Below are 115,343 nucleotides of genomic sequence, written 5' to 3'. Positions count from 1 at the left end.
AGAGGGCTTGCGGTACCAGGCTTACTTAAAAGCGCATCCGGTAACCTGGAGAGGAGTCGAAGATCGACAGACCTTCCCGGAAGAACATGTGCTTCTCATTACAGGCGGGACAAGAGGAATCGGACTATTAAGCGCCCGGCATTTTGCGGAACACTATGGAGTGAAAAAGCTGGTTTTGACAGGACGTGAGCAGCTTCCTCCGCGAGAAGAATGGGCTCATGCTGAGACATTAAATACCTCTGCGGCGCAGAAAATTCAAGCGGTACGGGAGCTGGAGGCACAAGGCATACAAGTTCAAATGCTGTCACTCTCTTTGTCTGATGAGACACAAGTACAGCAAGCCTTACATGAAATCAATCAAACAATGGGGCCAATTGGCGGAGTCATTCATTGTGCAGGAATAACGGACATGGATACCTTGGCGTTTATCCGCAAAACAGCTGATGATATGCGGCAGGTACTGGAGCCGAAGGTGTCTGGGCTTACAACCCTTTATCGCTATGTAAGTCGTGAGCCACTACAGTTTTTTGTATTATTTTCTTCTGTTTCTGCCATTATTCCGGCACTTTCGGCTGGACAAGCTGATTATGCCATGGCTAACAGCTATATGGATTATTTTGCAGAAGCACATAAGGAAAATGCGCCAATCTTCAGCATTCAGTGGCCGAATTGGAAAGAAACCGGTATGGGGGAAGTGACAAATCAAGCATATCGAGAAAGCGGCTTGCTGAGCATTACGAATTCAGAGGGCTTGCGTTTTCTGGATCAAATCTTATCTGGGACCTTGCAGCCGGTTGTCCTCCCTGCTATCACGAATCAGGAAAATTGGAAGCCAGACCGGCTGATGGAGCGGCGGATCCGGCAAGAATCTGGATTGAAAGAAGAAGCTTTGCTTGTATCACAACCTGAAAAAATCGGGAAAACCGCAGAGCCGGCTAAACATGAGCTGCTTTTAGATGAAACGCGGACATGGCTTGTTGCTTTGTTTTCTGAAGAGCTGAGAATCGAACGCGAACACCTGAAAATTGATGATTTATTTCAGGATTATGGTGTAGATTCTATTATCTTGGCACAGCTGCTCCAGCGTATTAATCGAAAGTTAGACACAGCGCTCGATCCATCTATTCTTTATGAATATCCAACAATTCAGCGCTTTGCTGATTGGCTTGTAGGATCTTATGCCGAATCCTTGACTGCTCTGTTTGGAGACAAGATAGGGGAAAATGCGGAAGCATCTTCGGCAAATAGAACTGAGACAGTCACACCTCACCCTGCGGAGGATCCTGCTTCTGTCAGCCGAAGACAGGTGCCGGTGTCCTCGTCACCGAGTTCTCATCCAGAGGATATCGCCGTTGTCGGGTTATCTTGCCGCTTTCCGGGGGCGGATACACTGGAAGCATATTGGTCGTTATTATCTGAGGGACGCTCGTCAATCGGACCGGTTCCGGCAGAGCGCTGGGGTTATCAGTCACCGTATTATGCCGGAGTCATTGATCACATCAGCCATTTCGATCATGATTTCTTCCTGCTCCATGAAGAGGATGTAAAGGCGATGGACCCGCAAGCGTTATTGGTATTGGAAGAGTGTTTGAAACTTTGGTATCACGCCGGATATACACCAGATGAAATAAAGGGTGAATCTATCGGTGTCTATCTTGGAGGCAGAAGCCAGCACAAGCCTGATGAAGAGAGTCTTCTTCATACGAAGAATCCTATCGTGACAGTCGGCCAGAATTATGTAGCGGCAAATATTTCACAATTTTTTGATGTCCGCGGCCCGAGTGTTGTGTTAGATACAGCATGTTCATCAGCTTTAGTCGGCATGAACATGGCTATTCAGGCCTTACACAGCGGGGATATGAAAGCTGCTGTAGTGGGCGGTGTCAGCTTGCTTGGTTCAGACGCCTCTCACCGGCTGTTTGAGCAGCGCGGCATTTTAAGTAAGCGTTCATCCTTCCATGTGTTTGATGAGCGTGCTGATGGCGTTGTTTTAGGTGAGGGTGTCGGAATGGTTCTGTTAAAAACGGTAAAACAGGCCATACAAGACGGAGATACCATTTATGCTGTGGTCAAAGCGGCCTCGGTCAATAATGACGGAAGAACCGCAGGGCCTGCAACACCTAATTTGGAAGCGCAAAAGGAAGTCATGAAGGCTGCGCTTGCCAAAAGCGGAAAACAGCCAGAGGACATCAGCTATCTTGAAGCAAACGGATCAGGTTCAATGGTAACCGATCTGCTTGAGCTTAAAGCGATTCAATCCGTGTACCGTTCAGGGAACGCAAATCCCCTTTCGCTCGGATCAATCAAGCCGAATATCGGACATCCGCTTTGTGCTGAAGGAATCGCAAGTTTTATCAAGGTTGTTCTGATGATGAAAGAGCGCAGTGTTGTTCCATTTTTATCAGGTGATAAAGAGATGTCACATTTCGATAAGCAGAAAGCGAATCTCACGTTCAGCCGATCGCTGGAAAAATGGACAGAACCGCTGCCTGCTGCGGCCATTAACTGCTTTGCCGATGGGGGGACAAACGCCCATGTCATTTTAGAGGCGTGGGATGAAGATAAAAAACGTGTGATTAAGCGTAGTCCAATATCGCCTCCTGAATTAAAGAAACGGGTGTTTTCGGCTGGCGCGTCAAAGCCGGAAGAGGAGACCTTAAAAATGGACACAGCAAACATATGGGATTCTTATGAAGTGGAGGTCTAACGTGAAAAATATAACGAAGCAACTCACTCTATCGTTAAAAAATCCGTTTATTTATCACCATGTGGTTTACGGACAACATGTTCTTCCGGGTTTGGCTTATATTGATATGATTTACCAGATATTCAGAGAACACGGCTATTCCTTCTCAGAGCTTCAACTGCGGAACTTATCCATTTACCAGCCGTTGACTGCTAGACAGGATTCGGTAATTATGCTCAATATCGATTGCACGGAGAAAAATGAAGGGCATTGGCAAATATCAGTTAAAGGCTTCGAAAAACGCCGTGATAAAGAAGCGTCAGATGAAAAGCTCTTTATGAAGGCTGATATGCACACCGACGTGCCGGCAGTGTTTGAAGAAACACTGGAGGTCAATCACCTCAAAGCAATTCCGGACACGATTGTACAGCTCGATGATGTGTATGAACAGTGCAGACGCCAGGAACTTGTGCATAGCGGATATATGAAAGCGAATGGACATATTTATGAAGAGGAAGACGGTGTGCTCCTTGATCTTTCTCTTGGCTCCGAAGCTATGCTTCATGCAGAAGGCTTTATGTTTCATCCGGCTCTCATCGATGGGAGCGGAGTGGGAGCCAACAATTTGCTTACATCTTTGCTTAAAGGGGAACAGAGGCTGTTTTTGCCTCTGTTCTATGAATCTTTTTCTGCTTCAGCCCTTTTGCAGACGCATTGCATGACAAGAATTAAGCGTTCATCTGTCCGTCAGGAAAAAGAGCTCATTTATGTAACGCTTGAATTTTTTAATGCTTCGGGAGAAAAGGTAGCTGAACTGAAAAACTTCACAAGCAAATTAGTGCGTGAAGCAGAGCTTATTCATGGAGGCCGCAAGGATTTGCCTCAAAGCCAGGAGGCGAGTAAAGATACAGCCGAACTTTCACAGGCTGCAGAAGGAATCAAAGAGGTGTCATCGTCAGCCGAGAGTACGGGGACATACGAGGCAGCTGAACAATTCGTCAGCCAATTAATCGCAGACAAAATTAATAAGGCGGTTGAACAGATTGAAAAGCAGGTTGGCTATTATCAAATGGGACTGAATTCATCCGGTTTGCTTGAAGTGGTAGAAACCATCAGTGACAAAATTGGTGAGAGCCTTTCACCGACTCTCCTGTTTGAGCATACCACGATTGCGGAGCTGTCAGCGTTTCTTGCCCAGGAGTACGGTGAGCATTTTACCTCCTCTCATTCTATTGATCAAAACGAACGAAAGCGTGCCGCTATTCGCACAATTGATCGCGGTACTGCTGAAAGCCGGAAGAGACGTATACATGAGGATTCTGCCCGAACTGCATCTCTGAAGGCAGCAGAAGGAGACATTGCGATTATCGGCATGGCGGGCCGGTACCCGAAGGCAAACAATATTCATGACTTTTGGAACAATCTGAAAGAGGGAATGGATTGCATTAGTGAGATTCCCGAGTCGCGCTGGGATTGGAGGCGCTTTGAAGGAATCACCTCCCCTTCAGGAAAAAGCATTTCTAAGTGGGGCGGATTTATTGATGATCCTGATTGCTTTGATCCTCAATTTTTCAGAATTACGCCGAGAGAAGCGGAGACAATGGATCCTCAGGAGCGGCTGTTTTTAGAAACATGCTGGGAAACGATTGAGGATGCTGGCTACACGCCGAAGACGTTGGCCAAACCTAGAGGACGGAACAAAAGACAGCATGTAGGCGTTTTTGCCGGCGTCATGCACAAGGATTATACATTAGTCGGTGCTGAAGCAGCATCGAAGGAAAATGTGTTCCCTCTCTCTCTCAACTATGCGCAAATTGCCAACAGAGTGTCCTATTTTTGCAATTTCCACGGTCCGAGTATGGCGGTTGATACGGTATGTTCCTCATCTTTAACTGCCGTACATCTGGCGTTGGAAAGCCTTCGTCACGGAGAGTGCGAGGTCGCATTAGCCGGCGGTGTTAACCTTTCTCTGCACCCGAATAAGTATATGACGTACGGTGTTTGGGATATGTTTTCCACTGACGGGCACTGCCGCACGTTTGGCAAGGATGGGGACGGCTATGTGCCGGCAGAAGGAATTGGTGCGGTCTTATTAAAGCCTTTACGTCAGGCCGAGAAAGATGGAGATCGTATTTATGCAGTAATTAAAGGAAGTGCAGTCAACCATGTAGGAACTGTAAGCGGGATTTCTGTGCCAAGTCCTGTTTCACAAGCTGATCTGATTGAGACATGCTTGGAGAAAACAGGGATTGACCCGCGGACTGTCAGTTATGTGGAAGCGCACGGAACCGGTACATCTTTAGGAGATCCGATCGAATTACAGGGTCTGGTAAAAGCGTTCCGCCAATATACAGAGGACTGTCAGTTCTGTTCAATCGGTTCTGTCAAGTCAAATATCGGGCATGCGGAATCCGCCGCAGGTATCAGCGGTTTAAGCAAAGTCGCCCTTCAGCTTCACCATCAAACCCTCGTGCCTTCTTTGCATTCAGAAGAGCTGAACCCGTACGTAGACTTTGAAAAGTCGCCATTTTATGTGCAGCATAAAACCGAAACTTGGAAGCAGCCTGTTATCAATGAGAATGGTGAGGGAATCATCTATCCGCGCCGGGCAAGCATCAGTTCGTTCGGTGCAACGGGGTCTAATGCCCATATGATTTTAGAAGAATACATTCCTGAAGCAGCGGAGCAGACCGTGTCTGTACGTGACACCACACCGGTGATTATTCCGCTTTCTGCCCGGAATCAAGAACGTCTTCATGTGTATGCGGAACGTCTTCTCGATTTTCTTCATGAGGGTATTGAAATCAGAGATGTAGCTTATACATTGCAGATTGGCCGTGAACCGATGGAAGAGCGGGTTGCTTTTTTAGCAGGCGGGATTCAAGAATTGAGAGGTCAATTAGAAGCATATCTAAAAGGACAGGAAACCATTGAGCATTGCTGGAAGGGCCGAATGACAAAAGAAACCGGTGATATATCACTTTCCGGAGAAACAGTACATAAATGGCTGGAACAAGAAAATCTAAACCTGATCGCTGAAAAATGGGCCGGCGGATCTGCGGTTGATTGGAAGCTCTTATACGGGGGAAACAAACCTAAGCGGATCAGCTTGCCGACATACCCTTTCGCAAAAGTGCGGTATTGGGTACCGGAGAAAGAGACAGAGATTGACTTGCCAAAACAGAATTTGACCCTAGGCCATGCCATTCATCCTCTCCTGCACGAAAATGTGTCTGACATGTCGGGCGTGCGTTTTCGTTCAGAGTTCACAGGGCGTGAATTTTTCTTAAAGGATCATGTCATTAAAGGTCAGCACATTTTACCCGGTGCAGCCTTGTTAGAAATGGTTCGGGCAGCTGCAGAAAAGGCGGCTGCGAACCAGATGCATGCAGATATTCGTCTTCAGGATATCGTTTGGATTCGCCCTGTTGCTGTCACAGATCTGCAATCAGTCATATACGTTCACCTTTATCCGGAAGACAATGGTGATATTTTGTTCGAAATCTGCAGGGAGAGTGACAGCGCGGGGGAGGAACCGGTGATATACGGCCAAGGAAGCGTTGTGCTTTGCCAGACTGAAGAAGCTCCTAAACTGAATATTGAAAAGGTGAAAGCAAGCTGCAGTAGACGCATTCTGCCGCCTGGTGTATGCTATGACGCTTATGCGGAAATGGGAATTGAGTACGGTGACGGCCACAGAGCGATTGATACTATATATGTCGGGGCAAACGAAGCTCTAGCTAAATTGACGATGCCGTCTGTCGTTTCACATACCCAAGATCATTATGTTTTGCATCCGAGCATGATAGATGCGGCATTTCAAGCTTCTATCGGTCTGAGGCTTGGAACAGAGGATGCCAGTTTGACAGAAAGCCAAGCAATGCTGCCTTTCGCATTGCAGGATATCCAAATTTTCAAAGATTGTGAGACTTCGATGTGGGCCCGCGTGAAATACAGCAAGGACAGTACCGCCGCGGATCGTATTCAGAAGCTTGACATCGATTTGTGTAATGAAGTGGGCCAGGTATGCGTGCGAATGAAAGGCTATTCTGCCAGAACTCTAGAAAACGAGACAGATTTAGCAACTGGCACACTTTTATTCGAGCATATATGGGAAGAAGCAACTGTTTCAGAGAAAAATGAGTTAATGGAATATCAGAGGCATAAAGTTATTGTTTGTGATATGGCAGAAAGGCAAATCGAAAGAATCCGGAACAAGTTTGACTGTACGGTATTAGAAATAAGCGGGCAGGCAGTTCATGAACGGTTTAAAGCGTATGCTTTACAGTTATTCGAAGACATTCAACAGCTGCTAAACTCAAAACCTGGCGGGAATGTGCTCGTTCAAGTCGCTGTTCCTGCATTGGACGAACCGCAGCTGCTAAACGGCTTAGCGGGACTTCTCAAAACGGCCCAGCTGGAAAACCCAGCATTCAATGGCCAGCTGATTGAATTTGATTCAGGGATATCTGCAAGCGATCTGGCCGAAACATTAGCAGAATGCAGGCAATATCCTCATGATAACCATATCCGATATTGGCAAGGAAAACGGTATGTAAGCAAATGGAAAGAGACAGCAGCTGATCAACCGGGCACCGACATGCCATGGAAGGATAAAGGGGTTTATCTGATTACAGGCGGTGCAGGGGGGCTTGGTTTCCTATTTGCAAATGAAATTGCAAACAAAACGCGTGAGGCTGTCATGATTCTCACAGGCAGGTCTCCTGTCAATGAAAGAAAGCAGTCAGAGCTTCAGAAGTTACAGAAAATGGGCGCGCGTGTTGTTTATAGACAAACAGATATGACTGAAAAAGAAGCTGTTATGGCTTTAACGAAAGAGATTCAAGAGGACTATGGCGGCTTAAATGGCATCATTCATAGCGCTGGCATTATAAAAGATAATTTCATTATTAGAAAAAAGAAAGATGAGATTCAAGATGTGCTCGCTCCAAAGGTCACCGGCCTGATTCATCTTGACGAAGCAACGAAAGATATCCCGCTCGACTTTTTTATCCTTTTTTCTTCAAATGCCGGGACAGTGGGAAGTGCAGGACAGGCAGATTACGCAATGGCAAATGCTTTTATGAATACATTCAGCGAGTACCGGAATGTCCAAGCAGCACAGCACAAGCGCTACGGGAAAACCCTTTCCATGAGCTGGCCGCTGTGGAAAGACGGAGGCATGCATGTTGATGCTGAAACCGAAAGGATGCTGACGAGAGATACAGGTATGGTCGCCATGGAAGCAGATGACGGAATTCAGGCATTATACCATGGATGGGCCTCAGGAAAATCGCAGCTGATGGTGGCTGCAGGCGTTGTGAGCAAAATCCATTCATTTTTGGATCAAACAGGAAATGGGCAATCTCCAAATGGAAAATACAAAAGTGAAATTCAGCATACTGAAAATGCGAGTTCCGTGATGGGAGCCGATGAAGAGATGCTGAGAGAAAAAGCAGAGGATTATTTCAAGAGTGTGCTTTCCTCAGTTACAAAGCTGCCTGTCAGCCAGATTGACGCCGAAGCTCCAATGGAGGATTACGGAATCGATTCAATTATGATCATGCATGTTACCGGACAATTAGAAAAAGTATTCGGTTCATTGTCTAAAACCTTGTTCTTTGAATACCTCAATATTCGGTCATTATCACAGTATTTTACTGAATCACATAGAGAAAAGCTGTTACACATCTTGGGGATTGAATCAGAAACATCTTCTTCAATAGAAGAAAATAGAAAGACAGATTCTGAGACCGAAGAGAAAAAAGAAAGTCCGGTTCGCCGCAGAAAGTCCGGATTCGTCCCCAAGCAAAGAAATGTGCAAAAGCAGTCTGCTGAAAAAGAAACGGAAGAGATTGCGATTATCGGAATCTCCGGACGCTATCCGCAAGCAGACAACATCCATGAACTGTGGAAAAACTTGAGGGACGGCCACGACTGTATTACCGAGATTCCTGAAGACCGCTGGGACCACAGTCTCTATTACGATAAAGATAAGGACAAACCAGGAAAAACGTACAGCAAGTGGGGAGGCTTTATTAAGGATGTAGATAAGTTTGATCCGCAATTTTTCCATATCTCTCCTCGTGAAGCGAAATTAATGGATCCGCAGGAGCGTTTATTTTTGCAATGTGTTTACGAAACGATGGAGGATGCCGGATATACAAGAGAGCACCTCGGCCGTAAACAGGATGCTGAGCTTGGCGGAAACGTAGGCGTTTACGTCGGTGTCATGTACGAAGAATATCAGCTGTACGGAGCGCAAGAACAAGCGCGGGGCCGGTCTCTGGCTTTACCGGGGAATCCATCCTCTGTAGCAAACCGGGTATCCTATTATTTCGATTTCCATGGACCGAGTATGGCTCTGGATACGATGTGCTCTTCTTCATTGACCGCTATACATTTGGCTTGCCAAAGCTTGCATCGCGGTGAATGTGAGGCAGCTTTCGCAGGGGGAGTCAATGTTTCAATCCACCCCAATAAATATTTGATGCTTGGACAGAACAAATTTATGTCAAGCAAAGGCAGGTGTGAAAGCTTTGGACAGGGAGGAGACGGCTATGTGCCGGGAGAAGGCGTTGGAGCTGTACTCCTTAAGCCATTGTCCAAAGCGATTGAAGATGGCGATCACATTTATGGAGTCATTAAGGGCACAGCCATTAACCACGGAGGAAAAACAAACGGATACTCAGTTCCTAACCCGAAAGCCCAGGCAGATGTCATTAAAAAGGCGGTTACAGAGGCGCAAATTGACCCGCGGGCTATCAGTTATATCGAAGCGCATGGCACAGGCACTTCACTCGGAGATCCTATTGAAATAACAGGGCTGGCTAAAGTGTTCTCAGAACATACGAAAGACAAACAATTTTGTGCCATAGGCTCAGCCAAATCAAATATCGGGCACTGTGAGAGTGCAGCGGGCATTGCGGGATTAACAAAGGTATTGCTTCAAATGAAATACAGACAGCTGGCGCCTTCCCTTCATTCAAAAGTGCTGAATCCGAATATTGACTTCTTTAATTCTCCATTCAAAGTCCAGCAAGAGCTTGAAGAATGGAAGAAGCCGATCATTGAAGTAAATGGAAAAGAAATTGAATATCCGCGAATCGCAGGCCTCTCATCATTTGGCGCCGGAGGGGGTAACGCCCATATTCTAATAGAAGAATATGCTTCGAAATCTGAGCCAGAGCATTCTTCAGCGGGACAGGCGGCTGTTATTGTGCTCTCAGCAAAAAATGAAGAGAGACTTCAAAAACGGGCGGAACGATTGCTGGATGCTCTCCGTGAGGGGCGTTATTCTGAAGCCGATCTGCCTCGTATCGCATATACGCTTCAGGTCGGACGAGAAGCAATGAATGAGCGTTTGGCGTTTGTGGCTGAAAATATGCAGGAGCTTAATGAAAAGCTGAATGATTTTATCTCTGGAAAAGAACACATTGAACACTTATATCGGGGACAAGTGAAGCGAAATAAAGAAACCATGGCAGTTTTTGCGGCTGATGAAGATATGGCGAAGACAATTGAAGCATGGGTTCGCAAAGGAAAATTTGCAAAGTTTTTAGACCTCTGGGTCAAAGGGTTAAATATCGATTGGAACATGCTTTATCAAAATGGTAAGCCGCGCCGTATCAGCTTGCCTGCCTATCCTTTTGCAAGAGACCGTTATTGGATAGAAGAAACTGTGGTGAAGACAGTTGAAAAAAGACCAGTGAAGCCGGCTGTTACATCACAGCCAGTCATCCAAGAGCCATTTATTCCGGAAAAAGTCAGCGGTAAGCCTGCCAATATTTCGTTGCAGCCTTTGATGGCAAGCAGTCAGGAAACACAGCAAAGTACATCTGTTCCGCTGCAGCCGGTTAGAAAGCAGCAAACCATAACTGCTGAAGTCTTATGTGATGAACTGACAGCAAGCTTAGCAGACGTGTTATATATGGATCAAAATGAAATCGACCCGGACGAGGCATTCATTGATATCGGCATGGACTCCATTACCGGTCTTGAATGGATAAAATCAATCAATAAGAAATTTGGTACATCGCTTCTTGTGACCAAGGTTTATGATTATCCGACAATCCGTGATTTTGCCGCTTTCTTAAAAGATGAATTAAGCACACAAGCTGATGGAGAAAATGCAGAAAACCATCCGCAAAAATCAGAGGAGACGTATACACCGATACAACGGGAATCCATCTTATCTAAACCGGATAATATTTCGTTGCCGCCTTTAGGCCATCATGAGCCGGAGCAGCAGAAACCAGTTGAAGACATTCAATATGCAGCGTCGGAAATTTCTGCTTCCAGTCAATATGCTGGAACAATTGAAACACTGAATGATGAATTAAAGGAAAGCATTGCTGAAGTGTTATGCATGGATTCCCAAGAGGTCGATATTGATGACACCTTTATCGATATCGGAATGGACTCCATTACAGGACTAGAATGGATAAAAGCAATCAATAAGCAATATGGCACATCATTTTCAGTTACCAAAGTTTATGATTATCCAACAATTCGTCAGTTTGCAAATATGTTAAAAGCCGAGCTTGTCAATCATAGTAATAGAAGTAAAGAAAGAGCGGATGAGCTTTTCCAAGAGAATAAACAGCCTGAAGCAACAGCTAAAGCTAAAGCGAAACCCGCGGAGCGTTCGATTCAGCCCGTTCGGCTGCCAGCGATGAAAGCGCCTGAACAGAAACCAGACCGATCTCATCAAGGTTACCGAGACGATGCGGTAGCCATAGTCGGGATGGCAGGCAGATACCCCGGTGCCAAGGATGTAAGAGAATATTGGGATCATCTGGTCAATGCAAGAAATGCGATTCGTGACATTCCGAAATCACGGTGGGATGTAGACAAATACTATGACCCGGCACTGAATCAAAAGGGGAAAGTCTATTGCAAATCACTGGGGATGCTGGATGATATTGAACATTTTGATCCGCTGTTTTTTAATATTCCGCCGTCAGAAGCTGAACTGATAGACCCGCAGCATCGAATCTTTTTGCAGGAAGGCTATAAAGCATTCGAGGATGCCGGATATAATGCGCAAACGTTAAGCAATAAAAAGTGCGGTGTTTATCTTGGCATTATGAGCAATGAATACGGAGTGATGCTGAATCGGAATCAGGCAAGAGCAAGCGCCACCGGAAACAGCTTTGCGATAGCGGCAGCGCGTATTCCGTATTATCTCAATTTAAAAGGGCCGGCGATTCCGATCGATACGGCATGCTCATCCTCACTAGTCGGTACACATTTAGCGCGTCAAGCATTAGTAAACAAAGAAATTGATATGGCGCTGGTGGGAGGAGTCACCTTATACCTGACACCGGAATCTTACATCAGTATGTGTGAAGCCGGCATGCTGTCTCCTGATGGACAATGCAAAGCATTTGATAATGGCGCAAATGGTTTTGTTCCCGGAGAAGGGGCAGGAGCGCTCGTTTTGAAACGGCTGAAAGATGCAGAAGCGGATCGTGATCACATCTATGGCGTTATTATCGGTTCGGGCATTAATCAGGACGGGAAAACAAACGGAATTACGGCACCGAGCGTGAAAAGCCAAATGGATCTGGAACGGGATATATATGAGACATATGGCATACATCCTGAAAGCATTAGCTATGTTGAAATGCACGGCACCGGAACAAAACAAGGAGATCCAATAGAATTAGAGGCGCTGTCCACCGTCTTTAAAGAGAAAACAGACAAAAAGCAATTTTGTGCGATCGGTTCTGTGAAAAGCAACATTGGCCATACATCAGCGGCAGCGGGTGTTGCCGGTGTTCAAAAAGTGCTGATGTGCATGAAACATAAAACGCTGGTGCCTACACTGAACTTCTCTGAACCTAATGAGCATTTTCAATTTGAAGAATCGCCTTTGTATGTAAACACTGAGCTTAAGCATTGGGAAACGGCTGATAGAAAACCGCGGCGGGCCTGTGTGAGTTCTTTTGGATATAGCGGAACGAACGCCCACCTCGTGATTGAAGAATATCAGTCTGATAGAAACAATGATCCATTGCCAGATCGCCATCATTCAAAGCTATTTGTGCTCTCAGCGAAAAAGAGGCAGCAATTGAAGGCTTATGCCCAATTGATGAGAGACTTCGCAGATTCTAATAAAGATATCAATCTGGATGATATGGCATATACCCTTCAGACTGGCCGGGAACCAATGGACTACCGAATGGCATTTTTGGCTGATTCGAGAGAAATGCTTATCAAAACGTTAGAAGACTATATTGCAGATATTCCGAATACGGAAATCTATGACGCGCATGTCAAAACGAAGAAAAGTGAAATGAAAGTGTTTGAAACAGATAATGACGCCAAAATCCTGCTGGAAACGTGGATTGAGAAAAAAAGGCTGGAGAAGCTAGCAGAATTATGGGTAAAAGGATTGCGAATAAACTGGAACAAGCTTTATGGCGATCACGTGCCTCGCCGAATCAGTCTGCCTGCTTATCCGTTTGCAGAAGAATACTATTGGCTCCCAATTGAAGATGCTGCAGAAAAAGACAGCCGTTCGGCATTGCCATCTGCTGTACGGCCTACGAAACAGAGCTTGTTACAAAAACAGTGGCAGGATTGCCCGATTACATCATCAGAACGTATGAGCCAAACGGTTGCCATATTGGCAAACGCAGAAACAAGGTCATTGGCTGAAGAGCTTTCCCTGTATTTCTCGAGCTATCGCATCATTGACAGACAAGAGCTTGAGCATCTGTCAGACGCCGACTGGGAAAATGTCGGCGGAGCAGTGGATTTGATCGGATGCGGAATGAGCCATGAGCAATCGATAAACTGGATCAGTTGGCTGCAAAAACTGATTGAGCTTGGCCGTAAACACAAGCAAGAATTGACTGTCTTGTGTGTGACGAAGGGGCTCGAGTCTTTTGAAAATAAAGATGTTAATCTGTCCGGTGCATCCCGGGCTGGTCTATACCGAATGCTCCAAAGTGAATACAGTCACCTTACATCAAGACATATGGACACAGACCATGTAACAGCCGAAAAGGAGCTGGCCAGACAGATTGCAGATGAATTTTATGCTGACAGTACAGACACCGAAGTCTGTTATCGAGACGGACGGCGTTATCGCGCATATTTGGACGAGCGAACAGCAGATGCTTTTAATCAAAAAGAATTATCGTTTCCGTCAGATCAGGTGCTATTGATTACAGGGGGGACAAGAGGGCTTGGAATGGTGTGTGCGCGTCATTTTGTGCAAACATACGGGGTGAAACGATTGGTTCTCACCGGCCGTGAAGTCATGCCCCCGCGTGAACAGTGGGAGTTTCTTAAAGCGAAAAACACGCCGCTTGCTCAGAAATTGAAAGCCATCCAAGAGTTGGAAGCAATGGGCGCTCAAGTACAAGTACAGTCTCTTCAGCTATCCGATCCGCTTGCTGTCAAACAAAGCATCGAGACGATTCAGCATACGATGGGAGCGATTGGCGGAGTGATTCATTGTGCCGGGGCTCTGAATAAACATAATCCGGCATTTATAAGAAAATCAGCAGAAGAAATTCAAGCCGTGCTGGAGCCGAAAGTCGGAGGGCTTCAAACCTTATTTGACCTGCTCAAAGATGAGCCGCTGCAATTCTTTGTTTTATTTTCATCTGTATCAGCGACCGTCCCTGTGCTTGCGGCCGGACAAGCTGATTATGCAATGGCGAATGCATTTATGGATTATTTTGCAGAATCACATAAAGATAAATATCCGATCGTCAGCATTCAGTGGCCAAATTGGAAGGAGACCGGCTTAGGCGAGGTTCGAAGCAAAGCTTTAGAACAGACCGGACTGTTAGGCTTGAATAACGAGGAGGGATTGCAGCTTCTGGATCAGATTCTTTCTGAAAAACAGCAAGCTGTTGTCCTGCCCGCGATTCACCATACAGATGTATGGCAGCCGGGTAAGCTCATGCAGCACTCACTGACGGATAAGGCTTTCCAACGTGCTGAGACAAGAGAACAAGACAGCGCTCAGAGCTTGTTCCATGGAACAGTAGAATGGCTTGTGACTATTTTTTCTGACGAGCTGAAGATAGGCGCCGAAGACCTTGAAACTGATGAGCCTTTTCAAGAATACGGAGTAGATTCGATTATTTTGGCGCAGCTATTACAGCAGATTAATCAAAAGTTAAAAGGAGATATCGATCCATCTATTTTATTTGAATACCCCACAATAGAATCTTTTGCAAAGTGGCTGATTTCTGAATATAAATCTGCCTTACCAGATGCTGTACATCCAGCTGACTCAAAAGAACATGTGCCTGATGCGGCATCATTGCCGTCCGATCAGGCTTCCGCGGCGAAACAGCAAATGCAAAAGGCAAGCGATATAAAACCGGCAGTTCATGCAGAAGACATCGCGATCGTTGGCCTGACATGCCGATTTCCCGGAGCGGAAACGCTGGAGGCATACTGGGATTTAATACGTGACGGTCGATCAGAGATCAAACCTGTGCCGCATGAACGCTTTGGCAATTCAAGCTCGTATTATGCCGGGGTAATCGAGGACCTGAACCGATTTGATCCTGATTTCTTCCTGATGTCCGATGATGATGTCAGAGCAATGGACCCGCAGGCTTTGGCAGTATTGGAAGAAAGTCTGAAGCTGATGTATCACGCCGGGTACACCGAAAAGGAAATGAAAGGCATGCGGGCTGGTGTCTATATAGGAGGTCGCAGTCAGCACAAGCCTGATCAATCCAGTCTTTCAAAAGCGAGAAATCCGATTGTAGCTGGAGGACAAAACTATTTAGCCGCTAATATTTCACAATTTTTTGATTTGCGAGGACCGAGTATTGTTCTGGATACAGCTTGTTCCTCTGCATTGGTCGGCATGAATATGGCCATTCAGGCTTTACGAAGCGGAGATATCGAGGCAGCGGTTGTCGGCGGTGTCAGCTTGCTTGATACAGATGCACATCGAATGTTTCAGGAGCGCGGACTTTTAAGTGACAAGCCGTCTTTCCATGTATTTGACAAGCGAGCAGAAGGCGTCGTTTTAGGAGAAGGCGTGGGAATGGTTTTAGTCAAAACGGTCAGCCAAGCACTTGAAGACGGAGATTCCATTTATGCTGTCATTAAAGCCGCAGCTGTAAACAATGACGGAAGAACCGCAGGTCCGTCCGCACCGAATCTTGAGGCGCAAAAGGACGTGATGCTGTCGGCGCTTGAGAAAAGCGGCAAAAAGCCTGAAGAAATCAGTTATCTCGAAGCAAATGGATCTGGTTCAATTGTGACAGACTTGCTTGAGCTTAAGGCGATTCAAGCGATTTACCGCTCTCGCTGCAATGCTCCATTAGGATTGGGGTCGGTTAAGCCTAACATCGGCCACCCTTTATGCGCAGAAGGGATAGCAAGCCTGATTAAGGTCGCTTTGATGCTGAAACATAGACAATTGGTTCCGTTCCTGTCAGGTGATGAGAAAATGACGCATTTTAATATTGAGGAAACGGATTTGTATTTTTGTAAAACACAAGCCGAGTGGAAAGAGAAAACGCCGGCTGCAGCGATTAATTGTTTTGCCGATGGAGGAACGAATGCCCACTTGATTTTAGAAGCCTGGGATGACTCGGCTGATCGTCCAATCAGAAGAAAGCCTTTGCCGCTGCCGGCACTGCATCGGCGGCCCGTTTTAACAGAGAATCGAGCCCTATCAGCTCAAACTGAGCGGGGACAAGGGTTTTCAGACAAGAGTGCTCCTAAAGAAATGTTTTGGAAAACTTTCAAATAAGAGAGGAGTGGGAACATGATAACTGAACAGCTGCGCATCTCATTAAATAATCCTATCATGTGCAATCACAAGGTATATGGACAAGCGTTATTACCCGGCCTTGCTTATATAGATCTGATTTATCAAGTATTCCAAGAACATGGTTACGCTTATCAAGAGCTAGAACTGAAAAATCTGACCATTTTTTATCCTTTAATCGCGGAAGCATCGTATGACATTGCCCTGACAATCCAAGTGTCTGAAAGCAAAAAAGGGACATGGTCCATCTTAATTGAAGGGCAAAAACAGCATGGAGAGTCGTTATCAGGTCATAGACGATATGCTTCGGCCGAGATGCATCATAAAGCACCAGCTGCTTTCACGGAAAAGATCGACCTTCATCAATGGAAAAAAGCGGCCGGCCGAATTCTGAATTTGGACGACATTTATGATCAATGCCGCCGTCAAGAATTAGTGCATACAGGCATGATGAAAGCAGAAGGACAGGTATATGAAACAAAAGAGGCCGCTTTGATTGATGTATCTGTCGGACAAGAAGCATTGCTTCATTCTGAGGCTTTTATGTTTCATCCGACGCTCATCGACGGCAGCGGTTTAGGGTCAAGCGGCTTGCTCTCAAGTGTAAATAAAAACGAACAGACTGTGTATCTGCCTTTGTTTTTCGAATCCTTTACAGCTTCGGAGCCATTACAAAAAGAATGTGCGGCGCGCATTCAGGCTTCCTCCGTGCGCCAGAAAAACGAGCTTACTTATATGACCATTGAATATTTTAATTCTTCTGGACAAAAAATAGCTGAACTTAAAAACTTCGCAAGCAAGTCTGTCCGGGATGCGAAGGCCTTTCAGCCTGAAAAAGAAATCGATCAGCTCCAGGAAGAGAGAGTGGTAAAAGAAACTTCTGTCTCTCATGACGCTGGCCGGAAATACAATGCGTTTGAAAGGTTACTGCGTCAGTTGCTGGCTGAACAGCTTGAAAAACCGGCAGAACAAATGGATATTCACGCCGGGTACTATGAGCTTGGGTTAGATTCGCCATCCTTGCTTGAAATTGTTCAGGCGATAGGATCTCATGTTGGAGAAGATCTCTCTCCCACTTTGCTGTTTGAATATACAACGATTGCAGAATTATCAGCGCATTTGGCTGAAAACTATTTGTTTGGAGAGGCGGACGATGCTGTCCGCCAGCCTCCTGCATCACTGCCGGAGTCTTTAGATGCTCCTTCTTCCCCGCCAAAAAAAGCGGAGGACATTGCGATCATTGGGATGGCAGGCCGTTATCCTAAGGCGAAAAACATACAAGAATTTTGGGAAAATCTTAAGGCTGGAACAGACTGCATCAGTGAAATTCCGAAATCACGGTGGGAATGGAAGGAATTCGATGAACTGACAACACCTTCTGGAAAGCCCTTTTCAAAATGGGGCGGGTTCATTGAGGATGCCGATTGCTTTGATCCGCAATTCTTCAGAATTTCTCCCAGAGAAGCAGAAACCATGGATCCTCAAGAACGCTTGTTTTTAGAGACATGCTGGGAAGCCATTGAAGATGCAGGTTATACGCCTGAGACAATTGCTGCACAGCGAGGCGCCAATAAAAGACGGCATGTCGGCGTCTTTGCCGGTGTCATGCATAAGGACTATTCCCTTATAGGTGCTGAAGCTTTATCCGAACAAAATCCCTTTCCTTTGTCACTGAACTATGCGCAAATCGCCAATAGAGTGTCTTACTACTGTAATTTCCATGGGCCAAGCATGGCAGTGGACACGGTCTGCTCATCCTCTTTGACTGCCATTCACTTGGCGATAGAAAGCATCCGGAATGGGGAATGTGAGGCTGCGATAGCAGGGGGTGTCAACTTATCTCTGCATCCGGCTAAATATATCAGCTATGGCAGTGTGGGGATGCACTCGAGCGACGGCTATTGTCATACATTCGGCGAAGGCGGTGACGGATACGTTTCTGGAGAAGGGGTTGGAACGGTATTATTAAAGCCTCTGCAAAAAGCTGAACAGGATGGTGACCGGATCTATGCCGTCATCAAAGGAAGTGCCATTAATCATGTAGGCAAAGTCAGCGGCATTACGGTTCCGAGCCCTATAGCGCAAGCCGATGTTATAGAAACCTGCTTAGAAAAAACAGGAATCGATCCGCGTACGGTCGGCTATGTGGAAGCGCATGGCACCGGCACCTCATTAGGAGACCCAATTGAAATTCAAGGATTGGTGAAGGCTTTCAGCCGAAATACGCAGGATCAGCAATTTTGTTCGATCGGTTCTGTGAAATCAAATATTGGCCATGCTGAATCTGCAGCCGGCATCAGCGGGTTAACGAAGACCGTTCTGCAGCTGTATTATAAAACGCTGGTCCCATCCCTACACTCAGAAGAGCTGAATCCTTATTTGGAGCTGGATCAATCACCGTTTTTTGTTCAGCGCGAAGCAAAGAAATGGGAGCAGCCGGCATTGACAGAAAACGGAATGGAGATTAAGTATCCCCGCCGTGCCGGTGTAAGTTCGTTTGGAGCGTCAGGGTCCAATGCGCATATCATTTTGGAAGAATACATCCCGGCAGAGAACGACTCAGCCTCTGTTTCTGTGAAATATGAAGAGGCAATTATCCCCTTGTCGGCGAGAAATATAGACAGGCTGCAAGCATACGCCGGCAAACTCATTGAGTTTCTTCACGAGGACATTAATCTTTTTGAGCTTGCTTATACACTGCAGGCAGGACGGGTAGAAATGGAGGAGCGGGCAGCCTTCATCGTAAAAGACATAAAGGATCTAATTCATCAACTTCAAGCATTTGTAAAAGGTGAAGAAGCCGATCGCTGCTGGACCGGACAGGCCAAAGAGGGCCAAGGGTTTACCGGGGCAAAAGCGGGAGATTTAAAGAACATCGCGGAATCATGGGTTCAAGGAAAACAGGTCAACTGGAATGAACTCTACGGCGCTCGCAAGCCGCTTAAAATAAGTGTTCCAACCTACCCGTTTGCAAAAGAACGCTACTGGATACCGGCACCTGAGACGAAAATCAGCGGCAGAACAACGAATTCTGCATTACATCCGCTGCTGCATAGGAATACGTCAGACTTTTCTGAGCAGCGCTTTAGCTCTAGCTTCACAGGTAAGGAATTTTTTCTATCAGATCATGTTGTGCAGGGACAGAAAATCCTGCCGGGTGTTGCCTATTTAGAAATGGCAAGGGAAGCAGCGGAAAAAGCAGCGGGTGATCTGGAAGATGGACAAAGAATTGTGTCGCTCAGAGACATCGTCTGGATTCGTCCTATCGCGATTGAAAGTGAACCAAAAGAGATACATATTGGCCTTTATCCTGAGGATAGCGGAGAGATCAGCTATGAGATTTACAGCAAAGATGAAAACCAGATGATACACAGCCAAGGGACTGCAATCCTAGGGGCTGAACCGGACATTCCTGTTTTAGATATTAAAGCGCTGCAGGCGGAATGCAGTCTGGATACAGTGACGTCAGAGCAATGCTATGCGGCGTTTCGGAAGATAGGGCTTGACTATGGAGAGGGCTATCAAGGGATTAAAAAAGTGCTTATCGGACACGAACAATTGCTTGCAAAAATCTCCTTGCCCGCTTTTTTGGAAGACGGTAAGAAGCAATTCATGCTCCATCCGAGTTTGATGGATGCCGCTTTCCATGCATCGATTGGTTTTATCGTTAGCTCAGTCAATACGGATGCTCAAGTCCATAAGCTGTCTCTGCCGTTTGCAATGCAGGAACTTAACATTCTTGCCCCTTGCCCTTCTGAAATGTGGTCTTATATTAGATTCAGTTCAGACAGTAAGGCAGAGGACAAAATCAGAAAGTATGATATTGATCTATGCGATGAAGACGGGAATGTCTGTGTGCAAATGAAGGGTGCTTCCATTAGAGCGCTGGAAGGAGAACCTCAATCTCCGGAAGCAATAGCAGCGGGATCTTCATCGATAGGACATACGATGATGGTTCCTGTCTGGGAACCAGTGTCTCCAAATGCGGAGAGCGGTGTCTTTGCTGCCGGTGGACAAGCCGTTTTATTAGGGGGTACTGAGCACGAACAGAAGTTAATGAAACAATACTATCCTCAGGCTGTGGTTTTGGATATCCAGCCGGCAGATCACATGGAAACGATAACGAACAAGCTGCAAGCGTGCGGCAGCATTGACCATGTACTGTGGATTGCCCCGCTACACTCAGAGCAGATGTTTATTGAAGAACAGGAAGAAAACGTTCTTCACGTATTTAAGCTTGTGAAAGCACTTCTTCAATTAGGCTATGGCGGGGAAAAGCTGGAATGGTCAATTATCACCGTCCAAGCGCAGCCGATTACTCAGCATGAAGCTGTCAATCCTGCTCATGCTAGCATTCATGGACTCATTGGCACAATGGCTAAGGAATATCCGCATTGGAATATCCGGCTGATTGACCTTGAAGAAGGCTGCACTTGGCCGATCAAACAGATGTTTACACTCCCTGCAGACCGTCTTGGGCACGCGTGGGCCTATCGGAATCACCAATGGCATCAGCAGCAATTGATTCCCTATCAGCAATCCCCGTCAAATGATACGTTATATCGAACCGGCGGAGTGTATGTGGTTATTGGAGGAGCTGGGTACATCGGAGAGGCGTGGAGTGAGTATATGATCCGCCGCTATCAGGCGCAGATCGTTTGGATTGGACGCAGTCAAATCAATGATGCCATCCAGGCAAAATTAAACCGTCTCTCGGCACTTGGACCTGCGCCTTACTATATTGCAGCCGATGCTGCGGATATGCATTCATTGCAGCAGGCTTATGAACAAGTGAAAAAACGCCATCCTCATATTCATGGGATCGTTCATTCTGCAATGGTTTTATTTGAACAAAGCCTGGAAAATATGACGCTCGAAGAATTCAGAGCTGGATTGGCGGCAAAGGTGGATGTAAGTGTTCATATGGCCCAAGTATTTCAGCAGGAGGATTTGGATTTTGTTCTATTTTTCTCTTCGCTTGTGTCCCATATCAAAAATGTGAAGCAAAGCCATTATGCCTCAGGCTGTGCATTCGCAGATGCATTTGCTTACCGGCTGTCCCAAAGCTGGAGTTGTCCCGTTAACGTCATGAATTGGGGATATTGGGGGAACAGTGAAGCGGCCGAAGATGAAAATTATGTGCAGCTCATGAATCAAATTGGCTTAGGCTTAATTGAACCTGAGGAAGGGATGGAAGCGTTAGAAGCCCTGCTTTCAGGGCCTGTCAGCCAAACGGCTTTCATTCATACGACTAAACCTGTTGCAGTCGAAGGCGTGAATCAGAAGGAATTCATCACCCTTTACCCGCAGCAGCCTTCGATAGACGCCGAAAGCCTGAAGAGACGCCTGCCGGAAACACGGAAAATAAAAAGAGTAACACATGAGGAGCTGGACGCTCTCCTTTACAGACTTCTGTTAGCGCAGCTGCAGACGGCCGGGCTGTTTGATGGTCATACATTATCGGTTGAACGTCTTCAAGGAAACAACAATACTCGTGAGTTTTATGAAAAGTGGCTCCGGCAAAGCAGCGAATTCCTTCTGCAGCAAGACTACCTTAAAAAAGATGGAGATTCTTTGGTGAGGAAGGACAAGGCAGCGGATATAGACATGCTTTGGAATGAATGGGATGCAAAAAAAGCAGAATGGCTCCAAGACAGCAACACAAAAGCGATGGTTGTATTAGCTGAGGCCATGCTGAAAGCATTACCGGATATCCTGACAGGGAAGGTGCCTGCGACAGATATCATGTTCCCTCATTCGTCAATGGAATTGGTGGAAGGTATTTACAAGCATAACCAAGTTGCAGACTACTTCAATACAGTGCTCGCTGATACGTTAACAGCTTACGTAGATGAACGGCTGAAACAGGACCCTAAAACCTCCATTCGCATTATGGAGATAGGCGCAGGTACTGGCGGCACGAGTGCCGGAATCTTTCAAAAACTGAAAACCTATCAAAATCATATAGGAGAATATTGTTATACAGATCTTTCAAAGGCGTTTTTGCTGCATGCAGAAAAAGAGTATGGGGCGGAAAATCCTTACCTGACATATCAGCTATTTGACGTAGAAAAACCAATCGATCAGCAGGAAATCGAGGCAGGCGGCTATGACGTTGTAATTGCCGCTAATGTTCTTCACGCGACAAAAAATATTCGCCAAACGCTGCGGCATGCAAAAGCTGTGATGAAGCACAACGGATTGCTGTTACTAAATGAAATGGCGGGAAACAGCTTGTTTCCACACATCACCTTCGGACTGTTGGAAGGCTGGTGGCTGTATGAAGATCCTGCGCTGCGAATTCCCGGCTGTCCTGGTCTATATCCAAACAAATGGAAAGAGGCCTTAGAAAGCGAAGGTTTTGAATCCGTGTTCTTCCCGGCAGAAGCAGCACATGACCTCAGTCACCAGATCATAGCAGCCTCAAGCAACGGAGTGGTGCGCCGTATGGCTATGGAAATGGTGCCTCCTGCAGAAAAGGATTTTTCTTCAGCGAGGAAGGAGCCAGCATCTGTCCAAAACGTAGCTTCAGAGATAGGCGGATCATCAAATGATGCCGTCTTGATAGAAAAAAGCACCGAGTATATGAAAAAACTAATCGGACAAACATTGAAAATCCCTGCAAGTAAAATTGATTCATCTGAACAGCTTGAAAAGTACGGCATCGATTCTATTGTCGTTGTTCAGCTCACGAATACATTACGTAAGGAACTGGACCATGTGAGCAGCACTTTATTTTTTGAGTATCAGACAATAGACGCGTTAGTGGAACACTTAATCAAAACGAAAAAAGAAGCACTTATGAGACTGACAGGCCTTGACCGTCAAGTGCAAAATGACAAGCCGGTAGCAATCAATAACAAATCTTCACAGGAGGCTGGGCAGGCGCCTGATACAACCCGGCGCTATCGTAAGCTTGGCCGCAGCCGCGAGAAAGAAGCACCATCACTGGCACAAGCACCGGTCAGCCGTGATGTTGCCATTATCGGCATATCCGGGCGTTATCCTCAGGCGGAGACAGCAGAAGAATTTTGGAACAATCTAAAAGAAGGAAGAAATTGTATAGAGGAAATCCCGAAAGACCGCTGGGATTGGAAAGCATATTACGATAAAGAAAAAGGAAAAGAAGGCTCGATTTATACAAAATGGGGCGGATTTATCAAAGGTATGGATACTTTTGATCCTTTATTCTTTCAAATTTCTCCGCTAGAAGCAGAAAGAATGGACCCTCAGGAGCGATTATTCCTGCAAACCGCCTATGCGAGTATTGAAGATGCGGGATACACGCCAGACACGCTCTGCTCAAGCAGAAAAGTCGGCGTCTTTGCCGGAGTAATGAACAAAAATTATCCTACTGGCTACGGCTATTGGTCCATTGCCAACAGGGTATCCTACTTGCTGAATTTCCAAGGCCCGAGCCTTGCTATTGACACAGCATGTTCGTCTTCTCTGACAGCGATCCATTTGGCGTTAGAAAGCATTTACAGCGGATCAAGTGAGTGCGCCATTGCCGGAGGCGTCAATTTAGTTGTCGACCCTGTTCACTATCAGAACTTATCTGTCATGAACATGCTCTCTGAAACTGACAAATGTAAATCATTCGGTGATGACGCAGATGGGTTTGTTGACGGAGAAGGAGTGGGTGCCGTCATTTTAAAGCCTTTGCAAAAAGCAATAGAAGACGGTGACCATATATATGGGGTGATAAAGGCCAGCTCCATTAACAGCGGAGGCAAAACCAACGGATATACGGTTCCAAATCCGAATGCCCAAGCCAAGCTGATTAAAGAAGCCATTCAGCATGCCAATATCCCAGCCAGAACGATCAGTTATCTGGAGGCACACGGAACAGGCACTGCATTAGGAGATCCGATTGAGATTGCTGGATTAACAAAAGCGTTTGAGGAAGATACACAAGAAAGACAGTTCTGCGCGATCGGCTCCAGCAAATCCAATATTGGTCATTGTGAAAGTGCAGCCGGCATCGCTGGTTTGACAAAAATACTGTTTCAGTTTAGATACGGTCAAATCGCACCATCATTGCATGCTGAGCGTTTGAATCCAAATATTGAATTCAGTCAAACTCCGTTTATCGTTCAGCAAAAGCTTGGTGAATGGAAGCGGCCGATCATTGACGGTCGGGAAGTGCCAAGACGCGCCGGATTAAGCAGTTTTGGCGCCGGAGGGTCAAATGCCCATCTGATCTTAGAAGAATATATTCCGAAAACCGGGGCGCAAACACCCCAACATCCTCCTGCTCTGATCGTGCTGTCAGCGAAAAACAGTGAACGGCTTCAAGAAAGAGCGGAGCAGCTGCTCACTGCCGTTCGCGAAAAAAGGTACAGTGAATCAGATCTGGTCCGGATTGCCTTTACGCTGCAAACAGGCCGTGAAGCAATGGAGGAAAGGCTTGGCTTTATTGCCGAATCAATAGAAGATCTAGAGAGCAAGCTGCTAGATTTTATAGAAATGAAAGCAGAGGATCTGTATCTGGATCGTATTGACGATAATAAACAAGCATTAGCGCTCTTATCAGCTGATGAAGATACGGAGAAGATGATAGACGCCTGGATGAGCAAAGGGAAATTTACGAAATTACTGGATCTTTGGGTGAAGGGCTTGTCTTTTGACTGGACAAAGCTGTACGGAGCTCATAAGCCGATCCGAATCAGCCTGCCGACATATCCATTTGCGAAGGAACATTACTGGGCATCAGGTGTTGAAAAGAGAACAACGTCCTTTGAAAACAATATAGAACACCAAGAGCAAGAAGACTTCGAGGTGATGACCTTTAAAGAAGTATGGAAAGAACAGCAGGTGTCTCTCACATCGAAAAGCTTCACAACTCTCGTCTGTTTTCTGACTGACAGAGACAAGCAACAAGCATTTGCTTCAGCTGTGAAAAGCTTTGATCCAGAGACCCAGGTCATATTTGTTTCTCAAGGCGCAACGTACGGCAAACAGTCTCAATACTCTTATCAAATTGTACGGAAGGATCCCGGCACTTTTGAGAAAGCCTTCCGTAGGATTCAGGAAGAACATGGAGAACCGGATGCAATCCTCTATTTATGGGCGACGGAGGATTCAAGCTGTAGTCAAGATTATTCCTGTGCAGTCTATTTATTGCAAGCTATGGCGGCCGCGAAGATTCAACCTGCCCGTGTGTTATTGGCTGGATGTTTTGAAAATGGTCTTGACCGAAGTTATCTGGAATCATGGATAGGATTTGAACGTTCACTCGGGCTAGTCCTTCCGAATACGAAAGTGACAGGAATCTTTCAGGATGCTGATCAAATTCCAAAAGAATCAATGGATGATTGGACAAGTAAGATCTGGACGGAATTACAGGCTTCAACCGAACAAACCGTCTTGTATCAGAATGAGAAACGTTATGTATGTCAGATTGAACAGACAACGTTACAGCCAGGCAACAGCAAATTGAAGTCCGGGGGAACTTACCTGATTACAGGCGGGTTAGGAGGGCTCGGTTATTTATTCGCCAAGCATTTGGCTAAAAACTATGCCGCGAACATCATTCTGACAGGACGAACGCCTATCAACAAAGAAAAACAAAAGCAGCTAAAAGCATTGAGGGAGTTAGGCGGCGAAGCCATGTATGCAGAGGCGGATGTGTGTGATCCGATCGCAATGGGAGACTGCGTGAAACGCGGAAAAGACCGGTACGGCACCATCAATGGTGTCATTCATGCCGCCGGTATCGAGAGCGGGTCCTCTATTTTTGAAAAAGAGATGGATAGCTTCAAGCGCATTATTGAACCGAAAATCAATGGAACGATCGCGCTTGACGAGTGGTTTAAAAAAGAAACCCTGGATTTTATCTGTTACTTCTCTTCGTCTTCTGCTATTTTAGGAGACTTTGGTTTTTGTGATTATGCGGTAGGGAATCGGTTCCAAATGGCTTATGCACATTACAGAAACAAGCTTCATCACGGCAATACATTTGTTATCAACTGGCCTGTTTGGAAGGACGGCGGGATGACAATCGGGAATGCCAAAACTACCGAGATGTACCTGAAGTCAAGCGGTCAGCGCTTCTTAGAAGCGGAAGAAGGCATACGTATGTTTGAACACATTTTGTCTCAACAGGATGCGCAGCATCTTATCATAGCCGGTCAGCCAAGCCGGGTCCGCCGCTTTTTAGGAATGACTGAACGTGCCGTTCCAGAACCGGACATGATAGCCCCGCCTGCACAAGAAACATCGGGCGGGATGAAGAACCTAAGCGTTGAAAAACGTTTGGAAATGGACTTGAAAACGCATATTCACACCTTGCTTAAGATCTCAAAAGACAAGCTAGACTTGAATAAGAACTGGGCCGACTTTGGATTTGATTCCATCTACTTGGCTAAATTCTCGAACGTGTTAACTGACTATTACAAAGTCGAGATAACGCCTGCTTTATTTTTTGGCTATTCGACTTTAAAAGAATTGATCCGCTTCTTTTTAACGGATCATAAAGGCCTGATCGAAGAATTTTACCGGGATGATGCATCTGATACTCAGAATCAGGCAGAAGCTGAAGTGCCGGTTTCTGCAGCACTCGAAACACAAAACAGCCATAGAAGCGGCCGGCAGCTTTACACAGAGCCTATCGCCATTATCGGAATGAGCGGCAGGTTTCCTCAAGCTGATTCGGTTCATGAATTGTGGGACAATCTGAAAAACGGAAAAAAATGCATTTCAGAAATTCCCAAAGACCGCTGGGACTGGCGTGAAGTCAAAGGACATCCAGAGAAAGCAGAAGTGCCGAGATGGGGCGCATTTTTGAAAGACATAGACCGATTTGATCCGCTGTTTTTCCACATATCGCCTAAAGAAGCTGAAAGTATGGACCCGCGCCAGCGATTGTTTCTTGAAGAAGCATGGCATACATTTGAGGACGCAGGATATATGGGAAACCGGATTAAAGGAAAGTCCTGCGGCGTTTATGTGGGTGTGGAAGAAGGAGAATATGCCCACTTAACCGGTAAGACGGATTACATTACCGGCACTCAAAACGCCACATTGGCTGCGCGAATTGCATATGCATTAGATTTAAAAGGACCTAATATGGCGTTGACGGCAGCATGTTCCTCAGGACTTGTAGCCATTCATCAGGCTTGCGCAGCCTTGCGTCAGGGAGACTGTGAAATGGCTTTAGCCGGCGGCGTCAGTCTGAATATTTCTCAAATGTCTTATGAGGCGCTGACAAAGGCGGAAATGCTTTCTCCAGATGGACAATGCAAAGTGTTTGACCAGGATGCCAATGGGCTTGTGCCTGGTGAAGCGGTAGCAGCTGTTCTGCTGAAACCATTATCAAAGGCAATTGAAGATCAAGATCACATTTATGGATGTATAAAAGCAAGCGGCGTGAATTATGACGGCAAAACCAATGGAATGACAGCTCCCAATCCTTTTAGCCAGGCGGAATTAATAGAAAGCATTTATGAAAAATATCAGATCAATCCGCTGGATATTCAATATGTGATGGCGCACAGCACTGGATCAAATCTGGGAGATCCGCTTGAAGTACAGGCATTGACGGGTGCGTTCAGCAAATATACGAAACAGAAGCAATTCTGCACCATCGGCTCGATTAAATCATTAATCGGACACACATTTGCAGCTTCCGGTGTGGTTGCTTTGATCAGTATGCTGATGGCTATGAAAAATCAAACAATTCCGGCTACCCATGAATGTGAATCGAGCAATCCCTATATTCAGTTTGCAGAAAGCCCTTTTGTGCTTCACAAAGAGAACCAGCCATGGATCAGAAAAAATCATAATCCGAGGATGGGGACAATCAGCACAACGGGCATCAGCGGGACGAATGCGCATGCAGTAATTGAAGAATACATTCCGGATGAGCAGGCATCCGCGCATCAAGAGCCAACCGAATGTCCGCAAGTTATCGTGCTTTCTGCTCAAAATGAGGATCGGCTTCACGATGCTGTTCTGCAAATGCTTGAGTATGCAGAGCAGATTGACAGCCTTTCATTACCTGATGTTGCGTATACACTCCAGGTTGGAAGAAAAGCAATGGAAGCAAGACTGGCGATCGTAGTGAATAATCAGGAACAACTGGTGCGAAAATTGAAGGAATTTGCAGAAGCAGTGAAGAATGGTGAATCATTCGGCCAATTTACATCCTTTTATACAGGGAATGTGGAAGACATTTCAGAAGAACGAGATGAGACATCTCTGAAAACGGTCGTCATAGAAAAAGATTTTAAAAAGATAGCAGATTGGTGGACGAAAGGTAATCATATTTCTTGGGAACTGCTCCATGAAGACAATAATGTCCGTATCGTTCCGTTACCTGGCTATCCATTTGCAAAGGAACGCTATTGGATCTCATCAGATAAGAATATTAGGCCATCGTCACAAGTCGCCCAAAGTGAGACTGACGAGTCCAATGAAGAGAAACACATTCAAGACATCATCGTACAATTTCTGGAACGAGAGCTGAGCCTGTCACGGCATCAAATCAGTTTCAAAAGAAACGTTCAAGAATACGGGATGGATTCAATTCTTGGCCGAAAGCTGATGCGTCATTTAGAAAAGACCATTCAGATCAAGCTGACCGGCCGGGAGCTTCTTGAATTCCAGACAATCCAAGCGCTTTCTGCTTATGTGGCCTTAAAAGCTGAAGGAAAAAACCGAAGCGCGGAGGCTCTGCCGCAAAATCAAACCAACAGCCTGTACAGTGACGAGCAAATCATCGGTTTGATGCAAGAGGTGGCGCAAGGGAATTTGGATTTTAAGAGTGTGCAAAACATCATAGAAGGGAGTTAATCGTATGAACCATAAAGAAATTCTCGATGCCTACAGATCAGGAGAATTAACGATTACTGAGGTAGAAGAACATCTTCAAAGCATGAAGCGTCAGTTGAATAGCCCGCTTTCAGAAGGTCAAAAAGGGTTATGGATGCTTCAAAAAATGTCTCCTGATATGGGTGCATATAATATACCTTTATGCTTTCACGTCAGCAAAAAATTACATGTCGAGACGTTCAAGCAAGCCCTTCTGTTTGTACAGAAACAATATCCTGTTTTAACGAGTGTGATTCAAGAGGAAAATGGCATTCCATTTCAAACGGTTCAGCCGTCGCAGGCTCTTCATTTTGAGGAAGCGAATATCTCAGCTATGCATTCAGCTGAGGTATTGCCCTACCTAAAAGAAAAAGCTAAAGAACCTTTTCATTTGGAAACTGGTCCGTTAATGCGCACATATCTGTTTCATCAGTCAAACGAGGCATGCATTGTGCTTATCACGGTTCATCATATTATATTTGACGGTGTGTCAATGCTGACATTTATATCGACGCTTTTAGAGGCGTATCAACAATTGCTGCAAGGCGAAGAGTTGATGCTGCAGACTTTACCGGCCGATTATCCTGACTTTGTTGACTGGGAAAACCGTATGCTGGGCGCTAGAGAAGGGGCTGAGCATCTCGCTTATTGGAAAGAGCAGCTGTCCGGAACGCTGCCTATTCTTGAGCTGCCGGCCGACCGTCCCCGTCCTTCAGCACAAAAATATAAGGGGCAAGCTTACAAAAGCTTGCTCCCTCATAACCTGAGCAAGCAAATAAAGTCGTTAGCACGTTCTCATTATGTGAACGAATCAGTTGTGTACCTTTCTATTTATAAAGTGCTGCTGCATCACTATACAAAACAAAAGGACATCATTGTGGGAGTCCCGACAATGGGGCGGCCTGAAGACGGTTTTGAATCGATCATCGGGTACTTTATTAATATGATGGCTGTTCGGAGTAAAGAGATAGGAACCCAAACATTTCAAGAGTTCCTTCGAGACCTGCAGCTGACAGTGGCAGACGGACTTGACCATGCGGCATACCCATTTCCGGCACTGGTAAGAGAACTGAATGTAGACCGCTCAGCAGCGGATTCTCCGATTTTTCAAACAGCCTTTCTCTACCAGAATTTCTTTCAGACAGCAGGCTTACAAAAAATGCTGGAACCATATCAAGCTCTTGGCATCAAATATATCGAAGACATTCGGCAAGAAGGGGAATTCGAGCTGGCACTGGAAGTGTATGAACAAGAAAACGAAACAGTGCTTCATCTTCTGTATAACCCTGATATATATGAATTATCTACCATTGAAAGAATGATGGAGAACTACATCAAACTCACTGAACACATCATTCTCGATCCGTCTTTATCACTTGAAACATACTCTTTACAGTTAGATCAAGAACAAATCAGCTTGTTCGAGCAATGGAATGCGACAAAGACAAATGACTCCAAAGACAAGTGCATACATGAAATTTTTGAGGAAAAAGCGAAAAAAACCCCCGATGCGATAGCGGTCGTATTCGAAGAGGAGACTCTTACATATAAGGAATTAGATCAAAAAAGCACATCGCTGGCCATTTATCTTCAAGCACAGGGGGCTGGACCGGAACGCCCGGTAGGGATTTGTGCAGAGCGTTCGTTTGATATGCTGATCGGAATTTTAGGGATTCTGAAAGCCGGCGGAGCGTATGTGCCTCTAGATCCGAACTTCCCTCAAGAACGATTAGCGTACATGCTCAAAGACAGTGAAGCGTCCATTGTCCTTACACAATCTAAAGCTCATGACAAAGTAAACAAATTAACTGATGACCATGTAAAAGTCATCAATATCGATTTGGCTTGCAGTCAAACGGACACAGCTCAACAAAAAAGTGGATTGAAACGAGAAGTCAAACCCCATCATCTCGCTTATATCATTTACACCTCGGGCAGTACCGGACAGCCTAAAGGAGTCATGGTAGAGCATCAGAGCATTATGAATACGCTGAATTTTCTTGAATCCCAGTATCCTGTCACTGCTGAGGATGCTTATTTATTAAAGACGAACTATGTTTTCGACGTATCCATATCGGAATTATTCGGCTGGTTTATCGGAAATGGCCGCCTCATTATTCTTCCGCCGGATGAAGAGAAATCACCGCAGCTGTGCATGGATGTGATTGAAAAATATCAAGTGACCCATGTTAATTTTGTTCCTGCCATGCTGCATGTATTTTTAGAAACGGCGAAAGACAACAGGAAATTTACTGAAGAAGGACCAATCAAATACATGATGGTTGCAGGAGAAGCCTTTCCTAAGGAATTGGTGAAAAAGGCAGTTTCGATCTTTAAAAACTGCCGTGTTGAAAATATTTACGGACCAACAGAAGCCTCCATTTACGCGACTTATTTCGGATGCGGAACAGGAGATATCGCCAGTCATCATACGCCAATCGGCAAGCCTGTATCCAATACGAAGATTTATATCGTGGACCAGCATCTGAAGCCTGTTCCGATCGGAAAACCTGGTGAGCTTTGTATCGCAGGCGACGGATTGGCAAGGGGCTATTATAACCAGCCCGGCCTGACAGCGGAAACATTTATTAACAATCCGTTTGAATCTGGGACCAAGCTTTATAAATCCGGTGATTCAGCAAGATGGCTGCCTGACGGGAATATTGAATATTTAGGCCGCATTGACAGCCAGGTTAAAATCCGAGGTTTCCGAATTGAATTAGGTGCAATAGAAACGAAACTGAGTGAATATCCGGGCATTTTAGATCAGGCAGTAGTGGTCAAGCAGCTGGAAGGACATAAAAAGCTGGCTGCATATTATACGGAGCAAAATGGACATCAGCCTATCGATCCAAACGATTTGCGACGCTGCCTGAAATCCAGCCTGCCGGAATATATGATACCTGCGCACTTTATCCGCCTGGATGAGATGCCGTTAACACCAAGCGGGAAAGTGAACCGCAAGGAATTGGAACATCGGAAGGTCATTTTAAATAATAGAAAAACACAACACTTACAGTTATCAGAGGTAGAAGGCAAAGTGCAGCTCGTTTGGGAGGATATGCTGAAAGTCAGCGGTTTTGGGCCAGAGGACGGATTTTTCGATGTGGGAGGCGATTCACTTCTTGCCGTGGCCGTGGCGGAACGAATCCAAAAAGAATTTGACTGTGAATTCAGTGTAACGGAGCTGTTCGAGTACGCCAATATCAGGGCCATCAGCCAATACATTATTGAAATGAAAAACACAGATACGGCGGCCATTCCTCAAAATGAAAGCAAGCAGAATGTGAAGAGGGTGAAACAAACGGAACAGCAAGCGCTGCCGCCGTATTTTGAAGACAGTATTGCCATTGTGGGAATCTCCTGCCAGTTTCCGGGGGCGAAAAATCATCATGAGTTCTGGAATCAAATCAAAGAAGGCAAGGAAAGTATTCAATTTTTTTCAAAAGAAGAACTGCGAGAAAATGGAGTGCCTGAAGAATTAATTCAACATCCTGATTACGTTCCTGTGCAATCTGTAATTGAGGGAAAAGATTTGTTTGACCCAGGTTTCTTTCAGATCTCTCCTAAAGATGCTGAGTTTATGGACCCTCAGCTCCGTCTCTTATTGCTGCATTCATGGAAAGCAATTGAGGATGCGGGCTATGTGGCAAAAGAGATTCCGGAAACAAGTGTGTATATGTCTGCAAGCAACAATTCCTACAGAACGTTATTGCCGAAGGAGAGAACAGAAGGACATGAATCTCCGGATGGCTATGTCTCATGGGTATTAGCCCAAAGCGGAACGATCCCGACGATGATCTCGCACAAGCTCGGATTAAAGGGGCCAAGCTACTTTGTTCATTCCAATTGTTCTTCTTCACTAGTAGGTTTGTATCAAGCGTACAAAAGCCTAACAGCTGGTGAATCTGAATACGCGCTTGTTGGAGGCGCAACCTTGCACGCGCAGTCAGGAATAGGCTATGTGCATCAAAACGGATTGAATTTTTCAAGTGACGGGCATGTTAAGGCATTTGACGCCGCAGCTGACGGAATGGCTGGAGGAGAAGGTGTAGCTGTCGTCCTATTGAAAAAAGCTGTGGATGCGGTAAGAGACGGAGACCATATTTACGCCATCATGCGCGGAATAGGAATCAATAATGACGGAGCTGATAAGGCCGGCTTTTATGCTCCTAGCGTAAAAGGCCAAACAGAGGTCATACAGAGCGTATTGGACGAAACCGATATCCATCCTGAAACGATCAGCTACATTGAAGCACACGGTACAGGGACTAAATTAGGCGACCCTATTGAAATTTCTGCCTTAAACAAAGTGTACAAGCAATACACGGACAAAATACAATTTTGCGGCATCGGTTCGGTGAAAACCAATATCGGACATTTGGATACTGCCGCAGGGTTAGCCGGCTGCATTAAGGTTGCCATGAGCTTATCTCATAACGAACTTGCGCCAACTATCAACTGCCAGGAGCCGAATCCTAATATTCACTTTGACAGCTCTCCATTTTATGTTGTCCGCGAACGAAAATTATTACAGAAAAATCAAGGTGTACATCGGGCAGCTCTGAGCTCGTTTGGGCTTGGCGGAACGAACGCTCATGCCATATTCGAACAATATGAAAATGCCCAAGATACAAGAGCGGATAACGAAGGAAATCCTCCGTACCTCATTCCGGTATCGGCAAAGAACAGGGAGCGGCTGCAAGCATATGTAAAGGAACTGCTGACATTTGTCAGTCAAAATGATCTGACACAACACTCTTTAAGGGATTTAGCATACACCTTCCAGATCGGCAGGGAGGCGATGGACACAAGAGTTATTTTTATGGCGAGCGATTTGGAAGAATGGAAGCTGCAGCTGGAGCGTTTTGTGAATGGACAACCGTTGACAGAAGGCTGTATTCAAGGAGAAAAAACGCGAGTGAAATCCGCTGATCTCTTGCTTGGAGATGAGGAAACGGAAGAACTGGTTGCATCATGGATGTCCAAAGGCAAACTGAAAAAGCTTGCCGAAGTGTGGGCCAAAGGTTTTCAGGTTGAATGGCGCCATCTTTACCCGAATACGAAGCCGCGCCGCATGAGTCTGCCGACATATCCTTTTGCTGAAGAACGGTATTGGCCTGACATCAGCACGGGCAATCGTAAAACAGCCGTACCATCACGCTTGCATCCTTTGGTGCACCAGAATACATCTGTTTTATCGGAGCAGCGGTTCAGCTCCAGCTTCACAGGACAGGAGTATTTTATTGCTGAGCATATCATTAAAGGGATGGCGATTTTGCCGGCAGCTGTCACGCTTGAAATGGCAAGAGCCGCTATAGAACAAGGAATTGGCGGTTTAGATGATGAGGAATCCGGAATCCGCCTGAAACATGTGGTTTGGATGCGTCCGGTTGTAGCGGGAGATGAGCCGGTTACAGTAAACATCGGGCTCTATGATGAAGACGGCGGAGATATTCTTTATCGGATGTATGGTGAACCGGAATCCGCTGACGCAGACCCAATTGTATATAACCAGGGCATAGCGGAATTATTTCAGCCAAAGCATGCGGAGGTATTGGATCTAGAGGCGATAAAGAATCAATGTAATCAAGGCTTGATGGACACCTCCTTATTTTATGAAGGCATGATCGGAGCCGATTACGGTCCAGGATACAAGAGTGTGGAGACCGTTTATAAAGGAGACGGCCAGCTGCTCGCCAAATTATCGCTGCCGGGATCTGTCTCTCATACAGCAGCCGATTATGCTCTTCATCCAAGTTTATTGGATGGGGCGTTACAGGCGGCTGAATATTTGCAAAACGTCACCAGGGCGGAGCTTTCTGACAGTGAAGACTTTAAAGCTGCACTGCCATTTGCTTTAGAGGAGCTTGAAGTCTTTCATAAATGCGTTTCTGATATGTGGGTTTATGTTCAATTCAATTCAAAAAATAAACCGGGCGATCTGATACAGAAAGTTGATATTGATCTATGCGATGAGCATGGCAGCGTTTGTATACGGATGAAGGGGTTTTCGACGAGAGTGATGGAGGCTGACATACAAACAGAATCATCACATTCAGAAACCTTATTGCTTCAGCCCGTTTGGAAAGAACAAAAGGCTGGCGGAAAAGCGGATAAAGAATATGCAGAGCATCTCGTGTTCCTCTGTGAATGTGATCAGGACATGAGAAAAAAGATCGAAGCAGAAATGGAGCATGTCCATGTCTTCATCCTGGAAGCAAGGCCTGCTTCAGTGGATGGGCGTTTTCATTCGTATACGGAACAGGTGTTTAGAAAAGTGCAAGCGCTGATTCGCGAGAAACCGAAAGGAGATATTCTGATTCAGATCGTGACCTCCGCAGAAGGCGAGCAGCAATTGTTTTCTGGATTGACAGGGCTGCTGAAAACGGCCGAGTTAGAAACGGTTAAGCTGACCGGACAAATGATTGAAATCAGCAGTGAAGAAAGCGGGGAAAGTATCGCCCGCAAACTGAAAGAAAATCAAATAAGCAGCGGCACCCATATCAGATATCAAAACGGTACACGATTTATTGCAGATTGGAGTGAAATGAAAGCGGCAAGCCGTAACATCAGCATGCCGTGGAAAGACGGCGGCGTTTATCTCATCACAGGCGGTGCCGGTGGCTTAGGCCTTATGTTCGCAAAAGAAATTGCTGAACAAACGAAAAATGCGACAGTCGTTCTGACGGGCCGTTCACCTCTGAATGATAATAAAAGAGGGAAGATTGAAGAGCTTCGCGCCATAGGGGCCGAGATCACCTATCAGCAAATGGATGTTGCCGATAAAATCGCAGTGTACCAGTTAATGAACAATATCCAGAAAGAACATGGCCGTCTTGATGGCATTCTTCATAGCGCGGGAATTATTAAAGATAGCTATTTGGCCAAGAAATCAGCAGAAGATTTGCATGATGTGCTGGCGCCTAAAGTAAAAGGACTCGTTCACCTGGATGAAGCCAGCAAAGATTTTGCATTGGATGTTTTCATTCTCTTTTCATCTCTTTCGGGAAGTTTAGGCAGCTTTGGTCAGGCTGACTATGCGGCAGCCAATGTATTTATGGATATGTATGCCGGATACCGCAGTACGCTAGCCGAACACGGTCAGCGGCATGGCAAAACGCTTTCTGTAAACTGGCCATTATGGAAAGAGGGCGGCATGAAGGTCGATCGTGAAACGGAGAAAAGACTTGTGCAGCTGGCCGGAATTGTTCCTCTGGAAGCAAAACAAGGCATACAGGCTTTTTATCAAGCGTTCAATAGTGAGGCAAGCCAGGTCATGGTGATGGAAGGCAACGTTCAGAAGATAAAACAAAACATGCTGTCAAAAACAGCCTCAGCACCTATTGAAAAGAGGGAAACAGAAAGCATGACTGAACCGGCAAAGAGCATTGACACAGGGAGTTTGCTGGATAAAGTAAAGGCGATGTTAAAGCGGGAGGTCGCCAAGCTATTAAAGGTTCCATTTGAAACGATTGATGACCATGCCGAAATGACGGTGTATGGGTTTGACTCCATTTCTATGACTGAATTCACCAACCATATCAATCGGGCATATAAACTGGCGCTGACGCCAACCGTCTTTTTTGACCATCCGACGATCCATGAGTTCGGCAAGCATTTGTCAGAAGAATATCAAGCGGTATTTGCGAAAACATTTGCTGTACGGACCAGGTCAAAGGTTCAGGCTCAGCCTGCATTTGAACAGGATAAAACCATACATGTCACCTCAAAAAGACGCCGAAAGCAGCCGGTTATGCTGCCGGGAACCATACAGAGTGAATCCGGTCCCGAGCCAATCGCAATCGTCGGAATAAGCGGCATTTTTCCTATGGCAAAAGATGTGGATGCCTACTGGAAGAACTTAAAAGAAGGCAAGGACTGCATGACGGAAATTCCGAAAGACCGCTGGGATTGGCGCGAATATGAAGGGGACCCTGCGAAGGAAGCCAATAAAACGAATGTAAGATGGGGAGGTTTTATTGACGGCATTGCGGAATTCGACCCATTATTCTTTGGCATTTCCCCGCGTGAAGCTGAACAAATGGAGCCACAGCAACGCTTATTATTGACTTATGCATGGAAAGCGATTGAAGATGCAGGGTATTCGGCAAAAAGTCTGTCAGGCACAAAAACAGGCGTATTCATCGGAACGGGAAATACAGGATACAGTTCTCTTTTATCTAAAGCGAACTCGGCAATAGAAGGGTCAGCGGCAGCTAACACGAGCCCGTCAGTCGGTCCGAATCGTGTCAGTTATTTCCTTAATCTGCATGGGCCGAGTGAACCTATTGATACGGCGTGCTCCAGTTCATTGGTAGCGATCCATCACGCCATTTCCTCAATCGAGGAAGGCACTTGTGACATGGCATTAGCCGGCGGCGTTAATACGATTATTCTGCCTGAGGTGTATATCAGCTTTGATAAAGCGGGTGCCCTGAGCAAAGAAGGCAAATGCAAGACGTTCTCAAATCGAGCTGATGGTTTTGCTCATGGGGAAGGAGCCGGCATACTGTTTCTGAAGAAGTTAAAAGCGGCCGAGGAAGCGGGAGACCATATTTATGGGGTGATAAAAGGAAGCGCAGTGAACCACGGGGGGCGTGCGGCGTCTTTAACGACGCCTAATCCGAAGGCCCAGGCGGAAGTCATTCAAACGGCATTCCAAAAGGCGGGAATCGATCCCAAAACGGTGACGTACATTGAGGCGCACGGAACAGGTACGGAGCTTGGAGATCCGGTTGAAATTAACGGATTGAAAGCGGCTTTTAAAGGGCTGGGTGTAAAAGAAGGAGACACTTCTGCTAATCATTATTGCGGCCTTGGTTCAGCGAAGACAAACATCGGTCATTTATCGCTTGCAGCCGGTGCAGCAGGAATTATTAAAATTTTAATGCAGCTTAAACACAAAACCTTAGTGAAAAGTCTCCATTGCGAGACTGTCAATCCGTATATTCAGCTTGAAAACAGCCCATTTTATATCGTTCGGGAAACAGAAGAATGGAAAGCGCTACAGAATGCGCAGGGGCAGAAGCTGCCTCGCCGTGCAGGCGTCAGTTCATTTGGTATCGGCGGGGTAAATGCCCACGTGCTCATCGAGGAATATATTCCGAAGGCGGACGCTGGCAACATACCGTCGATCACTTCTGAACATCCAGGTATTTTCGTCCTATCAGCTAAAAATGAAGCAAGACTGAAAGAATACGCACAGCAGCTGGCTGAAGCGTTAGACCAGCATATTTACAAAGACGAAGATCTCGCAAATATTGCTTATACGCTGCAAGCCGGGCGAGACGCGATGGAAGAACGGCTGGGGATCATTTCCGGATCAATTGAGGATTTGCAAGACAAGCTAAAAGACTATGCAGCCGGCAAAAATAATGTGGAGGATGTATATAGAGGGCGGATTGATAAAGGAACGCTGCAAATGCTGACGGAAGATGAAGAAATTCAAGAAGCGGTTGAAAAATGGATGGAGCGCGGAAAGTATGCAAAATTGCTGGAATTATGGGTGAAAGGGCTTGATGTGGACTGGGCGAAGCTGTATGGCGAGAATGAGCCGCATCGCATTAGCTTGCCGACATATCCGTTTGCGAAAGACCGTTACTGGATTTCTGATTATGTCGCAAATAGGGGAAGCCTTGAAGCCGACAAAAAAGCATCTCACATCAGCGCATCTGTGTTACATCCATTAATGCATCAAAACACTTCGAATCTCTCGGAACAGCGGTTTAGCTCAATCTATACGGGAGAAGAGTTTTTCCTTGCAGATCATGTTGTCAAAGGCCAACGGATCTTGCCGGGAGTGGCCCATCTTGAAATGGCGCGGGCTGCCATTGAGCAGGCTGCCGAGGTACAAAACGGTCAGTATCGCATTACGCTCAAAAACACAGTGTGGGTGCGGCCGATTGTAGTCGGGGAGCAGCCGGTGCAAGTACACATCAGGCTTTTTCCGGAGGAGCATGGTGACATTACGTATGAAATCTACGGCAACCCGGAAATAGCCGGTGACAAACCAATAGTATACAGTCAAGGCGGGGCTGAATTACATCCTGCTGCGGATACGCCGGTCATTGATGTAGCATCCCTGCGCAAGAAGTGTCAGCAAACTCATTTCTCCGTAAACGAAGTATACGACACCTATAAAATGATTGGTTTTGACTACGGTCCAGCTTATCGCGGTGTAGAAAAGATTTATACAGCTGAACATTTTGTATTGGCAAGATTGTCATTGCATCCTTCTGTCTTAGATACAATTGGCCAATTCAGCATGCATCCGGGTCTGATGGACTCCGCTTTACAGGCATCCAGCATTTTGACAGGCGCAGGAGATAACCGGCTGACGCTGCCTTTTGCGGTTCAAGAGCTTGAAGTCTTCGGGACATGCTCCTCGAACATGTGGGTATACGCCAGATTCAGTGAAGGCAGCAAAGCGACTGATAAGGTACAAAAACGGGATATCGATATCTTAGATGAGAACGGCAATGTTTGCGTACGGTTAAAAGGTTTGTCATTCAGAGCGGCAGAAAGCGACCCTAGATCAGCAGAGTCTGACCAAACAATGGAAACTTTGATGTTTGAGGAAAAATGGATGTCTAAGGAGATCGACAAAGACGGTCTGGAACCAGAATATGAACGGCATATTATCATGCTTTGTGAAATGAACGGACTCTCAAAAGACAGTATTGAATCAAAGCTCAAAGGAGCGGAATGTATAGTATTAGAGTCTTATCGGGAGGGTCTGGCAGAGCGATTCCAAGATTATGCCGAACAAGCGCTTGAGACGATACAGAGTATCCTCAAAAGCAAGCCGCAAGGCCATGTTCTGATCCAAATGCTTACCTCAGCGCAAAGAAAGCATTACTCTTTCTCAGGACTTTCGGCGCTCCTTAAAACGGCCGGGCTGGAGAATACAAAGCTGATCGGCCAGACGATTGAAATCGATACAAACGAAACTATGAATAGGATCGCAGAGATAGTCCAAGAGAATAAAAGAAACGCAGGAGATCAGCGCATTAAATATGAAAAAGGCAAACGGTACATCAATGAATTAAATGAAATTCATACGCCTGACCGTGAAATCAGATTGCCGTGGAGGGATAAGGGTGTGTACCTCATCACAGGCGGCGCAGGAGGACTTGGATTTATTTTTGCGAAAGAAATTGCAAGCCAAGTCAAACAGCCTGTTTTGATTCTTACAGGCAGGTCCGCGCTTAGCGCTGATCAGCAATTACAGCTTAGCGAACTGCAGCGTTTAGGTGCTCGTACAGAGTACAGACGGGTTGATGTGACTCAAACGGAGGCTGCGTCCGAGTTAATCACAAGGATCACAGCTGATTATGGCGACTTGCATGGCGTGATTCACAGTGCTGGACTGCTTAAAGACAACTATCTCATGAATAAAACAAATGAAGAACTTAAGCAGGTCCTCGCTCCTAAGGTAAAAGGGCTCGTAAATGTGGATGAGGCAACCGAGCATCTCGCGTTAGATTTCTTTATCCTTTTCTCTTCCATATCTAGTATCACCGGCAGCGCGGGACAGGCGGATTATGCAATGGCTAATGCATTTATGGACAGCTATGCCGCTTATCGTAATGCGCTTGTGACCGCCATGTACAGACACGGCCAAACATTGTCGATCAATTGGCCGCTGTGGAAAGAGGGCGGCATGCGTGTAAATAAAGAAACTGAAAAAATGACAATGAAAAATACGGGCGTTACGGCTATGCGAACCGAAACCGGCATTCAGGCACTTTATAAAGGATTGGCTTTTGATAAAGATAACGTCATTGTCATGGAAGGTATCAAAGACATGATGAGAGAAAAGCTGTCTCAAAAGCCGCCTTCTGAAGATGTTCCGAATAAACCAGCGCAAGAACCGGTGACCCAGATAGCAAGAATGGATCAAGACAGCTTATTGGACCAAATACAAGACATTTTAAAGCAAGCAATCTCTCAATTGCTCAAAATCAAAACTAAAGAGATTGATCCGGATATGGAGTTTAATCAATATGGATTTGATTCAATCACTTTAACTGAATTCGCTAATATATTGAATGAACAATACAAGCTGGATCTGGCCCCTACAATTTTCTTTGAGCATGCAACTGTTTCTGCCTTTGCCGCGTATTTATCAGCAGAATATCAAGATACATTCTCGGCGCAATTTGCAGTACCTGTCAAGGAGGATCTGCCTGTACAGCCTGCGGAAAAAGCCATGAAAGACATCAGGTTTTCAACCGAAAACCGTTTTGGCAAACCAAAGGAGCTGCCAGTGAAGAAGGCAGCCGAGCATGCGCCTGAGCCCGAACCTATTGCCATTGTAGGGATGAGCGGAGTCTTCCCAAAAGCAAAGGATGTTGAGGAGTACTGGATGAATTTGAAAGAAGGCACAGATTGCATAACAGAGGTTCCAAAAGACCGCTGGGATTGGCGTGAGTACTACGGAGACCCGCTAAAAGAAGCAAATAAAACGAACGTCAAATGGGGCGGTTTTATTGATGGAGTAGCCGACTTTGATCCGTTGTTCTTCGGCATTTCTCCGCTGGAGGCTGAGCAGATGGAGCCTCAGCAGCGTCTATTAATGACCTATGCTTGGAAAGCGATAGAAGAAGCGGGACATTCAGCCCAAAGCCTATCAGGAACCAAAACGGGCTTATTCATCGGTACTGGAAACACGGGATACAGCTCTCTTCTCTCAAATGTAGATATCGAAGGCTCAGCAGCTGCTAATATGAGTCCTTCTGCCGGACCGAATAGAGTCAGTTATTTTCTGAACATTCATGGACCGAGCGAACCGATTGACACGGCATGTTCAAGCTCACTGGTCGCCATTCATCATGCAGTTTGTGCAATTGAAGCTGGAAACTGTGAAATGGCGATCGCGGGAGGCGTCAACACGGTTGTAACACCGCAAGGCCACATTGCCTACGATAAAGCAGGGGCTCTGAGCAAAGAAGGAAAATGCAAAACGTTCTCTGATAAAGCCGATGGATTTGCGGTCAGTGAAGGTGCAGGCATCCTCTTCCTGAAAAAACTAAAGGCGGCGGAACGCGACGGCGATCATATTTACGGTGTGATCAAAGGAAGTGCGGTAAATCACGGAGGCCGCGCGAATTCTCTGACGACTCCTAATCCGAAGGCTCAGGCAGAAGTCGTAAAAACCGCTTATATGAAGGCGGGAATCGATCCGAGAACTGTGACGTATATTGAAGCGCATGGAACCGGAACGGAACTTGGCGATCCGGTAGAAATTAACGGGCTGAAGGCTGCATTTAAAGAACTGTACGAGAAAACGGGAGATCCTTCTGTTCATGCCAGCCATTGCGGACTGGGTTCAGCGAAGACAAACATCGGCCATTTATCGCTCGCAGCCGGTGTAGCCGGTGTCATCAAAATCCTGTTGCAGCTAAAACACAAAACGCTGGTAAAAAGTCTGCACAGTGAGACGATCAATCCGTATATCAGATTGGAAGACAGCCCATTTTATATCGTGCAGGAATCCAGAGAATGGAAATCGATGCGGGATGAAAACGGACGGGAGCTGCCTCGCCGAGCCGGAGTCAGTTCATTTGGCATAGGCGGTGTCAATGCCCATGTGGTCATTGAGGAATATATTCCAAAAGAAACTGCTCCATCTGAACAAGCGCCAGCAGTGACATCACAGAACCCGGGCATCTTTGTCTTGTCGGCAAAGGAAGAAGATCGCCTGAAGGACCAAGCACAGCAATTGGCGGATTTTATCAGCAAACATTCAATCTCCGATCGTGATCTCGCTGATATTGCCTATACACTTCAAGAGGGGCGCGATGCAATGGAGGAGAGATTAGGGATTATCGCTGTCTCGGTTCAAGATTTGCTGGAGAAACTGTACCTCTTTATAGAAGGACAAACCAATGCGACGAACATGTATAGAGGCAGGGCGAATAAAGGGATATTACAGACACTCAGGTCAGACGAAGACATTCAGAAAACACTCGAAAATGACTGGGAACCCGGAGTTTATACAAAACTGGTTGAATTATGGGTAGCAGGATTAAAAATAGATTGGAACAAACTGTATAGCGGCAAACTGCCTAACCGTATCAGCTTGCCGACCTATCCATTTGCAAAAGAGCGCTACTGGATAACGGATATGAAAGAGGAGGCAATCACACAAAAGGCACCGACAAAAACTGTCGATACAGCAGTTTTGCACCCATTAGTACAAACCAACACTTCTGATTTGACAGAGCAGCGTTTCAGCTCAATCTTTACAGGCGCTGAGTTCTTTTTCAACGATCACAAGGTGAAGGGAAAACCGGTCATGCCGGGGGTCGCTTATCTTGAGATGGTGCATGCAGCCATTTCGCAGGCAGTGCGAGGGCTCAAAGATCATCAATCTGTCATTCATATAAAAAATGTTGTTTGGGTGCAGCCGATTGTGGCGGACGGTCAGCCTGTCCAAGTGCATATCAGTCTTGAACCTCAGCACGATGCTGAAATTGCTTTTGAAATCTTTACAGAAGACGGTGAGGGCGCACGAAAGGTACACAGTCAGGGCAGTGTTGAGATAAGAGAAGCAGGAAACATTCCTTCTCATAATATCAGCGCGCTGCAATCACAATGCAGTCAAAACACACTGTCAAATGAACAGTGCTATGAGTTATTTAAAGCGATCGGCATAGAATACGGGCTTGGTTTTCAAGGAATACAGCAGCTTTACATTGGCCGCAACCAAGCGTTGGCAGAGCTTTCGTTGCCGTCTGGAGTATCTCAAACGCTGAACGAATTTGTACTTCATCCGAGTATGACGGATTCTGCTTTGCAGGCGTCGATCGGGTTAAAGCTGAATTCCGGAGATGAACAGCTTTCATTGCCTTTTGCACTGCAGGAGCTTGAAGTATATAGCCCATGTACAGAAAACATGTGGGTCTCTGTCACCTCGCGTCCAAACGAGGACAGAATACAACGGCTGGATATTGATCTATGTGATGAACAAGGCCAGGTATGTGTAAGAATCAAGGGCATCTCCTCAAGAGTGATAGAAGAAGACATACAACGCCCGGAAAAAATAAAACGCTCTGACAGCAAGGCGTCTCTGAATGGAGCGCTTCTAATGGCGCCGGTATGGGATCAAGTGCAAACGGAGAATAGCAGGATCATTTCGTCTGCTGATGAGCGTGTTGTCATTCTAGGTGGGGATGAAAACAGCAGAAACGCTGTACAAAGACAGTTCCCGCTTGCCAAAGAGCTGCACATCAAGCCGGATGATTCGATTCATCAGTTGGCAAACCAGCTTGATGCATTAGGGGCATTTGACCATATTGTGTGGATTTCTCCTTCCCATGTCTCGGAGTGCGAAATCGGTGATGACATGATTGAAGCCCAAAACCAAAGCGTTATTCAACAGTTCAGGCTCATTAAGGCGATGCTTTCTTTAGGCTATGGAGAGAAGACGATAAGCTGGACGGTCGTGACAGCGAATACGCAATGTGTTGATCACCATGACATTGTCAATCCAATTGATGCCGGTCTTCACGGTCTGATCGGCTCGATGGCAAAAGAATATACAAATTGGCAGACAAAACTGATCGATGTAGATCGAAATGAGGATTGGCCGGTGGCCGAAATCTTTTCCTTGCCATTCGACCAAGAGGGAAATACTTGGGCGTGTCGGAACAAAACCTGGCACAAACAGCGTCTGATCCCTGTACACAGCAATCAGCCTGTGCACACCAAGTATAAACACGGAGGCGTTTATGTGGTCATAGGCGGTGCGGGCGGAATTGGAGAAGCTTGGAGCGAATATGTGATTCGAACATACCAAGCGCATGTCGTTTGGATTGGCAGAAGAACAAAAGATGCATCCATTCAAAGCAAGCTGGACAGACTTGCGCGTTTAGGGCCGGCTCCGTTTTATATCGAAGCTGATGCCGCAAACCGAGAGGACTTGGAACGCGCTTATGCAGCCATCAAACAAATACATCAGGAAATCAACGGAATCATTCATTCTGCCATTGTTTTGCAAGACCAAAGCCTGATGAATATGGACGAGGAACGTTTCAGAAATGTTCTTTCTGCAAAAGTGGATGTAAGTGTGCAAATGGCTCAAGTTTTCCAGAAAGAGCCGTTGGACTTTGCTTTGTTTTTCTCTTCCGTACAATCATTTGCAAGAGCTTCAGGACAGAGCAATTATGCTGCCGGCTGCAGCTTTAAGGATGCTTTTGCTCATCGGCTTTCACAAGTATGGCCTTGTACAGTAGCTGTGATCAATTGGAGTTATTGGGGCAGCATTGGTGTTGTTTCCTCACCTGATTATCAGCGAAGAATGGCGCAGGCGGGCATAGGCTCCATTGAAGCCCCTGAAGCGATGGAAGCGTTGGAACTGCTGCTCGGGGGGCCACTGAAACAGCTTGTGATGATGAAGATGGCAGACTGCGAAACGGGCAATGACTCAGGACAGAATGACGAAACAATTGAGGTGTATCCGGAAACTCACAGCTCCGCCATTGAGAAACTGCGAAGCTATCACCCGGGAGACAGCACAACGATACAACAACTGTTATAGGAGGGGAAGCGCCAATGCGAAACACAGAAGACATTCTCTGTAAGATGCTGTTAGCACAATTGCAGTCCATAGGATTTTTCAAGGAAAATAAGCCCCAGCCGATGCTGCAGAATTTCTATGGCAGATGGTTTGAGGAGAGCCTAGCGATTTTGGAGCGGCATGGTTTTCTTCAACAAATGGCAAATGGATACGCCGTAACCCGCTCAACAGAGGACATAAATGAATTGTGGAACGAATGGGATGAAAAAAAAGCAGACTTGCTTCAAGACAGTAACATGAAAGCCATGGTGGTGTTAGTAGAGACTGCACTTAAAGCCTTGCCGGATATTCTGACCGGCAAGGCATCTGCCACCGATATCCTTTTTCCGAACTCATCTATGGAATTAGTGGAAGGAATCTATAAAAACAATCAAGTCGCAGACTATTTTAACGATGTGCTGGCAGACACCTTGGCTGCCTTTATGCAGGAGCGTCTAAAGCAAGAGCCTGAAGCAAGGATTCGTATACTAGAAATCGGAGCAGGAACAGGCGGCACAAGCGCTGCGGTTTTTCAAAAAATGAAAGCCTATCAGTCGCATATAAAAGAATATTGCTATACAGATCTCTCCAAAGCGTTTTTACTGCATGCGGAAAAAATGTACGGTCCGGACAACCCTTATTTGACGTATAAGGTATTTAATGTGGAAGAGCCGGCGGCTGAACAACATATAGAAGCGGGCGGATATGATGTGGTTGTCGCTGCAAATGTGCTTCATGCGACGAAAAATATCCGGCAGACATTGAGAAATGCCAAAGCGGTTTTGAAGAAAAACGGCCTGCTCCTTCTGAATGAGATTAATGACCATAATGTGTATTCACACCTGACCTTTGGCTTATTAGAGGGCTGGTGGCTGTATGAAGATCCTGATCTGCGTATCCCGGGCTGCCCCGGTTTATATCCAGACTCTTGGAAAATGGTGCTTGAGAGTGAGGGCTTTCGTTATGTTTCCTTTATGGCTGAACAATCACATCAGCTCGGCCAGCAGATCATTGCAGCGGAAAGTGACGGAATCGTCCGTCAAAAAACGCGAACAGAAAAACCAGCAGAAGAAATTATAGATTACCATCTAGGTGAACATCATTCTCAAACGAAGGATAGTGATGAGGATAATCTTCTTGAACAAACGACACAATTTGTGAAACATACGTTAGCAAAATCAATAAAACTATCACCGGAGCGTATACATGCAGAAACAACGTTTGAGAAGTATGGAATCGATTCTATTTTGCAGGTGAATTTTATTCGTGAGTTAGAAAAACTGACGGGTGAGCTTCCGAAAACAATTTTATTTGAACACAGCAATACGAAAGAACTCGTCGATTTTCTGATAAAGGAGCATGAAGAGAAGCTGCGGACATCACTGCTGAAAGAAAAATCACAGCCCGCAAATAAAGAAACTTCTATTCAAGCGAAGCCAGTAAAATCTGAACAGCCGTTTACATATCAAACGCGCCGTTTTAGCGGAGACCAGCAGCTAATTAAAACTCAGCAAGCAAAGGCGAATCCAAAATCAGAAACCGAAACAGCGAAAAACGTAAAGGCACTCCCTTCTCATAGAACCACACCAAATCATTACGGCACAGAAGATATTGCAATTATCGGCATAAGCGGACGTTATCCGATGTCTGAAAACGTAGAAGAGCTCTGGGAGCATTTAATAGCTGGGGATAATTGTATTACAGAGGCTCCGCAATCAAGATGGCGGACATCTTTAGTAAACACTTTGTCGAAAGAATCATTACAATCGTCAGATAAGAAGCGCTACGGCGGATTTTTAAAAGACGTACATGCGTTTGATCATCATCTTTTTGAAGCGGATCAGAATCAAGTAATGGAAATGACGCCGGAACTTCGTTTATTTTTAGAAACCGTCTGGGAAACATTTGAGGACGGCGGCTATTCTCAAATCCGATTAAATGAACTGCAGGACAACGGAACGGGAGTAGGTGTCTTTGTTGGAAACATGTATAATCAGTATTTTTGGAATATCCCTTCATTAGAACAAGCGGTGCTGAGCTCTAATGGCGGAGACTGGCATATTGCAAATCGCGTTTCTCATTTTTTTAACCTGACAGGACCAAGTCTGGCTGTCAGCTCCGCATGCTCCAGTTCATTAAACGCAATCCATCTTGCATGTGAGAGTTTGAAACTGAAAAACTGTTCGATGGCAATAGCCGGCGGTGTCAATTTAACATTGGATCTCTCTAAATATGATGCGCTGGAGCGCGCAAATCTTTTAGGGAACGGAAATCAAAGCAAGAGCTTTGGCACAGGAAGCGGGCTTATTCCGGGTGAAGGCGTCGGAGCCGTCCTGCTAAAACCGCTCTCTAAAGCGATAGAAGATCACGACCATATTTATGCCGTCATCAAAAGCAGCTTTGCCAATCATAGCGGAGGAAGGCAGATGTATACAGCGCCAGATCCGAAGCAGCAAGCTGCATTAATCTCCAAGTCCATTCAGCAATCCGGCATTGATCCGGAAACAATCGGCTATATAGAATCTGCGGCAAATGGTTCAGCGTTAGGTGACCCGATTGAAGTAATCGCACTATCTAATGCATTTCAACAGTATACAAATAAGAAACAGTTTTGTGCGATAGGCTCTGTAAAATCGAATCTTGGACATTTGGAGGCGGCTTCCGGCATTTCTCAGCTCACGAAAGTTCTGTTGCAGATGAAAAATGGGACGCTTGTGCCGACGATTAATGCCGCCCCTGTCAATCCAAATATTAACCTGGAAAACACAGCATTTTATCTGCAAAAACGAACGGAGCCGTGGCAGCGGTTAAAAGATCCCGATACAGGAAAGCATCTGCCCAGAAGAAGCATGATTAATTCTTTCGGAGCGGGAGGGGCCTATGCGAATCTCATTATAGAAGAATTTATCGGCGCTGTAACTGAGCAGCAACATCCAGTGCCTCACCAGCAGGAATATCTGGCCGTTTTTTCTGCGAAAACGAAATGGAGCCTGCTCAGCTATCTTGAAAAACTGCGAGTGTTTTTAGAAAAAAAACCATCTTCTTCTATTGGAGCAGTTGTACGCTCACTGCACAGGATCAACCATGACTTAGAACATCGGGCTGCATTTTCGGTATCGTCGACGCAGGAATTGATTGAAAAACTAAAGATTTTCCAAAAAACAAAAGAAAGCTCACTCCAAGATGGTATCTATACATCCTTTGATTTACAATCAGATGCGATTTCTACAAATGCAGGGTCAGCCCATGAAGAAACAAGCTTAACCGCACAGCAATGGGCTGCGGGGGCTTCGATTTATTTTGACCATATACATCAAGGGAATGAAACTGGCTGGATCAATCTGCCTCACTATGCATTTGACCATCAAACAGTCTTTCAATTCGGTGCCCTGCCTCATGAAGAAGGGAAAAGGCATGATGAGCAAACGGTTAATCATCCGCTGATACAAGATTCATTCGTATACGATGAGCCTTACGTTCAAGGCCATGTGTTCAACAAAGAACGGGTGCTCGTCGGTGCAACCTATGCAAGTCTTGCGATTGACGCATTTTTTGAAATGTTTCCTGAGGAAATCAGCGGCCGTATCAGTAAATTAAGTTATCTAAACCCTGTTGTCATAAACCAAGGGCAAACAATTGAAGTGAAAGCTGATCCTCTTCAGAAAGATCATGCAATCGATTTGCAAATCATGTATCGTGAGCGGGCATCTGAAACTTGGAAGCCTGCCGCAATCGGGCAATGCCAAAAAGATCATTTTGAAACAAAAAAAGTAAACATCGAAAGCGTAAAACGTTCGTTAACAGAGCTGGATCATATTGACCAAATGTATCAAACCATCGACGGCGGCGCTGAGTGGGGAGACTTATATAAAACCATCACTCATCTGTACAGAGGCAATAATTCAATCCTTGCAAAAGTGCGTTTGTCTCAAAACGGCATGGCAAATGCGCATCATTACACTGTCAGCCCATTGATTACAAACAGTGCTTACCTGGCAATTCTCAGTTTCACAGAACAATTAGACATAGAGGGGCATTTCTTGCCATTTGGAATCAACGATATTCAATTCACAAAAAATAAAATAAGAGAAGATTGCTGGCTTTTGATTACTTTGGTTAAGAATACCGGTGAAATGCTGCTGTTTGACATAGATGTGATGAATGAAGCGTCAGAAACGGTGATGCGCTATTCAGGTTACTCTTTAAAGCAATTCCGCTTAACAGATCGAGGAAGCAAAGAGGAAAATCAGGAAGTTCAAATACACGATATAAGAGACCGTATTCGAAGCTATATCACAGATAAACTGGCTGATAAGGCGGCCAATCCATCAAAACTGTCTCTTGCAAAAGTTCATATCATGGATTTGGGGATCGATTCTTCCCAATTGATTGCGTTGACAAGAGAGCTGGAATCAGCGACAAAGATTGAGCTAAATCCTACATTGTTTTTTGAATATCCGACTCTTCAAGAACTGGCCGACTTTTTTGCCGAGAAACATGAAAAATCCTTTGTTCAATTGTTTGGAGGGGTCAAGCAACAGCAGAAATCCCCGAATATAAAAGAAAATAAAATAATGCAAATGCAAACCTATGAAAGAAAGACGGATGAAACAAAAGAATATACGGCAGACGGTATAGCCATTATCGGCATGTCAGGGCAGTTTCCAAAAGCAAACAATGTAACGGAATTTTGGGATAACCTGGTTCATGGGAGGAATTGTATTTCTGAAGTGCCGGAAGAACGCTGGGATTGGCGAAAATATACCGAAAATACTGATGGGAAGCAGTCAAGCCTTCAATGGGGCGGGTTTATAGAAGGCATAGGTGAGTTTGACCCGCTGTTTTTCGGCATTTCACCGAAAGAAGCAGCGACAATGGATCCCCAGGAGTTTCTGCTTTTGACACATGCGTGGAAGGCGATGGAAGACGCCGGTATAACAGGCCAAGCCTTATCCAGCTGCCCGACAGGAGTTTTTGTCGCAGCCGGCAATACCGATGCGGCTGTGATTCCTTCCTTAATGCCAAACCGTATTTCCTATGCACTGAATGTAAAAGGGCCAAGTGAATATTATGAGGCTGCCTGTTCCTCAGCTCTTGTCGCTTTGCACAGAGCGATTCAATCCATTCGAAACGGCGAATGTGAGCAAGCCATTGTTGGCGCTGTGAACCTTCTGCTCTCACCAAAGGGCTTTATCGGCTTTGATTCAATGGGATATTTGAGTGCGGAAGGAAAAGCCAAGTCCTTTCAAGCAGAGGCGAATGGATTTGTTCGAAGTGAAGGTGCAGGGGTTCTCATCATTAAACCTTTACAAAAAGCCATTGAAGACTCTGATCATATTTATTCTGTCATTAAAGGGACAGGTGTATCGCATGGCGGCAGGGGAATGTCACTGCACGCGCCTAATCCGATCGGAATGAAGGATGCGATGAAGAAGGCTTATCAAGGGTCGCAAGTTGATCCGAAAACGGTGACTTATATAGAAGCGCACGGGATCGCCTCGCCAGTGGCTGACGTTATAGAAGTGGAAGCGTTGAAATCGGGATACAGACAGCTCGAATCGGAGCATTCACACCAATTGCAAGGAGAAATGCCATGTTACATCAGCAGCTTAAAGCCGAGCATCGGGCATGGAGAACTGGTCTCAGGCATGGCTGCTCTTATGAAAGTCAGCATGGCGATGCAGCATAAAACAATACCTGGTATTCCCGGTTTTGATTCATTGAATGATCAGGTGTCAATAAAGGAAACGCGTTTCCGGATGATTGACAGAAACCAGCAGTGGGAAGAAATACAGGATGATGCAGGCAGAACGATACCACGCAGAGCAAGCATTAATAGCTATGGTTTTGGAGGAATAAACGCGCACATCATCTTAGAAGAATATGTTCCTTCTCATACAGAACCAGCAATTGAACATACAGATGAGCCGCACATTGTGGTGCTTTCTGCAAAAAACCAAGACAGACTAAGAGCCGTTGTTCAACAGATGCTTGACTATGTAAAACAGCAAAAAGAACTGTCTTTACAAAATTACGCTTACACACTTCAAGTCGGACGAGAAGAGATGAGTGACCGGATGGCCTTGATCATCCGCAGTAAGGATGAACTCGTACTCGGATTGGAAGAGTACTTAACAGCTGCGGAAAAAGCCGAAAAGCCGAAAAGCACTGTACCTTGCTTTATCGGAAATTCAGAAGAAGGCTTGTCAGATATCGGCGCCTTGCTTGAGGGAACATTGGGCGATATCGTGATGCAGACACTATTGTCTGAAAACCATCTTGAAAAGATCGCGTTTTGCTGGGCAAAAGGAGTGCAAATTCCATGGGAGCAGCTTCATCGAGGAAAAGGTGCGCGGAGAATATCATTGCCCGCCTATCCGTTTGAAAAAAGAAATTGCTGGAATGGCTTTCTGTCACCAGAAATAGCACCTGCTTTTTCAAATGCTGAGATTCCCCTTCACAAAAGAAACGATATTCAAATGATATCTGATGTGTTGGGCATGACGCCTGAAGAATTAAATCCTCAAAAGGCATTACAAGATTACGGGTTTGATTCTATCGTTTGTATACAGTTATTGCAGCAATTGCAAGCAGAAGCTGGCCTGTCAATCAGCCTGGCAGAGCTGCAAACGTGTCAAACCGTGCAGAATATGGTGGACTTGATAGCAACGAAACGGGAAAACACAGTACAAGACCAGTCAGTCCAGACTGTCAGCCGGTCATTTCCGGAATTGATACCGTTAAATGATGGCAAGCGGGGGCGCCCTGTATTTTGGTTTCATGGAGGAGTAGGCGGTGTAGAAATCTATACGCCATTTGCGAAGAAAAGCCAGCGTCCTTTTTACGGCATTCAAGCCAGGGGCTTTATGACAAATCATGCTCCTTTACACGGAATTGAACAAATGGCTTCCTATTATATAGACATTATGCGAGCCGTACAGCCGGAAGGCCCTTATGATGTAGGCGGATATTCCTTAGGCGGACTGCTCGCATATGAAGTAACACGCCAGCTGCAAAGGCAGGGGCTTGCTGTAAAAAGCATGGTCATGATTGATTCCCCTTACAGTCCTGGACGTGAACAAAATGAGCCTTCTGTAAAAACGTCAATGCTTCAAACGATAAATACGATGCTGGCATCTATTGTTCAGCCGGAAAAGCTTACAGACGTTCTCATCAGCCGTGAAGAGGTAGATGTTGACAGAGAGGAAGAGGAATTTTTAACTGAACTGATTGGTTTAGCAAGAAAGCGGGGATTAAACAAACCAGAGAAGAGAATACGGACTCAGCTTAACCAAATGGTCAAAACTCAGCATGCTTATGAATTTGAGGCGTACACTGTGCAGCCGCTTGTGGATCCTGAAGCGGTAAAATGTTATTATTTCCGCAATAAAAGCAGGTCATTCCTTGGAGACTTGGACATTTACTTTGCCATTTCAAATGAAAAAATACCGTTGGATGATACTGCCTACTGGGAGGAATGGGAGCGGCAAATCCCTCAATTCCATCTGGTGGATGTCGATTCCAGCAATCACATGATGATGTTAACAGAATCTAAAGCGTCCAGCGCCATGCTGGAGTTTTGTGAAAAACTATACTCAAACAGAGGCGTAGTAAACGCGAATTTCCTTAAGGCTTTTCGCAAAAAACATGAAGCCAGCGAAGAAAACGCTGATGAATTGGTAAAGCGCTGAGGAAATTTAAAATCCCCCTTTAAAAGGGGGATTTTTATCTGCTGAAAAAATCAGCTGAGGTGTGAAAGTGAATCTTTCCTTGCAAGTGAGACTGGAAGACTTTCTAATCCTCTTAAAAAAGCATTTTTTCTCCATTTCAACTCTTCTGGCGTTACCGTAAGTTCAATTTGCGGAAATCGTTTCAGCAGTGCGTTAAACGCAATTTGCCCTTCCAATCTTGCCAGCGGCGCTCCTAAACAGAAGTGTATCCCAAAGCCGAAAGAGATATGCCGATTAGGTGTTCTGGTTATATCGAATGTTTCTGGATTTTCAAATCGTTCAGGATCTCGATTGGCAGAACCGATTCCTATAAAAATCATGTCTCCCTTTTTGATAGAATGGCCTTGGTAGGAGAAGTCTTCAATGGCCCACCGATTTGCCATCATAACGACAGGGGAGGTGTAGCGCAGCAATTCTTCAACGGCTGTATCTATCATTTCAGGATGCAGTTTCAGTTTCTCTAATTCTTCCTTGTGCTGAAGCAATGCAAGGGTGCCAGATCCGATTAAGTTAACCGTCGTTTCAAGCCCTGCTACCACCAAAAGGAACAGCATAGAGTAAAGTTCTTTTTCACTTAACGTTTGGCCGTCTTCTTCAGCATGCACAAGTTTACTGATCAAATCGTCTTTTGCCTGTATTCTTCTTTCATGAATTAACTTGCCAACATAGTCTTTAAACTCCCGAAGAGCCTGATTGGTCAGTTCTCGGTTGGCCTCTGAAGTATCAACCATGGCATTGGTCCATATTTGAAACTGTGCCCGATCCTCTTTCGGTATGCCCATCATTTCAGAAATCACGATAAACGGTAACGGAGAGGCAAAGGATGCCATAAAGTCTGTTTCATTCTCTTTTTCCATTTCATCTAACAATCGTTCAGTAATTTGTTCGATGCTGATGCGTAGATTTTCAATGGCGCGGGGGGTAAATGCTTGGTGAACCAGTGACCTTAAACGAGTATGGTCAGGTGTGTCTTTTGCCAGCATATGATCTGATACAAAATCAACGTCTTCACTGACATTGAGCATTTCAATTTGTTCTTTACTCATTACATTTTTAACGTCTCTTGTAATTCGGTTGTCTTTAAGAAATGCCATGCAATCATCGTAACGGGTGATTAACCACGCCGGATATGTACTTCCAAAACGGTGTAATTCGAATCGATGAATGGGTGCGTGTTCTCTAAAACGGCCTAAAACTGAAAAGGGGTTTTCATGAAACTCTTTAGCATGCGGATGAAACATCAAATTTTCCATTTTCCATTCTCCTCGCCTAATAGATTAAGACAGATGCATTTATTCAGTTTAGACCAGATGTAAAAGAAAGCTTTGCGCAATCTGTATAACAGAATCCCATTGGAAACGACAACCTGTTATGTCTAAAACTATATATCTATTTTAGGTGCCGTTCAATAGTTTTGGGACGAAAATATCGGCTTGCGGGTAAGGAAATGATTCCATGCAAAAAAGCGCCTTTGGGGCAATTTCAAAGGCGCTGTATTCTTTCGACCAGGTGAAAGTTTCTTCATTTGTTTTGTACATCAATAGTATATACCGCACGATCTGTCAGTACCTTCAATCCGCCATTTTCTTGGTGAATGTGAATATCCCCTAATAAAGGAATTTCATAAGCGTTCTGCGGAAGCGGTACGTCTCCAGCTTCAGTAAAGGTTGTTCCTTCGCCTTCCAGGACGAGTTCGTCATTTGCAACGTAGTCGTCAGGGTGGTTTGCGCTGCGTATGCCCACTTTTTGAAGGTGAAGAACAATCTGATCCAAATCTGAAATCTCGTCTTGGTTATTGGTCAGTTCGCCTTTTCTAATATCAAGCGTCTGGCCGATCCGCTCTCTCAACCATTCAGAAAGCTCAGTGTTGTTGAGTGCCATCAGTCATTCCTCCTTTTGATCTATACTGTAACTATTCCCAATTGTTTTATGTTTTACACTCTGCTGGGATATACCGGCTTATGTATGCTAAAAAACACTGCTGACCCTTTAACGAACCAGCAGTGTTCACGAAGATCATGAAATCTTATTCACCAGGAATAGCTTTCTCAGCATTGATTGCTCCGGCACCGTAAATATTCGGGTCTTCGCCTGTCCATTTATCAGCCCCATTTTTAAGCAGCTCTTTCACTTCGTCCGGCGTAAGATCTGGATTTTGCTGGAGTATTAAGGCGGCGATTCCCGCACAGATCGGCGTTGCCATTGATGTCCCCGACATTGTAAAATAATGAGACCCTACACGGCTTGATTTTTGCAGCTTATCGATATATGAATTCGGTGAGCGAAGGGATATGATGTTTACGCCCGGTGCTAAAATATCGGGCTTTTCTTTCCCGTATACAGTCGGTCCGCGGCTTGAGAAAGAAGCAACTGTATCATCTTCGCTGCTTCCTGTATTGTTATCGTCAAACGCGCCGACAGTAATGACTTTTTCGCTTACACCAGGGCTTGAAATTGTCTGCGGATCAGGGCCTGAATTTCCGGCAGCAACACAGACGACAATCCCGGCGTTCCAAGCTTCTTCAACTGCTTTGACTAATGGATCTTCCAGTTCATTGTCATAACGCAGCGCATCGCCGCCAAGGGACATGCTGATAATATCAATTGGTTCATCCGGATTGTCCTCATTATATTGAATACACCATTCGACGCCTTCAATAATGTCCGCTAACGTGCCTGAACCTTGTTTGTTCAGCACTTTTACTCCGATTAAATTGGCTTCCGGTGCAGGGCCGCGGTAACGGCCGGAAGACGACGCGCCGCTGCTTGCGACATCACCTGCGCAGTGTGTGCCATGTCCATTATCATCATACGGCTCTGTTTTTTGGTTTACCATATCGGCAAATCCAATAATTCTTCCCTCTAAGTCAGGGTGCGGGTAGATTCCTGTATCGACTACTGCGACTGTAACGCCTTTACCGGTTAAGGTTTGCCCGCTTCTGACGACTTCCTTTGCATGGCTTGCTTCGGCTGCTGTGTCAAGAAGCGCTTTGACTTCGCGGTTTAAATACACTTTGCGAATATCGCTGCATTCAGAAAGAAGAGAATGCAATGCTGAAGGGGTAACCTCTGCGCTGCAGCAATTGATTTTGTTAAAACGGTTTTTTAGCTTGCTGCGTTTTTCTTTTTGTAAAACCCGTCCCGCCATTTGAAAGCCGGCCTCATGGCAGCCTTCCTCGAATTCAATGATGACCGACATTTTTTTTCTGTTTTTTAATTTTGTTTCAAAAAACTGATGTAAAAAGCAAGGAGTCCACTTGAAGGGCTTGTAGAGCTGCAAGACGCTTTCACGCAATGGCCAATCAAGCTTATGAGCGTTTGCTCTCACCATTTGTACCATAGAGTAGCCAAACATAGATTTTCCTCCTATTATGAAGTTCTCTGTATACTCTATGAGTGGATCATATGTTTGGTAAGTTTGTTTGTCCTTTAGAGGAGGCGGACAAGAGTTTGTTTTTATGAATCTTTTGAATCTGATACGAAAGAATCATGTGTACTGTTAATCATTGGGTATTGAAAAAGAACGTTTGTTCGTATTATCATTTATATATATCAAACAGGAGGAGCGATAATCGTATGAATATCTTCTTACGCCGGTCTTTGGAAGATCAGATACCAATCAGCATTATATATATGAAGAAAGACGGCACCATAACAAAAAGAACGATTATCGTCAGGCAGAAAAGCAAAACACAAATTAAAGCTTTTTGTTTTACGAACCATCAGATCAGAACGTTTTTATTAGACTCTATCCTCTCCTGTGACTTTGTGCGAACAAGGAAGCAAGAACCCCGGTTCGCAGGACTATAACAGGCCGTCCGCTTCAGCATCCCGGACAGCCTGGTTTTTAGTAAAACCTTCCTTATTCCTCTATACATTTAATTACCAAGTGAGGTTATTCCTACCTTTTTCGTTTTTCCTCTCAATCTTTTTTCACTGATATTTGAATATAACCGCTGATAAATGTGACATTCAATTGATTTTTTGAAACCGGGAACTTTTTCACTGATGATATGGTGTATACAATGGTAAGATAAAACCTATTGACTATACCTCATATAATGAACCTTGCCATTCTTGTGAAAGGAGTTTAACATGAGAAGATTTTTACTAAATGTCATATTAGTCTTAGCCATAGTCTTATTCATAAGATATGTTCATTACTCATTAGAACCTGAACCATCCAACCAGCCGGATACATATTCAAATTTCAGCAGTCTGGCAGAGAATGAGAACCCTGCTGATTATGATATTTCTTATCAAGAGAAAAAAGGGAGCAAAGTTTTAATCATGTCTCCGCACGGCGGAAGAATTGAAGGCGGAGTAAGTGAGCTTGTGCGTTATTTCAACGATGACTACTCGACTTACCTGTTTGAGGGCTTAAAGTCACATGGTAATCAAACGCTGCACATTACAAGCACCAACTTTGATGAGCCATTGGCTGAAGAGAAGATCAAGGAGCACCAGTACGTTGTCGCTTTTCACGGATATAAAGGAGAAAAGAAAAATACACTTGTCGGAGGAACAGACCGTAAGCGGGCGAAAATGATTGTCAGAGCTCTTGAAAAAAGAGGGTTTTCCGCTGAATTAGCGTCCTCTCAAAGCGGCCTTGCAGGATTAAGTGCAGATAACATTAATAACCAGGGGGAAACCGGGCTGAGTATCCAGCTGGAAATCAGCCGTGAACAGAGAGAAGCCTTTTTTGATGATTTTTACTATAAAGATAGGAAATACACGAAAACCAGTGAATTCTACTCTTATGTCCGGGCGATAAAACATGTACTTGAAAAAGAATATTCCTAATAAGCAAATCAGAGGACAAAATCAAGGAAGATCAGTAGACTGAAATGGAATCCATTGAAGGAGGCAATCAAATGGCAGATCATCATTTTTATTTAAAAGCGAATTGGCCGGGAAAACGCAATGATGTCGGCACAATCGAAAGCGGGAATCTCATCACGTCTATTTCTATTCCTAAAGAAATGGACGGACCGGGGGAGGGGACCAACCCGGATGAAATGCTTCTCGGGGCAGCGGCAACCTGTTATATTATTACGCTTGCTGCTATGATGGAAAGAAGCGGACTGGAAAAAGAAGATCTGCAGATGGAATCAGAAGGCATAGTCGATGTGACAAGAGGGATCTTTACATACAAAAAAATCATTCACCGCCCCGCAGTAGTCCTCAGACACGATGCCTCAGAAGAAGACGTTGCGTTAGCCCACAAGCTTTGTGAAAAAGCGGAGTCTTCCTGCATGATCTCACGAGCCATTCAAGGAAACGTCGAACTGCAGCTAGAAGCTTCTGTAAAAATATCGGAGCAATCATAAAAAAGCAGACGGTCACTGACAGGCCGTCTGCTTTTTTTCTTTATTAGGGGCTTTTGACTGATTTAACAGCACAACGCCTGCAATAACGAGTGTTAGCCCAAATATACCCTTCAAGCTGATGGTTTCGCCAAAAAGCAAAAAACCGACTACAGCTGTAAGCGCCGTCCCGATACCGGACCAAGTGGCGTAAGCGCTTGATAAGTCTATGGTTCTTAAAGAAAAGCTTAAAAACGTGAAGGCGGACAGAAATCCGGCAGCCACTCCGATAATAGGCCAGAATTGCGTAAAGCCTTCGGAGAGTTTGAGCATTGTGCTCCCAAATACCTCAGATAATATGGCAAGAGCCAAATAAAGAAATCCTCTCATATACAACACTCCCTTACTGCCAATTAAGCAGCACAACACCTGAAATTAATAGAGCAATCCCAATAAGTCCTTTTACATTCAGTTTTTCCTTGAAAAATTTCGCACCGATCACGGCCGTCAGCACCGTACCCACGCCGCTCCATGTCGCATATGAAAGGCTTAGAGGGATGCGGTTTAAGGTAAGCGACAGCATATAAAAGGCAAGGGAATAACCAATCACGACCAATGCGCTCGGCTTCCACTTTTTGAAGCCATCAGACACTTTCAGCATGGCCGCTCCGATTGATTCTGAGCATATGGCAATTGTGAGGAATAAATAACCGATCATCATCGTAATCCTCCTCACTCAAAATATGATAAATGTAAGTTAATGAAAAGATCATCAGCTAGAAAAATATTAGTGCAAACCTATGTATGAGTCAAGAGATTCATTTCAACTCAGATTCGGGGGATAAAAAAGACCCCTTTTATAAGGGGTCTGCCGGGTTTAGTAGTAATACGGGTACGGGGGATAAGGATACCCGCCATAAAAATAAGGGTTAAATAAAGCACTTCCTACAAGTCCGCCTACCAGCCCGCCAAAAAAAGGTCCTCCGTAAAATCCAAACGGCCGTCCAAAGCCATAGCCATAGCCAAACCCAGGTCTTCCAAATCCAAAACCTGGCCGTCCAAACCCGTAGCCGAACCCTGGTCTGCCAAAGATTCTTGCATCATTTTCGTCAATGAAATATTCCACTTCGTTCATTTTTTCTTTCCTCCAATAATAAAGTGTAGATGATGCAGTGTATTCAGCCTACCCAAATTTGATTGGGCGTTCAGCTGAAAAAGAAGGAGAGTGAATTGATTGGGCCTGTATCAGTCTGACTGGGCCATGGCGCCGCCTCACGTACATGCTTATCGTGCTAAAACAACCAGTGAACAGGGGCATTATCATATCATTGAAGGTTTTACTCAGCCGGCAAACGGAACGAATACGGATCGCCATACACACTACTTCACTGGGATTACTTCGTTTGAAAATGGTCATTTCCACCGCTATTACGGGATCTCGGGCCCTGCCATTCCCAGGGCTGACGGCACACATTATCACAAAATTGAAGAAAACACTTATCTCGCTTATAACGAGCCGATTCAGATCCGTTACGGAGGCGTAGTGTACGATCCCCGAAATAACAGCAGAAAAACGCATCGCCATCATTTGAAAGGCAAGACACGGGAAATTGTCGGAAATGAGCCTCTTGGCTGGTAGAAGAAATGTTTACTGCTGCAAAAAAAGGGCAAAATGGATAGGTGGTTATATATGATGAGTGCTATAATAGGGGGAGATTTGTAAAAGAGAGTGATACATAGTGAAAAATAACAAACAGCCCGTTGTCATATTAGTCGGACCAACGGCAGTGGGGAAAACCAATTTAAGCATTCAGCTTGCTAAGGCTTTGAACGCGGAAATTATCAGCGGGGATTCCATGCAGGTTTATAAAGGAATGGACATCGGGACAGCTAAAATCTCTGAACAGGAGACAGAAGGTGTGCCGCATCATCTGATTGACATTCTAGACCCGGCAGATTCTTTTTCCACCGCGGATTATCAAGGCTTGGTCAGAAATAAAATCAGCGAAATCGCAAAAAAAGGAAAGCTTCCGATGATTGTAGGCGGTACGGGGCTTTACATTCAATCCGTCCTTTACGATTATACCTTTACGGACGAGGCGAACGATCCGGCGTTTCGGGAAGAAATGCAGAAGGCTGCGTCGCAGGAGGGGGCTGAATTCCTTCATGCTAAGCTGGCTGCGGCTGATCCGGAGGCAGCAAAAGCGATTCATCCGAATAATACAAGAAGAGTGATTCGCGCACTGGAGATTTTACATACATCTGGTAAAACGATGTCGCAGCATTTAAAAGAGCAAAAGCGGGAGCTGCTGTACAATGCTGTATTAATCGGGCTTACAATGGACAGAGACACGCTTTACGACAGGATTAATCAGCGAGTCGATCTGATGATGGAAGCCGGACTTCTTCCGGAAGTGAAACAGCTCTACGACCGAAAATTGAGAGACTGTCAATCGATACAGGCGATCGGCTACAAGGAGCTGTACGCATATTTTGACGGATTTGTGACACTTTCTGAGGCTGTCGAGCAATTAAAACAAAACTCCAGACGGTATGCGAAACGCCAGCTGACGTGGTTTCGCAACAAAATGCCGGTTGACTGGTTCGATATGACCCCGCCTGTTGATATGGAGCTGAAAAAAAAGGAAATTTTCACACATATAGCAGGAAAACTGCAACTTTAATCGAAACTGTATGATATAGAGAATCAAGGAGGACGAAACATGAAACCGATTAATATTCAGGATCAGTTTTTGAATCAAATCCGCAAAGAAAATACGTATGTCACTGTTTTTTTACTGAACGGCTTTCAATTGCGCGGCCAGGTGAAAGGCTTTGATAACTTTACCGTATTGCTAGAATCGGAAGGTAAGCAGCAGCTTATATATAAACATGCGATCTCGACTTTTGCACCGCAAAAAAACGTCCAGCTTGAATTAGAATAGACCATAAAGATAAAACGAAATAGAAAAACCTCGGGCTTTCAGCCCGAGGTTTTTTGTGTCGCAGAAATTCCTATAGAGATTACAAAAAATATAGGAAATTGGTTATTTGTGTAAAACCCCTATTGTTGTACAATGATTTGTGATCATGCTGGAAAGGGGAGAGGAGAATGATTCACAAACGAAAACGTGCCATATCATGCGGTCTGGTGTTTTTCTTAACATTGCTGTTTGTCACGCTGCCGGTATCTAAAACTTGGGCTGCAAGCGTAAATGGCACGCTGATGCAGTACTTTGAATGGTACCTGCCTAATGACGGACAACATTGGAAACGCTTGCAAGAAGATGCGGGGCATTTATCTGAAATTGGAATCACTGCTGTATGGATTCCGCCTGCATACAAAGGAACGAGTCAATCTGACAATGGATATGGCCCATATGATTTGTACGATTTAGGAGAATTTCAGCAAAAAGGGACGATGCGCACAAAATACGGCACAAAACCGGAGCTTCAGTCAGCGATCAGCTCCCTGCATTCGCAAAACATTCAAGTATACGGTGATGTTGTTTTGAATCATAAGGCAGGCGCGGATGCAACGGAAGATGTAACCGCGGTCGAAGTGAATCCAAACGATAGAAATCAGGAAACATCAGGAGAGTATCAAATAAAAGCATGGACAGGCTTTCATTACCCGGGCCGCGGAAGCACGTACAGCGATTTTAAGTGGCATTGGTACCATTTCGACGGAGCGGATTGGGACGAATCCCGAAAGCTGAACCGCATCTATAAGTTTCGAGGGGATGGAAAGGCATGGGATTGGGAAGTATCAAGGGAAAACGGCAACTACGATTATTTGATGTATGCAGACGTTGACTATGATCATCCGGATGTTGTCGCAGAAACGAAAAGATGGGGTACCTGGTATGCAAACGAGCTTCAACTCGACGGTTTTCGGCTCGACGCTGTTAAACATATTAAATTTTCTTTTCTGAGTGATTGGGTAAAGGCAGTCAGACAATCAACAGGAAAGGAAATGTTTACAGTTGCAGAGTATTGGCAAAATAACCTGAACGAGCTCGAAAACTATTTGAATAAAACTGATTTTAAGCAATCTGTTTTTGATGTCCCGCTTCACTATCATTTGCAGGCTGCATCCTCACAGGGGGGCGGCTATGATATGAGACATTTGCTGGATGGCACTGTCGTATCGAAGCATCCGATGCAAGCGGTAACATTTGTGGAAAATCATGATACACAGCCGGGGCAATCATTGGAGTCGACTGTACAAACATGGTTTAAGCCCCTCGCTTATGCCTTCATTTTAACAAGAGAGGCTGGTTACCCGCAGGTTTTCTATGGAGATATGTATGGAACAAAGGGTTCATCGTCAAGGGAAATTCCGTCGCTCAAAAATAAAATAGAACCCATTTTAAAAGCGCGTAAACATTATGCATACGGGACCCAGCATGATTATTTTGACCATGAGGATGTGATTGGCTGGACGAGGGAAGGTGATCAATCGGCCGCCCAATCAGGATTGGCTGCATTAATCACAGACGGTCCTGGCGGGTCAAAGAGGATGTACGTCGGAAAGCAAAATGCCGGCGAGGCATGGTATGACATTACTGGGAACCGCTCCGATCCTGTTACAATTCATTCTGATGGATGGGGAGAGTTTCATGTAAACGGAGGTTCAGTATCCATTTATGTACAGAAGCAAGAAAGGGAGGGGCTAAAAGGCTAACACAGCAGCCTCTCTTGTTTTTTATCTTGCGTGGTCTTTTTTATAATGAGAACATAAGAAGGGGGAAAGTGTATATAATGTAAAAAATTTGAACGTGAGAGGAGTGAACGAATGTTTTCTGAATCTGAAGCGGAGTTGAGACGAATCAGAATTGCACTTGTCTGGATTGCTGTGTTCTTATTGTTTGGTGCGTGCGGGAGAGATGAAACAGTGATTGAAACAGATAGCGGAAATTCTTATGAAACGCCCCAGCCAAGTTCATTTCCGCTCGAAAATAATCATTTTGGAATCGTAAATGACGGCAATATAGAAATTTATGAGTATAATGAGGCTGATAACAAGGTAAAGCTTAAAAAAGCGTTTCCGTCTGATGAGCTTGAATAAAATTCACAAGCATGGAATTTTACAAAGCAGACGCAGATCGCTAAACTGAATACTGACACAGAACATACAGAGGGTGAAATGATGAAGCATAAGATTATTGTCAATCACTGGGAAGAAATCTGTGAAGACGATTCCTGCTATGAATATGGAACGAGTATTATTGTTAATGGAAAAGAATTAATCAGAGAAGCCTCAATTATAAGCGCGTTGAAGGCAGTTTTAGAAGAAATCGGCGCTGATGCAGAAATAGAAGAAACAGTCGAAAGCGAAAAATGCTGTGACAGTATAAGAAAAAAAAATCTAGACTACTAAGCAGTTTTTTTTCATGTTATGATATACATCGGCTTAAAAACGACACTTCGAGTAGGATGAGAGATGATTCTCGTTCTGCTCTCTTTTTTGGGCCCTGATGAGGGTGCCAGAGAGAAAATATGAATTTTTTATTAAAACGAATCTATATATTGTGTTTTTACCAGAGGGTAGTATACTATATATAGTGTTAGTGGTTGAGAGATTCATATTTTTTGATAGGTCGTGATAAAACGTGGTACAAATCATATTTGATTCAAAAACAGGGAATGTTCAGCGCTTTGTGAATAAAATAGACTTTCAGCAAATACGCAAGGTGGACGAAATTGACCACCTGGACACTCCGTTTGTTTTGGTCACCTACACGACAAACTTCGGCCAGGTACCGGCATCAACACAATCATTTCTCGAAAAATACGCCCATCTCTTATTAGGGGTCGCTGCGAGCGGCAATAAAGTATGGGGCGATAACTTTGCGAAAAGCGCCGATACCATTTCAAGACAATATCAGGTGCCGATTTTGCACAAATTTGAACTCAGCGGCACATCTAAAGACGTTGAATTGTTTACTCAGGAGGTAGAAAGAGTTGTCACAAAATCAAGTGCCAAAATGGATCCAGTTAAATAACGAAATCATGATCCAAAAAGATGGAAAATTCCAGTTTGATAAGGATAAAGAGGCTGTACATAGCTATTTTGTAGATTATATCAATCAAAACACAGTATTCTTTCACGATTTAAAAGAGAAGCTGGATTATTTGATTGAAAATCAATACTATGAAGAAGAATTTTTAAGCCTTTATTCTTTTGAAGACATTAAAGAAGTGTTTAAGACAGCTTACGCTAAGAAGTTTCGTTTTCCTTCCTTCATGAGTGCATTTAAATTCTATAATGACTATGCTTTGAAAACGAATGACAAGAAAAAAATCCTCGAGCGTTATGAGGACCGGATCTCAATTGTTGCGCTGTTCTTCGCAAACGGCGACACTGAGAAAGCAAAAGAATATGTCAACCTGATGATCAATCAGGAATATCAGCCGAGCACACCGACATTCTTGAACGCTGGCAGAAAACGCCGCGGAGAACTGGTGAGCTGCTTCTTGCTCGAAGTCAATGATTCATTAAATGATATTTCAAGAGCGATCGATATCTCCATGCAGCTTTCTAAACTGGGCGGCGGGGTTTCTCTTAACCTGTCCAAGCTTCGCGCGAAAGGTGAAGCCATCAAAGATGTTGAAAATGCCACAAAAGGTGTTGTAGGCGTCATGAAGCTTCTTGATAACGCGTTCCGTTATGCTGACCAAATGGGACAAAGACAAGGATCTGGTGCGGCGTATTTAAACATTTTCCACCGCGATATCAATGATTTTCTCGATACGAAAAAGATTTCTGCCGACGAGGATGTGCGCGTCAAAACACTTTCTATCGGTGTAGTCATTCCGGACAAGTTCGTTGAGCTTGCGCGTGAGGACAAAGCGGCTTATGTATTCTATCCGCATACCATCTATAAAGAGTACGGACAGCACATGGACGAAATGGACATGAATGAAATGTACGATAAGTTTGTCGACAACCCTAGGGTGAAAAAAGAGAAAATCAACCCGCGGAAATTGCTCGAAAAACTGGCGGTGCTTCGTTCTGAATCAGGCTATCCATACATCATGTTCCAGGATAATGTCAACAAAGTACATGCGAATAACCATATTTCAAAGGTGAAATTTTCTAATCTTTGCTCTGAAGTGCTGCAGGCATCTCAGGTTTCTTCTTACACTGACTACGATGTAGAAGATGAAATCGGTTTGGATATTTCCTGCAACCTGGGATCGCTTAACATTCTCAACGTGATGGAGCACAAATCGATTGAAAAGACTGTTAAGCTTGCGACTGATTCCTTAACTCACGTATCTGAAACGACTGATATCCGTAATGCACCTGCTGTAAGACGGGCAAACAAAGCGATGAAATCAATCGGTCTCGGCGCTATGAACCTTCACGGATACCTTGCGCAAAACGGCATCGCGTATGAAAGTCCAGAAGCGCGCGACTTTGCGAACACATTCTTTATGATGGTGAACTTCTACTCTATCCAGCGTTCTGCAGAGATCGCAAAAGAGAAGGGCGAGACGTTTGATCAATATGAAGGATCAACCTATGCAACTGGTGAATACTTCGATAAATACGTTTCAACTGATTTCTCGCCGAAATACGAAAAAATCGCAAATCTGTTTGAAGGTATGCATATCCCGACGACAGAGGACTGGAAACAATTAAAAGCATTTGTGGCTGAACACGGCATGTATCACAGCTACAGATTATGCATTGCGCCGACAGGCTCGATTTCATACGTTCAGTCAAGCACGGCATCTGTCATGCCGATTATGGAACGGATTGAAGAAAGAACATACGGCAACTCAAAAACGTACTACCCAATGCCTGGGCTTGCATCTAATAACTGGTTCTTCTACAAAGAAGCCTATGATATGGATATGTTCAAAGTCGTAGATATGATCGCGACAATCCAGCAGCACGTTGATCAGGGAATCAGCTTTACATTGTTCCTAAAAGATACAATGACGACTCGTGATTTAAACCGGATTGATTTGTATGCACATCACAGAGGAATTAAAACCATTTACTATGCAAGAACGAAAGATACTGGGCAAGACAGCTGCCTTTCTTGTGTTGTTTGATTAAAGGAGAGTTTATAGTGACGAAAATTTATGACGCAGCAAACTGGTCAAAGCATGAAGACGACTTTACCCAAATGTTCTATAACCAAAATGTGAAACAGTTCTGGCTTCCGGAAGAGATTGCTTTAAACGGCGATCTCCTCACTTGGAAGTACCTCGGGAAAAACGAGCAAGACACGTATATGAAGGTACTGGCCGGATTGACTCTTCTTGATACAGAGCAGGGAAATACAGGAATGCCGATCGTGGCTGAACACGTAGACGGCCACCAGCGGAAAGCCGTGCTGAATTTTATGGCGATGATGGAGAACGCCGTTCACGCAAAATCGTACTCTAATATTTTCATGACACTGGCACCGACTGAAACGATTAATGAAGTATTCGAATGGGTCAAACAAAACAAATTTTTGCAGAAAAAAGCGCAAATCATCGTCGGACTCTACAAAGCGATTAAAAAAGATGACGAGATTTCACTGTTCAAAGCAATGGTTGCATCTGTGTATTTAGAAAGCTTCCTATTCTATAGCGGTTTCTATTATCCGTTATATTTCTACGGACAAGGAAAACTGATGCAAAGCGGTGAAATTATCAACCTGATCCTTCGTGATGAAGCGATTCACGGTGTTTATGTCGGACTTCTCGCTCAAGAAATCTACAATAAGCAGACAGAAGAGACAAAAGCAGAGCTTCGCGAATTTGCCATTGACCTTTTGAATGAGCTTTATGAGAATGAGCTTGAGTATACCGAGGACTTATACGATCAAGTCGGACTCTCCCACGATGTCAAGAAGTTCATCCGCTATAATGCGAATAAAGCGCTGATGAACCTTGGATTTGATCCGTACTTTGAAGAGGAAGACATTAATCCGATCGTTTTAAACGGATTAAATACAAAGACAAAATCACATGACTTCTTCTCCATGAAGGGGAACGGGTACAAGAAAGCGACCGTTGAGCCGATCAAAGACGATGACTTTTTCTTTGATGATGAAAAAGAGCAGATATAATATCTGCTCTTTTCGGCTTGAAGGTGGAAATAGGAGGAATGCAGTAATCATGGGAAAAATGGACGAAATCATTTTGGTCGCTCCGCGCGATGAAGTATTTAAAAAAGAAAAATTGACTTTTCAAGGCGTAAACAGTGAAGATGCCCGAGTAGCAGAAATTATGGCTCAAATTGAGGCGGCCTATTCTGAAATGAGAAGGGGAGACGCAGAAGAAGATCCTCATTATAAGCAGCCGATTCCTTATGTCGTCATTAAACGCGAGGATGAAGTTTTCCTTTATGAGCGGCTGGCTGGCGGCGGAGAATCACGTCTTCACAATAAGCTTTCTCTTGGCTTCGGCGGCCATATGAATCATATTGAAGGAGCCGCTTCCTTTGCCGAGGTCTTAAAGCTGAACACAGACCGGGAGCTTGATGAAGAACTGCAAATCGAAGAAGAGGATAAGCAGGCCATTGTCACATTAGGTTTGATAAATGATGATGACAACAGTGTCGGCAAAGTGCATATCGGTATTCTATCTGCGCTTCAATTAAAGCCAGGCTCACATGTGGAAGTCAAAGAGAAAGATCAAATTGCGGGTAAATGGATGAAAATTTCTGAACTAAAACAAACAGACATTTATAACCGTCTGGAAACATGGTCGCAATTCGTGGTTGACATTCTTGAATAAAAAAACCCGGTTTCTCATGAAGAGGAACCGGGTTTTTTTATCAGGAATGCTCGTCCGCAGCAGTATTATGATTCTAGGAAGACCATAGCGTCAAACCCGGTATTCTCAGCTCTGGCAGCAAGGGCATCGGCATTATCTTTGGAAGAAAAAGCGCCGATCTGAACCTTATATAATCCGTCCTTTAAGAGCACAATGGCGTCAAAGCCCTTAGACTCTGCGCTGCTTGCAAGATTGTCCGCATTTGCTTTAACCTTAAAAGCCCCGATTTGAACCTTATATAACCCTGAGTCGGATGTTTTCTGAAGGCTGAAGGCTTGCTCTAACCCGTTTGCATGTCCTCTTGCCAAGCTTTGAATAAAACTGCTCGTTTTAAGCTTGTTCGCATCTGTAACCGTATCAATAAAACCGTTTTCCGTAAGCAGGGCAGGCATTGAGGATTCCCTTAATACGTGGAAGTTTGCTGTTTTTTTACCGCGATCGGAAAAGTCGACAGCTTGTATGACTTCAGAGTGAATCTCCGATTGGTAAGTCGTTGTCGGTGCTCCGACTCCCGGATAAATGTAGCTTTCGAAACCTGTTCCGCCCCCGGAATTAATGTGAATGGATAAAAAGAAATCGGCTCCCCAGTTATTTGCAGCATTTGTCCGGTCGCTTAAGCTGACATATTGGTCGCTTGTCCGGCTCAGCAGCACAGAAACACCCTCATACTCATTCGTCAATATAGTGCGTAAAGCTAAAGCAATTTGCAAGGTTAACGTTTTTTCTTGGAGACCATTGCCTGTTGCGCCTGGATCGGACCCGCCATGACCTGGATCAATAAAAATTTTAACCATTCTCCATCACCTCATTACAGGATATGAAAAAAGACGGCTTCTGCTTGTACGATTATCATCCGGCAGAAAAATGAGGAAATAACCCCTGTTACCCGAAAAATTATTTCTCGGGAAAGCGCACAATTCAACAGGATGCGACAGGAAGGTTGCTAAAAGTTTGTCTTTTAGTCGGTTTAATAAAGGTGGTTATTCAATCAAATTCAGCAGAAAGCGGAGGGGTATCTCTGTAAATGATGCTGACATACACAACGGTCTCCATGCTGCTTCAGTCTTTTTGACTGTGGTTTGGGAGGTCAGTCAGAACGTACTCAATGGAAATAACATTCAGACATTCTTTTTGTTTCCTATTAATATCACTCACTCTTGGTTGCATGGGTTAACGTTTATACTCACTCTTTTCCTCGGTGCCATTATTTTCTCTCCAGGTCTTCATCTGATTATTGGCATTTGTATTTGAAGAAGTATGGGGATTTGACATCATCCTTAGTCACCGCTTTTCTCTCAGGAAAGTTGATTTCCCGGGTGTTTACCCGGGTTTGTTCCAAAAAGTTGCTGGCTTTTATACATCACCCAAAAATCCTCTTTCTCTGAGCCGAAAATTGGTTTAGATATCGTTGCGAAAAGAAGAATACAGCAATTTCTTCATCATGTAAATACTGAGCATAAAACGACGATTCTTCTCACCTCCCATCAAATTGATGACGTTGAACGTTTATGTAAACGAATCATCCTGATTGAGGAGGGAGAAATCAAATTCGACGGACCGAAAGAAAAGCTGTCACAATTGACGAACAGTAAGAGAAGCTCAGCTGTTGAAGTAGACGCCGTTCATGCAGACTGGGGTTTACTTTCATGTCAACCTACTGAAGTGAAAGGGAAGTATATCTGATAATTCACAAATTCCTCAGCTCATCACAAGCATATCTGCGCATTGAAAATATCCTAACTGAGGTTTACATCGAAGAAATATCACTTTCATAGCTAATTGTTCTAACAAATTTGCTGAAAATAAAATCTCTTGGTTTGTCCACCCTGTGTTCGTGAATACAATAAGAAATAAAGTATTTCTCGGGAAAGCGCAGGATTCCCCATTGTTCCCGAAAAAAAGCATTTGTTTCGACACATGATAGGCGTTTGTCACATAAGGCATACGCTTGAATATCATATAGAGAGAACTGAGAGGTGAAAATGTTGGAGCGCGCTGTGACTTATAAAAACAACGGACAGATCAACATTATTCTTAACGGACAAAAGCAGGTGCTGACAAACGCTGAGGCAGAGGCGGAATATCAAGCGGCTTTGCAAAAAAACGAAGCTAAGCACGGCATTTTGAAGGAAATAGAAAAAGAGATGAACACACTGGTTGGAATGGAGGAAATGAAACGAAACATTAAGGAAATATACGCTTGGATTTTTGTCAATCAAAAACGTGCGGAACAGGGCTTGAAGGTGGGAAAGCAAGCGCTGCATATGATGTTTAAAGGGAATCCGGGAACTGGGAAAACGACAGTTGCACGGCTTATCGGCCGGCTGTTCTTTGAAATGAACGTACTGTCAAAAGGCCACCTGATCGAAGCGGAACGTGCTGACTTGGTCGGGGAATACATTGGCCACACCGCCCAAAAGACGAGGGATTTAATCAAAAAGTCATTAGGCGGCATTTTGTTTATAGACGAAGCCTATTCCCTTGCAAGGGGCGGCGAAAAGGACTTCGGGAAAGAAGCGATCGACACGCTTGTCAAGCATATGGAAGACAAACAGCATGAATTCATTTTAATTCTTGCCGGATATTCACGGGAAATGGAGCATTTTTTATCATTGAATCCCGGTCTCCAATCCAGATTTCCCATCTCCATCGATTTCCCGGATTATTCCGTCAATCAGCTTATGGAAATTGCGAAACGGATGATCGCAGAGCGGGAATACCAGCTCAGTCAGGAAGCTGAATGGAAATTAAAGGATTACTTAATGACAGTCAAAAGCACAACAAGTCCCATTAAATTCAGCAATGGCCGTTTTGTCAGAAATGTCATAGAAAAATCGATCAGAGCGCAAGCCATGAGACTTCTAATGGGCGACCAATACTTAAAAAGCGATTTGATGACCATTAAAAGCCAAGATCTTTCAATTAAAGAAGATACCGCTGGCTCGATATAGACCTCTTCCTGTGAGAGGTCTTTTTTTCTAATGTATTTCTTGTTTTCACAGCAATCGATTTGTGGTATACACATGCAGGGTTTGGTATGATAATACTACTGCCCAATATGCAATAGAAAGGAACATCCATTTGAACGAACAAGAAACAAGACAGGAAAAGGCCATTTTAGTCGGATGTCAGCTGCCGCATATCACAGATGAGCATTTTGAAAATTCCATGGAAGAGCTTGCATCACTGACAAAAACAGCAGATGGAACAGTATTGACCAGCGTCACGCAAAAACGAAACCGGGCTGACGCAGCTACATATATAGGAAAAGGGAAGGTTGAAGAGCTGAAGACGCTCGTTGAAGAGCTTGAAGCCGATCTTCTTATTTTTAATGATGAACTGTCACCAAGCCAGCTAAAGTCCTTGGCAACTGCGATTGAAGTAAAAATCATCGACCGCACGCAATTGATATTAGATATTTTTGCGAAAAGAGCAAGAACAAGAGAAGGAAAGCTTCAAATCGAGTTGGCTCAGCTCCAGTATGCTCTCCCGCGTCTGACTGGACAGGGGATCAACCTTTCCCGGCAAGGCGGAGGGATCGGCGCGAGAGGACCGGGGGAAACAAAACTGGAGACCGATCGCCGCCATATTAGAAATCGCATTCATGAAATTAACACGCAGTTATCCGCTGTCATTCGCCATAGAAGCCGCTACCGGGAAAGAAGAAAGAAAAACGGTGTGCTGCAAATCGCTCTTGTCGGGTATACGAACGCGGGGAAATCAACGTGGTTTAACCGCCTGACAAGCGCTGACAGCTATGAAGAAGACCTTCTGTTTGCCACGCTGGACCCTATGACCAGAAAAATGGTGCTGCCAAGCGGCTACAGCGTGCTCCTGTCAGATACGGTCGGATTTATTCAAGATCTTCCGACGACACTGATCGCTGCATTCCGCTCAACGCTTGAAGAAGTAAAAGAAGCGGATGTGATTCTGCATCTGATTGATTCCTCAAATGAGGAGTACACAGGGCACGAAAAAACGGTGCTTCGCTTGCTGGAAGAGCTTGAAGCAGATGATATCCCGGTGCTGACGGCTTATAACAAACGCGATCAAAAGCTGCCTGACTTTATCCCGTCCGTTGGAAAGAATCATATCATGGTCAGTGCAAGATTTGAGGAGGATGCTGAAAAGTTTAAGGAAGCCATCCAGCGTTATTTGCGCCAAGAACTGTTAACGCCTTTTGAAGCGCAGGTACCGGCAAGTGAGGGCAAGCTTCTCTCCAGAATCAAATCCGAAACGATGGTTGACCGTTTTCATTTTAATGAAGAAAACGAACAGTACGACATATCGGGATATGTACAAGAAGAGCAAAGTATCATCGGTGAATTGAAGAAGTATATGTAAGAAGGGAATACAAGGACATGTTCGAAACTTTAACACACGGAGATTTATTAAAAAAAACAGCAATGGAAGTGGAAACGGAAATTGCCGGCGTTCATAAACAAATAGAAGAAATCAGTGAACGCAATGAATGGCGAGTGCTTCAAAGCTATAGAAAACACAAGGTGAGCGACACTCATTTTACGCCGTCTACAGGATACGGCTATGATGACATCGGAAGAGATACACTTGAAAGCATTTATGCAGAAGTGTTTGGGGGCGAAGCCGGGCTTGTCAGGCCTCAAATTATATCAGGCACACATGCGATTTCCATTGCTTTATTCGGTGTCCTCAGACCGGGGGACGAGCTGCTTTATATCACAGGCAAGCCGTATGATACGTTAGAAGAAATTGTCGGCGTCAGAGGCGGAGAAAATTCTGGATCGCTAAAGGATTTTCAAATCGGTTACAATGCGGTTGAACTGACTGAAGACGGAAAAATAGATTACGATGCTGTCGCTGCAGCTATCAATCCGAAGACAAAGGTGATCGGCATTCAGCGCTCAAAAGGATATGCCAATCGTCCTTCTTTCTTAATTAGTGAAATCAAAGAAATGATCCGCTTTGTAAAAGAAATCAATGAAAATCTTATCGTATTTGTGGACAACTGTTACGGAGAATTTGTAGAAGAGCTGGAACCTTGCCATGTAGGCGCCGATCTCATGGCGGGATCTCTTATTAAAAATCCGGGAGGCGGTCTTGCCAAAACAGGCGGGTACCTCGTTGGAAAATCTGAATGGATCGAGGCTTGTTCATACCGAATGACTTCACCGGGCATCGGCCGGGAAGCCGGAGCGTCTCTTTACTCGCTCCAGGAAATGTATCAAGGCTTCTTTTTGGCGCCTCACGTTGTGTCACAAAGCTTAAAGGGAGCGGTGTTTACAGCGAGATTCCTTGAAAAACTGGGCTTCACTTCAAACCCGAAATGGGATGCGAAAAGAACAGATTTGATACAATCCGTTGAGTTTTCCGACAGAGAAAAGATGATTGCCTTTTGCCAGGCCATTCAATATGCATCGCCGATCAATGCCCACGTGACGCCTTATCCAGCCTACATGCCGGGATACGAAGATGATGTGATTATGGCAGCGGGCACATTTATACAAGGAGCAAGCATTGAATTATCAGCTGATGGCCCTATCCGCCCGCCATATGTAGCGTATGTCCAGGGAGGATTAACCTATGCGCATGTGAAAAATGCCATATGCAGTGCAGTGGATTCTTTAATGGATAAGAAATTAATTTGAATAGTTTAAAATTTTCACTGAATTTCATGTTAAGAATCCTTACATGTTATTGACACAAAATATAACATCACCTATAATGAAACTAAGTTAAGAAAAGGAGGAAATTGAGATGAGTGATAACATTCGCCGCTCAATGCCTTTATTTCCAATAGGAATTGTCATGCAATTGACCGAATTATCAGCAAGACAAATTCGGTATTATGAGGAAAATGGACTGATATTTCCAGCTAGAAGCGAAGGAAATAGACGATTATTCTCATTTCACGATGTAGATAAACTGTTAGAAATTAAACACCTGATTGAACAAGGTGTAAACATGGCAGGAATTAAACAAATTCTGGCGAAAGCTTCGGCTGAGCCGGAACAGAAACAAAATGAGAAGACGAAGAAACCAATGAAACATGATCTGTCTGATGACGAACTGAGACAGCTCCTGAAAAACGAGCTTATGCAAGCCGGCCGTTTTCAAAGAGGAAATACATTCCGTCAAGGCGACATGTCCCGCTTCTTTCATTAATCCGTTAGCAACTGTTTTGCTATATACATTTACCTTTTAGAGGAGGAGTTTTACGAAATGGCAAAGTATACAAGAGAAGATATCGTAAAATTAGTAAATGAGGAAAACGTCAAGTACATCCGCCTGCAATTTACCGACATTCTTGGAACAATCAAGAACGTTGAGATTCCTGTAAGCCAGCTTCCAAAAGCACTTGATAATAAGGTCATGTTTGACGGATCTTCTATTGAAGGTTTCGTTCGCATCGAAGAATCAGATATGTACCTGTATCCTGATCTAAATACATTTGTTATCTTCCCATGGACAGCTGAAAAAGGTAAAGTAGCACGTTTCATCTGTGATATTTACAATCCGGATGGCACACCTTTCGAAGGTGACCCGCGAAACAACTTAAAACGGATTCTGAAAGAAATGGAAGACCTGGGCTTCAGTGATTTCAATCTAGGACCTGAGCCTGAATTCTTCTTATTCAAATTAGACGAAAAAGGCGAACCGACTCTTGAATTAAACGACAAAGGCGGATATTTCGACTTAGCTCCAACTGACTTGGGAGAAAACTGCCGCCGCGATATCGTTCTTGAGCTTGAAGAGATGGGCTTTGAAATCGAAGCATCTCACCACGAAGTAGCGCCTGGCCAGCATGAAATCGACTTTAAATATGCTGGTGCAGTCCGCTCTTGTGACGATATCCAAACGTTTAAACTAGTTGTTAAAACAATTGCCCGCAAACACGGTCTGCATGCGACATTTATGCCAAAACCGTTGTTCGGTGTGAACGGTTCAGGTATGCACTGTAATCTATCACTCTTCAAAGATGGCGTTAACTCATTCTATGATGCAAACGCAGATCTTCAGTTAAGTGAAACAGCGAAACACTTCATTGCAGGTATCGTGAAGCATGCAACAAGCTTTACAGCAGTAACAAACCCGACAGTGAACTCTTACAAACGTCTTGTTCCTGGCTATGAAGCACCTTGCTACGTTGCATGGAGCGCGCAAAACAGAAGCCCGCTTATCCGTATCCCGGCTTCCCGCGGCATCAGCACACGTGTTGAAGTGCGCAGCGTAGATCCAGCTGCGAATCCGTACCTAGCACTTAGCGTCTTGCTTGCTGCAGGTTTAGACGGAATCAAAAACAAACTAGAAGCGCCAGCTCCAATCGACCGCAACATCTACGTGATGAGCAAAGAAGAGCGCATGGAAAACGGAATCGTCGACCTTCCTGCAACACTTGCTGAAGCATTAGACGAATTCAAATCAAACGAAGTGATGGTCAAAGCTCTAGGCGAGCACCTATTCGAGCACTTCATCGAAGCAAAAGAAATCGAGTGGGATATGTTCCGCACGCAAGTACATCCTTGGGAACGCGAACAGTATATGTCTCAGTATTAATCTGATAAACCTTGATTTGATAGGGTTTTAGATTAATAACTAGGTGGCCAAGTCAAGTGGGATAACTAGAAACAACTAGTTTGACCACTTTTTGACCACCAAAAAAATTAAAAAAATTTAGGACAAAAGTGAATTCATGTATTCTTCATAACCATCCACTGATGTATTTTCAAGCTTCTCAGATATATGAGAGTATACGTCCGATGTGATGGTTATATTTTTATGTCCGAGTCTTTCTTGAACAAACTTCATACTTGCACCTGATTCTAGAAGAAGGACAGCATGAGTATGTCTTAAACCATGAATTGGCATTTTTTCTAATCCAGCTTTCTTCAGAATGCGATTGAGTGCATTGAACTTTGGTAAAGGTTTTCCATCCTGTCTACAAAAAACAAGATCTAATTCATGTTCGTAAATCTCATTAAAAACTATTCTATTATCATTTAAATAGTTCATGTGTGTTGTTAACTCTTTTGCTAATGAATTGCTAATTTTAATTCTTCTTTCGGATTCATATGTTTTTGTTTCTCCAAATATTTCTTCTCCCTCTTTAACTTGAAAGTCTAATGATTTGTTAATGTTGATGAAGTTATTTTTTAGATCAATATCCTTTCTTTGTAAAGCAGCTGCTTCTCCCTTACGCATTCCTGTTTCAAGTAAAGTTTTAAAGAAGATATAGTACAAATAATTATCTTGTCTTGCAAATTTAAGGAAGAGGGAAATATCATCTGACTTAATGTATTCTAACTTTTCTTTTTTCTTAGATTTAGCCCTTGGAATTGTTACCCCTTCACATGGGTTTTCTTCAATTTTTTTAAGAGGCTTTACTGCCGTAGCTAAAGCGTTGAACATTGTCCCGTGAATGATTTCAATTGTTCTTTTGCTGTATCCCTGGTCTGCTAAATAATTAATAAATTTTTGATAACGTAAGGGTTTAATATCTTTTACTTAAAATAGGGGAGAATTTTTGTATTAACATTTCGTTCATGAAGAATGTAAGTGTTTTTCCTAACATTACCTTGTTTGTATTGAGCGAGCCAATCTTTAAGATAATGCTTTAAAAGGGTTTCTCCTCCGTTAATTTCTAAATCACCTATCAATCTTTGCTCTTCTTGTCTTGCAGCTATCTGTGCCTCTTTTTTTGTTTTAAATCCACTTTTGGAGACTTCGATTGGCTCTTGAGTTAAAGGGTCTTTATGTTTTATTCTGTATTGCCATGTAGTTCCTCTTTTTCTGAAACTAGCCATATTATTCCACCTTTCGTTTGTAACATATCCCATTTTAGCACTTAGTTTTTTGAGGGAATCAAAAAATTCAGATAAGTAAGTCTCTAGCATATATTGAAGTGAATTTCTCCTCTTGACTCTAAATAAAATTCCCATTTTATTTAAACCTAAAAGCTGCTTGAATACATCCTAAATTTAAAGTATCCTGTATATGTATCATAGTTGGTATATCAGCCACTATAGGCCAGAGAGTTCCCTCACATACTCTCTGGCCTTTTGTTTAAAAAAGCTAAAAAGCCCTTTAAAAGGGCTTTATATCTAACACATTATCTAGGAGTTCTGAAAACTTTATAATCATAACCTATTTGTTTGCTATATTTACTGTCTTTGTAGACGTACATATCAACGATTGTGTATCTATACTTTTTGTCGTAGGCTAAGTATTGGGTTGTTGAGTAATAACGAGTTGGTTTTTTGTGATAGAATGTTCCAAACACAGCTTGAGCGAATATACCAGCCCAGGAGTATTTAAGGCCAGGTAATCCTGCAGCAATTCTTGCTCCTAATTCAGCTGCAGTGTCTATGTTCTTAGAGTTCCCTCTAAAATGATCTACAACCTTCCATTTTGTTGATGGTGGTACAGCTTGAATTGAAATTTCTTCATTCTCTTGGATGACTGGAACTGATGATGTTTTAACTAATTCTTGAAGTGGTGTTGAATTAACCTGAGTGATATAACTTGGTGTAGGTTCTGAGATGGATTCTGCATGGCTAGTTAGTGGAGCCACTGTTGAGAATAGGAGTCCGAGAGATAGGGTAGTTAGAACTGTTTTTTTCACTAACAATCATCCTTTCAAGTTTTTTAATGCTTATGACTATCTGGATGCTGTATAATATACATATTTTGGAGGTTGAAATTATGAACTTTGATGACAAAAAGAGTATATTAAAGACTGTAGGGAACATATTTATGGTTCTTGTTCTTATCTCTTTATTTGTTTATGCATTCTCCAATGAATCTATTGGATGGTATGTTAAGATCACTTCTATTGTGATGTTAACTATCTCTTATATTTGCTACGCTTTAATTTCTTTGCAGGAAAAATGGTTCATTTTAACTTTGATTATCTCCTGGCTTGTGATTATTTTTTGGGTATTCTAAATCAATAAGGCTGCCGTTCATACTTCCGCAATAAAAAAGGAAGGTAAACAGCAGCCATCTTTATTATTGTGGGAAACTTGTGTTCTAACAGCAGGAGATGCGAAACATGAGCCAAGGGAGGACAACACTGTGTGGAAAGTTTTAAGATAGTTACTTAAGAAACAGAAAAATCAAAGTTCACTCGATGAAGGTTATTTACAGATTCTGAAAAAGGATATAAATCTAGAATTTAAACAAATGATATTTGAGCTGGAGAGCCTGGGGGAAGTAGTATCCGAAAAGCTGCAAAATAAGTATATAGATGTTTTTAAAGCTCAGGGTAAACCAAATCTTAGCATCAAAGTTTGTAGAGACATAGATGGACAGGGAAGTGTAGTGTTAGCTGCATCTCCTGCACTTAAAAAAGATTTTGGAATCAAAACAGGATCGAGACTTTTTGAGATACCTGAAGATCCAAGAATACACATTGTAAATCCGCAAATGAAGCTTTTCATCAGAGTTTCAACTGAGATTACAAAACTGTTTTACAGATTTGTTCCTGAAAAATGTGTCCACACTTATTCAATTGATGAATCTTTTTTAGATGCAGGAAAAGAAGATCCTGAAGAAATGCCAAAGCAATACAAAGTAGCATGTGGAGAGAGTTTGGCCTGATGTGTACAGTTGGAATTGGTGAAATACATATGAATAATCAATCCAGAAATAAGGAAAATTAACTAAAAAATTGTGAGGAACATTCAATGAAACGATTTATTTTAGTTTTATCCTTATTGAGTATTATTGTTGCCTATCCCATTCAAACAAACGCCAGTCCAATGCCTTGCAGTGTAATACTGGAACCGGTAGATAAAAATTTTAAAAATGCTAAAGGTGTAGCATTAATCTATAAGGTGCAATTGAACCCACCGAGTGCTGCCAGAACCAATATAAGCATTCTTGCTGTCCATCTTCCTGCTCCTTCTTCTTTTGGAACTTACGACAGTTACGAAGGATTTGCTACTAAACCTGGTGAGATTAGTTGGCGGTTTAAACTTTATCCTACTCCTGAGGAAGAGAGCCCTAGTTGGGCGGGAAGATTTGACTTAATTACAGCCGAAATGAAGAATGTTAAAGTTCAAGTACGTCTTTCTAATTCTAGAACTCAACAGTTGGGGCCAAGTGTATTAACGAATAATATTCAATCTTGTGATTAGAAGTTATTTGAGGGCACAACAGTGAAAATAAATTTGGATTGGGTTGAAGTGGATGATTAAATCGATTATTTTGCCTGAAGAGAATACAAAAATAACTGTCGGAAAACCAATAAGCGAAGAATCGATAATGAGCATTGTCGCTGCGGTAATGTATTGGTTCTGGGACTCCACATTCCTTTGTTTAACTTAAATCACGTATTTTACAACGTTCACAACAAGTATAAAGGCCGCTGATCCGAACAACAAATACCCTGACCTTGTTTGTTTATTTGAAAGTGATTCCACTCCCACTAAAACAAAGAGAAGTGCAACTAATACTTGGAGAGAAATCAAGAGGAATTCACTTTGACTATATAGAGAATACACACATAGTATCAAAGCTGCACATGAAATAAAAATTTTTGAAGCTTTAAGCAAAGAACCACTCCTAATGAAGTTTTTATTAAACCTTAACACGTTATATATTATTGGAGAGGCAAAGGGATCAAGATAACGAAGTATTTTAAACAAATTTAAAACAAAAAGAGCATTAAATTACATGCTCTTTTTTTCAATTTCCCCGCATCAGATCCGACCGTCTCATTTGCTCAAGCCGGGTTCCTGATTGAAGCTGTATGAAATAGTTTTAAATTATTTTTTGGATTGATGTATTTGTCGTTTTCGGTTTTATAAAAAACGCTGTATAGAAATCTTTCATTTTCTCTAAAGGCTTTGGAAATTGTTATTACTAAATACCACTCCCGAGAAATGTATATACATTCACACTTTCTGTCGTGAAAATTTAAATGTATTCATAAAGATGCCGCAGCATATCAGCAGTGCGCCGATGATGATGTTTATGGTGATCTGTTCGTGCAATTGCAGCCATCCAAAGAATAGAGCCAATACGGGAACGAACATTAGTGCCATGGATGCTTTTGACGCTTCGATTTGATTGAGTACCCAAAACCATACGACAAATGTAAAGCCGGTGGAAAGCAAACCATTAAACACCAATGACCATATCGCCTGATATGTCCACTCGGCTGAATACACCGGTTCCAATATAAAGGAGAAAACCAATAACATGACGGCTCCCATCAGAAGATGCCAGGCATTCATATGAATGATATCGATATGCTTGAATTGAAGCTTGCTAAACACATTTGCGATTCCCCAGCTAAGCGCTGCCGCAAGGATGCATAGTTCTCCAAATAAAGCGCTTTGATTGACATGCAGCATTTCTTTTCCAAATATAAATAAAAGTCCGAAGAAGCCGCTTATCAGCCCGATCGTTTTATACACATTCATTTTTTCGTTTAATGTAAAATGGCTGATCACCGTAACAAATATAGGCATCGTATACACCAAAACAGAGGTTTTTCCTGAATCAACAAATTGCATTCCATACGTTAAGATCCCCATATAACCCAGACCCATTAGCAGGCTCATGATGATATAGCTTTTGACATGTGCTTTTCCTATTGAAAGTTTCTTTCTTTGAATGAAGAGAATGAGAAATAAAGGAACCGCCCCGATGAACAGGCGCAAAGCCGAAAACAAAAGCGGGGGGAGGTCATGAATTCCAACTTTCATCGCTACCCAAGTATAGCCCCAAATAAGTGTGACAGATATGATTCCCAGCATGACTTTTACCATTATAAAGCCGCCTTTCTTGTTTATATATTCGTGCTGGTTTCTATCATATGTTACATTTATATATAACTGAAATACATTTTTATTATTGGGGGTATAACCAAATGGTTATGAACATGAACCACCTTCACATATTTGTAAAAGTCGGGGAGAAATTGAATATTACCGAAGCGGCAAAAGAATTGTTCATCTCTCAGCCAGCGGTTAGCAAAGCGATTAAAAATCTGGAAAGCTCGCTGCAGCTGAAATTATTGATCAGAGATAAACATCATGGTTTAATGCTGACTGATGTCGGAAAGGAAATTTTGCTGCTGGCGAGGCAAATGAAGGGGATTGAAAGCAAAATATATCAAGTAGCCAACCGGGAAAACAAGCTGTTAAGCGGGAAGGTGAAAATCGGTTCATTTCCTGCTGTTTCAACAAATATCATGCCGCAGGCGATTGCGGCATTCAGATCAAACTACCCGCTGATCCGCATAGAATTGGTCGAAGGGACCTCTGATCAAATCAAAGGATGGGTCGAGGATCGAACGGTTGATATTGGGGTCGCAGCATCTCCATTTGAACCGTTTGACCATCAACTATTGTGCAAAGACTATATGGTGGCTGTCATCCCACCGCAATATGACGAATTAAAACAGGAAAAGCATGTTGACCTCAAAACATATCAAGATGACCTTATTTTTTGCAAAGGCGGTCATGAAATTGCGATGTCAAACACGTTTCAGCGGCACCACATTGAATTAAAGGAAAACTTAACTGTGCAAAATGCCGAAACCTTGATCAATATGGTCAAAAACAACTTGGGCATAGGCATTATTTCAAACTTTACACTGTCATCTGTCCCGCATCAATTGATCAAAAAAGACATCTTTCCGCGGATCACCCGTGATATTGGCGTTATCGCGCATTCTTTTGATGAAATAACGCCGGCGGCGCAAGAGTTTATCAAGGTGTTGAAAGCAGATGTGATTTAAATCCGTACACAAAAAAACATAAGGCGGTCAATCATAAGAAAAAAGCAACAATTCGAACGTTGCTTTTCCCATCACCTTATTGAAACTTTGTGCCCATGGATAAATATGATTATGATTGGAAAAGCCTTTTTTAAAATCAAAAAGCTGTTTAGCTGGGTTAATTATAATCCAGCTTTAAAATTGACATAAGAAGGATGAGTCTATGCCAAACATTATTTTCAAAGAACAAGATAAAGTATGGTCTGCAGATCAAAAAATGTGGTATAAACGTATGCTTGATGTAGCAGATGAGATTATTAATATTGAAGAATTAGATAAATATAAAGTTAGTGGAGATGAACCAGGAGAGTTTTCACCAGCTAAGATGCAAAAACGAAATGAATACATGATTGATCACAGTGAAGCAATAGTAGCTGTTTATGATGGAACTAAAAGTGGCACAAGGACTGCTTAAATTATGCCCAAAGAGCTCATTTAGGGCATCAACTATGGAGGCTTCATCCCGATTATAGCTTTGAATTGGATATATCTTATACACCTTAATAACCCAGCGGGAGATAATAAAGCATTGAATCCTTTTAACTACAGATCTGAACAGAGAGGATATGAGCAAGAATACTATGGGGGTTATTGTAATCAAGTGAGAAACCTTGGTTTAGTACCTATCCCATTTCACAGGTTTCAGGACTTTTTAAGAGAAAGCTACAATTCAACAAGAACAAAGAAGGAAAGAATGAGATTTCTAATTAAGATCACAGAATCACAATAAAAGGATTATTTTATCTAGAGAGGACTGGACAAAATAATCAATAATAATATTGAATAACATTGAATTTAAAAAGGGAGCTAGAAGCCCCCAATTGCGATCTTATATTCGTACACCTTCATAGTGCCCAATCCAATATCCATCTGAAACTTTCGTAATACCTTTTAAATACCAGCGATATCCGCCGTCTTCAAATGAGTTGGCAAAAATACCTGTACTGCTAGGTAAATCCCAAGTGATAGCTTGAGCTTTAAAATCATCACTTGCAACATTAGCTATTCCCTGATCCGGGCTTGGGCTTGTACTTGCAGCGAATGCTGGAGATGCTGAAACAAGTAAACCTACAGATAATGCAATACCTGTTAATGCTTTTTTGTAACTCATGTAAATCCCCCATTCTTATAATTTTTTCTTGCAATTACATTATATGGTTTTGACGGATAGGGAAATAGCGAAATTACTCCCATATATATGGAAATTGTGTGTCGGTTAATGTCGTGATAGATGAGAAGGCAAATGGAGAGATGGATTATAGGATGGAATCATAAAAAATATAGAATAAAAATAAAATAAGTGGAGGTTATATTAGTGATAAAGAGGAATCTTCTTAGAAACCACGTTGATGAGATTATCGGAGAATATTACGCTGCTAAAGGACATTCAGTTCAGAGTATTGATCGCCAAGAAAATGGTCAACTAATTGTTGTTACGCAGCGAGCAGCTAAAGAACAGAAACAAGAAAAAGTCGATATTGCATTTGATTTTGTACATAGAAGACAGCATAAAAAGAAATGCCTTTCTTAAAACAAGAAAAAAGGAGCTAAAAAGCCCCTACCTTTAAATTTAAACAACTTTTGTATAAATAGCCGTATAAAACTGAATTGAGTAATCGAAATAATATCTTGTAAGAGTATAAGTATATCCGTTGTATTCAATAGAAGGCTTGAAGTTTGGTATTGGGCTAAGCTGATATATGGTGTCATAATCATATTCATCACTTTTTACTACCACTTCAGACGAAGAACTTGTTGCCAAGGCAGGAACAGCGGATATTAGCATGCCAAATGTTAAAGCAGAACTCAATAAAATTTTTCGAGGGTTCAATTATATCAACTCCATTAACATTTTATACATTAATTATGAGGTAAATGGAAGTTGCTTTGGAAGTGAATAATGGATCATAAATAGTTAAAATCGTGATTTTAAACAGATAGGAGGAAACGAATGAATCAAGATATTCAGTTTTTAAAAGAGCTTCAGAATGAGTTGAAAACACAAGACAACGATTGTCAAGCTTCACCGCGGTATTGGACAGTCGGTGATTATGAATGGGCTGAAGCTCGGGAGGAAAACGCAGAACGCTATTCTGTATACCTGCCATATATTGCAGAATCATATGTTTTAGATGATTATCTAGAAGAAATAAAAGATGATAGTGAGCTGTCTAAGGAAGCCCTTATAGAGTTGCAAGAAATTGAGGATGACTATGACGATGTCATTGAGTGGATTCAAAAATACATTGATGAAGGAGCAGAACTAATTCCAGAAAGAAAGGTTCACATTATACAACCAGATACAATGTTTTTGACAAAAGCAGAAGCAAAGAGCCACTCAAATTGAATAAGCATCATTATACTTCAGAAGCTCATACGTACGCGATGACATCTTGGAGAGCGCCAAAAGTTGAAAGGTTGCTTAAAATTCTCGAAACGTTTGATTGGAGTTCAATAACGATATCTAAATAAAAGATAGTTTTTAACCAGATAACTCAAGGGTACGCTACCCGCAAAAGATTTAGATTTTACAGGTAGCGAGTAAATTACAGATAGCGTCTTTATAGCCTGAAACGCTGTTTATCTTGAAAGTGATCGGGGTACTTCTTTTTTGGATTAAATGCAAGAAAAATTACAACAGCAATAAAACTATCCAAGCTCTTTTCAAACAACCAATTAAAGAATAAATCAAGTAAATAATTCATAACTATCTCCTCCATTAATTAAAATAAATTTGACATTCAACTTAGTAAGCAACAAAGGTATTTACAATTAACCTATTGGAAATTAAGGTGAAAATTTAAATGGGAAATTAAAAAAAGGGGGAAATTTAAATGACGAAAAGCAATCAAAATGTTCACGTACTGGCTGACGAAACACTTGGCGGCATCAAGCGCGAATATGTAGAGGTCAAAAGAAAGGCAAAAATTGGTGAGAAGGTAATTATCGTAGACGCTGATGTTCAAGACGAGGAACCGTATGATAACGGAGATATTTTCAAAGTAAAAAAAAAGTACGGGGTTTCTGAAACGGCTAGGAATAGGTGGTAATCCAATTGTCGGGAAATATATTTCTGCATTACACTTTATAATGTCTTCCTTTTCTTCTTTAGTTTGATCGCTATTTAGAAACTCTTCGCAATACTTTACTGTAAATAGCAAACCTTCTTTACTAATTTCCCTCAATAAATTCGTCTAATGCGTGTTCAGGGGATCGGATATCTTGATGAAATGTTGCACCTAAAAAATTTTCTAATTCGTCTAAGAAATCATAACTTTCATCCATGATACTTCCTCTCTTTCTATTTGGTTGGATATCCTGTAAGAATAAAGTTACCGTTGTTATCTTTTTTGAGTATAATTTTTGCGTTTGTAACGTTTTCTACTAGTTCTGAATTTCTTGATACACTTCTACCGATTATTTCTCCATCGCCCTTGTATCTTAACATTAATTTAGGTTTTTTAGGATCATCAATCCAATTTTCGATTTTCTTTATATTTTTTGGATCGTTTAAAACTGAATTAGCAATTCTCTCAGCGGTAGCCCTGTCTTTGAAAGTAGATGAAGCTGTAATATGTGGGTTAGGATCAGTTCTCAGTCTTTCTATTAATTCTTCGTCGGTCCTTCCAACGTGTCTTTCAATAAAATAAAAGAAAAAGCAAAACTTGAATCATTATTGAAGTGGCAAAAGACCCTCTCATAGAGAGGGTCTTTTAACTAATTAAGGTGCTGTTCCGCAATCAACTTTGTATTCGTCCTCTGTTACTTTCTTTGAATAACAGAGATAAGGAGTTTGACCAGTTTCACTTTTCCAAGCATTAAATAACATCAAAGAATAAAGACTCCCTGATGATTTGTCACTTTCCCTTTTTTGAAGGATTGTGAAATAGCTTTGGTATGGGTATCCCATTTTATAGATTTCATGTCTTATGGCTCCTTTTTCTGAAGAAGTATTGAAAAAAACTGGTGAAAGGGGAGGCATTAAAATTAATATGATTAATACTGTTGCTAAAATAGATAGCAATATTTTGGTCCTTTTTTTCATTTTTTCCTACTATCCTTTTTTGTATTTGATTTTACGTTTTATTATTCATGTATTTTATGCCATATTTCCGTTGGTGTAAATGTAAAAGTTTCCTATATTCTGAAAACATGGATGGTGTTAAGAAAAAAGTTCTGTTGACTTCTTTATTTTGTTGCCTGTTGCCTTTACTGATTTTGTCGAATCATGTATTTGCCGCGTCTTCTGAAAATGAAGAAAAAGGTAGAACGTATGTATCAAATGACATTGGTATGAAAGAGCTTAATACAATGTTAGAACAACAAAAAAGAGATTTTGAGAACAGTGAGCCTTTTGCTCATAAAGATGTTTCAAAATTAACTGATTCTGATGAAGGTGTTTTGTTGTATTATGCTTTCACCACAGTTGACAAACAAAAGCTGCATGAATTTACATATAAAATTAGTGATGTCACTACTTATGAAGAAAACAATAAAACATTTGTAGAGGCCTATATTGTTAGAAACTTTGTTTTTGGTGAAGAAAAAGTAGATACAGGGTTAGGGGACAATATTAAATTAGAGATTTCTAATAATAATGTTTCCAAGAAACAAAGTCTTTCATCAGAAAGCAAAGTGGCACCTAAGACAAAAAAATCTTCTACGCTTCATTATGAGAATGAAGGTGACGATTCGTCAAATATAAAATTGGATGAGTTTTTAAAGAATTACAAGCAAGAAATTGAAGAAAATAAGGAACTGTCAACGCAACAAAAATCTGAAAAAAAGATCAACGGGGCGGAAGTCTCTGCATCTGCTGTAAAAGGATATAATCGTTGGAAAGCCATGGAATACGCTGACAAATATGCTTTTTCTCCAAATGAAAATTATAAATATTATAAAAATGGAGACTGTACTAACTTTGTATCTCAGGCTTTAAGAGCGGGTTCAATGCCTTATTTCAAAGAGTGGAAGCCTTATACAAATGCATGGATTAATGCAGGTTCTTTTAGAAACTATATTTTAGAACCTGGCGGCATAAAAATGAAAACTGTAAAAGACGTTTATACGAATGTTGAGCTTGGTGATGTATATCATTATGATACTAGGAATAAAATAGGTCTTCCTCGTTCTGATGGTTGGATGGAGCACACTGCTATTGTTACTAGCCGAGCTAATAATAAGATTCTTGTGAGTTACCATACTACCAATAGACACAATGTCCCTAGAGAGTATTACACTTCCAAAGAGGGTGGAAAACGTTACGCAAGTAGCATCCGTATGTAATTAAGATTTTTGATTTGATGAAAATTATATAATTTTAGGACGTGGTGGCGCTGTTGGACTTTTCATTTCCAAAATCGCCACCACTTTTTTTGTTTAGTGGCTGCGTGATATATCAAAATATCAAAAATAATCAATTATAAAAATGGAAAAGGGGAAGCCCGAGAAAATGCATATTTTTCATAAAGAAAAAGCCAACATTTACCTTCCATGTCCAAGCTCTTTTTAACAAGTGTTTGGTATAATTATCACAGGTAAAATAAACCGCTTTTAAGGACTTTCCGCCTAATTGAAAGAAATTATATAGTACATGTATGTTGTTAATTCTTTTGCTAATGAGCTGCTGAATTAAATTCTTATGTTTTTGTTTCCCCGAATATTTCTTCTCCCTTATGCATCCCTGTTTCAAGTAAAGTTTTTCAGAAGATGCAGTACAAATAATGATCTTGTCTGTGATATATCAGCCACTATAGGCCTGAGAGTTCCCTCACATACTCTCTGGCTTCTTTTATAAAAACTGTTTTCGCAAGGGGTTATTGATTCATCCTATAAATGACATATAATAGAATCTAGGTGTTCTTGAGCAAAAGAGGCAGAATAAATGAAAAAAGTCGAAGTGAAAATAACGATATAATACAAGTTGTACTACAAATCAATTTCGATTGGAGGCAGATTGATGTGATAATTAAAATGACTCAATTTAATATGAAGGATTTTAATAAACCAAACGAAAGTTTCATTGTATCAGGTAGAATTATCCCAACATTTAAAAACAATGTTTGGAAATATACAGAAGAGATATTTTCTGAACCTTATTTCAAGAAATATGAAGATGATGAAATTGATATCAGTTATATTCAAGAAGAGGAGAAAGCTGTATTTTTTTATTACGTTGAAAACAACTGCGTTGGTCGGATTAAGCTTCGTTCTAATTGGAATGGATATGCACTAATTGAAGACATTGCTGTTGCAAAAGATTATAGAAAAAATGGTGTTGGGACGGCATTATTAAATAAAGCTATTGAGTGGGCAAAGGAGTATAACTTTAGTGGTCTTATGCTTGAAACACAAGATATTAATGTTTCAGCTTGTCATTTTTATGCCAAAAATAACTTTGTAATAGGTGCAGTCGATACTATGCTTTATTCAAACTTTCCAACAGCAAATGAAAATGCAATTTTTTGGTACTATAAATTTTAGTTTTAATAAATGCATTTCAATTATTTGAGAGAATTTGATGTATCGCCTTGTTGAAATGATGGACCATCAAACGGCGGTCTTTTTATTCCCTTCAAGAATTCCACTGTGGTTTTATTTTTTGGGCGCTAGAATAAGCATATGGTCTTTTATTTGCCTTTTCATAAATATAGTCCACAGCATGTTCTTTTTTCAGTCTATGTTTGATCAGATCATGTTAAAATTTCACTGAATTCAAGTCAAAAAGGGAATGTGTTTATGCTGGGAATCAAAGTTGAAAAATCAAAAGAAAACTTAATAATCAATTGGCAACTATTCAAAATGGAAATTTCAATCAAAGAAATTAACGATGTATTTCTTGGCCAAAAAAATTGGGTTTCCTTATGGATCTACGGATAGGGTAGTGATTAAAACAGCAAATAGCACTTATATTTTGTTCATCACTAATGCTGCTTCAATAATGAATAAAATCGCATTCTTTGAATCTTAATCAGTATGTCAAAGTAAGTTGGTGAGACTATATGTAATTTCTGAATAAAATTCTTCTTTTATTTAGAAAAACCATAACAAAAAAGATAGAAGGTGGAACCTCCTATCTTTTTATCCTCCCTATTCTTATGAACTCGCCAATTAAAGAGCCAACAATGAAAATAACCAGTGGAATCACAGTAAACTTGTTCCCCAGTACCCCCATGTAAACGAAATAGCACGCACATAAAACAAGGAACAAAAGGATATATCTTTTTATTATCCTATTAATAACTGTTGTTTTTTCTTGTTGCATATTTTCACCTCGTTTTTATGGCCGACAACTTGCCGGTATTGGTCTGCTTCCAAAGAATTTAGCGCTGTCTGCTGTTCTTAGGACTTTCTTTCTTGACGAGTCTTCATAGAATTTTGTTCTATTGGCATAAGGATATGCATTACATTTAAAGGCATAACGATACTGGAATACCGTATAATATGCAGTTGTTTGTGTACCTGCTAAAAATGATACAATACTTAGTATGACATTGTAAGGTGCTTTTTTGAGACTGCGGCGATTGCTGCGGTAGCAACACCAACTGAAACTCCCTTCAAATTGTATTTATAATTGTATTTACCCATGTATTTTCCACCTGGGGGAATCTTCATAGTTGATGTATTTGAGGGTGATAAAATTCCATCTTCTTGCTTGATCAGATTATCGATAAATTTGAATTAGGAGATTACAAATGCAAAAAATTGAAACCCACCGATTAATTTTAAGAAATTTTTGCGAGGCAGATTCTCAAGGCTTGTTGGAATATTCGGCTAATCCAAGAGTAAACTGCTTTCTTGATGACAGAATTTCTACGTTAGAAGAAGCTGTCTTAAGAGTGCAAAAAAGAAGCAAAGATGACTCTTATATTGCAGTCTGCTTAAAAGATAGTGATGATATAATAGGAGAACTATTTTATTTTAAAGAAGAGCCAGATACCTATTGTATTTGTTGGAATTTCAATGCTCAATTCGAAGGGATGGGATACGCAAGTGAAAGTGCGAAGGCTTTCTTAAAGTATCTCTTTATGCAAAAAGGAGCAAGAAGGCTTTATGCATATGTTGAAGATGATAACTATAGGTCTCAAAAATTATGTGAAAGATTAGGTATGCGTAAAGAAGGTTATTTTCTTGAATTTATTTCATTTACTAAATACGAGGATGGAACACCTAAATATGAAAACACTTTTCAATATGCATTGCTAAAAAAAGAATGGTTAAAACAACAGCCCAGTTAATAGAATTTAGGGGGAATAGTCTCTCTCTTTTCACCCTAAAGTTTATGAAGAAATATACTTAAATAAAACGGGGAGCTATAAGGAGACTTATACGAATTAAACACAATGTTAAAGTATTGTTGCTTTTCCGAGTAAGCATCCTCAATCTAAATAAAATAATGGTTATAAAACAAAAGTTTGCAAATTAGGGAGAGAACATGCTTAATGCAGGTTCTTTTTTTATTCAATTATTAAATCATTTGAATAATTGTCGATATTTAACATGTGTAAAGATGGAAAGGGTGCTCTAAGATTATAAAAAGCTCTGAAAGGATTGTGGTTATCGGTGGTAAATGTAAACTCAAGTGATCTTATTTATGATCCAAAATTCTTAGCATTTTGCAGTTTGGCTACTGAAGGGTATGGAGGGAATAATCCAACTCCTTCATCCATTAGTTTTAGTGAATTCTGTGAAAAACTTGAGAAAAATGAGGTAGTTGAACCCGAGAATAAAAAAAGCTCACTTGACATAAATAAGTCTTTAGATTATTGGAAATCTAGATTAAATGGTGGAGGTAGTCTTTCTGCAATGGATTTGAAGGTATTAGATATTATTAAAAAAGCTTACAACTTAGGTATGGTTAACAAAGATAACATGTTACTACGTAACGAAGCAATTAGTGCTTACAAGAACTCAATTTGAATATGAAAATAGCGCCCTTTTAATTATTGAATTTATTTTCTTGTATATGCTCCTCATGTTCTCTGATGCTGCTATGTCTTGTTTGAATAACAATTGCTATGACCGCAGATTAAGTTGGTGCATAAAGAGGAAGGGTATGAACCCTTTACTTTTTATATTAGTATTATTGATAATAGCTAAAACAGTTTTTATGGCCAGTATCGTTGCGTGTTGCCATCTTCCCCCTCAAACACCCCTCATCAAACAGTTGTATTTGTATATGGAACTTTCCAAATAATCTGTTGATGAAAGTGTTATTTCCTCTTCTTGAAAAATCCTTCTTTCTTTTCTGTTTTTAATTTAATAATTACTATACTATTTTTACGCTTGACTTTTTTACTGTAGCCTTTTAAAGTATGGAATGTTGTTTAGACTATGTTTAACGACTTTGATACTGAAATTAAAGGTGGCTACTTAGATGAAACAAAATGGAAATCCTTGGGCGCTATTGCCACTAGTCTTATTTGTAGGCCTTTTTGTCGGCTCTGGTGTATTGACTGGAGATTTCTATAAATTGCCGATATTGATTGCGGCAATTATAGCATCAGCTTTCGCGCTTTCATTTAACCAGAAGCAATCTCTCAATCAGAAAATAGAATGGTTTGCTTCCGGGGCGGGACATCCTGATATTATTATGATGGTTATCATTTTTATATTAGCGGGTGCTTTTGCTTCTGCAGCTGAGACGATGGGAGCGGTACACTCAACCGTCAACCTTGCTTTGAGCATTATTCCGAAGCAGTTTATACTGCCAGGGCTATTTATCATTGCTTGTTTTATTTCTGTTTCGATGGGAACATCGATGGGGACGATTGCCGCAGTTGCTCCAATTAGCGCCGGTTTGAGCGGAGAACTTGGTTTGTCTACTGCAATCGCTATTGCAGCTGTTGTCGGCGGAGCTATGTTTGGAGATAATCTTTCTTTTATTTCGGACACCACCATCGCGGCAGTACGGTCACAAAAAACACAAATGATGGATAAATTTAAAACGAATTTTTTGATCGTTTTGCCTGCTGCTATCATAACTATCATTTTATTATTTTTTATACCGACAGGACACGTAGGACATACCGGAGCTGAATCTTACAGCTGGTTTAAAGTACTTCCTTATGTTGCCGTGTTAGTCTTTGCGTTAATTGGTTTTAATGTGGTGGCTGTCATTTTTGGAGGGTTGATCTTAACAGGAATTATAGGGTTTGCAAGCGGCAGCTTGACGCTTGAGTCTTATTTTAAAGCAATTACGGATGGAATTGCCGGAATGTCTGATCTTATCATCCTTTCAATGTTAATTGGCGGAATGGTCGGCGTCATGAAACAAAACGGAGGGATTGACTTTTTGGTGGGATTCATTTCCAAAAGAATCCATTCGAAAAAAGGTGCTGAAGCCGGTATTGCCGGATTGGTCAGTGTTACTAACCTAGCTACTGCCAATAATACGATTGCTATTATTGCAGCCGGACCGATAGCCAAAAATATCTCTGATGAATTTAAAATCGATAATAGAAAGTCAGCAAGTATCTTAGATATCTTTTCCTGCGTGATACAAGGCTTAATTCCTTATGGCGCGCAGATGTTATCGGCCGGGAAGTTTGGGAATATTTCACCTGTCAGCATCTTGCATTACTCTTTCTATCCTGTTTTAATCGGGATCTGCGGCATCATAGCAATTATATTCGGACTGCCAAAATTCACAAGAAATGAGAAATAAATATAAAAAAAGGTACCAAACGGTACCTTTTTCTTTTTTACCAAAATTCGTAAAAACATATAGAAATGATGAAAAAGGAAGATAGAGAGTGTAATGAAAACAAGCTTTCACAAGGGTTTTAAAGCTCTTGTTATTTTTTATGTCTTCTAATTTTTAGAGGTTTATTTATTTGGAGACGTGTAGATTGTTTTAAGGAAGGATCATTCGAGGATATGGAATAGCATTACCAGCATTTACATCGAACCTTTGTTCTATTGATATTGGATCAATAAAGGAGCGAGACAAATTGCTTCATTCGTTGTCTAAAATGTGGGGGATAGGAGGGAGGATAGAAAGAAACCTGAACCGAATGGAGATATCGACTGTAGACCAGTTAGCCAAGTTTCCCTTAGAGCTGCTTGAAAAAAGTTCGGAATAAAGGGTAACAAGTTGTGCTACCATGATCACGGAAATTGATTTATCAGAAATTGGTGCTCCTTTGATGCAGAGGCAAATTAGTTTTGGTAAGAGTCAGATTTTTCTGAGGGAGTATACAAAGAGGGAAGGATTAAAGCTGTTCTCTTGGAGATTTGCAAGAAGGGCACGTACACATAACAAAGTTGGTCGAACAATAAGCTTGGGGATTGGTTACAGTAAGGATGAGCTTGGGGGGAATTTCATCGATCCAAAACAATTGATCTTCCCACAAATATCACGATGGACTACAGATGCTGCTTGATGCTCTTTCATAAGTTTTACTCAGGTAAGACAGTGAGAAGTATCTCGGTTACGTTATCAAATATTGAAGATGAAGTTAATCAACAGTTGAGTTTATTTGAAGTGGATAATGAAAAGAGAAGAAAGCTTGGATTCGTTATGGATGGGATTAGAAGCAAATATGGCTCGAAAGCGATTCTGAGAGCAGTTTCTTATACACCTGCAGGAACTGCGCTTCACAGATCTAGGCTTACTGGTGGGCATAAGTCATCACAAAAAGTGACTAAAAATATAATCGTTTTTTGTTATCATTTAGTTAAGAAACTAACTCATATAAATTTAAACTTCTATTTGCTCTTCAGTTTCACTATAGGGAACGCCAACAATTTTCTCATTACAATCATAAGAGCCTGGCTATATTGAGGCTGCAGGCTCTTATCACATATGGTATTATTTTTTTGTATAACGCACCCAGTCGTAATGAGCGTATAGCGGTGTTACACCATTGTAGGAACCGAGCCATTCATCTACACCCGTACCATTCCACAAGTTCATCATGATCTTTCCTGGTGTTGTCGGAATTTGGCTTGTCGCAGTATGTTTTAATTGCCCATCGACATACCATTTAATAGAGTTTGGCTGCCAATCGAACGCATACGTATGATTGGCATTGGCTGCATCAAATCCGAGATCCACAATCTTCTCATGGTTTCCTACACCATTTGTATAATAGTTAAATTGAACCTTTGTTGTGTCTTTTCCTAAAAATTCGATATCAATCTCATCCCAAGGAGTTCCATCCGTTGGACCTGTGTAGGTGAAGAACGATGAAACGATCCCTGTGTTTTTAGCTGGTTTCATTCTGACTTCATAAAGTCCATAGCCATATGTTTGAACAGAGCGGTTTTCCCCGCAGTCAAACTTGTTATAAGATGGACTTGTTAGCGCCAAACGCATTTCACCTAATGACGTCACTGATACGTTATTTGCACGCCAAGTGCAATTGAACATATTTCCATTCGAATAACCATTTGCTTTTTGCCATAATCCGGAGTTATAGCTGTTAAAAGGGTCAAAAAACGATCCGCCGGTTTGAGCCGAGGCAGTAGAAGTGACTGCAGACAAACTCATAAACAATCCAGTGATAAAAAGCAACAACACTCGTTTCATACGATTAGACATGTTGGTATCCCCTTTCTTTGAAAGCGTTTTCTATATCGATCATACATGATTCTTTTAAAAGGGAACATCAGTCAAAATAATGATAATAACAATCTTCTTACTAGAATCATGTAAGTAAGAAGTATCTCAGTTATTCTGTCTAATATTGAAGATAACTCTAATCAGCAAATAAGCCTATTTGAAAGAAGAAAGCTCGGGTTTGTAATGGATGGGAAAGAAACAAATTTGAATCGAAAGCGATCCTGAGAGCAGTTTCTTATACACCTGCAGGAACTGCGCTTCAGAAAGCAGGTCTAACTGGTGGACATAAATCGTAAAAATAACCCCTTCAAAATTTGAAGGGGGAATGATACATATTTAAGAAGTATGACCTCTACTAGCAACTTCAAATGAATGTCCATCAGTGAAATAACCAATACTTGCTGTATGCCCTCTACGTGCTTCTTGGACCTCTTTTTGAGTGTTAGTTAAATAAATGCTGACAAATCCAATTAAAACAATGGCTAAAATAAAGACAGATGCATGCTTAAGTTTCATAAAGACAATCCCCTCTCTGAATTTGTTTACGGGCATAAAGCACTTTCTCATAAAAAACATTAGCTACTTTATGGTCTTCTTTTTCATTATAATACTTCGCTGCATCTGAGGCTAAATCCTCCACGTCTGAAAGCATTGATTTCGATTCTAAATAATTTAGAATCGAATTTAATTTTTCTTTGTCGTCATCAACATGTAAGGCATTAATGAATTCAAACATTTTAGCCATAATTTCATCATTTAAATTCTTGGACAAAGACAGACCATGTGCACACCAAGAAATTGCTTCTGATTGATTCCTCATTTTAAATGTGGTTTTTGATAACATTAACAAGATATCTAATAAACGATTTGAATGCTCGTACCCGTTGTTTTGGTATACTAGTATACCTTCTTTAAAGTACTCAGCTGCCTTTTCATAAACTTCCTCAGCAAATGAACATAAGCCAAGGTTATATAGGGACGAACCGATTAAACGTGGCATGTCGATTTCTCTTGCTTTGTCTAGAGCTTCTTTAAAATGAGGAATCGCTTTTTCAGGATATTCCATATCTAAATAGTTAAGTCCAATAACAAACGAACATTGAATAACCCTTACAGTATAAGTTTCATGTGCTTTATAACTTTCTATTGCTTGAACAATATGATGCATCGACATATGTGTCTGCTTCATATGATAATAAATCTCTGCAACTTTGTAGTGGAATTCTGCTCGCTCTATCTCATCTGCGACAAGTGATAGCTTTTTCTCGGCTTGCTTATAGAAGCTTATGGCATTAAGATATTCGTACTGTTCAAATTCATACATACCCCGGAAAAAGTTAAAATAATATTCAAGAATTCCCTTCAAATCAGTTTGGTTACTTTCGATCTTTTCTAATAAGTCTGAAATTTTAGGGCGTTCTTCGTTCATTGTGTTGGGTTCAAGGTAATCCAGCATCAATTGGTGACGAAAACACATGAGAGAATAGTACAACAATAAATCTTGGTCTTCTTTCATATGCCTTATTTCTTCCTCGACCTCAGCTTTCAATATTTCCGAATCTGGGACACTAAACAATCTTATGTATTTATACCACTCATTTATTTTCACTCCGACTTTAGAAGAAGAGATCATTTGCTCCAAGACAAGCCCTCCTATATTAAATATGTAATATTTTATCATATTTAAATGAATAAGGAAGATTAATGTTATCTTAAAAACGAAAAAATACCCTCCTCAATTAAGAGAACGTAGGGGTTTATTGTGCAGATTCGTCATCCATTGCTTGTTCACTGTCAGAAATGCCTTGAGTTGTGGGGTCAACCACAATTCCTATTGCAATTAAAAAAGTTAGAAGTGCATTAAATTTCTCTGTCAAATTGTCAACAAATACAATCAAGTCATATATCGTACGGAATAACATGCTTATCGTAAAAATTAAAAAAGATTTTAAAAAGGCGATAAACATAAGGACATTTGCTAATTGGATTGGTGAATAGGGATTAAACGAACGTAAAACGTAAGAGGGAGTAGAGGGAAGTAGGCTGCTTTAAGTAAATATTGAAGAAAAAGAGGGAATTTTAAGAGAGAAAAACATTGGCACTATGCGGTTTTACGATAGCGATTTTACGATATAAAATAGGGTGATTTTGAGGCGGAATTAGGAAAATGAAAATATTTGGGTAGGGTGTGGAAATGGCAGTGCTATAGACACGTTTGTTCTTGTTTTTGAGTATTTAGATGTAAATATGCCCCCATATATTTCGTAGTTAAATCCCGATATAATAGCTCTAATACCTGCATTTTAGTTATATATAATGGATATGATCTAATGTTTTATGAGCGCTTATATAAATGTGAAAATCAAGAATGTTTTTTAAAAAAACAAAATGATTTCTGGCTTGAGTAGAGACAGATATCTATGTATTTGATCGTTTTCGTAACAGGAAAGATTAAAACGAACACTTATTTTATACTTTTATAAGAAATAGTTGTTCTGATGAAGCACTGCATATATTCAATCTTGTCTTTAATAATGAAGATGGAGAGTCCATCGTTTTTCATATATGTAGGCTTGAATTTTAAAGACGAACTTATACAGCAATCACATCAATGGTATGATCAAGTACTTATATTGCAGCTAAGGGTGAATCAGTCGAGACCATAACAGAAAAGAAGGAATTAGGGAAAGTTGATATTGCATTTGATTTCATACATAAGATACCAACAGAAAGAGGCACTTAGCATAAAAAAGGCAAAGAGTTAAAACTCTTTACCATGAGGTGTTTTCCTTAACCGATTCGCAATAAGCTTCATTAAGTTTACTGCAATAGATACCAAAACAATGATCAAAGCGATCTCAAGTAAGATGATAAGTCCAATATTTAAGTTTAGCCTCTCAAAGTAATCACCGATAAAGGAAAGGAGTTGATAAATACCTAGCATTAGAGCTATAAAGATTGCTCCTAAGACAATTAGAGAAATCCTTGGCATGTTCAAAATTATAAATGATTAAGAATAAAAATAGAAAAGCCATAGCAATCTCATGAGTCAACGAATCACTTGCTGAAAACCCTTGCACAATTAAGGAAACAATTAATCCAATTATTCCGATTATTTTATTCAAGACATCACCTGCTTTGTATGATCCTAGGTGTCAGATTACCAATTAAAGGGGAATTTCTCAAGACGATGTACTTTAAAGTTAACTTAAAATCGTGATTCCAAGGAGCGAAGATAATGAACGCTTATGTAGTCGATGAAAGCAAGAATAAATGTATTTATGTAGGAACTGAATAAGCAGCTGCTTTAAATAATGAATTTGAAAGCGAAACAAGAGTAAGGGTTTGATTCGGAGGCAATCACATAAAAACATTTGAGAAAGAACTGTTAGATACTATACGACAAGTTGAACAAGTCTAAATAAAAGATAGTTTTTTAACTAAACATATAAGGATGGATCGTTATCGGAAAAACACACGTATCGATAACGATCATAGAAGGATGATTTAGTTTCTATGGCGGCGCCTCTCTTCGAAGTGATCATGATACTCATTCTGTTTTGATTTGGACTTGAATACAAACCAAATTACAGCAGCCAGTGTATAATCCATGACTTTATCAAAAGTCCAATTCGCAAAATCCAGAAGAAATTTCATTACATTTCACCTCGAGACAAAATGTAATTGAAAGATAGAAACTAAAAAGGTTAAAAAAAATTACATTAGAATCAAAATAAAATATTTATTTTATTGAAAGAGGGTAAGGGAAGGGCTAAAGGGAAGGGCTAATTAAACGCATGAATGATATTAATGACCTGATAAAGCTTATCGCAAGCATTGATCGTCGAACTTTCTATAGCAAAGAAAACATCTCAGGACAATCCAATCAAAAAGCGTATTTCAAATTCAGGACACAGCTATTCTTTGTTGATAAATACACGGGAGAAGACGTTTATCCGTATGAATTACGCCACGATCCAAACGGCTTTTCACACGGAGGTAACGTGTGGCAGCTGATCAATAGTTTTAGAGAATCATCATAACAGGGAACTGTGGCGAGCTGAGGGATTATAAAGAAATATGGGCGTACAGCTATGAGGGATGTATGAAAATTCGCAATAAGGGAAAGGAGATTGGATTTGTAGAAAGTATCGTTTACCCTTATAGCTTTGATGAATAGATGAAAACTAAATAAACTAATTAAACCATGTACTAAATTTTCATCAAGCTTTATAGGGCTTGGCACTAAGGAGTTATGTAACGGAGAGTTTATACTCTTCAGGATTCGAAGGAAGGTATGCGGAGTTTACCGTGTTTAGTCTTAAATCTATGCTTAACCTTACATTAGATAGGCTCAATAAATACATATTCATCAGATTCAGAATTTACTTGTTTCATAGAGAGGAACTTACTTCGTTCTGCATGTGGCATGAATTCCATAAATCCAGCTGAAGTTCCATCGGGATAGGATAGAAGGAATTTTATATCCTTCTTGGTGTAGCCGATTATGAGAACTTCAGTGTAATCATAATTTATCACTTTCAGCCAATTGTGTGAACGTTTATTGATTTCATAAGGAGAGTCAGCTTTCTTGAGCACGATTCCCTCTAATTTTTTTATTTGGCCAAGGTAAAGTAAGTTAGTCCGTTACCTTGAAATTCCTTCGATAACAAAGACATTAGGATGATTCAGTTCAAGTGAATTCAAAACTGTCTTACGCACAGTGAGCGGCTTAGAGGCAATTGACTGACCGTCTTTGCAGATAACATCGAAGACACAGTAAACAATCTTATGAGCTGGATTTTTTGGACATGATATGTTCCATTACAGCTTCAAAGTCAGGAGCACCTTCTGGGGCAGCTACAATGACTTCACAATCTCTAATGTATATCTCCTTTAAACGAAATGGTTCGAATGGAGGTTAATTACAGATATTACTCCATCAGATTTAGAAACAAGAATTGTGATTCTGCGAAAAAAGGATCAGGCTAGGCGGAACAAGACCACTTATAATATAATTTTTTAGGTATTTGTAATTAAATTACAAATATTCTTAATATTTGCTTGTGAATTCGTGATATTATATTGAAGGGGACGATCAAAAGCTTTGGGGCGTAGTAATTAAGGATGTTTTAAATAGATACGAGTGCTACCTCATGTCAAAGTCAGAAAAAATATTATAGGAGGTAACATATGTTTAAGTTTACAAAGAAATTCTTAGTTGGGTTAACGGCAGCTTTGATGAGTATTAGCTTGTTTTCGGCAAACGCCTCTGCAGCTAACACAGACTACTGGCAAAATTGGACTGATGGGGGCGGAACAGTAAACGCTGTCAATGGGTCTGGCGGGAATTACAGTGTGAATTGGTCTAATACCGGGAATTTCGTTGTTGGTAAAGGTTGGACTACAGGTTCGCCATTTAGGACGATAAACTATAATGCCGGAGTTTGGGCGCCGAATGGCAATGCATATTTGACTTTATATGGTTGGACGCGATCACCCCTCATAGAATATTATGTAGTGGATTCATGGGGTACTTATAGACCTACTGGAACGTATAAAGGTACGGTTTACAGTGATGGGGGTACATATGACGTGTACACAACTACACGTTATGATGCACCTTCCATTGATGGCGATAAAACTACTTTTACGCAGTACTGGAGTGTTCGCCAGTCGAAGAGACCAACTGGAAGCAACGCTACAATCACTTTCAGCAATCACGTTAACGCATGGAAGAGATATGGGATGAATCTGGGTAGTAATTGGTCTTACCAAGTCTTAGCGACAGAGGGATATCAAAGTAGTGGAAGTTCTAACGTAACAGTGTGGTAACAGATTATCTTTAATCAGGGGTAGCTAACGGGCTGCTGATCGTTCCTTGAGAAATTTTATAATCGTTGTTATTGTGAGTTTACTAAGAAGCGACGGCCTTTTAGTTGGAATCCCAATATATGGATCGAGTATGGTGAATGATTATTAAAATCGTTAGGAATGGTTAAAGGTCGTTTTCTACTAGGTGAACGGCCTTGGCATTGCTGGAGGTAGGGTATTCTCCAGCAGGTTTTATAACTTTCCCTATAAGTGTAATAGAATAGTATTAATTTTTTGTTTAATAGCGATATTTTTTGTAGTCTGCGCTTGCTCACAAGAGACACCTTCATTAAATTAAATTTATCAGATAAAGATTTATACATATCGTTGATTAATTTCGAATTGCTTAGAGACAAAAATGAACAATATGCCAATGTTCTTTAGGAGCTGTAAAAAGATGATCCTTATTTGTTTATTAAGGCTTTAAAAGAAGGATATGCCGTTAATCAACCAATTGAATTTGATGAGGCCATTGTACGTTTCGTTAATGGAGAAGAACTGGCTATTGTCCATAAAACAACCGGCAAGAGGTTCAATGATTGTGAAAATGAAGAATTTTCCTGATGGATTTACTTTACAGACAATGGATATGTGGTTGTGGAGTGAAATTGTTGAATGCACACAGCTCTTAGTTTTTGATCAGTTAGAAGCTTATTTTAAGAAAGAGTCAGCAACTTCAGAAGATATAGTTTGAAAATCCGGATAACTCTGAAATGTCGTTATATGTTCATATATTAAGAAAGTAAGCGTACCGGCAACTGAAGCTAGGACGCTTTTTTTGTGATGGCACCTCAATAAAACAACAATTTTAATCAGAAGGGAAGTGGGATATACAGGAATTTGAAACAATAACAGTTATAGAACGTATAGTGACTGTAGGGGTTATATTGCTTCATATGAATGTTGTGAAAGGAGTATCCATATGCAATTTCATCATACCCAAAGCGGAAAACAAAACAATCATCCAAAATGGTTGGTAACTATCTTGCTAAGTTGGGGAACATTCGTATTTGCTTTGTTTTTTGCTACTTTAATCGGTTCAATAGCCCACCAAGCAGGAGCTTCTAAACTCTTACAGCAAGGTATACAATCAGGCTTAGTAACATTAATTACTGTTCCATTACTCTACTTTCTTCTCAAACGGACGTCTAGTAGGCCATTTTGCTCTATCGGACTGTCTGGGTGGAGGCAAGCCGTTCCGAAAGCCATTATGGGTGCAATGTACGTCATTATTCTTTCCGGATCTGGATTCACAATCGCCCATTTATTGGACTGGGTCAAAATTTCACAATTTCATTTCTCTATCCATTTAGTTTCAGTATTGCTCTTAAATATGATTATCGCTTTCTATTATGAAGCTTTTCCAGAGGAATTAACTTTTCGTGGGGCGGTGTACTATGCTCTAAACAGGCGATTTAACTGTTTCATGGCCTTGCTCCTGCAGCCGATTCTGTTTGTGCTTGCACCAATAGCTGTAAGTGGTTTGCAGTATATAGCTGGAATTAAGTCACCTGCTATCACATTAGATTACATCGTTTTATTGTTGTCTTTTGGATTCATCCTTCAACTCCTGCATATTGTAACAGGAAGCTTATGGACGTCAATCGCTTTTCATCTAGCCTTTCTCGAACATTCTCGGTTCTTCGTCCTGCAGGGGGAGGAACGCTTTATTACCTATGAAGAAATTGTTCCGGGAACAGGTGCGTTGTTTGTGATCTTTTTTATGTTGCTTATTGTCGGTACTCTGCTATTAATACCTGTTGCAATAACTCGCCGAAATGCTATTCAATGGTTTAAGAATAAGAAAGATACCCAAGATGTTTGATATCTGAATAAAACAGCAGTTTTAATGAGACATAAATCTCTTGGCACAATAAAGGAAATAGTGCGGAGGGATTGCCATGAAAATCTTAAACTTTAAATTTGATAATTCTTTCTTTTGAAGTACATGCAGCGTTTACTGCTAATGTGGCTTTTCCAACTGATTAAGATATTCAGATGGATATGCTCATGACGAGTAAAGCGATACTCAAGACAACTGGCTACACAAATTTCTTCATCCGGGATACATACTTTATAGATAGAGATCACAATTCAGTTTATTGTTCTTGTCACTTTGAAGAAACAAAGTAAATCTATTTGTAAAGTTCGGACGTGACGGAGCTTTAGTCTAGTCTAGATTTAATTCAGGAAGTAGGTATGTCAATTTTAACAATAATTGAGATCATCATAGTGATGCTTACATTGTGAAAGGGGATTTAAACATGCAAGTTTTAAGGATCATATTTGTTCATGTCTTGTCTGCATTATCAGCTGCTGTTGTTTATGTTTTTGGCATTGATTATGATGGCTACATTCCATACTTCTTAATAAGTGTTATTCTGTTTATCTTTTATGTAATCTTTGCTGCACCTGTTCAATATTTCGTAAATCGCAATCCAAAGAGGTTTAACCCGAAATATTTACTCATATACATATTCTTTTCCTTCTTAGTATGGTTATTCTTCACTGTAATTACTGATCCAAAGAACACCTTAGACTTTCTAATGGAATACGAAGTTTACTTATTTAGTATATCATTTGCTGTAATCTTTTGGATCTGGGACTCTGTTTTTCTGCAAAACGAGAAAAAGGCAGCAACTAAGTAGCTCAAGTATTCATAATGCTTATTCTTAATCAATCGAGAAATAACACCTAAAATTCCTATTTGGTATTGTGATCCTCTTTCTAAAATTGCAGACGATAGGGGGATAAGTGTGTAAAACTGAATCCCTCTTATTATAGGATCTTAAATCAGCATAAAAGAGGGATTGACCTCACATTTGCAAAAAAATGAAAGAAAAAATCTACACGTACATTACTGGAGTTGATATCTTAAAAATCTCGCCATCTCTTATATAAAAACGGGGGATGCGGCGGCTTAATGTAGACACCACTTCATAGTTAATCGTATTAAGCATTTCAGCAACTTCATCAACGGGAATCTCAGCTCCCTTTTGGTGACCGTAAATCACAACTTCCTCTCCTTGTTTGCCTTCACTCTCTCCTAAACTAACCATGATCATATCCATTGTCACTCTTCCCGCCACCGGCACTCGTTTTCCGCGATGAAGAACAAACCCGCGATTGGAAAGCGCGCGAGAATAACCGTCAGCATATCCGATCGGGAGTGTAGCAATGACTTCACCGGGATTTGCGATGTATGTAGCACCATAACTAATGGTCCGGGGTTCTGTCAGCATGGTTTTCACATAAGCGATACGCGCCTTTAAACTTAATGCAGGTTCAAGCTTAACGAGATGTAGTTGTTTTATATATGCTGAAGGATATAATCCATATAAGCCTATACCTAAACGAATCATATCAGCGCTAAATTCCGGAAAAGCGATAGCCGCAGCCGTGTTGCTCATATGCACGGTGGGCAGCTCAATGTCTTGGTTTTTTAAAAAACGGAGAAAACGGAGAAATTGATCGTGCTGCAGTCTGGTTAGAGTGGTGTCTTCTTCATCGGCTGTTGAAAAATGTGTAAAGATACCTTCCCATCTTAGGAGTTTACTTGCTGTTAATGCCTTCACTACTGCTAAAAGTTCTTCTTTTGTACGTACACCTAATCGGCCCATACCAGTATCCACATTAATATGAATACCCAATCGGTTAGTACTCGCTTCACTTTCCAATATATCGTTAGCTTTTTTAATCCAATCAACCTGAAATGCTGATAACTCTATATTCCAAGCTGCTGATTTTTTCACACAACTAAGGGATGTAAAACCAAGCACAAGGATAGGCGCTGTAATTCCCGCTTTTCGTAAAACGATTCCTTCCTCCACGCTGGCAACAGCGAGCTCACTAGCCCCGTGTTCCAGTGCATGGCGCGCCACTTCTACAGACCCATGACCATAACCGTTCGCTTTTACGACAGCCATAATTTTGGTCTTTTTTGGTATATGATGGCGTATTGCTCGCAAATTTTTTTTAATGGCATCAAGATTTACTTCGATCCAAACTTCTCGGCAGAGCTTTGTCATCGACGCTTCCTTCCTTCTTATAGAATAGTGTAAAGCGCATTTAGCCGTTAATAAATCCTGTAACATTGATGGTTGGATGCTTTCAATCTGATTTTATTCAACCTTAACTGAAATCATTCAACAGCAAACTCTTGATCTAACGAGAAGATGCTAACCGATGGCCGAAGTCGACAGTACTTTCATTTTTTTGCATATTTGCTGATTAGTTCAATTTTGATTTTCTTCACTTAGGTGAGGATTGATACGGTGACCGAGGATCAGATAGTACATCTAAACAAAAATAGCCTGCCTATGGCTGTAACTTCATTTACTGATTTAATTCAACGATTGCTTGACAACATTGGTATTGGTTAAGGCATGATTTCATAACACTAGGCGTTGTGGATGCTGAAGTAGACATTGACTACTCACTTAAGTCAAAGCTCTATTAGCGAGGGCTCACGTTGTGCTCAAACAAAGACCAGACGCTTAAGAACGATATGATAAGACGAGATACATCAAAGGATAAGCTCCTGTTCATACTAATTGTCGGGAGGTATGCCGACTTATGATACACATTTGGATCACTGGCCTTTTATTATTGGCTCAGCCCAGCGAGCCATCTGACAGTTTAGCGATCACACAACAAGGACGGACGATTGCTACTGTTCACCGCGAAGATTTTACGATGCCTCTTCCCGGTACCCCAATGATTGATCATGAAAAATACCGTAAGTTTATCAAACAGCTTGATCAACAAATTTACCGGGAGCCCATAAACGCCAAGCTTAACGATCAAGGAATCATCATCCCGGGGAAAATGGGTTACAGACTTTATCAACAGGCGTTTAAGGAGAAATTTTATGCCTATTTCTTTGGTCATGGCCCATCCAAAATAGAAGTGCCGGAATTGAACATTTATCCGAAAGTTGACAGCGAGTTGCTTGCTCACATCAGTACGCAGCAATTAGGCCAGTATGTAACTTATTTTAATTCAAGCAATAAAAGCCGTTCACACAATATTTCTCTTTCTGCAAAAGCAATTGACAATCATGTTGTTTTTCCAAATGAGACGTTTTCATTTAACCAAGTTGTTGGGATGAGAACTCAGGACAAAGGATACATGCGGGCACCTATTATCGTAAAAGGTGAGTTGTCTGAAGGTGTAGGCGGGGGAATTTGTCAGGTGTCATCAACATTATTTAATGCTGTCGATCGTGCAGGGCTGCAAATCGTTCAGCGCTATTCTCATACAAGAAGCGTACCATATGTGCCGTCCGGACGCGATGCAACCGTAAGCTGGGGAGGCCCTGACTTTCGCTTTCATAATCAATATAACCAACCGGTCCTAATCCGAGCCAAACGATATGAGGGAAGTATGATTGTTACGCTTTATTCCTCTGATGTCATCAATATCAAACTGCGAAAAGTTCCAAAAGCGCCATCACAGCTACCAAAAGAAATAAATGCCGAGCGATAAATCATAAGCTATTCATTCACCTTATGCAACCTGACGACTTCTTTTATGGGAGGGTGAGTTAGAGAGACATAAGGTTAAGTCCAAATGCTGAGTTCTCTAAACGAAAGCTGATTTTGATTAAATCTTTACTTCCTGGTCGAAATCTTACTGAAATAGCCATCTATTTTTCCGGCAGCTATTTATAAAGAAAAAAGCAACAATTCAAACGTTGCTTTTTCCACTTTATCTTATTCAGAATGTTGTACGCTAATTCCTTACTATGTGGGATTCGACTTTTATTAAAGAAGATTCTTAACGATATAAAAATGGACTAGTATCTATCCTGGTGGAATTTTTCCCCTTAACTTGTTTTAACGTCGCTACTATAAGAAAGCTGACAATCACTAACAAGAGCCATGAACTCACTTTTCCTAGATGAACGAGACTCCATGTATCGGTTTGGTTTGGGTATTCCCAAGCCCCAAAAAACGTTGCGATATTTTCGGCTATCCATATAAAGAATCCGATGAGCATAAATGAAAGGGCGAGCGGCATACGGTAACGAGTCCCATTCACCTCGTATGTAACCCATGATTGCCAAAAGACGATCAAGACAAGTCCAGATAACCAAAAGCGGACGTCAATCCAAAAATGGTGGATGAAAAAATTCAAATAAATCGCAGCGGCGAGAGGTACAACGGCCCAAAACGGCGGCCACTTAACCAGTTCAACCTTAAGCCTCCTCCATGCCTGGCAAAGATAACTGGCTACACTTGCGTACATGAAGCCGCTATACAAAGGCACTCCAAAAATTTTGGAATACCCCTCCTCCGGATAAGACCAAGAGCCCATATGTACCTTGAAAAGTTCAAGAGCAAGTCCAATAAGGTGGAACATTGTGATCACCTTTAGTTCATCACGTGTTTCAAGCCCTGAATACACCATCCACCATTGCATGAGCAGGCAGATGATGAGCAGCCAGTCATACCGTGGCAGAAGGGGAAGCGGTATGATTTGTGTAATTGCCAAAGAGGCAAAAATAACGACAGGAAACAGACATGATAGGGCCTGCTCCCAGCCAAAACAAACGAGCTGTTTAAATGCTTTCATGAATTTTGCCTCCAAAGGTTTTTTTGATTAAATGGAAGACCTGTTTAGTATAGTAGCTAATAAATAGACATAGGGTTATGTGCATAGAATCACCGCCGAGCAACTATCTTTTCCTTTCATGATTATTCTTGCTTTATTAATCTTGGGTGTCATCATCACTTCGGTATTCCAAAATATCTCCGGGTTGACATTCTAAAGCCTTACAAATCGCCTCTAAAGTTGATAATCGAATGGCCTTTGCCTTTCCATTTTTCAATATAGAAAGATTAGCCATCGTGATTCCAACCTTCTCAGACAGTTCCGTTACGCTCATTTTCCTTTTAGCCAGCATCACATCAATATTGATTATAATTGCCATTGTTTTCACCTCAGACTGTTAAATCATTTTCTGATTTTATATCTATAGCTTCTTGCAAAAGCCTTTGGAGAACAGCAGCAAAGACTGCGATAACCATTGAGGCAAAAATAAGGACCAATCCGATTAGTATAATACCTGGAGCGTCGTCCATCTCCGCGATGAGATAGAAGAGTGGCATGCCTGCCACAAGTAAAAGACTGATGGTGATTGCACAGTATTTTATTTTCTTTAAAGCTCTTACTGATAATTCCGAGAAAGCTTTATTCCGGTCAATATAGCTTAAAAGTGTAAAGGCTTGATACAGAGCGAAATAAAAAGGTATCGCCGCTGCATACAAATCGATATAAACAAGATATTTCAGATAAGAAATATCTGGATACAATTCCGCTGCAAAGTTCGCTATCTGCGGCACCAAAAATATGCACAGAGCAATAACTGGAATTCCAATAAGAATAACAGCTATCTTTAAAAAAAGTGTTGATCCTCGTTTCATAAAAAGCACCTCACCTAATATTGTCGATTTGAATTTAACATATTATTTATCGTTTTACAATAAAAAAGTATTGAAATAGATTATTTTCTTGTTGTTTTAAAACTATCCTTTTTCACTTTGGACAAGAAAAAAGCATTCCTCATTACAGAGAAACGCTCTATATCTTTAATCGATTCAATTTAAAAATTAGACAGCTGACTGAATCATTGACTAACTATGGTTTAAAAATAACGCATGGCACATAAGGGGTTGTTTTTGAATCATGTACACGTTCGTTTATTTTGCTTAGGCGAAGGTGATATATAAAGCAATCTGGCAGGGTACTTAATGGGCTTCAATAAGCTCAGGTGAATTGTTTTTAGGTGAGTTAACTAATGATGAAACCTGGTATGCTTCCATGTCATCAGCATCATATGGCAAAAGCAAGCTTTTGAGAAAATCGGGATCTGTATTTTTAGGGTTCAGCCATTTTTTTCATGATCGTGACTCAATATAACCGGCATTCGATCATGGATATTTTCCATAAGCGCATTAGGTTTTGTCGTAATGATTGTGCAAGTGTAGAGCGGGTAACCTTCAAGCGTATTCCACTTTTCGTATAAGCCGGCAAAAGCGAACAGATTGGATGATTTCAGCTTGATTCTCATAGGAATCTTAGTTTTTGGATCAAGGCGTTTCCATTCATAAAAACTGTCGGCCGGAATGATGCAGCGTTTGCTGACAAGCGGTTTTCGAAAGCTGGGTTTCTCGGCCAATGTTTCAGCACGAGCATTGATCATTTTATAACCGATCTTTTCATCTTTAGCCCAAGGAGGAATGAGACCCCATCTTAATTTTCCAAGGCGGTAGCTTGATCCATCATTAATAATGGTAAGGATGTTTTGTGATGGCGCGACATTATAGCTGGGGTGATATTCGTCTTCAGGCAAGAAGTGACCTATGTTGAATTGCTCAATGATGTCGTCAAATTCTGAGAATAAAGTGAATCTGCCACACATGTTCATCATCCTTTTGGTTTTTTGAATATTGTACAGGGTTGGTATATGAAAATCAAAAAGGGGAATGTGATGCAGCAAACAGTGAATGTTAAAGAATTAAAGTGTGGTTTTAGATGGACGTGGAAAAATAAAAGTTCACTGCTATTAATTAAGGCAGGCTTTTTGAAGAGAACGGAATAGCAAAGATCTGAAATACATAACAAGAACAGATCTATATTGGGTTGGTAATTTCGAAATCTTTTAAGCTAAACACAAAAAGGGTGTGGTATTGAGTTAATCAGTGTGAGTTTATATGGATTTACATTTATCAGGCTTCTGAGGACAAATAAAGTGTTCAGGTTATACAACGAAAAAAGGACGCCGGCATTGCCGGCGCCCTTTGCAGCATTCCTTATTTATTAACAGAAATCGTGACATTATTTCCAGAAGGGAGGACTTTTGCAAAATCCTGTGTATCTACGACAGGTGTCACTGCTTTATTGTCGATTGTGATATTGTTAAAAGTTGTTGAAAAAGTTGCTTTAATGGCAGAGCGTTGGCTTTCAGCTGAAACCGCAGCGGTGGCAAGCGTTTTCCATTTCGACAGAGTGCCGATGTTTGTTCCTTGAATTTCCATGATAATACGTCCGGTATAGCCGTCATTGTTCGTTCCCCAGAGAGTCATGCGAGTATTCCCGTTCAAGTTTTTGTAGATCGTCATTTGCACTGTGCTTCCGGGACGAAAGCCTTTATTGTAAGTGAATTTCTCTTTTCCTTCGATATACGTTTCATCATTTTTAGAACCGACTTTCATGAGCGGTTTCCAGACGTTGTATTGTTTGCTGTACTGAAGGCCGATATCTGCCTCAGTTCCGTTTTTTGCGCTAAAGCCTGAATAAATATAAGGGGTAGAGACAGAGTCTTGGATGTTCACAGTGTCGGGAAGCTTAATTTTAGCCGTGAATACAGCGCCTGTACTGTTTAGGTAGGCGCGTCCGCCGATTCCCTTAGGCAGCTGGGAAGCCGCTTTTGCCACTTGAGTGTCTGCACCTGGAAGACCTGGAACTCCTGAAGAAATAGTTCCGAAAAGAATAGCTGTTCCTACTGCACCTGCAATTAATACTTTTTTCAACAAAATTCCCCCTTTTAAAAGTGGTTTCGCCAATTATTATACCTTATTTTGGAACTTTTTTTATTAAGATAAATCGACAAAATCGTTAAAATCGTTAAAATCTCTTGTTTATGAAGGGGTTATGTTTATATATTGACACCATAGATCTAAAAATAAACTAATTAAACTATGTACCAAATGTTCAATTTTTATTAAAAAATCGGCATTAAGGAGCAAATAATAATTGTAAGACATTCACCAAAGGTAAAAAAGCTTTATCCTTTTTTAACAAATTAGACCTATGATTCGTTTAGACATTGAAGTTACATAGTTTTTTCTGCAAAAAAACCCCCGGCCATTGACCGGGGAAGCAAAATTGAGGAGATTAAATGGAGTATTAGCAGTGTTTCTTACGCTTTTTATACTCTACAACGTAGTCATAGTCTTTTTTGTCGTGATCATAATGTTTTTTGTCATAATCACAGTAGTAATCTTTTTTGTCATGGTGATCATAATGTTTTTTGTCATAGTCGTAATACTTCTTGTAATACGTTTTCTTAACCGTATAATACTCTTCTTTATATTTTTTGTAATAACCCATAAATACCCCTCCTTTTATGATCATACGCTTTATTATATGGAAGTTAGAGTTTGCGGATTGGACAGTTTAAATTGCAAAAGTAAAAAAGGGCTGTCCAAAAAAAGAAGTTGAGGAAAAATCAGAGGAAAACTGAGGGATCATGCAGAAACAACAATATAAAAAAAGCCGATATGCATCGGCCAAATCATTTTACCTTACATTTGCTTGTCTTCTTTGTTTTCTGAACCACTACTTCTTATGTCTTGAGTCAATCCGCTGGTCGCTTTTTTAAATTCTGATAAGGCTTTTCCGGCAGATCGGCCAAGCGCAGGCAGCTTATCAGGACCAAACACTAAAAAACCTACAAATAAAATAACTAAAATTTTTGTGACGCTTAATTCCATGATGCTTCTCCTCCTCTTGTTTGAAGTACGAACCCTTATTAACAAATTATAAAAGATGGCGGTTCAAATGAGAATACGTCTGTTTTGAATATTTTGTATAACACAGGCGAAGGGAGAATGATGTGATTTATTCAGGAAAAAATGCTGATGATAAAACGTATGGCTTCCAATGCCATACACATACCTGCAATTTTATTTAAAGGGGGGTGATATATATATATAACTGTAAGTTGCTATGATCAAAATAAGGGGGAGATATTAATTATGAGATGCAATAAGCTAATAGGGTGCCTGTCTGTTTTCATGTTCGCTGTCGCTTTTCCATTATCTGCACATGCAGAAAAAGCGGGAACTGCTGGAGCCGGAGAGTGGGATAAGCTTGGGACTTACACTTATACTTATTCAAGTCCGACGGTATACTCGAGCGGAGGCGATTTTAGAGTTTGTCTTTCAGGAAGTACACCTTTCTCCGTATCGCTGCATCTATATGAGGATGATGCTGGTGACAACCCTGATGAATATGTGGGTTCTAATTATTTTTCACCCGGAGAATGTCATACCTTTAGCAGTATCGGGAAATTTGTAGATGGAAGCAATAACAAGGCAGAGTTCTTTGTTACTGATTACTCTGGTAAATCAAAAACAGTTACGTTTTACGATTGATTGAAGATATAGTTCAGTGAATTTAACTTTGTCATGAATAAAAGAGAGAGGGAGCTCTCTCTTTTTATACTGTATGAGCAATGAAATACCTTACTCTTGAACAGCTTTGCCAAGTCGTTCATTCACAATGCCTGTCCAGCCGCCATCCATTTTATCCCGAATGACTGAGCTTTTCTCGTTTACCTTACCGATCATTTCATCAGGCTTCTTCCAACCGCTGTGGATGAGAGTGAATTCTGTTTTGTTCCCTACGTCTGTTAATTGAAATGTAACAATCCATCCATCAGTATCCCATTCAAAAGAAAGCTCTCCGGGAGCATGAACCGTCAAAACTTTGCAAGGTGATGGTCCAAATGGTGATTGTAAATGAAATTTATATCCTTCCTTCAGCTGAAAATCATTCGGCATAAACCACTTGGCTATGCCTTCTGAAGTTGAGACTGTCTCCCAAACCTTTTGAATAGGCGCCTCTAATGTTACATGTTTCGTAATGTCCGGTAATGTTTTTTCTTGATATTTATCCATATATTGCTCCTCTTTATCCAATATATACTTTCAAGCAAATTTTATATCATCTAACGAAATCATGTCCATAGTGAGCATGAATTATGCTGAATCTGTTGTCGGCAAGTGTTTCATTCTATAAATTTCACGATTAAAAGTGAATTTATTATCCATTTATTGTTATATTGAGTGGTGAAAGGCAGGGGAAGTCTCATGCAAAAAAACGAAAATACAGCAGGAGAGCGGAAAATATATATCACGGTCTTTTCATTCTTGATAATTTGTGTAGCTGCAATGGGCTTTTATGAACAAAGATTTCTTTTTAATCAATTAGCATTTCGGGTATTTGTGCACTGATCAGTTTTGTGTTATTGGCCAATGTGCTGTTTTTCTGGAAAAAAAGAAGAGCATAGCATATGTCTCAGGCATTTTGGCTGTAGTTAATGTAATTATGCTGATAACTCTGCTTTTTCTATTGTGATGAGAAGGTAAAGAAGGAGGGTTCTTCGTGCTCGGTAAAATAAAAGCGGCCATTGATAATAGTCCGGGAAAACCCGCGAAAATTGTAGTTAATGAAAGCACACTTCAGCAGTTAAAAGAAGAGATGCGTTTTGTTTATGTTTCCAAACCTAAAACCATTATGGGGATTCCTGTGGAGGTTTCAGATGATGTAGAAGGCTTTGAACTCAAATTTTAACGTTAATATATTTTAATACTATAAATATGCTAATATAGGAACTGCTAGAAAAAGAAGGGAGGAGGGGTTGTGAAACAGAAGCCGATTTATGTCGAAATCGAGATGACATCTGACCTAGACAAGCTTTGGGAATATACGCAAAACCCATCGCTACATAAGGAATGGGATCTGCGGTTTTCTGATATTACATATTTACACAGAAGCGTAAATGAAGCGCAGAGGTTTCTTTACGAGACAAGAATTGGCTTTGGATTAAAGGTGTCAGGTGCTGGTGAAACCGTGGGTACGAAATTGCATTCCTCTCAAAGAGTATCCTCCCTGGCCTTTTCCTCCAACCATCCGTTATCCCTGATTAAAAAAGGCAGCGGGTATTGGAAATACATACAGCATGATAACGGGAAGCTTACATTTATGACGCAGTATCAATATGAAACGGCATATGGCTTTCTAGGAAGATGGATTGACCGTTTATTATTTCGGCCGCTGTTGGGCTGGGCAACAGCATGGAGTTTTGATTCATTGAGACTTTGGATTGAACAAAATAAACATCCGAAACAATTGATCCGTTATGCGTTTGTCTATATGCTGACGTGCTTGTTTTTTAGTCTGTTTTGGTTTTACCACGGGTTTATAGATCTTGAAACGAACAACATGGCAGGAGCTGCGAAGATAGGATTGGGCATTTTATGGCTGAGTCCATTAAAGAGAAAATGGACACTTCATGCTGTGCAGACCTGTATCTTTGCTGTCTTCGCTTTTCTAGATGCTGGAATATATTCTTTACTGTTAAGTGTGATTACTGCGGCAAGCGGCTTGATCAGTCTCCGGCTTCCAAGTGCTCGGCATACGAAACGAAAAAGAAAGAAGTGAAATGGTGAGTTCAATGTATAAAAAAACAATTATAAATTATCATCTATTACATCCCAAGCTGCAGAAACGTTATCAATTAGACAGGTCACATACATTCAGCGGAAGAGGAACGATGTCAGAAATAAGCGGAGGTTCTTTTTTTGTCAGAATGCTGCTGAAGTGCGGGGTGTTTTTTAGATGTTTCTTTTCAGAAAGAGGAAAGGACATCCCTTTTACAATTAAAAACAGAACATGTCTTACGAAGCAGGAACATACGGGGATTGAATGGAATCGGACTTTTGTCTTTAAAGATAAAAAGCGTTTCTTTGATGCAGTTATGGTATACGACGAAAATGAAAAACGAATACTTGATTTTTTCGGCCAACCTCATATTATGCTGTCCGTTTTAACTTTTGAAGCACTCTCTGACGGGTCTCTCTACATTACATCAGGAAAGCAATGGCTATTAATATGCGGAAAAAGAATTCCTTTGCCAAAATGGCTGAGCGGTAATTCCACTGTTTGCGAAACTTTTGATGAAAGCAACAACTGTTTCACTATTCAAGTTCATGTGGAAAATGCAATTCTGGGAACTCTTTTTTATTATAAAGGGACGTTTCAGGAAACAGAGGGAGAAGTATGTTAAAACGAAACGGCATCATTAGTGCGCTTTGTTTCATTTGGTTTCTTGTATCTGAAGCTCCCGACATATCAGTTACGGAGGCGCTTGTCTTGTTTTCCATTCTCTTTTTTGTGCCGGGAATTTTTCCTTTTGTTTTTCATCAATCAGCTCACAGGACTATTCAATTTTCGGAAAAATTATTGATGCACATCTATCCGGCAGCAGCTGTTTTCGCGGTGTTAGCCCTTGTGACCGACGTGGGGTATTTTGCACTGATCTGGTGGATATACACTGCTTTGTTGGCTTTATATGGTTTGTTGCGGCTCTTGAAAACAAAAATACACAGAATCGAAGAAACATCTATTTTATTTGGACTCTTTTATTTAGGAGGAGGGGGATTTTGGTTTTTTGCCTATGCTGCGCATTTACATATCCTGCACTTCGGTCCTCTTATTATTTTGCTCACAGCTGTTCATTTTCACTATTCTGCTTTTCTGATCCCGATCTTTAATGGTTTACTTGGCAGAGTCAATAGAGAAAAACGGGTTATGTACGGTTGGGTGACATGGATTATTTTACTGTCGCCGCTCCTCATCGCACTCGGAATAACATACTCAAAAACACTTGATATCTTGGCGGTTGGTATCTATATGGC

69 protein-coding genes and 17 pseudogenes (2 of these 86 cut by a window edge) are annotated in these 115,343 nt (G+C 41.9%); 52 read left to right on the top strand and 34 right to left on the bottom strand.

Annotated features, from left to right (window positions below):
* The 5 genes from DIC78_RS00720 to DIC78_RS00700 form a co-directional block, all read left to right on the top strand.
* A protein-coding gene (locus DIC78_RS00720) for a non-ribosomal peptide synthetase (protein ID WP_127695178.1) crosses the window boundary here: on the top strand, positions 1–2,707 show its final stretch. The gene continues 12,446 nt to the left of window position 1, outside the view; 2,707 of the gene's 15,153 nt are visible here — the last part of the coding sequence; its start codon lies off the left edge, out of view; its stop codon occupies positions 2,705–2,707.
* On the top strand, positions 2,691–16,430 hold the full coding sequence (locus tag DIC78_RS00715) for a type I polyketide synthase (RefSeq protein ID WP_127695176.1): 13,740 nt from the start codon (positions 2,691–2,693) through the stop codon (positions 16,428–16,430). The genes DIC78_RS00720 and DIC78_RS00715 overlap by 17 nt, the downstream gene beginning before the upstream one ends.
* Before the next feature lie 15 nt (positions 16,431–16,445).
* Positions 16,446–29,243 carry an SDR family NAD(P)-dependent oxidoreductase gene (locus DIC78_RS00710; protein WP_127695174.1) on the top strand — a complete coding sequence of 4,266 codons (12,798 nt, stop codon included), beginning with the start codon at positions 16,446–16,448 and terminating at the stop codon, positions 29,241–29,243.
* A gap of 82 nt (positions 29,244–29,325) precedes the next feature.
* Positions 29,326–45,807 carry a non-ribosomal peptide synthetase gene (locus tag DIC78_RS00705; RefSeq protein ID WP_127696903.1) on the top strand — a complete coding sequence of 5,494 codons (16,482 nt, stop codon included), beginning with the start codon at positions 29,326–29,328 and terminating at the stop codon, positions 45,805–45,807.
* A gap of 14 nt (positions 45,808–45,821) precedes the next feature.
* On the top strand, positions 45,822–53,516 hold the full coding sequence (locus DIC78_RS00700; protein WP_127695172.1) for a beta-ketoacyl synthase N-terminal-like domain-containing protein: 7,695 nt from the start codon (positions 45,822–45,824) through the stop codon (positions 53,514–53,516).
* A gap of 50 nt (positions 53,517–53,566) precedes the next feature.
* On the opposite strand, the gene DIC78_RS00695 is transcribed toward DIC78_RS00700, so the two are convergent.
* The 3 genes from DIC78_RS00695 to DIC78_RS00685 form a co-directional block, all read right to left on the bottom strand.
* The gene (locus DIC78_RS00695) at positions 53,567–54,808 is read right to left on the bottom strand and encodes a cytochrome P450 family protein (protein WP_127695170.1); all 1,242 of its coding nucleotides are present in this window, start codon (positions 54,806–54,808) and stop codon (positions 53,567–53,569) included.
* 268 nt (positions 54,809–55,076) lie between these two features.
* Entirely contained in the window at positions 55,077–55,436 is a 360-nt protein-coding gene (gene ymzB, locus DIC78_RS00690) for a protein YmzB (protein ID WP_024121485.1), read from the bottom strand.
* A gap of 145 nt (positions 55,437–55,581) precedes the next feature.
* Positions 55,582–56,910 carry a serine protease AprX gene (locus DIC78_RS00685; RefSeq protein ID WP_127695168.1) on the bottom strand — a complete coding sequence of 443 codons (1,329 nt, stop codon included), beginning with the start codon at positions 56,908–56,910 and terminating at the stop codon, positions 55,582–55,584.
* Positions 56,911–57,131: 221 nt separating this feature from the next.
* Here DIC78_RS00685 and DIC78_RS00680 point away from each other — a divergent pair, with 221 nt between their 5' ends.
* From DIC78_RS00680 to DIC78_RS00670, 3 genes are all read left to right on the top strand, one after another.
* Positions 57,132–57,365: a WYL domain-containing protein gene (locus tag DIC78_RS00680; protein WP_024121487.1), complete on the top strand. Its 234-nt coding sequence runs from the start codon at positions 57,132–57,134 to the stop codon at positions 57,363–57,365.
* Between the two features lie 285 nt (positions 57,366–57,650).
* A complete protein-coding gene (locus DIC78_RS00675) occupies positions 57,651–58,358 on the top strand; it encodes a poly-gamma-glutamate hydrolase family protein (protein WP_127695166.1) in 708 nt (235 codons plus the stop codon).
* 71 nt (positions 58,359–58,429) lie between these two features.
* Positions 58,430–58,885, top strand: a complete 456-nt coding sequence (locus DIC78_RS00670) for an OsmC family protein (protein WP_101863296.1) — start codon at positions 58,430–58,432, stop codon at positions 58,883–58,885.
* A gap of 12 nt (positions 58,886–58,897) precedes the next feature.
* Here the strand turns inward: DIC78_RS00670 and erbB are convergent, their stop codons facing one another.
* The 3 genes from erbB to DIC78_RS00655 all read right to left on the bottom strand — a co-directional run bounded on the left by erbB (position 58,898) and on the right by DIC78_RS00655 (position 59,996).
* Positions 58,898–59,251: an SMR family multidrug efflux transporter EbrB gene (gene erbB, locus DIC78_RS00665; protein ID WP_024121490.1), complete on the bottom strand. Its 354-nt coding sequence runs from the start codon at positions 59,249–59,251 to the stop codon at positions 58,898–58,900.
* A gap of 13 nt (positions 59,252–59,264) precedes the next feature.
* Positions 59,265–59,582, bottom strand: coding sequence for a multidrug efflux SMR transporter subunit EbrA (gene ebrA, locus DIC78_RS00660; protein ID WP_024121491.1), 318 nt, complete (start codon positions 59,580–59,582; stop codon positions 59,265–59,267).
* Between the two features lie 156 nt (positions 59,583–59,738).
* On the bottom strand, positions 59,739–59,996 hold the full coding sequence (locus DIC78_RS00655; protein WP_127695164.1) for a hypothetical protein: 258 nt from the start codon (positions 59,994–59,996) through the stop codon (positions 59,739–59,741).
* Between the two features lie 126 nt (positions 59,997–60,122).
* Between DIC78_RS00655 and DIC78_RS00650 the strand changes: the two genes are divergently transcribed.
* The 10 genes from DIC78_RS00650 (at position 60,123) to DIC78_RS00605 (ending at position 68,608) form a co-directional block, all read left to right on the top strand.
* A complete protein-coding gene (locus DIC78_RS00650; RefSeq protein WP_240671154.1) occupies positions 60,123–60,500 on the top strand; it encodes a YmaF family protein in 378 nt (125 codons plus the stop codon).
* A gap of 100 nt (positions 60,501–60,600) precedes the next feature.
* On the top strand, positions 60,601–61,545 hold the full coding sequence (gene miaA / locus DIC78_RS00645) for a tRNA (adenosine(37)-N6)-dimethylallyltransferase MiaA (RefSeq protein WP_101863293.1): 945 nt from the start codon (positions 60,601–60,603) through the stop codon (positions 61,543–61,545).
* A gap of 39 nt (positions 61,546–61,584) precedes the next feature.
* Complete coding sequence (gene hfq, locus DIC78_RS00640) at positions 61,585–61,806, top strand: RNA chaperone Hfq (protein ID WP_003221097.1); 222 nt, start codon at positions 61,585–61,587, stop codon at positions 61,804–61,806.
* Positions 61,807–61,973: 167 nt separating this feature from the next.
* Entirely contained in the window at positions 61,974–63,548 is a 1,575-nt protein-coding gene (gene amyS, locus DIC78_RS00635) for an alpha-amylase (protein ID WP_127695160.1), read from the top strand.
* Positions 63,549–63,659: 111 nt separating this feature from the next.
* Positions 63,660–63,932, top strand: a complete 273-nt coding sequence (locus tag DIC78_RS00630; RefSeq protein WP_127695158.1) for a YmzC family protein — start codon at positions 63,660–63,662, stop codon at positions 63,930–63,932.
* Between the two features lie 81 nt (positions 63,933–64,013).
* Complete coding sequence (locus DIC78_RS00625) at positions 64,014–64,244, top strand: hypothetical protein (RefSeq protein WP_024121497.1); 231 nt, start codon at positions 64,014–64,016, stop codon at positions 64,242–64,244.
* A gap of 232 nt (positions 64,245–64,476) precedes the next feature.
* A complete protein-coding gene (nrdI, locus tag DIC78_RS00620) occupies positions 64,477–64,869 on the top strand; it encodes a class Ib ribonucleoside-diphosphate reductase assembly flavoprotein NrdI (protein WP_024121498.1) in 393 nt (130 codons plus the stop codon).
* The gene (gene nrdE, locus DIC78_RS00615; protein ID WP_106020805.1) at positions 64,829–66,931 is read left to right on the top strand and encodes a class 1b ribonucleoside-diphosphate reductase subunit alpha; all 2,103 of its coding nucleotides are present in this window, start codon (positions 64,829–64,831) and stop codon (positions 66,929–66,931) included. Before nrdI ends, nrdE begins: the two co-directional genes overlap by 41 nt.
* Before the next feature lie 17 nt (positions 66,932–66,948).
* A complete protein-coding gene (nrdF, locus tag DIC78_RS00610; RefSeq protein ID WP_044155791.1) occupies positions 66,949–67,938 on the top strand; it encodes a class 1b ribonucleoside-diphosphate reductase subunit beta in 990 nt (329 codons plus the stop codon).
* Between the two features lie 49 nt (positions 67,939–67,987).
* A complete protein-coding gene (locus tag DIC78_RS00605; RefSeq protein WP_127695156.1) occupies positions 67,988–68,608 on the top strand; it encodes a hypothetical protein in 621 nt (206 codons plus the stop codon).
* Between the two features lie 65 nt (positions 68,609–68,673).
* On the opposite strand, the gene DIC78_RS00600 is transcribed toward DIC78_RS00605, so the two are convergent.
* Positions 68,674–69,441, bottom strand: a complete 768-nt coding sequence (locus DIC78_RS00600; protein WP_127695154.1) for an N-acetylmuramoyl-L-alanine amidase — start codon at positions 69,439–69,441, stop codon at positions 68,674–68,676.
* Between the two features lie 1,188 nt (positions 69,442–70,629).
* Between DIC78_RS00600 and spoVK the strand changes: the two genes are divergently transcribed.
* The 5 genes from spoVK to glnA all read left to right on the top strand — a co-directional run bounded on the left by spoVK (position 70,630) and on the right by glnA (position 76,183).
* Entirely contained in the window at positions 70,630–71,598 is a 969-nt protein-coding gene (gene spoVK / locus DIC78_RS00590; RefSeq protein WP_049809927.1) for a stage V sporulation protein K, read from the top strand.
* Between the two features lie 130 nt (positions 71,599–71,728).
* A complete protein-coding gene (gene hflX, locus DIC78_RS00585; protein ID WP_095713882.1) occupies positions 71,729–72,991 on the top strand; it encodes a GTPase HflX in 1,263 nt (420 codons plus the stop codon).
* A 17-nt stretch (positions 72,992–73,008) separates the two neighbouring features.
* Positions 73,009–74,274 (top strand): methionine gamma-lyase family protein, encoded by a 1,266-nt coding sequence (locus DIC78_RS00580; protein WP_127695152.1) that lies wholly within the window; start codon positions 73,009–73,011, stop codon positions 74,272–74,274.
* Positions 74,275–74,383: 109 nt separating this feature from the next.
* Positions 74,384–74,791: a transcriptional repressor GlnR gene (gene glnR / locus DIC78_RS00575; RefSeq protein WP_010334345.1), complete on the top strand. Its 408-nt coding sequence runs from the start codon at positions 74,384–74,386 to the stop codon at positions 74,789–74,791.
* Between the two features lie 57 nt (positions 74,792–74,848).
* The gene (glnA, locus tag DIC78_RS00570; protein ID WP_024121509.1) at positions 74,849–76,183 is read left to right on the top strand and encodes a type I glutamate--ammonia ligase; all 1,335 of its coding nucleotides are present in this window, start codon (positions 74,849–74,851) and stop codon (positions 76,181–76,183) included.
* A 117-nt stretch (positions 76,184–76,300) separates the two neighbouring features.
* On the opposite strand, the pseudogene DIC78_RS00565 reads toward glnA, so the two are convergent.
* Positions 76,301–77,430 (bottom strand): annotated as a pseudogene (locus DIC78_RS00565) (site-specific integrase).
* Between the two features lie 305 nt (positions 77,431–77,735).
* A complete protein-coding gene (locus tag DIC78_RS00560) occupies positions 77,736–78,248 on the bottom strand; it encodes a hypothetical protein (protein WP_127695150.1) in 513 nt (170 codons plus the stop codon).
* Positions 78,249–78,928: 680 nt separating this feature from the next.
* On the opposite strand from DIC78_RS00560, the pseudogene DIC78_RS00555 reads away from it, so the two are divergent.
* From DIC78_RS00555 to DIC78_RS22105, 3 genes and pseudogenes are all read left to right on the top strand, one after another.
* Positions 78,929–79,248, top strand: a pseudogene (locus tag DIC78_RS00555) (Y-family DNA polymerase); the annotation flags it as partial.
* Between the two features lie 63 nt (positions 79,249–79,311).
* Positions 79,312–79,764 (top strand): YoqH family protein, encoded by a 453-nt coding sequence (locus DIC78_RS00550; RefSeq protein ID WP_024121513.1) that lies wholly within the window; start codon positions 79,312–79,314, stop codon positions 79,762–79,764.
* Positions 79,765–79,816: 52 nt separating this feature from the next.
* A pseudogene (locus DIC78_RS22105) lies at positions 79,817–79,918 on the top strand (hypothetical protein); the annotation flags it as partial.
* 32 nt (positions 79,919–79,950) lie between these two features.
* Here the strand turns inward: DIC78_RS22105 and DIC78_RS21705 are convergent.
* Both DIC78_RS21705 and DIC78_RS00540 read right to left on the bottom strand, forming a co-directional pair.
* Positions 79,951–80,181 carry a membrane protein gene (locus DIC78_RS21705; RefSeq protein WP_024121514.1) on the bottom strand — a complete coding sequence of 77 codons (231 nt, stop codon included), beginning with the start codon at positions 80,179–80,181 and terminating at the stop codon, positions 79,951–79,953.
* Between the two features lie 342 nt (positions 80,182–80,523).
* On the bottom strand, positions 80,524–81,402 hold the full coding sequence (locus DIC78_RS00540; RefSeq protein WP_127695148.1) for a DMT family transporter: 879 nt from the start codon (positions 81,400–81,402) through the stop codon (positions 80,524–80,526).
* Positions 81,403–81,503: 101 nt separating this feature from the next.
* On the opposite strand from DIC78_RS00540, the gene DIC78_RS00535 reads away from it, so the two are divergent.
* Complete coding sequence (locus DIC78_RS00535) at positions 81,504–82,376, top strand: LysR family transcriptional regulator (protein ID WP_024121516.1); 873 nt, start codon at positions 81,504–81,506, stop codon at positions 82,374–82,376.
* A 205-nt stretch (positions 82,377–82,581) separates the two neighbouring features.
* Positions 82,582–82,919, top strand: a pseudogene (locus DIC78_RS00530) (SLOG family protein); the annotation flags it as partial.
* 325 nt (positions 82,920–83,244) lie between these two features.
* Here DIC78_RS00530 and DIC78_RS00525 read toward each other — a convergent pair.
* Positions 83,245–83,526, bottom strand: coding sequence for an LCI fold-containing protein (locus DIC78_RS00525; protein ID WP_024121518.1), 282 nt, complete (start codon positions 83,524–83,526; stop codon positions 83,245–83,247).
* 198 nt (positions 83,527–83,724) lie between these two features.
* Here DIC78_RS00525 and DIC78_RS00520 point away from each other — a divergent pair, with 198 nt between their 5' ends.
* The gene (locus DIC78_RS00520; RefSeq protein ID WP_081638308.1) at positions 83,725–83,946 is read left to right on the top strand and encodes a hypothetical protein; all 222 of its coding nucleotides are present in this window, start codon (positions 83,725–83,727) and stop codon (positions 83,944–83,946) included.
* Between the two features lie 39 nt (positions 83,947–83,985).
* Here DIC78_RS00520 and DIC78_RS00515 read toward each other — a convergent pair whose 3' ends face one another.
* Positions 83,986–84,246, bottom strand: coding sequence for a hypothetical protein (locus DIC78_RS00515; protein WP_101861265.1), 261 nt, complete (start codon positions 84,244–84,246; stop codon positions 83,986–83,988).
* 120 nt (positions 84,247–84,366) lie between these two features.
* Between DIC78_RS00515 and DIC78_RS00510 the strand changes: the two are divergent.
* A pseudogene (locus DIC78_RS00510) lies at positions 84,367–84,887 on the top strand (hypothetical protein).
* Between the two features lie 89 nt (positions 84,888–84,976).
* On the opposite strand, the gene DIC78_RS21505 reads toward DIC78_RS00510, so the two are convergent.
* On the bottom strand, positions 84,977–85,120 hold the full coding sequence (locus tag DIC78_RS21505; RefSeq protein WP_164848131.1) for a hypothetical protein: 144 nt from the start codon (positions 85,118–85,120) through the stop codon (positions 84,977–84,979).
* Between the two features lie 129 nt (positions 85,121–85,249).
* Here DIC78_RS21505 and DIC78_RS00505 point away from each other — a divergent pair, with 129 nt between their 5' ends.
* A complete protein-coding gene (locus DIC78_RS00505; protein ID WP_127695146.1) occupies positions 85,250–85,465 on the top strand; it encodes a hypothetical protein in 216 nt (71 codons plus the stop codon).
* Here the strand turns inward: DIC78_RS00505 and DIC78_RS00500 are convergent.
* The 3 genes and pseudogenes from DIC78_RS00500 to DIC78_RS00490 all read right to left on the bottom strand — a co-directional run.
* A pseudogene (locus DIC78_RS00500) lies at positions 85,454–85,700 on the bottom strand (contact-dependent growth inhibition system immunity protein); the annotation flags it as partial. The gene DIC78_RS00505 and the pseudogene DIC78_RS00500 overlap by 12 nt on opposite strands.
* A gap of 16 nt (positions 85,701–85,716) precedes the next feature.
* Positions 85,717–86,013, bottom strand: a complete 297-nt coding sequence (locus tag DIC78_RS00495; RefSeq protein WP_240671153.1) for an RNase A-like domain-containing protein — start codon at positions 86,011–86,013, stop codon at positions 85,717–85,719.
* A 123-nt stretch (positions 86,014–86,136) separates the two neighbouring features.
* Positions 86,137–86,460, bottom strand: a complete 324-nt coding sequence (locus DIC78_RS00490; RefSeq protein ID WP_127695144.1) for a hypothetical protein — start codon at positions 86,458–86,460, stop codon at positions 86,137–86,139.
* A gap of 266 nt (positions 86,461–86,726) precedes the next feature.
* Between DIC78_RS00490 and DIC78_RS00485 the strand changes: the two genes are divergently transcribed.
* The 7 genes and pseudogenes from DIC78_RS00485 to DIC78_RS00450 all read left to right on the top strand — a co-directional run.
* Positions 86,727–87,701, top strand: coding sequence for an amidase domain-containing protein (locus DIC78_RS00485; RefSeq protein ID WP_240671133.1), 975 nt, complete (start codon positions 86,727–86,729; stop codon positions 87,699–87,701).
* A gap of 675 nt (positions 87,702–88,376) precedes the next feature.
* The gene (gene satA / locus DIC78_RS00480; RefSeq protein WP_024121525.1) at positions 88,377–88,898 is read left to right on the top strand and encodes a streptothricin N-acetyltransferase SatA; all 522 of its coding nucleotides are present in this window, start codon (positions 88,377–88,379) and stop codon (positions 88,896–88,898) included.
* 255 nt (positions 88,899–89,153) lie between these two features.
* Positions 89,154–89,385 (top strand): annotated as a pseudogene (locus DIC78_RS00475) (SunI/YnzG family protein).
* A 724-nt stretch (positions 89,386–90,109) separates the two neighbouring features.
* The gene (locus tag DIC78_RS00465; RefSeq protein ID WP_127695140.1) at positions 90,110–90,652 is read left to right on the top strand and encodes a GNAT family N-acetyltransferase; all 543 of its coding nucleotides are present in this window, start codon (positions 90,110–90,112) and stop codon (positions 90,650–90,652) included.
* A 325-nt stretch (positions 90,653–90,977) separates the two neighbouring features.
* Positions 90,978–91,334, top strand: coding sequence for a hypothetical protein (locus DIC78_RS00460; RefSeq protein ID WP_024121536.1), 357 nt, complete (start codon positions 90,978–90,980; stop codon positions 91,332–91,334).
* 457 nt (positions 91,335–91,791) lie between these two features.
* Entirely contained in the window at positions 91,792–93,081 is a 1,290-nt protein-coding gene (locus DIC78_RS00455; RefSeq protein WP_101861271.1) for a Na+/H+ antiporter NhaC family protein, read from the top strand.
* Between the two features lie 298 nt (positions 93,082–93,379).
* A pseudogene (locus DIC78_RS00450) lies at positions 93,380–94,047 on the top strand (DinB/UmuC family translesion DNA polymerase); the annotation flags it as partial.
* Positions 94,048–94,227: 180 nt separating this feature from the next.
* On the opposite strand, the gene bglS reads toward DIC78_RS00450, so the two are convergent.
* The gene (gene bglS, locus DIC78_RS00445) at positions 94,228–94,959 is read right to left on the bottom strand and encodes a beta-glucanase (protein WP_024121540.1); all 732 of its coding nucleotides are present in this window, start codon (positions 94,957–94,959) and stop codon (positions 94,228–94,230) included.
* Between the two features lie 114 nt (positions 94,960–95,073).
* Between bglS and DIC78_RS21700 the strand changes: the two are divergent.
* Positions 95,074–95,276, top strand: a pseudogene (locus tag DIC78_RS21700) (UV damage repair protein UvrX); the annotation flags it as partial.
* Positions 95,277–95,316: 40 nt separating this feature from the next.
* Here DIC78_RS21700 and DIC78_RS00440 read toward each other — a convergent pair.
* The 4 genes and pseudogenes from DIC78_RS00440 to DIC78_RS00425 form a co-directional block, all read right to left on the bottom strand.
* Positions 95,317–95,496 (bottom strand): aspartate phosphatase, encoded by a 180-nt coding sequence (locus DIC78_RS00440; protein WP_127695138.1) that lies wholly within the window; start codon positions 95,494–95,496, stop codon positions 95,317–95,319.
* Positions 95,486–96,622, bottom strand: a complete 1,137-nt coding sequence (locus DIC78_RS00435) for a response regulator aspartate phosphatase (RefSeq protein ID WP_106020823.1) — start codon at positions 96,620–96,622, stop codon at positions 95,486–95,488. The genes DIC78_RS00440 and DIC78_RS00435 overlap by 11 nt, the downstream gene beginning before the upstream one ends.
* Before the next feature lie 115 nt (positions 96,623–96,737).
* Positions 96,738–96,947 (bottom strand): phage holin, encoded by a 210-nt coding sequence (locus DIC78_RS00430; RefSeq protein ID WP_106020825.1) that lies wholly within the window; start codon positions 96,945–96,947, stop codon positions 96,738–96,740.
* A 794-nt stretch (positions 96,948–97,741) separates the two neighbouring features.
* Positions 97,742–98,105 (bottom strand): annotated as a pseudogene (locus DIC78_RS00425) (YoqO family protein).
* Between the two features lie 113 nt (positions 98,106–98,218).
* Between DIC78_RS00425 and DIC78_RS22095 the strand changes: the two are divergent.
* A pseudogene (locus DIC78_RS22095) lies at positions 98,219–98,326 on the top strand (hypothetical protein); the annotation flags it as partial.
* Positions 98,327–98,487: 161 nt separating this feature from the next.
* On the opposite strand, the gene DIC78_RS21500 reads toward DIC78_RS22095, so the two are convergent.
* Positions 98,488–98,637 carry a hypothetical protein gene (locus DIC78_RS21500; RefSeq protein WP_164848130.1) on the bottom strand — a complete coding sequence of 50 codons (150 nt, stop codon included), beginning with the start codon at positions 98,635–98,637 and terminating at the stop codon, positions 98,488–98,490.
* A 140-nt stretch (positions 98,638–98,777) separates the two neighbouring features.
* Here DIC78_RS21500 and DIC78_RS00420 point away from each other — a divergent pair.
* Positions 98,778–99,160: pseudogene (locus DIC78_RS00420) on the top strand (hypothetical protein).
* A 98-nt stretch (positions 99,161–99,258) separates the two neighbouring features.
* Here DIC78_RS00420 and DIC78_RS00415 read toward each other — a convergent pair.
* Positions 99,259–99,865, bottom strand: a pseudogene (locus tag DIC78_RS00415) (ATP-dependent DNA ligase); the annotation flags it as partial.
* A 24-nt stretch (positions 99,866–99,889) separates the two neighbouring features.
* Between DIC78_RS00415 and DIC78_RS00410 the strand changes: the two are divergent.
* The 5 genes and pseudogenes from DIC78_RS00410 to DIC78_RS00385 all read left to right on the top strand — a co-directional run.
* Positions 99,890–99,970, top strand: a pseudogene (locus DIC78_RS00410) (hypothetical protein); the annotation flags it as partial.
* 203 nt (positions 99,971–100,173) lie between these two features.
* Entirely contained in the window at positions 100,174–100,815 is a 642-nt protein-coding gene (locus DIC78_RS00405; RefSeq protein WP_095713905.1) for a glycoside hydrolase family 11 protein, read from the top strand.
* A gap of 288 nt (positions 100,816–101,103) precedes the next feature.
* Positions 101,104–101,467, top strand: a pseudogene (locus DIC78_RS21640) (hypothetical protein); the annotation flags it as partial.
* Positions 101,468–101,776: 309 nt separating this feature from the next.
* Positions 101,777–102,679, top strand: coding sequence for a CPBP family intramembrane glutamic endopeptidase (locus DIC78_RS00395; protein WP_127695136.1), 903 nt, complete (start codon positions 101,777–101,779; stop codon positions 102,677–102,679).
* A gap of 439 nt (positions 102,680–103,118) precedes the next feature.
* The gene (locus tag DIC78_RS00385) at positions 103,119–103,502 is read left to right on the top strand and encodes a UPF0715 family protein (RefSeq protein ID WP_095713907.1); all 384 of its coding nucleotides are present in this window, start codon (positions 103,119–103,121) and stop codon (positions 103,500–103,502) included.
* Positions 103,503–103,700: 198 nt separating this feature from the next.
* Here DIC78_RS00385 and alr read toward each other — a convergent pair whose 3' ends face one another.
* Together alr and DIC78_RS22090 are read right to left on the bottom strand one after the other, a co-directional pair.
* Positions 103,701–104,882 (bottom strand): alanine racemase, encoded by a 1,182-nt coding sequence (gene alr / locus DIC78_RS00380; protein WP_095713908.1) that lies wholly within the window; start codon positions 104,880–104,882, stop codon positions 103,701–103,703.
* 191 nt (positions 104,883–105,073) lie between these two features.
* Positions 105,074–105,171 (bottom strand): annotated as a pseudogene (locus DIC78_RS22090) (tyrosine-type recombinase/integrase); the annotation flags it as partial.
* A 258-nt stretch (positions 105,172–105,429) separates the two neighbouring features.
* Between DIC78_RS22090 and DIC78_RS00375 the strand changes: the two are divergent.
* Positions 105,430–106,341: a VanW family protein gene (locus DIC78_RS00375; protein ID WP_101861276.1), complete on the top strand. Its 912-nt coding sequence runs from the start codon at positions 105,430–105,432 to the stop codon at positions 106,339–106,341.
* Positions 106,342–106,632: 291 nt separating this feature from the next.
* On the opposite strand, the gene DIC78_RS00370 is transcribed toward DIC78_RS00375, so the two are convergent.
* The 7 genes and pseudogenes from DIC78_RS00370 to DIC78_RS00340 all read right to left on the bottom strand — a co-directional run bounded on the left by DIC78_RS00370 (position 106,633) and on the right by DIC78_RS00340 (position 111,353).
* A complete protein-coding gene (locus tag DIC78_RS00370) occupies positions 106,633–107,430 on the bottom strand; it encodes a DUF817 domain-containing protein (RefSeq protein WP_101861277.1) in 798 nt (265 codons plus the stop codon).
* A gap of 136 nt (positions 107,431–107,566) precedes the next feature.
* Entirely contained in the window at positions 107,567–107,788 is a 222-nt protein-coding gene (locus DIC78_RS00365; RefSeq protein WP_127695134.1) for a helix-turn-helix domain-containing protein, read from the bottom strand.
* A gap of 10 nt (positions 107,789–107,798) precedes the next feature.
* Complete coding sequence (locus DIC78_RS00360; protein WP_024121557.1) at positions 107,799–108,281, bottom strand: DUF2975 domain-containing protein; 483 nt, start codon at positions 108,279–108,281, stop codon at positions 107,799–107,801.
* 324 nt (positions 108,282–108,605) lie between these two features.
* Positions 108,606–109,279, bottom strand: a pseudogene (locus DIC78_RS00355) (SOS response-associated peptidase).
* Positions 109,280–109,670: 391 nt separating this feature from the next.
* Entirely contained in the window at positions 109,671–110,393 is a 723-nt protein-coding gene (locus tag DIC78_RS00350; protein WP_127695132.1) for a YrpD family protein, read from the bottom strand.
* Positions 110,394–110,766: 373 nt separating this feature from the next.
* Complete coding sequence (locus DIC78_RS00345; protein WP_024121562.1) at positions 110,767–110,970, bottom strand: spore coat protein CotC; 204 nt, start codon at positions 110,968–110,970, stop codon at positions 110,767–110,769.
* 194 nt (positions 110,971–111,164) lie between these two features.
* Complete coding sequence (locus DIC78_RS00340; RefSeq protein WP_024121563.1) at positions 111,165–111,353, bottom strand: twin-arginine translocase TatA/TatE family subunit; 189 nt, start codon at positions 111,351–111,353, stop codon at positions 111,165–111,167.
* Between the two features lie 264 nt (positions 111,354–111,617).
* Here DIC78_RS00340 and DIC78_RS00335 point away from each other — a divergent pair, with 264 nt between their 5' ends.
* Positions 111,618–112,016, top strand: coding sequence for a hypothetical protein (locus tag DIC78_RS00335; RefSeq protein ID WP_059291751.1), 399 nt, complete (start codon positions 111,618–111,620; stop codon positions 112,014–112,016).
* Between the two features lie 90 nt (positions 112,017–112,106).
* On the opposite strand, the gene DIC78_RS00330 is transcribed toward DIC78_RS00335, so the two are convergent.
* Entirely contained in the window at positions 112,107–112,541 is a 435-nt protein-coding gene (locus DIC78_RS00330; RefSeq protein WP_127695130.1) for an SRPBCC family protein, read from the bottom strand.
* Positions 112,542–113,028: 487 nt separating this feature from the next.
* On the opposite strand from DIC78_RS00330, the gene DIC78_RS00320 reads away from it, so the two are divergent.
* The 4 genes from DIC78_RS00320 to DIC78_RS00305 form a co-directional block, all read left to right on the top strand.
* Positions 113,029–113,217, top strand: coding sequence for a hypothetical protein (locus DIC78_RS00320; protein WP_059335696.1), 189 nt, complete (start codon positions 113,029–113,031; stop codon positions 113,215–113,217).
* A 69-nt stretch (positions 113,218–113,286) separates the two neighbouring features.
* On the top strand, positions 113,287–114,087 hold the full coding sequence (locus DIC78_RS00315; RefSeq protein WP_106021654.1) for a hypothetical protein: 801 nt from the start codon (positions 113,287–113,289) through the stop codon (positions 114,085–114,087).
* A 4-nt stretch (positions 114,088–114,091) separates the two neighbouring features.
* Positions 114,092–114,712 carry a DUF4166 domain-containing protein gene (locus tag DIC78_RS00310; RefSeq protein ID WP_127695128.1) on the top strand — a complete coding sequence of 207 codons (621 nt, stop codon included), beginning with the start codon at positions 114,092–114,094 and terminating at the stop codon, positions 114,710–114,712.
* On the top strand, positions 114,706–115,343 hold the beginning of the coding sequence (locus tag DIC78_RS00305; protein WP_127695126.1) for a YndJ family protein. It continues 994 nt past the right edge of the window; 638 of the gene's 1,632 nt are visible here — the first part of the coding sequence; it begins with the start codon at positions 114,706–114,708; its stop codon lies off the right edge, out of view. Before DIC78_RS00310 ends, DIC78_RS00305 begins: the two co-directional genes overlap by 7 nt.

It is taken from the genome of Bacillus halotolerans (assembly GCF_004006435.1).
Lineage (GTDB): Bacteria > Bacillota > Bacilli > Bacillales > Bacillaceae > Bacillus > Bacillus halotolerans.
The sequence above is the reverse complement of the archived record's forward strand: the minus strand, read 5'-3'. Positions and strand labels throughout refer to the sequence as shown.

What these genes read in the sequence shown, in the direction of transcription:
- DIC78_RS00430 (WP_106020825.1), bottom strand. Translation starts at nt 96,947, where the DNA reads ATGTTTATCGCCTTTTTAAAATCTTTTTTAATTTTTACGATAAGCATG.
- DIC78_RS00375 (WP_101861276.1), top strand. Translation starts at nt 105,430, where the DNA reads ATGATACACATTTGGATCACTGGCCTTTTATTATTGGCTCAGCCCAGC.
- DIC78_RS00580 (WP_127695152.1), top strand. Translation starts at nt 73,009, where the DNA reads ATGTTCGAAACTTTAACACACGGAGATTTATTAAAAAAAACAGCAATG.
- DIC78_RS00505 (WP_127695146.1), top strand. Translation starts at nt 85,250, where the DNA reads ATGACGAAAAGCAATCAAAATGTTCACGTACTGGCTGACGAAACACTT.
- DIC78_RS00630 (WP_127695158.1), top strand. Translation starts at nt 63,660, where the DNA reads ATGTTTTCTGAATCTGAAGCGGAGTTGAGACGAATCAGAATTGCACTT.
- DIC78_RS00705 (WP_127696903.1), top strand. Translation starts at nt 29,326, where the DNA reads ATGAAGCGTCAGTTGAATAGCCCGCTTTCAGAAGGTCAAAAAGGGTTA.
- DIC78_RS00485 (WP_240671133.1), top strand. Translation starts at nt 86,727, where the DNA reads ATGTTAGAACAACAAAAAAGAGATTTTGAGAACAGTGAGCCTTTTGCT.
- DIC78_RS00715 (WP_127695176.1), top strand. Translation starts at nt 2,691, where the DNA reads ATGAAGTGGAGGTCTAACGTGAAAAATATAACGAAGCAACTCACTCTA.
- DIC78_RS00710 (WP_127695174.1), top strand. Translation starts at nt 16,446, where the DNA reads ATGATAACTGAACAGCTGCGCATCTCATTAAATAATCCTATCATGTGC.
- DIC78_RS00700 (WP_127695172.1), top strand. Translation starts at nt 45,822, where the DNA reads ATGCGAAACACAGAAGACATTCTCTGTAAGATGCTGTTAGCACAATTG.
- DIC78_RS00695 (WP_127695170.1), bottom strand. Translation starts at nt 54,808, where the DNA reads ATGGAAAATTTGATGTTTCATCCGCATGCTAAAGAGTTTCATGAAAAC.
- DIC78_RS00535 (WP_024121516.1), top strand. Translation starts at nt 81,504, where the DNA reads ATGGTTATGAACATGAACCACCTTCACATATTTGTAAAAGTCGGGGAG.
- DIC78_RS00330 (WP_127695130.1), bottom strand. Translation starts at nt 112,541, where the DNA reads ATGGATAAATATCAAGAAAAAACATTACCGGACATTACGAAACATGTA.
- DIC78_RS00600 (WP_127695154.1), bottom strand. Translation starts at nt 69,441, where the DNA reads ATGGTTAAAATTTTTATTGATCCAGGTCATGGCGGGTCCGATCCAGGC.
- erbB (WP_024121490.1), bottom strand. Translation starts at nt 59,251, where the DNA reads ATGAGAGGATTTCTTTATTTGGCTCTTGCCATATTATCTGAGGTATTT.
- DIC78_RS00365 (WP_127695134.1), bottom strand. Translation starts at nt 107,788, where the DNA reads ATGGCAATTATAATCAATATTGATGTGATGCTGGCTAAAAGGAAAATG.
- hfq (WP_003221097.1), top strand. Translation starts at nt 61,585, where the DNA reads ATGAAACCGATTAATATTCAGGATCAGTTTTTGAATCAAATCCGCAAA.
- DIC78_RS21500 (WP_164848130.1), bottom strand. Translation starts at nt 98,637, where the DNA reads ATGAAATTTCTTCTGGATTTTGCGAATTGGACTTTTGATAAAGTCATG.
- DIC78_RS00550 (WP_024121513.1), top strand. Translation starts at nt 79,312, where the DNA reads ATGAAACGATTTATTTTAGTTTTATCCTTATTGAGTATTATTGTTGCC.
- DIC78_RS00605 (WP_127695156.1), top strand. Translation starts at nt 67,988, where the DNA reads ATGGGAAAAATGGACGAAATCATTTTGGTCGCTCCGCGCGATGAAGTA.
- DIC78_RS00525 (WP_024121518.1), bottom strand. Translation starts at nt 83,526, where the DNA reads ATGAGTTACAAAAAAGCATTAACAGGTATTGCATTATCTGTAGGTTTA.
- DIC78_RS00650 (WP_240671154.1), top strand. Translation starts at nt 60,123, where the DNA reads ATGGCGCCGCCTCACGTACATGCTTATCGTGCTAAAACAACCAGTGAA.
- DIC78_RS00675 (WP_127695166.1), top strand. Translation starts at nt 57,651, where the DNA reads ATGAGAAGATTTTTACTAAATGTCATATTAGTCTTAGCCATAGTCTTA.
- DIC78_RS00680 (WP_024121487.1), top strand. Translation starts at nt 57,132, where the DNA reads ATGAATATCTTCTTACGCCGGTCTTTGGAAGATCAGATACCAATCAGC.
- DIC78_RS00655 (WP_127695164.1), bottom strand. Translation starts at nt 59,996, where the DNA reads ATGAACGAAGTGGAATATTTCATTGACGAAAATGATGCAAGAATCTTT.
- DIC78_RS00540 (WP_127695148.1), bottom strand. Translation starts at nt 81,402, where the DNA reads ATGGTAAAAGTCATGCTGGGAATCATATCTGTCACACTTATTTGGGGC.
- DIC78_RS00360 (WP_024121557.1), bottom strand. Translation starts at nt 108,281, where the DNA reads ATGAAACGAGGATCAACACTTTTTTTAAAGATAGCTGTTATTCTTATT.
- DIC78_RS00405 (WP_095713905.1), top strand. Translation starts at nt 100,174, where the DNA reads ATGTTTAAGTTTACAAAGAAATTCTTAGTTGGGTTAACGGCAGCTTTG.
- amyS (WP_127695160.1), top strand. Translation starts at nt 61,974, where the DNA reads ATGATTCACAAACGAAAACGTGCCATATCATGCGGTCTGGTGTTTTTC.
- DIC78_RS00345 (WP_024121562.1), bottom strand. Translation starts at nt 110,970, where the DNA reads ATGGGTTATTACAAAAAATATAAAGAAGAGTATTATACGGTTAAGAAA.
- DIC78_RS00340 (WP_024121563.1), bottom strand. Translation starts at nt 111,353, where the DNA reads ATGGAATTAAGCGTCACAAAAATTTTAGTTATTTTATTTGTAGGTTTT.
- DIC78_RS00395 (WP_127695136.1), top strand. Translation starts at nt 101,777, where the DNA reads ATGCAATTTCATCATACCCAAAGCGGAAAACAAAACAATCATCCAAAA.
- DIC78_RS00370 (WP_101861277.1), bottom strand. Translation starts at nt 107,430, where the DNA reads ATGAAAGCATTTAAACAGCTCGTTTGTTTTGGCTGGGAGCAGGCCCTA.
- glnA (WP_024121509.1), top strand. Translation starts at nt 74,849, where the DNA reads ATGGCAAAGTATACAAGAGAAGATATCGTAAAATTAGTAAATGAGGAA.
- spoVK (WP_049809927.1), top strand. Translation starts at nt 70,630, where the DNA reads ATGTTGGAGCGCGCTGTGACTTATAAAAACAACGGACAGATCAACATT.
- bglS (WP_024121540.1), bottom strand. Translation starts at nt 94,959, where the DNA reads ATGTCTAATCGTATGAAACGAGTGTTGTTGCTTTTTATCACTGGATTG.
- DIC78_RS21505 (WP_164848131.1), bottom strand. Translation starts at nt 85,120, where the DNA reads ATGAATTATTTACTTGATTTATTCTTTAATTGGTTGTTTGAAAAGAGC.
- glnR (WP_010334345.1), top strand. Translation starts at nt 74,384, where the DNA reads ATGAGTGATAACATTCGCCGCTCAATGCCTTTATTTCCAATAGGAATT.
- DIC78_RS00625 (WP_024121497.1), top strand. Translation starts at nt 64,014, where the DNA reads ATGAAGCATAAGATTATTGTCAATCACTGGGAAGAAATCTGTGAAGAC.
- ymzB (WP_024121485.1), bottom strand. Translation starts at nt 55,436, where the DNA reads ATGGCACTCAACAACACTGAGCTTTCTGAATGGTTGAGAGAGCGGATC.
- DIC78_RS00385 (WP_095713907.1), top strand. Translation starts at nt 103,119, where the DNA reads ATGCAAGTTTTAAGGATCATATTTGTTCATGTCTTGTCTGCATTATCA.
- DIC78_RS00440 (WP_127695138.1), bottom strand. Translation starts at nt 95,496, where the DNA reads ATGAAACTTAAGCATGCATCTGTCTTTATTTTAGCCATTGTTTTAATT.
- DIC78_RS00335 (WP_059291751.1), top strand. Translation starts at nt 111,618, where the DNA reads ATGAGATGCAATAAGCTAATAGGGTGCCTGTCTGTTTTCATGTTCGCT.
- DIC78_RS00465 (WP_127695140.1), top strand. Translation starts at nt 90,110, where the DNA reads ATGCAAAAAATTGAAACCCACCGATTAATTTTAAGAAATTTTTGCGAG.
- DIC78_RS00455 (WP_101861271.1), top strand. Translation starts at nt 91,792, where the DNA reads ATGAAACAAAATGGAAATCCTTGGGCGCTATTGCCACTAGTCTTATTT.
- ebrA (WP_024121491.1), bottom strand. Translation starts at nt 59,582, where the DNA reads ATGATGATCGGTTATTTATTCCTCACAATTGCCATATGCTCAGAATCA.
- alr (WP_095713908.1), bottom strand. Translation starts at nt 104,882, where the DNA reads ATGACAAAGCTCTGCCGAGAAGTTTGGATCGAAGTAAATCTTGATGCC.
- DIC78_RS00685 (WP_127695168.1), bottom strand. Translation starts at nt 56,910, where the DNA reads ATGTTTGGCTACTCTATGGTACAAATGGTGAGAGCAAACGCTCATAAG.
- DIC78_RS00670 (WP_101863296.1), top strand. Translation starts at nt 58,430, where the DNA reads ATGGCAGATCATCATTTTTATTTAAAAGCGAATTGGCCGGGAAAACGC.
- DIC78_RS00490 (WP_127695144.1), bottom strand. Translation starts at nt 86,460, where the DNA reads ATGAAAAAAAGGACCAAAATATTGCTATCTATTTTAGCAACAGTATTA.